Genomic DNA, 114865 nt, shown 5'->3' on the forward strand with positions numbered 1-114865 from the left:
CACGGCAGACTGAACACCACCGCGACACCCTGAACACCACCGACCCCGCCGGACCCCGCCCGGCGGGGTCATTTCATACCCCCACATCCTCACCGCCAACGCCGCCATAATGCTCATCCTGAGTGCCGGGCAACACCGCTCACCCCAGAGAACATCGGGCGAGTTCGAGGAGCGCCGACGCGCCTGCGGACGACGACGAGGCGCGCGAACGGTTGCTGAGCGCAGCCGATGCTTGCTACGCCGAGAAGGGGCCAGTACGTACTCGCATGGGCGACATTGCCCGGCGCGCGGGTGTGCACCGGTCGACGGTGTATTACTACTTCCCGAACAAGGACGCACTGTTAGCCCGGATTTTTCGCGGAATGCCGACGTAGCTGTGTGTTGATGCGCGAAAGTGCCTGTCCTGCAACGCATAATGGGAATTCTCTAGGTTTCCATATGGCGAGCGGAAGGCACTTCGCACGTGAAGAGTATCGCGGTGACGCGGCGGGTGAAAGTATCGGCGGACGGTCGCGGGGTGGTGTCGCACGCCGGGATGGGGCTGTTGCGGGAACTGGCCGATCTGACCGGGTTATCCGCGCAGGTCACGGCGGTGTTGGCCGATACTTACAAGGGGCCGTGGACCTATGCCCCGGGTGCGGTGTTCGCCGATCTTGCCGCGGCGGTGGCTGACGGGGCGGACTGCATCGACGGGGTCGGCCAGTTGTGTGGGGATCGCGAGCATGTGTTCGGGGCCAAGGCCTCGACAACGACGATGTGGCGGCTGATCGATTATCGCATCGATGCCGCGCACCTGCCGAAGGTTCGCACCGCGCGGGCATCGGCGCGGGCGGCGGCCTGGGCGGCCGGGGCCGCGCCCCCGGCGGGTGTGCCGCTGTACATCGACATCGACGCCACGCTGGTCATCGACCATTCCGACAACAAGGCGCAGGCGGCGCCGACGTGGAAGAAGTCGTTCGGCCATCACCCGCTGCTGGCGTTTCTGGACCGCCCGGAGATCGCCGGCGGTGAGGCCCTGGCCGGGCTGCTGCGCAAAGGCAACGCCGGATCCAACACCGCCGCCGATCACATCACGGTCCTTCAGCAGGCTTTGGATTCGCTGCCGGCAGATTGGCGTCCCGGCCCGCAGAACCCGGCCGCGCCGGCGGTGGTGGTGCGCTCAGATTCCGCCGGAGCCACCCACAAGTTTGCCCAGGCCTGCCGCGATCACGGGGTCGGGTTCTCCTTCGGGTTTCCCGTCGATGCCCGGGTCCAGGACGCCGTGGACACCCTCAACCTCGGCGATGGCTGGTATCCGGGGATCGACTCCGATGGGCAGATCCGTGACGGGGCGCAGGTGGCCGAGGCCACCGGCCTGGTCACGCTGTCGAGCTGGCCTGCCGGGACCCGGCTGGTGCTGCGCAAAGAACGCCCACACCCCGGGGCGCAGCTGCGCTTCACCGACATCGACGGCATGCGGGTGACCGCCTTCATCACCGACACCCCACCGGGGATGGTTCCCGGGCAGCTGGCCGGTCTGGAACTGCGCCACCGCCAACACGCCCGCGTCGAGGACCGCATCCGCGAAGCCAAAGCCGCCGGCCTGGCCAACCTGCCCTGTCATGATTTCCAGTCCAACGCCGCCTGGCTCGAAATCGTCCTGGCCGCCGCCGATCTGGTCGCCTGGGCCCAACTGATCGGATTCACCGACGCCCCGCAGCTGGCCCGCTGCGAGATCACCGCCTTCCGCTACCGGGTCCTACACGTCGCGGCCCGCATCACCCGCAGCGCCCGCCAACTACGGCTGCGCATCGACGCGACCTGGCGCTGGGCCGGCGCCATCGCAACCGCCTGGCAACGCATCCGCGCCGCCTTCCCCTGACCACCGCAAACCCGCCCCGACGACCCGAAAGACCCACCGGCCATAGGAAAGCCCGCCCACCCCGGCGACACGGGACGGCCAAACACACCCCAAGTCCAAAATGCGCTATCGCTCAGCGATCTTCATGGCTCAGCACCCCCGAACCCCACCAGTGCGAAAAATCGAGGTTAGCAGCCTCCTTTGTGCGAGTGCTCGCCACCACGCTGCAAGCCATTGAACAATGCTGGCAGACTGACGAACCCTTTCTGACTCAGCTCGTCGCAGCATGCCTACAGGGGATCGACATCGCCCGCAGCTCACCGATAATGCGATCACTAGTTGACGACCACCAAGCCCTTGGTGCTGCCTATCACGCCGCCGAAGGCTCCGAGTTGTGGAGAGCCAAACTCGCTGACGCGCTCGTTCGGCGCCTCGAGGCTGCTGCCGCTGCCGGCGAGATTCGGAGCGATCTTCGCGCCGACACCCTCGCGCGCTGGATTGTCCGCATCAACTTTAGCCTTATTGCCCAACCCGCCGTATTTGAAGACGGTGGTAACCAGGGCGTGCTGCGCAACCTGCTCGTCGCCTCGCTAAATCCTCCGCGGTAGCCGAGTCGATCACGTCAACCCACGGTTATGGCGGCTGGGCCGTCAGCGCCGGCGGCGAGCAATCTCGCTGGCCGTGCCCGCCAGGAAGGCGAGACTATCCGCATTGCAGCATCGAGCCGAAAGTCCCTCTTTTTCCAGCAGGATCCATGTTCGTCCAGCGCTGATCCGTGCGGGCCAGGACACGACTCGATTGCGGCCTGACAGCATCGATCGCCAATCATGACGTTCGGCTGATCGCAGCGATGCTGACGTCTTGTTCGAGCACGTCCGCATCGACACAGAGGTGCAAGTAAGTGTTCTTCAACTGGTCCCCCATACGACCTGCGCCGCCGCCGGCTCAGCGTTGCCGGCAACGTTGACGAGGTCATCGTCAGCGACCAGACCGCCGCCGCGTTACCCGAGCTGGTGTTGCTTGACCCCGACTGTGAGCGGCTGGCGTTCGGCATGCGCGCCCACCCAGACGGCGCTGCCTTGCTGGCCGGAGCAGATGACCTCGAGGAGCTGATCGAGTTCGTGGCCGCCGAAGCCAACCACGAACCCAACCGGGCGCCGTCAACACCGCCTCGACGCCGCGTTTAATTTAATGCACTGACCGACTCCGCCCAAACCCTCTACGGCTGAACATCTCTCGGCCCTGCAGTGTCGCTCCCGGGGGGCTGCCAAAGCATCTGGAGCGGGGTGAACGAAAACCCGCCCCCGCGGCAGCAGCGGGCGGGCCTGTCGCCTGAGTTCCTCAGCCCGTATGCTGATGGCGAAGCCGCGAACCGGCCTGTGCTTTTACACCAACTTTCGGACGCAACCGCTTCAACTAATGCATCGTGATGTCCCGTTACTACGGCACCAAAGTCGGATACCGTTGTTTCGACTATGCTCACAGCTCACTTCGCTGAGCGGTCTGCCGCCGACGGGTCCGGGGTGGTGGCTACATTGCTCTCCGCGTGGGCTCGGTATAGGTGGCGAAATGAAGCGAGGTGCGCTTGTGCAGAAGCGGTTCAGCGCTGCGTCGGCAGCCGTTTTGATAGCGGCGATTCTTGGCGCGTGCTCGCTGGGTTCAAAAGCAGCACCACAACCGGGAACATTACCCGCCGGAACTGCGCAGGTGACGATCAACGATCAGGTTCTCCCGGAGACCCATGCGGTGATATGCATACCGGCAGGATCGTTAACCACCATTACCATCGGTGACACCTCGACAGGCACTCAGGCGTTTGTCTCCAACGAGAAGGCGCTCACGGCCAAAGCCGTCAACATCAACGATCTGGGCGGCTTCACCGGCAGTTTTAACCAAGACCTCCAAGGCAAAGCCGAGGTAACCATAAGTGGTTACACCTACACAATCCGTGGCAGCGCAAAGGGATTCGACACGAACAACCCCAGCCTGAACGCAGTCGGCACATTCACGATCAAGGTTGCGTGTTAGGGCTACCCAGCTATCGCCGGCCAGAACTGGATCATGGCTTGCGCGCACTTACGTCGAGCGATCCGTAGCGCAAACTCCAGCAGAGCCGTCGCCGCTTAAGGCTCAGTGCGGGCGCCAACGACGGTTGATTCCTGCCCTATTCCGGAGGATAGCCTGGCGGTGGATACACGCCCCTTAGGATCCAGGGCAGCCATCTGAGGCCGAACTCGAGTTCGTCGCTCGCGTCATAGTCGGGGGTGGGGTCAAGCGGAATATTCTGCCCTTGGGTGCTCGCCGGCGTTGTGCCCCCGCTCCCTTGTGGCTGTCCGTAGACCGCCACCACAACGGTGCGGTCCGGGCTGTTTTCCGACCACACCCCAACTTGGCTGTGGTCGCAATTGGACATGATGTTGAAATAGGCTGGGTTGTGGTACCACCGGTTGAGTAAATCGTTGCCGCTGATTGCGATTGACTGATTGATCGCCACCGTTTCCGCCACTGGACCATGGAAGCCGGCCGCATTGGCACGGTCTTGCGGCGTGGACCCGTCTGAGCCGATGTCACCGTCGAGCGCACGGTTGTTCAGCACATCCTCGGTGTGCCGCTGCGCAGCGAGTTGCAGTTGCGGGTTGATCCGAACGTCGTTGGTGCAGCCCGCCTGATGCTGAATAGTGTAGACATTGGCGACGACACCGTCGTTGAGTCGCTTATTGTTCGGTATGAGCGTGTTGTTGTCGCCATCCGCATGTGCGACGGGAACTCCCAGGAGGGCGCCGGCGGCAGCCACCAAGACAGACAGGGATAGCGGCCGATACTGCATGTCCAACTGTCCAACTCCTCCTTGTTAGCCACGAGGTGGCGGTAGGCGCCACTGGGCGGCGACGGACCTTATCCGACGAGGTACTACCTTGACCGCGATCGCATACTCGGATTTTGAAGCATCGACACGGCACCCGGGCACCAGAGCTACAGCCGATGTGATTGCGGCGCAGAATCGCTCGGATCCGCTCGCCCTCACTGCAAGCGGATGTGGGACCGACTTGAATCTAGTCAATGTGCGACCAAACTGAGCCGGGCATGGGTGTAGGCTACCCACGGCGCTGCGGCGGCGTCTAGTGGTTCTATTGAATTAAACAGTTAAATATTATCAGGTGCACTCGTTGTCCTCCGGTCCGAGATCCCGAATGCTGCCACCATCGATCCAACCGTCCTGATAGCGCCCCAACGAGGGCATACGATCCAGGTTGCCACGCTTCAGCAATTGATTGGGAACTGGCCGACCCCGTCATCGGCAAAAAGCCGACCGTGGCCGGCGCAGCTGAGAAAAGCCGCGTCTCGGCGCTCGTTAGCGGAACCGGGACTGGCAGCGCGGGGTGGTCACGACACGATCGATCCGGCGGTCACGTTGACCATTCGCCACCTGCCACGCTGACATCGACCCGATACTGCTCTGATAGTCGGGAGATCAGCCGTGCCTAACCCGCAGGTGGTTGGTAACCCACAGCCGACTTCCGCAGCTGCCAGATTTCGGCGGGGCACAATAAATTAACCGCATACGAAACAAGGTAGTTGGCCGCGAACTCGTCGTCAGGAGTCACGTCACTTTTCACGTCACCCATTATTTGGGCGTAGGGTTCGCCTCGGGTGACTTTGTCGCAGATTCCGTGACCGTAGCTGAGCGCGTCATTATTTGGGAAGTTGTAGTGCCGCCGCACCATAACGTCATATACGTACTCCACCTCAGGTGCCGGAGCGGCACGTGCCCGCGATGCTAACGTTCCCGCGACTCCGCCAACCGCAGCCGCCGCGACGAGCAAGGCGACCGACAGGCTACCTGGTTTCAATGACTGCCACCCCCATCCACGCCTGGCATCGAATGAGCCCCGGACACAGCACCGCTAATTGGTTCCCGCTTTCCGACTCCACGGCTTAGTAGCTGAATATATAACTATTCGTAGGTTTCCGTCTATGTGTTTTCGTCTATGTTGAGTCGTCGGGCATTACACAAGGCGCACGACACCGGCCCAGCGTCGCGCACCGAACTCGACGCCAAGATCGCCGGTTTCCATGTGGCCGCCCGACGGCATCTACGACGCCCCACACCGGACGTGGTCGATCGCGTCTCCGAAGATTACGTTTCGGTCTGACGTCGGCGTCGACGCGGGGCGCGGCGTTACCGCGAGGGCGTAGAAGAGAACGGTTCGCCACCGTCCACTGTCCGCCAGCCCGTAGCGACCACTGAAGTAATGGATTGACATTAATCTCTGGCGCTGCCAAGCTGGCGTGGCATCGGTCACATGAGTGTGTCACACACCCGGCCGTCACAAGGGGAGCGATCATGGCGGCAGCCGAAGCGGAGTCCACAGCCCCACTCGCAGGCGTGGTCGTCGTTGATCTGTCGACGACGCTGCCTGGTGCGCAGGCCACCCAGTTCCTGGCCGACTGCGGAGCCGACGTCATCATGGTCGAGCCGCCCGACGGCAGCCCGCTGCGGCAGTTGCCGGGATGGCCAGCACTTCTGCGGGGCAAGCGCAGCGTCACGCTGGATCTGCACGACGACGCCGACCTGGATCAGTTGCGGGAACTGTTGAAACGCGCCGACGTGTTGGTGAGCACCCTGCGCCCGGCCGCCGCCGAGCGCCTGGGCATGACCCCCGCCGTGCTGGCCGAACGCTACCCGCGCCTGGTGGTCGCCATGATCACCGGGTGGGGTTCGACCGGCCCGTGGCGCGAGTACAAGGGCTGGGAAGCGCTGATCATGGCCAAGACCGGTGTCATGCACGAGAAGCGGGACCTCACCCGCAGGCCGGGACCGGCCTACATCTCGTTTCCCTATGCATCGTGGGGCGCCGCACAGGCCGCCGTCCAGGCGATCCTGGCCGCACTCATCGAGCGCAGCTCCAGTGGCCGCGGTCAGGTGGTGGAATCCAACCTGGTCACCGGGGTGGGGTCGATGGACCCGTACAACTGGTTCTACGAGATGGTGCTGGAGCGGTACCCGGGTGCCTTCGAGCCGATGGACGCCGCCTACGACGAACAGGGACGCCCGCAGGCGTGTTCGGGGGCATTCAGGTTGAGCACCACGGGGTAGCGATCCGGCGTTGACGATGAGTAGCTCGTCAGCTGGTCGTAGCTGGTTTGGTGCTTGCGGTGCCGGGGCGGCACGGTGATCACGTCGTTGTAGGCGACGGCCCCCCCGGTAGGTGTCTCTGGCTGGAGTCTTGCGGGAGGGCCGTCTGTGCGCTTGGGAGGCGCAGTGGTCACGGTAGAGGCGGATGTCGATCTAGTCGAGCGCAGGTTGGCAGCGGGTGAGCTGCGGTGCCCGGCATGCAGTGGGGTGTTGGCGGGTTGGGGGCGGGCCAGGCCGCGACTGCTGCGCGGTGCGGATGGGCCGGTGTGGTTGTGTCCTCGCCGGTCGCGCTGCACCGACTGCCGCGTCACCCACGTGTTGTTGCCGGTGACGGCGTTGCTGCGGCGCGCCGACGTGGGTGCGGTGGTCGTGTCCGCGTTGGTGGCCAAGGCCGTGCGCCGGGTGGGGTTTCGCCGGATCGCGGCCGAGTTGGCCTGTCCGGCGGAGACGGTGCGGGGCTGGCTGCGTCGCTTCGGTGAGCGGGCCGAGGCGGTGCGGTCGGTGTTCACGGTGTGGCTGCGCGCGGTGGATGCCGATCCGGTGATGCCTGAGGCGACCGGCAGCGGGTTGGCCGACGCGATGACAGCGATCGTCGCGCTGGCGGCGGCCATCGGGCGCCGGTTCGTGCTGTCCGAGGTGTCGCTGGCCGAGACCGCGGTGGCGGTGTCGGGTGGGCGATTGTTGACACCGGGCTGGCCCGGCCCGGCAGCGCAACACGAACCGACCCTGCCGCCGACGCCGATCACCCCGTAAACCTGTGCGCTGTCATGTGTTTGAAAGACAGCAAAGGAGGCGGCCAGTGGTCGGCGATGATGAGGTGAAGGTGCGGTCCGAGCGGGCCCGGGCGATCGGGCTTTTCCGGTACCAGCTAATCCGGGAGGCCGCCGATGCGGCGCACTCCACCAAGGAACGCGGCAAGATGGTGCGCGAGCTGGCATCGCGCGAGCACACCGACCCGTTCGGGCGCCGCGTGCGGGTCAGCCGCCAGACCATTGATCGCTGGATCAGGGACTGGCGTGCCGGCGGGTTCGACGCGTTGGTACCCAACCAGCGCCAGTGCACCCCGCGCACCCCGGAGGAGGTGCTGGAGCTGGCGGTTGCGCTGCGGCGGGAGAACCCGCAGCGCACCGCCGCGGCGATCCGCCGAATCCTGCGGACCCAGCTGGGCTGGGCACCCGACGAACGTACCCTGCAACGTAACTTCCACCGGCTCGGCCTCATCGGTGGCGCGGCCACGGGGTCGGCACCAGTGTTCGGGCGGTTCGAGGCCGCCCACCCCAACGACTTGTGGACCGGGGATGCGTTGCACGGCATACGTATTCAACTCAGAAAGACCTACCTGTTCGCGTTCTTAGACGATCATTCCCGGCTGCTGCCGGGCTATCGGTGGGGCTATGCCGAGGACACGGTGCGGCTGGCCGCCGCGTTGCGGCCGGCACTGGCCTCACGCGGTGTTCCCAAGGCGATCTACGTTGACCGCGGCTCGGCATTCGTCGATGAATGGCTGCTGCGCGCGTGCGCGAAACTCGGTGTGCGCCTGGTGCATTCGGCACCATACCGGCCGGAAGGTCGGGGCAAGATAGAGCGGTTTTTTAGGACCGTGCGCGACCAGTTTTTGGTCGAGATCACCGGCGAGCCCGACACCATCGGCCGCCACTATGTGACTGACCTGGACGAGTTGAATCGGCATTTCGCGGCCTGGACCGAAACGGTCTACCACCGCACGATCCATTCCGAGACCAGCCAAACCCCGCTGGAGCGCTGGTCAGCCGCTGGGCCGGTCGCGCTGCCCGCACCCGAGGCTCTCACCGAGGCGTTCCTGTGGGAGGCGCACCGGCGCGTGACCAAGACCGCCACCGTGTCACTACATGGCAATTCCTATGAGGTTGACCCGGCATTGGTCGGGCGCAAGGTCGAGTTGGTGTTCGATCCGTTCGACCTGACCCGCATCGAGGTTCGCCTGGCCGGCGTGCCGATGGGGCTGGCGATCCCGCACCACATCAGCCGCCACTCCCATCCCAAGGCCAAACCAGAAACCCCGAGCACACCACCGCAACCGTCCGGTATCGACTACGCGCAGCTGCTCGAGACCGCGCATGCGGCCGAACTGGCCCGCGGCGTCAACTACGCCGCCCTCACCGGGGCCGGCACGGAGATTCCCGGCCAGCTTGACCTGCTCACCGACCAGGAGGTCGCACCCCGATGATGGAATTGATCTCCTACTTCGGCTTTTCTCGGATGCCGTTCGGCCGCGACCTGGCCCCGGGCATGCTGCACCGCCATGCCGCCCACAACGAAGCGGTCGCCCGCATCGGCTGGTGCATCGCCGAACGGCGCATCGGCGTGATCACCGGCGAAGTTGGCGCCGGCAAGACCGTCGCCGTGCGTGCCGCGCTGGCCGCCCTTGACCGCAGCCGCCACAGCATCATCTACCTGCCCGACCCCACCGTCGGGGTACGCGGCATCCACCACCGCATCGTCGCCTCCCTCGGCGGCCAACCCCTGACCCACCACGCCACCCTGGCTCCACAGGCCGCCGACGCGCTGGCCGCCGAACACGCCGAGCGCGGGCGTACAGCCACCGTCGTCGTCGAGGAGGCGCACCTTTTAAGTCACGACCAATTGGAGGCCATCCGCTTGCTCACCAACCATGATCTCGATTCGTCGAGCCCGTTCGCCTGCTTGCTCGTCGGCCAGCCCACCCTGCGGCGGCGGATGAAACTCGGCGTGCTGGCCGCGCTCGACCAACGCATCGGGCTGCGCTACACGATGGCGCCCATGACCGACAAAGAAACCGCCAGCTACCTGCACCACCACCTCAAGCTGGCCGGGCGCGACGACGCACTGTTCTCCGACGACGCCATCGGGTTGATCCACCAAACCAGCCGCGGCTACCCCCGCGCGGTCAACAACCTCGCGCTACAAGCCCTCGTCGCCGCGTTTGGCGCCAACAAGGCCATCGTCGACGAATCCTCCACCCGCACAGCCATCGCCGAAGTCACGGCAGACTGAACACCACCGCGACACCCTGAACACCACCGACCCCGCCGGACCCCGCCCGGCGGGGTCATTTCATACCCCCACATCCTCACCGCCAACGCCGCCATAATGCTCATCCTGAGTGCCGGGCAACACCACCCTGCAGGCACTGATCCCCAACAACACCAGTTATGTCGGCCGGCCCGAGATCCAGGCGGCCGACGAGAACTTCTACGGGCTCAATGCCCTGTACCGGATGTATCGCGCCGCCGACGGTTGGGTTTTCCTGGCGGCGCCGCTGGCCCACGAGTGGCCGGCGCTCGCCAAGGCGATGGCCCCCTACGTCGACCTGTACGCCGATGAACGGTTCGCAACGGCGACGTCGCGGGCGGAGAACGACAAAGCGCTGATAGACGTCCTCGCCCCCATGTTCGCCACCAAGACCAAGCTGGAGTGGGAACAGGAGCTGTCCTCCCAGGACGTCGGCTGTGTGGAAGTCGTGGAACGCAATTCGGAACTGGTGCTGCAGACCGACCCGTACTTCGACGCGGGGTACTCGGTGGAGGCCCACAGCCCCATCTTCGAACACCACCGGCGGCTGGCACCGTTGTACCGGTTCTCACGATCACCCACCAAGGCCGATGCTGGCTGCACGATCGGACAGCACACTGATGCGGTGCTGCGCGAAATCGGGCTCGATCACGCCCGGATCGCCGATCTACGTGCGCGCAAGATCGTCGGCGGCGGCTAGCGCTCCTCTGACTCGGCGAAGAGGCCGCGGGTTTCGTAGGACACCGGCGCGGTCAGCATGCCGACCCAGCCGTCGACGTAGTTGTGCAGCTGAGCCTCACTGATCCCGTGGCCCGACCGGGCCGACTCGGCCAGCACGTTAAGCAGGCTGGTGTAGAGCTGGAACGTGCGACCGCGCCGAACCCGTTCGGGGAGGTCCTGCAATGCGGCTTCGACGAGCTCTTCGAGTCGCTCCTGGGTCCAGTCGTCGTCGACGTGGTCGGGCCAGTAGTCCGTGCGGGCCCGCGGGTCCTCGCTAAGCCGCGCCAGGAACGGCACGAACATCTCGCCCGCTTTGATGCTGTTGGCCAACGGACGCACCAGCAGCCACACCACGGCGCGGGGATCGGCCTCCTTACCCTCGTTATGCATCCGCGCCAGCATTTCCTGCCGCTGAGTGCCCAGTGTGCTGAGGCGGAATGCGATGAGCGCCCGGATGAGGCCATCTCGCGAGCCGAAGTGGTAGCGGATCACCGAGGTGTTCGACTGGCCGGCGGCTTCCTGAATCTCGCGCAGGGTGACCGCTTCGATGCCCCGCGTGGCGAACAGGCGTTCTGCTACCTCAATCAGCATCACGCGGGTCGACTCCCCCGAGACGTTACGACGGCGCGCGGTCGTGGACATCTCGGTTCCCGGTCCCGCCATCAGGCCTCCTTTGACGTCACGACAGTCTCATAGCACCCGGCGCCTCGGCCATATAATAATGCTAATTCATTAAAAATTCTGGACTTCCTCACACGAAGCTGCCACCATCGATGCAGGCAGCCCCGCAGCCCTGGAGGACACATGAGCTTTATCTGGACCAACTCCGGCGATTCCCACTTCATGGAACCCGACGACCTGTGGCAGTCCCGACTGCCCAAGAAACTCGCCGAACTGACACCGCACGCCGAGAAGGATCCCGACGGCGAGTGGGAAACCGTCCACGTCGACGGTCAGATCTTCCGGCGCAAGCTGCCCTCGTCGGCGATGATGATGTTCGTCGAGGAAAGCATGAAACCCCAGGGCATCCGCGACGCGAAAGTGCGGCTCGACGACCTGGACAAGGAGGGCGTCTGGGGCGAGGTGATCTTCCCGTCTCTGGGCATGTGGGCATCGAGCTTCCGCACCCCCGAACTGCTCAAGGCCTGCATGCGCGCCAGCAACGAGTACGCGCTGGAGGAAATCGCTTCGGTGTCGCCGCGCTATGTCGTGACCGCCCAGGTGTCCATCCTCGACGTCAATGACGCCGTCGAAGAGCTGCAGTGGGCCGCCGGCAAGGGCTTCAAGGCGGTCTTCTTGCCGACCACCCCACACCCCAGTGCCCCCGACTGGCACCGCAACGACTGGGAACCGCTGTGGGCAGCGGCCGAGGAGACCGGCATGGTGCTGGCCTTCCACATCGGCACCGATCCGGTGGACATGACGGTCGGCGGCCCGAGCGGCGGTGCTGGCCTGGTCTACCGTGGCCCGGGGGGCGCGGTGATGAACTACGCCGAAACCACGTTCTCCGGCCAGCGGGCGGCGATGAAGATGGTGGCCTCCGGAGCCCTGGACCGCCACCCGGGTCTGAAGATGCTGATCTCCGAGGGTGGCGCCACGTGGGTTCCGTTCCTCGGCGACCGAATGATCGAGGGTTATCGCCAGCATCACATGGCGGTGCGGCCCAAGCTGGATCGTTCGCCCAAGGAAATCCTGTATAGCCAGGTCTACGCGTCCTTCCAGCACGACGAGACGGCGGTCGCGGCCTACGAACACATGGGCTACAAGAACGTGATGTTCGGTAGCGACTACCCGCACATGGAAGGCACCTTCGGGCATACGCAGGATACGCTCAAACAGCTCTTCGATGGGGTCAGCGACGAGACCCGGCTGCGGATCACCCAGGGCACGTTCTACGAACTGTTTCCGGATGTCCCGCCGGTCCCGGCCGAAGCCCTCTGAGCCCGTGCCGAACAACTCCGGTCAACCCGACGTCGCGATAGTTGGAATCGGCGCGACGCCGTATTACAAGCGTGGTCAGTCCCTGCCGAAAACGACGACCGAGCTTGCCTGCGAGGCCATGCTGGCGGCCTGCGAGGACGCCGGTCTGGCTGTCACCGATATCGATGGCTTCGCCTACTACTCGGGCGCCAGCGCCGGCTACACCGAGAAGATGGACACCGCGGACTTCATGGAAACCCTCGGGATTCCGGAAGTCCGATTCACCGCGGCGCTGACATCGGGCGGTGGTGGCTCGGCCGGCGCAATCGGTCTGGCCAGGGCGGCGATCGTCTCCGGCGACGCCCACGTCGTGGTGACCTTGATGGCCCTGCAGCAGTCCAAACAACGTCTCGGATCGGTGTTCTCGGCGTTGGAGCCCGACCCGACCAACTCGTTCCTACAGCCGTCAGGCCTCTTCGGGCCCGGGCAGCTGATGTCGGTGCTGGCCCGCCGGCACATGTATCTGTACGGCACCCGGCGGGAGGCGTTCGCCGAGATCGCCATCTCGACACGGGCCAACGCGGCCAACCGGCCCAAGGCGATGCATCGCGAACCGCTGACGCTGCAGGACTACTTCAACGCGCGCATGATCGCAGAACCGTTGTGTCTGTACGACTTTTGTCAGGAGACCGACGGCGCAGCGGCGGTGATCACCACAAGCCTCGACCGCGCCAAGGACCTGCGGCAGCCGCCGGTACCGGTGGTCGCCGCCGCCCACGGCGGCGTTAAGGACTGGGGCCGGGCGTTCGCGTGGATGGGGATGCCCGACGAGTACTTCGCCTCCTCAGGTAACAAGCCCATCGCCAAACGACTCTACGAGCAAGCGGGCATCACCGCCGCAGACATTGACGTCGCCCTGTTGTATGACCATTTCAGTCCCATGGTGCTCATGCAGCTCGAGGATTATGGCTTCTGCGAAAAAGGTCAAGGCGGACCATTCGTCGAAAGCGGCGCGATCCGATACCGCGGCGGCTCCATCCCGGTGAACACCCACGGCGGCCAGCTGTCCGAGGCCTACATTGTCGGGATGACCCACATCATGGAAGGAGTCGAGTAGATGCGCGGCACCGCCATCAACCAGGTCCGCGACGCCGAACTCGCACTCGTCACCGGCGGTCCGGCCAGCCTGCCGGTCAGCGGGCTGATCCTGGGGCGTGCGGCATGAACGCGCCGACAACGACCCTGGCGACGACGATCCCCGGCGAACACATCCGCATCGCCGTCAACGAGACAACCGAACCCTTCTGGGAGGCCGCCAAACAGCGCCGGCTTGTAGTGCCCCAGTGCGCCGATTGCGGCACGTTCCGGTTGCCGCCGACCCCGTTCTGCCCGAACTGCCAGTCCAACCACATCAGTTGGCCCGAATTGAGCGGGGAGGCAACGGTGTACAGCTTCGCGGTGGTCCACGGCTTCCCGGGTATGCCTGATCTGTTGCTGGTGCCCGCCGTGCTCGACCTGCCCGACGCGCCGGGGGCCCGGCTGGTCTCCAATATCGTCGACGTCTCCCCCGCCGACGTGACCATCGGGATGCGGGTGCACGTGGACTTCACACCGATCGCCGATGGGTGGATGCTGCCGGTTTTCCGCACCATTTCCGCCGACCGAGGCGGCGAGTAACGACCATGTCCAACGACAGCGCCCTGCACGAGAAACCTCTGGAGTTCCTCAACAGCATCGCCAACACCGGGGGCTTCTGCGATGGGCAAGCCATCCTGCCAGAGAACGGGCATTACCGCGCCTCTTGCTCCTGCGGCATGTGGACGGTTGAGGTCGACGACGCGCAGGAAGGGCTGCGCCAGGCGCGCATCCACACCGGCAGCATCAGTGCGTAGGCGTCTCGGCGAGGCGGCACGTGCTGCCCGTCCAGGTTCTGCAGGCAGAAAATATCGCCGGTGCGCCTGCGGGGTCCACCGACAGATGGGAGTCTCAATGACCGACTCGACACTTGACCTCGAACGGCCCGCGGTCGAGTTACGCATCGGCGCGCACCGGTTGTCGGCCGGCTCGGGTGGTGTGTACCAACACGTCAATCCCTGTACCGGACAACCGGATGCGACGGTCCCGCTGGCCGGAGAAGCCGAGGTGGACCGTGCGGTGCACGTCGCCCACGAGGCATACCTGCAGTGGCGGTCCACCAAGGGCTCCGACCGGCGCCGCATGCTCATGCGCCTCGGCGACCTCATCGAGGAACACGCGGTCGAGTTCGGCCGGCTCGGTGCCATGGACAACGGCACCGCTACCGGAGCACTGACCTTGATGACGCCCCTGGCGGCGGAATGGACCCGCTACTACGCGGGGTGGGCAGACAAGATCAGCGGCGACGTCACGACGTCGCTGCGGAGCGACGGTGAATTTACCTACACCCTCGCGCAACCGTACGGTGTGATCGGCGCGATCATCACCTGGAACGGCCCGCTGATTTCCCTGGCGATGAAGGTGCCGGCTGCTTTGGCCGCGGGCAACACCGTCGTTGTCAAACCCTCTGAGCTGACACCGTTTACGTGTGGCCTCTTCGCCGATCTGGCTCACCAGGCGGGGATACCCGACGGTGTCATCAACATCGTTCCGGGCGGTCCCGCCGCCGGTGAGGCACTGGTGCGCCATCGGCTGGTGAAGAAAGTCAGTTTCACCGGTGGGCCCGACACCGCTCGCAGGATCATGCACACCTGCGCAGACCTGATCAAACCGGTCGTGATGGAACTTGGCGGCAAGTCCGGCAACATCATCTTCGGCGACGCCGACCTCGACAAGGCGTGCGGCGTCGGCACGATGTTCTCGGTGGGCCTACTCAGTGGGCAGGGCTGCGCCTTTCCCACCCGGATGATCGTGGCCAGGAGTGTCTATGAGGAGGTCATCGCGCGGGTACAGACCATCGTGGGTCACATCAAGGTGGGCGACCCGTTCCAGGCCGACACGATCAGTGGCCCCGTCGTCAATGAGCAGGCGCTACAACGGATCACCGGGATGATCGAGGCCGCGCGGCGCGACGGAGCGCGGCTCATCACCGGTGGCCAGCGCCTCGGCGGTGAGCTCGCGAACGGCTACTTCCTGACGCCGACGGTGTTCGCCGATGTCGACCCGCACTCCGAGCTGGCGCAAAAGGAAGTCTTCGGCCCCGTCTTGTCGATCATCCCGTTCGACGACGACGACGAAGCGATCGCCATCGCCAACGCCACGCCCTACGGGCTGTCGGGTTATGTGTTCACCACCGATCTGCGACGCGCCCATCGGGTCGCCGAGGAACTCGAGACCGGTGAGGTGTTGATCAACGGTGCGGCGAATCTCAATCCGACACGGCCGTTCGGCGGGATCGGGATCAGCGGACTGGGCAAAGAAGGCGGCCGGCGCGGTCTCGACGAGTTCCTGCGGATCAAGGGCGTCAGCATCGCGTGACGGCACGATGGGCGACGAAGGAGTTCAGGTGGGATAAGACATGGCACTGACCGACCTGGGATCACCCGGCTTCCCGCTGCATCCACTGCACGGCCCTCACCAACCCACCACCCACACACCACCACGGCGGCTGAATTCGGTCCGGCGCACAACGTCGATAGACATGACGCGTGAGGAGAATTCGCTGGATCCGGTTTATTTGATCGGCACCGGTCGCGATCTGTTCACCGCTCGCGATGGGTCGATGCGGGAACTCGGGCGGGCCGGACTGACTGCGACGATCGACATGGTGCCCCGCGTTGTTCAGCACATCGCGACCAAGCCGGCCATCGAGGGCATGTCACGGTTGGCGGGAGCGCCGGCGATGAGCGGTTTCCGCGCCGCCGTCGAAAAGATCGCACCGCAGTTGCGACAGCGCCGTCAGCTGCTCTACACCCTGCTCGACGACGTTCCGGTGGCCACCCTGATCTCCGGTCATGCGTTGTCGGCATCCGGAGTGTTGGGCGAGGTGGTCAAGTCCGGGTACCTGCCGGTGGCCGACCAGTGCGCAGGTTTCGTCACCGGCGGGCCGCTGATGTCGTCGTTCGAAGCCGGAGACCCCGCGATCGTGACCGGTCCACCTGCCCCCGAACTCGATGATCCCGCCGACCCGGCGGGCTGGCACGACATGGCACCCTTGCCGATTCACGGGATGCGCCGACGTCGGCGCCTCGACGTCGCCGAGAACGACCACGCCGCCACGGTCAGCATCGATGCCATGTTCCGTGACACCTACGTCCGCGCCGACGGCCAGGAAACCATCATCCACGAATACACCCTCACCGCGGCCGTCGATCCGGACAGTGGGCTGATCCTGCAATTCGAAGCGGTTCCGCGCGTTCTGCCCTGGCAGGAATGTCCCGGCGCTGTCGCCAGCGCTCGCGGGATCACCGGGATGACGTTGAGCGACCTGCATTTCCGGGTACGCCAGGAACTCACGGGCACGAGCACCTGCACGCACCTCAACGACCTGTTGCGCTTCGTGGCCGACGCCCGGGCCCTGATCGAACACCTGTAGGCCCGTCAATGGCGTCCGATCGACGAGCAGTCTCCGCGAGACATTGCGCGAACGGCGAGGAGCGGACATGCCGATAACCCTCACCCTCGACGTGACCGAGGCGATCAACTCGGGCGAGCAACTCACCCAGGTCGCGTGGGTATTCCTGCCCGATGAACCCGCCGAGTCCCTCGCCGCGCTGGTGTGCCTGCCCGGCGGCACCTACGACAAGCGGTACTGGCACCTCGAGATCGAGGGGCATCCCAGCTACAGCTTCGGGGAACACCTTGACAGAGCCGGCTACATCGTCATCGCGGTCGACCATCTCGCAGTCGGCGACAGCACCGATCCGATCGCGTCGGGCCCCCTCGGCCTTGAACTGCTGGCTGCAGGCGACGCTGACGTTGCCCGCCAGGTCCGAAAGCATTTGCAACAAGGCGATTTCGTTGACGGGCTGGCGCCGATAGATCTCCCGGTGGTCGGTGTCGGGCACTCCATGGGCGCGTGCCTCACCACCATGGTGCAGGCCAGCACGGGCGCCTACGACGCGGTGGTGCTGCTCGGCTACGGCGTGCAGATCACCAACGTGCACGAAACCATGGCCGATGCCGAAACCCTCGAGGCGCGCATCCAACAGAGCATCGAAATGTTCTATCAGGTCTCGGGGGCCAAACCCGGTGACAGCCACGGTATCGCGCCGCGCGACTACCTCACACCGATGTTCTACGCCGCAGAAGTGCCACAAGTGGTGATCGACGCCGACACGGCCGCCCAGAGCAGGGTGCCGGTGCGGGCCGGCAGCGAGGTCACCACGCCGGGGTTCGTCGAACGCTACACATCCCAGATCGATGTTCCGGTGTTCCTTGGCTTCGGCGGTGCCATCGACGTATCGCCCGACCCGTATGTCGAGCCCGCCAATTACTTCAAGTCACCGGATGTCACGCTCCATTTGGTCCCGAAGTCGGGGCACTGACACAACTTCGCCAGCCACAGAACTCAGCTTTGGAACCGGATCGCCGCCTGGGTGCCCACAGTCGCGAGCCGAACTAGGCAGGTTCGTACCCAAAAGAGCCCATCCGTCGGCTAGGGCATGTCTCCTATATGGCGGGTCCAAGTGATGCAGGCGCTGAGGACGACGGTGGCGCGGTAGACGATGGCGAGTTTGTCGTAGCGGGTGGCCAGGGCGCGCCATTGCTTGAGCAGAGCGAATGATCGTTCGACGAGATTACGCTGCTTGTAGAGGGTTTCATCGAAGGCCGGGGGTCGGCCACCTGCCGATCCGCGGCGCGCCCGGGCGGCGATCTCGTCGCGCTTCTGTGGGATGACTGCGGTGATCTTGCGGCGACGTAGCATCCGCCGGGCAACCCCACTGGTGTAGGCGCGGTCGGCGATCACGGCATCAGGGCGGGTACGGGCCCGCCCCGCGCCGATACGGGGCACCACAATCTCGTCCAGCACCGTGGACAACATTGCACCGTCGTTGCGTTGGCCGCCGGTAACCACAACAGCCAGCGGACGTCCCTTGCCGTCGACGGCAGTGTGGATTTTGGTGGTTAGGCCTCCCCGGGACCGTCCAAGGCCGTGACCTGCGGGTTCAGTGTCGTCCAGCGGCAGATTCTTGCAATTCGACACTGCCCCCTGTGTCCTGTTCGGGGCGCGTCGTGTTCGTCGCATGCTGATGGGCACGGTTGATCGTGGCGTCCACCGAGACCGTCCAGTCCAGCTTCGCCTCGGCATCCGCGGTGGCCAACAAGTCCATCAGCACCCGATCCCAGGTGCCATCCCCGGCATAGCGGCGATGCCGTTTCCACACCGTCTGCCACGGTCCGAACTCCGAGCGCGGCAAATCCCGCCACGGCACACCCGTGCGGTACCGGTAGATGATGCCCTCGACGACCCGGCGATCATCCCCGAACGGATGACCCCGGCGCCCCTCGTTCGAGGGCAATAACCCCGAAATCAATCCCCACTGAGCATCATTCAACAACCGAAACCGCGATACCGTCGCCATTCGAACAGCATCCCGTCAAAAACAGTCACCATATGGGAGACACGCCCTGATATGGAATCGGTTTTGTCAAGACCGCAGGGGGAAGCGGCGTCCTCGACCGTCGCCGGGGACGCCGCTTCCGTTGACCGAACGGGGACTCTGTGGTGGCGAGCGTGTCGTTTGTCGACGCGTCGTCAAGTCTGATATTCGCGGGTTGGTTACCGCAGGACGGACTGTTCTGCTGGAGTGGATCGCGGGTCTAGAGATCGAGCGTAATCAGACTGCACTGCAACATGATTGCTCATAGGGCGTTCGCGGGTCACTCCCAGGCGCTGCCGCCACCACCGGGTTGTTCGGACAGTTATGGGCCGGTGCTCAGGTGTCGAGCACAGCCAGCGACCAGCACCAGCCGGCCAGTTCCCGGGCGATGGCGGTGTTGGCGACCACGGGGCGCTTCTTGCGGGCATCGAAGGACACCCAGCGGTGGTGCAGACGCCGGTTGGCTTGCTGGCCCCGCGCCCGTGCTGCCGGGCTGGCGGCATCCCAGCGCCGCCGCAGATCTACCCCGGGCCGATACGGTTGACGGTGGTGCCAGGCCGCTTCGATCAGCAACCGGCGGGCATGCCCGTTGCCGGTCTTGGTGATCGATCCCTGCGAGCGTGAATTCCCCGACGTGTACTCGCATGGCACCAGCCCGAGGTAGGCCCCGATTGAGCGCCCGGTCAACCGGCCCCAGTCACCGATCTCGACCGCCAGCCCGAACGCGGTCAACGTCGAGACCCCACGCAAGCAGCCCAACCGCGTGACCACCGGCGTGTAGGCACTGTCGGCGGCCAGTTCGGCGATCGCGGCATCGAGTCGGTCGCGGCGATCAACGGTGGCCAGCATCGTATCCAGGGCGGTGTCGTAAGCCAGCTGCAATGGGGTGGCTTCGAAGCGTTGCGCCCGTAGCCATGCCTCGTGCTTACCGGTCCAAGTCCGCCCGCCGGAGTAGATGATCCCTTGGCGCAGCAGCAGTTTCGATACCCGGTGCCGGGAACTCATCAGATCGCCGCGGCAGTCCTCACGGGCGCGCACCAGATCGCGGGCTGCTTCCTGATCCGCGCTGGGAATCGTGACCGCCACGATTTGTCCCAGATGCAGCAACCGGGCCAGATGCGCGGCATCACGGGCGTCGGTCTTGACCCGATCCCCTGATGGGCGCTGCAGCTTCGACGGCGCAGCCACCAGACACATGACCCCCGCGGCCAGCAGAAACCGGGCCAACCCGAACCCGGTTGGCCCCGCCTCATACGTCACCGCCACCCTGCCCGGCAGCGACCGCAACCATTCCAGGACATCCCGATAGTCCGGGGTCAATCGCCGTTCGAACACCTCCCCGGTGTCCCCGTCCAAGGCGCACGCGACCACTGATCGTGCGTGCACATCCAACCCAACACTCGTACGATGGCGTTTCACTGGGGCCTCCTACATCTGTGGCTCTACCGGCCAGGACCTGATTCCTGTCGGCAACCCACGATCACATGCAGCGAGGCCCCAGCCTGCCCATACCGTCTAGTAAACGGGCTGACGGTACCGCATCGCCAAATCCGATCGACGGCGATGAACACATTCGCCAAAGCCCTGCGCAGCCATTGCAATTCGTGATTGTGTGTCGATATCAGCGAAGCGTTGAGAGATTGACGCCTGCGGGCGGAGGGAGGAGACGGGTGCGTATCATCATCACCGGCGGAAATAGCGGCGTGGGCCTGGCGGCAGCGACCGCGCTGGCAACCGAAGGCCATCAGGTGCTCCTCGCGTGCCGCACCGTGAGCAAGGGCCAAGAGGCCGCCGTAAAGATGTGCGGGCACGTCGAGGTCCATCAGCTCGACCTCGCTGATCTCGCCAGCGTGCGACGGTTCGCAGAGTCCATCGATGTCGCTGATGTATTGGTCAACAACGCTGGTGTCCTCGGGCTGCCGCTCACGCGGACCGCTGACGGGTTCGAGGCGCACATGGGGACCAACCACCTCGGCCACTTCGCCCTGACGTGTCTGCTCGGTGAGCGCATCCGTGACCGTGTCGTCGTGGTGGCCAGCAGCAACTATGCGATGGCAACGCTGCATCTCGACGACCTGAATTGGCACCGCCGGCGATACAACATGTGGGCGGCATATGGCGAGTCGAAATTGGCCAACCTGCTCTTCGTCCGCGAACTGGTTCGACGAGGCCGCACCGCGTATGCGGCCGACCCGGGCATGGTTGACTCCGGTATCACCAGGAACGGCTCGGGCCTGCTACAGTGGGCAGGCAGAGTACTGTCGCCGCACATCGCTCAACGCCCCAGCGACGGAGCGCGTTCCACCATCCAGGCCGTCTACACCGATCTGCCGAACGGGACCTACATTGCGCCTCGCGGGCTCGCGCATCAGTGGGGCAAGCCCAAGCCGACCAAGCTGCTCACCAAAGCTCGCGATCCAGATAGCGCTCGACGGCTCTGGGAGATCTCGGCCGAGTTGACCTGTTGTGACTGGCCCACGGGTTGAACCGGCAACTGCTCGACGCCGGCAGAGTCGCGTTTCGGATCCAAGCGCGTCAACCCCGTATGGGGTCCGAGGCTCTCAACGCGCCCGGCGGCCCTTCAAGCCGTAGCACATTTGGTAGCAGCCGCTTTCGCGCAATCGGAAACCACGCGCCGTTCCTGCTGCGGATTTGACAACCAGCTATTACATTTTACTGCGGTGGTCAGAAGGAACGTATGACCAGGCAGGCTGTGCCCGTAGACCTGCGGTCCGTAGATGACGTGGTGACGCCCCAGCCGGCGCGAGAGGCGATGGCGTCACTCAATGTTCATTGCCTGGCCGACGAAGAAACACGTCGCGATCCAATGGTTTGGGGCGCCGGGACCTCCCACGTCCCCCAGCGACAGGCACAGGGGTGACAGGTTGTCTGGCCTCGCCTCGCCTACGTTGATCACTGTCCACAGCCGATCGGGACCGCTGCTGTCGCGCAGGGGATCGATCGACGGAGCAGTGCTGTCGGTCATGTACATCCCGAAACCGTTATCGACAGCAAACTGCCTCTCGTCAGCGATTGTTTCAACTATGGCGCCGCAATACCGTCGATCGCACTCAGGGAATCACTACTCGTTGAGACTACTTCGACGCCGCAACCGCCCAGGCGTTCATCGTCGGCGCCACGTCGACGATCACCATTGGTTCGATGGTGACCATCCTCCCCCTGCACAATCCCATCATCGCCGCCAAGTCGATCGCGACGCTGGACTGGTTCAGCGGCGGCCGAGCACAGGTCACCGTGGGTGTGCGGCGGCTCGAGGAGGAATACGACGCGGTTGGCGTCCCAGTCGCCAAGCGAGGCCGGATCGCCGATGAGAACCTGGCCGCGAAGTTCGAACTTTGGCACAGCTCCATCCCCAGCTTCGAGGGCGAATTCGTCAGCTTCGACGAAGTTACCTTCGGACCCAAGCCGGTCAGCCGATCCCATCCTGTCGTGTGGATGGGCGGCGACGCCGATGCGGTGCTGCGCCGCGCTGCACGATATAGGGACAGCCGGGCACCCTGGCTGACCAAGCCAGATGCACTGCTCGCGAATACGGACCATCTGCGCACTCAAGCCGGCTTCGACAGCCGGCCATTCTCACTGTTCTACAGCCTCGCGGTGCGGTCCATCGGCCAGGAGCACGCCGTCATGGACGATCCGAACACGCAGTTCGGTCAGAGCGCGCAGCAGGTGATCGACAACTGCTGCAAGCTCGCCGAATTCGGCGTCACCGACACCTGGGTCAATCCGCCAACGAGTTCAACGCCTACCTCGACCACATGCAGTCGGTCGCCGAAGACGTGCTACCCCATGTGGATTGACCTCTCCACCACCGGGACGGTCGCCGAGCCGTTGGGGGTACCCGTTGACGGTCATGGTATCTTGACCGCAGGTCCGTGCATCGCCGATTGCTCTGATTTCACCAGTCAATCAGAGCCGACATCTCAACCGCGCCAAGGGAATAGGAGACGACATGACAACTGCCCGCCTTAGCTGCAGCAGTTCCTCAAAAGGTTTACGCCGCCTCGGAAGAACGACGGCGCATGTCATTCCGACTGGCATCGACGGGTCAACATGGGTGATCGCATTACCCTCCCCGGATAGCGTTTATCATCTACCGAGGGTGAGGTAGGGCAGCAATGGATGACTACGAAGAGATAAGACGCATTATTGCATTATACGATCAGCTTCTCGACGAACGTCGATGGGCTGAACTTGCGGCGTTATTCTGCAGCGACGGCGTGCTGCCTTGGGCGGGACAGACGTTTCGCGGTCGAAAGGCGATTATCGAAGGGTTGCCTGCAACGCAGCCCCCGATCCCGCACAGGATAAAACATTTTGTCTTTGCGCCGGTAATCGAAATATATGGAAACGAGGCTAGAGCCTGGAGCGACGTGATCGTGTCACTGGTACCAGAAGACGGGCCAGCCGAGATGTCGTTTGTCGGGCGCTATCACGACCATCTTCGTCGAGAGAATGGGCGCTGGCTTCTGTTCAAGCACATCACGGTGAAGACCGGAGACCCCCTGCCTGACGATGAACAATTGCCGTCGGCGCAGCTGGAACCACTGGGCACGGACACCTCGAGCGCAGCATCAGATAAAACCGCCTAACCAAACCAGCGGCCCGCTAACAAGTCCGCTGTCTCAATCCCCTTGATTAGCGATGACCAACGGCACCGCGTTGAGGCTGAGCGTGCCGTTGGGCCACAGCACCTGCGGTTTGGCACCCTCGGCGAGCCGGTAGTCGGGGATCCGGTTGTGCCATTCCTCCAAGATCAGCCGCAACTCCAGCCGGGCTAGGTGCGAGCCGAGGCACCGATGCGGGCCGCGGCCGAACGCGAAATGCGGTGGACACTTTTCGAGATGGACCTGGTCGACCTCCGCGTACTGCTGCGGATCATGATTGGCGCAACCGTAACTGATCAGCACATTGGTGTCCTTGGCCACGAAGCTGCCGGCCACCTCGATATCTTGGGTAGCAACGCGGGGGGCGAACGGCACCGGCGGATCGACGCGCAACTGCTCTTCGATGAAATACGGGATCAGCGAGTAATCGCCCGCAATTTTGGCCCGCATCTGGGTATCGGCCCCGAGGCGGGCGAACGAGAACCCCAGTGCGGCGGTGACGGTGTCCAACCCCGCCAGCACGAAAAGAAAACACAGACCGAGTATTTCAGCGTCAGTCATGCCGCCTTCGTCGTGCAGGTGGATCAACTGGGACAACAGATCGTCGCCGTCGGTGTTAGAACGTCGCTCGGCGATGTGCTCGCTGAGATAGGTGTAAAGCTCCAAGCCATGTGCGAGTACCTCCGGCGTCGGCTCTGCACTGCCCGGATCGGTGAACTGCAGGATCGATTCCTTCCACTGCACCAGGCGATCGCGATCCTCCAGTGGTAGACCGAACAAGGTCAAGAAGACCTGGGAGGGGAACGGAACAGCCAGGTCTGCGACGAACTCGCACGTTCCCTTCATCTTGATCGCGTCGATCAGCTCGCCCGCCTGCTTACGTAACTCGGGCTCGCGCTCGGCCATCTTGCGCGGACTGAAGAAAGGATCCAGGAGCCGCCGGAAGCGGGTGTGGTCGGGTGGGTCGATCGCGATCGGAACCATCGGCACTGGACTGCCAATTCGGTCGAAAGCCCTTGCTGACGAGAAGATCTCGGGATGCTTGGCCGCGAAATCGGCGGCCGCTGCACTGGCCACGACGGCCTGTTCCCCGCTTCGAACCACCTCCCCGCGTTCCCGCAGCGCTCGCCAGGCGCGGGCACGGTCCTCGCTGAACGGAAGCTCGTCAACGCTGAAGTCGGCTTCCCCGGTCACGTCAACCATGGAGGTTTCATCCTCTCGTCAACGGGCCCGACCCTGCCAGCGCGAACATGACAGTAGACTGTCAGTCTCGGATCAGTATCGTTGGGGCGTCGAACAGTGTCAACGCCCTCCGACAGATCAGCCGCAGCGGTATTGTCCTGAGCAGCTAATCACCGGGAAGGAATGACCGATGCCGCGGGGTGATCGCTCGCCGCGAAGCGAACATGCGGACCGGACCAGGTCGGCACTGCTCGATGCCGCGCTGGACCTCTTCAGCGCACATGGCTATGACGAGACAACCACTGAGGAGATCGCCGAGGCGGCCGGCGTGTCGCCGCGGACTTTCTTTCGCTACTTCCCGACCAAGGAGTCGGTGCTGTTCTCCGGGGAATACGACTTCATCCACGCCTTCAGCGCGGTCTACCTCGGCCGGGACGAGTCGCTGTCCGACTATGAGGCGATGGCCGAGTCGTTCGCCCTGCTGGCGCCTGGGCTCAAACGCATCCGAAAGCGGATCGGCCAGTACCACGAGGCGGTGGCGTCATCGCTGGTGCTGCTCGGGCGCGAGCGCCGTAATCACGACTCCAATGCCGACACCGTGGCGAGGGTGATTGCCGAGAGGCGCGGGCTGCCGTCCCCCGACGGCGAGTGTCGACTGCTCGCGGCGATCGGCATGGTGCTTGTTGACCGCGCCATCAAACAATGGTTGTCGGCCCCCAACGCCGGCCTCGACGCTCTCATCCGTCAGGAGTTCGCCGCGCTGCCCGCGGCGGTGAAGTGAGGCCGGCAGCTAAGGGTCGTCAAACCGAGTGCCGTTCGGGCAGAGCCGGGGTATGTGCGGGCCCAACAGATCTGTCACCGAGGCGCCTCGCCTTTTCCGGCGCGTTTGCAATCACCCTAAGATGACAGCCTACTGCCATAACGTTGGTGGATCGCCGCTCCGCAGCGGGCGGCGACTAGCGATGAACCGACCTGAATGACATCCGCAGCTAACCGGCGGGAACGCCATGTCGGGGCCCCTTCGGCGCTTCGCCGCATAACCGCTCTCGCCCTGCGGCTGGACCGGCAGCCGAAGCCGTTCTAACATGTGTGTCACTTATGTGATGGGATGGCGACTGTGAATTCCGATCGGCGGTTGGTGGTCTGCGCGAGCCACAGTCCGGGCAAAGAGCGCGACGTCGAGCAGGCGTTCGGGCGCAAATTCCGCACCGCGCTGGCGTCGGCCGCCGATAACGTCCGCCGTTTCGATCCCGACTTGGTGATCGTGTTCGGCGGTGACCACCGCCGAGCGTTCCGGCAGGTGGTTCCGACCTTCGGCGTGGCGCTGTCCGCGTCGGTCATCGCCGAAGGGCGCCATGGCGCTGGTGATCTCCAGGTTGCGTCCGGACTGGCTCGCGAGCTCTGCGAGTACTTGCTCACTGCGGGCTTTGACATCGCGGTGTGCCGTGACATCGGACTGGATCATGCATTCGCCCAGCCGATTCGAGATCTGGTTGGTGCATTGGATGCCAAGCCGATCATCCCCGTGCCGGTGAACTGCGCGACTGCCCCGCTCCCGACGGGTCGTCGGGTGGCTGACTTCGGGACGGCGGTCGGGCGATTCCTCGACGGCGTCGACCAACGAGTGCTTCTGATCGGGACCGGTGGGTTATCACATTCACCGCCGAGCCTAGAGGTCGATACCTACGACCTCAGCGACGAGGAACGGGCACGGTTGATCGCCGACGGGATGGCCGAAGCGCGCACGAGAATCCGCCCCGACTGGGATGCCGAAGTGCTGCAAGCGATGTCGACATGGGACGTCTCGGCGTTGGTTCGGCTGGTGGATACCGCCCACGCGCGGGCCGGCGCCGGTGCCAACGAGGTCCGGACGTGGGTCGCCGCCGGCGCGGCGGGCGGGGGACGACCGGTTCCACCGCTGGTCTACGAGCCGGTTCCGGAGTGGATCACCGGCATGGCCGTCGCCGCGTCCCAGAGTTGAGTTGCCGCCGCCCAGGCTCGATCATTATCGAGGTCGGATCGGCTCAGCTGGCGTTACAGGGTCGTGACATCGGCCGAGATGCCATGCAACCGCGCGAATTGCACGCGGAGTCATGGATCACATACCCGATGGCCGCGCCGAGCGCCGACGGCGGGCCGGGTTCTAACGGATGATGATTCGACTGATTTCCTTCCCGTGCTCGAGCACCGCCCCGTGTACGGAATCGGTCACGACCATCGTGACGCTCTGAAATAGCTGGGCAGAGGTGACCGGCATCGACGCCGATCGGGCTGTCGCCGCAGCGAGCTGTCACGCTGTAGATTGGCGCGGTGGCGGCTAATCTCGATATTGACGCGTCGGGATTGCTCGACGGCCTTGAGGGCCAAACGCGTGAGGAACGGATGGAGCTGATCGGTTGGCTTCTTGATACCGGCTTCGATCTTGCCCAGATTCGCGCAACGTCCGTCCCGATGGGGTTGCCGGCGTATCGCGCGCTCGGCGATGACGGAACCTACGTATCGGCGCGAGTGATCAGCGACTCCACTGGTATCGACCTGGAACTATTGCAGCGCCTGCAACGCGCAATCGGTTTGCCCAGAGTGGAGGATCCCGACGAAGCGGTTCAGTTGCGGATGGACGGCGAGTCCATCGTGCACGCCAAAGCCTTTGTGGACCTTGGCTTCGACCCCGATCAGGTGGTCGCTATCGTGCGGGTACTGGCAGAGGGCCTGCACCGCACTGCCGAGATGATCCGTCACGCAGCTCTAGAGGCTGTACTGACGCCCGGAGCCACTGAACTGCAGCTTGCCAAGGCTTTCGAGGTGTTGGCACGGCAGGTCGCACCGCTACTCGGGCCGCTCACTGAAGACCTGCTACGCCTGCAACTGCGGCATTCGTTGGAGGCGGTGGCGGTCAATGTCGCTGAGAGGGCCGCGGGCACACTTCCGGGCGCGCGACATATCTCGGTGGCATTTGCTGACATCGTGGGGTTCACCGAGTTGGGGGAAGCGGTGCCGCCCGAAACGCTGGCACAGCTCGCGAGTCGGCTCGCCGAGCTGGCCCGTTCCGTCGTCGTCGCTCCGGTGCAGTTCGTCAAGACGATCGGCGACGCGGTGATGTTGGTCTGTCCTGATCCTGCCGCGCTGTTGGATGCCGCCCTTGATGTAATTGACGCTGCAGCCACGGAAGGCTTGCCGCATCTTCGGGTCGGCGTCGCCTCGGGGTGGGCGATCAACCGCGCCGGCGACTGGTACGGCAGCGCGGTAAACGTAGCAAGCCGCGTTACCGGCGCGGCGCCTCCCGGGGTAGTGCTCGCCGCCGCCTCCACGCGCGCCGCCGTCGGCAACGCGAAGAGATTCGCGTGGTCAGCTGAGGGCTCACGCCAGCTCAAAGGCGTACGTGGCGAGACACAGCTTTTCCGTGTCCACCATCCGACCGATTCTGGGTCGTAATCCCTTGTGTCGCAACTCATGTGCCGTCGGCACTATTCGATTGAGGTGCCCTCCGGTGAGATGTTCGAGGCTTGCGCGGCTCTATTCCGACGGCAACCGCGTGTGCCCCTAACGACGCTGACAGGCCGGCGTTGCCGGCCAATTTCGTTCCACCGGTGAATGCGCTGACCAATAGTTGCTCGCGTTTCAGGACGCTTCTGAAGCCGCGTTATCGCCCTAGCTGCATAGCCCTGCCGCGTACGGGAACATCTGCGCATACGGACCGCTGACCAGCGGATTCTCGCGGGTGGTGTCTGCCGCACACCCGGCTGCGACACTCAACGTGGTGGCGCCGACGCTCGCGGTGAGGGCCCACCTGTCATTCCCGGTTCCGGTCATTGCCGTTTTCTCCATGCGCCCAGCCGACTCAGCGAGCCGTCGAACAGTTAGCCAACCTAACTTTATCTGGCCGTTGAGAAATAAAACTCCTGGGTCGCGGTGCACACCAACACCCCGCAACGGTTGTAGAAGGTGCCGGTCGCAAGCGCGCGACCTCCGATTCCACTGGGCGAGCTCTGTTCAAAGTACAGCCAGTCCGAAAAGTCCGCCGGGCGATGGAACCACACGGTGTGATCAAGTGAAGCCGAAACGTCCAGCGGCGTCTTGTGCATCGGCCCCCGGACAGCCTCCACCATGGTCAGCGCACTGAGCTGGGTCAAGACACAGCTGTTGAGAAGGGGATCAAGGGGAATCTCACCGCGCGAACGAAGCCAGATCCGGCTCACCGGCCGCGCCGGTTCATCGGCGTCCATCGCCGCCCGCGGCGGCGGATCGATGTAACGGGTGTCAAACGGCCGATCACCGACCCACCAGCCGCCGAACTCTGCAGCGTAGGGCGCGAGTTGTTCTTCGACAGGAACCAACGACTCGGGCGTGGGCACATCGGGCATCGCATCGTGGTAGTCGGCGCCGGGAACATTTGCGGTGAAGGACGCAAGCCCCTGCATGAGCACCTCTCCGTCCTGGGTTGCGGTGACCTCCCGGACCGAGAAGGTGCCGCCGTCGCGAAGTCGGGCGATGTCAAAGTCGACCGGGACACGCGCATCGCCCCGCCGCAGGAAGTAGACGTGCAGGCTGTGCGGCGGCCGCCGCGGTACCGTCAAACCGGCGGCCATCAACCCTTGCGCGGCGATGTTACCCCCCACGATATGGTGGTTCGGTCCATCGAGCTGGGTGCCCCGAAAGCTGTCCGGATCGAGTGGATCGAGCGCGAACAGGTTCAGCACATCACCTACCGTAACGCGCACCAAGATCTCCAATTCGGCCGAGCAATAAATAGATTACTGTTTAAGCCTCAATCCACCGATGGGCTATCGGTCTGAAGTCGATTTCGATTGTGCGCCTTGAACTGGGTGTGCTGCGGTGTTGGACGTGTGTGATCGCCCGACCTCGGTGTCGGGTTGTTCCACTTGGTCTTTCGCGTTGAGGGTCGGTGGGAGCGCGTGGGTTAGGCGATGATCGGTGTGTTTCGGCGAAACAGGCTGTCGAACAGGGTGTTCCATGCCGATTTCCATGGCCAGCCCTGCGGTAGGTGCAGGGTCAGGCGGCGGGCCGAGGACGCGATCCGCGCCGGCACCGTGATCAGCGTGCGGCGGATGGTGGCGGTGCGGGCCCTGACCAATCGGGGCCCGGCGATGGTGGCTGCGGCGCGGGTGAGGTTGAACGCCATCACCGCCAGCACCAGCCAGGCGGCGTTGGCGGCGAATCGCCCCGAGGGTAGATGCGCCAGGGCGGAGTCTTTGAGGTCGGCGTGGACCTGTTCGATGATCGCGTGACCGCGGTGGGTCTTGTCGGCGGTGACAGTGGCCAGGGCGCTGGTGGTGAAGAACGCGTGGAAGCGCCAGGTGTCAAACAGCGTGGCTTGCCCGTCGCCGCTGCGGTGGTTGAGGTCGGGGATGCGGCGCACCACCAACCGGCCCGGGACCTGCTTACTGGCCTTCTTGGAACTGAACGCGGTGAACGCGATCTCGGCGACCTCGGCGCGCGAGTTCCATCTGCCGGTGGTTTCGTCGTAGATGGCGTCGGTGTACTCGATGGGCATCCACGCGTCGTCGGGGATCGTGGCGATGGCGGTCTTGACCTTCGAGTCCAGTCGCACGGTGATCGACACCTGGGCTCCGCCGCGGATCGCCGCCGACACGGTGGGGTGTCCGTAGAACGCGGAGTCTGCCCGCAGCAATACCTTTCCGGTCGACCCGGTCGACCGCAGCCGGCGCGCGGTGGCCAGGGCGTCGGAGACCATCCGGGCAGCTCCGCGTGGGGACCCGCAGGCGCCCTTGCGCAGCCGCTGGCCAACGATCACCGGCGCGGCGTGTTCGGTGGTGACCGTAGCGATCAGCGCGTTGAAACCCCGGACCCCGGAGTATCCGTAACCGGATCCCTGCTTGCCGGGTCCGTGCACTTCGATGATGGTGTCGTCGATGTCGACGAGCACCGGGCCGTCGATCCCGGCGACCAGCGGGGTGCGGTCGTGCAGTCCAGTCAACAGCCGGGCGGCAACGGCGTCGAGTTGGCGGACGTGCCCGAAGGTGAATTCACGCAGGAACGACCCCAGCGTCGACGGCGCGTAGGGCCGGTCGAACAGGCTGCCCATCGCCCCGTGCCGCAGCAATGCCATGTCATCGATGCTGTCGGCGCCGGCCACCATGCCCGCGACCAGCGAGGTGACCTTCGCTCCGGCGTTGGCGCCCTTGTCGGTGGGCACGCTGAGGTGCTCATCCGCCAAGGTCGCCAGGTCGCACTGCTGGGCCAACGCCATCATCGGGACCAGGCCCGCGCAGGACACCAGATTGGGGTCGTCGAAGATCGCGGACGCTACTGGTCGAGTGTGAGATAGTTGCATCTACGAGATGCCCTTCGTTCTGGCCGAATGTGATCCTTGAGAAATCCCATTCTCCCACCACGACAGGGCATTTCGGCGTTACAACTCACATAAATCCCCTACCGAATCGGTGTATCCAGGCTAAGGGACATCGGTGCCGCCCAGGACTATTGAAGTTTTGTCAGTAGTTTCCGCTCGGGAAAGTTGATAACGCAATCATAGCCACGACGACTGCGCCAATCCTGTTTGAGCACAGGCGGATTCCGGGGAAGAAACGCCAATGCTGTCTAAGTCCGGCATTGGTGCGTTCACCGATGGCACGCGCCGCGGTGAGCCGTACATCATAGCGCTGGTTCTCCACGTCCAGACCGCCGCACACCACCGTTGATAGCCGGCCTCGTTGCGCTCGTTTCCCCCGTTGATGACGATCACCTTGCCTTCTAACCGAGGTCGCCGACCCCAAATCAAATCTGACAGTATGTACACATGGCGCGACACTCTGACGATCCGGCCGGCGCACCGTTGGCGGGCATCACGGTGGTGAGTCTTGAGCAGGCCGTGGCGGCTCCATATGCCACGCGACAACTCGCCGACCTCGGCGCTCGGGTGATCAAGGTGGAACGTCCCGACGGTGGTGATTTCGCTCGCGGCTACGACCGCACGGTGCACGGCCAGTCCAGCTATTTCGTGTGGCTCAACCGGGGCAAGCAGTCGCTGACACTGGACCTCAAACAACCCGCGGGCAGGCAGGTCGTGCATCGCCTGCTGGACAGCGCCGACGTCCTCGTACAGAACCTGGCGCCGGGCTCCTCGGCTCGGCTGGGCTTGGACACCACCGCCGTCGGGAAGCGTCATCCGAACGTGATCGCCTGCACAATCACCGGTTACGGCGAGAGCGGCCCGTGGTCCGACCGCAAAGCCTACGACCTGCTGGTCCAAGCCGAGGCTGGCCTGTTGTCGGTTACCGGCTCGCCGGCGGAGCCGGCGCGGACGGGTATCTCGGTCGCTGACATCGCTGCGGGAATGTTTGCATATTCGGGGCTTCTCAGCGCGCTGTATGTGCGTGCTACCACCGGTGAGGTGCGACCGGTATCGGTGTCGTTGTTCGACGCGCTGGCCGAATGGATGGGACAACCGCTGTTCTACGGTCACTACGGCGCTCGTCGGTCCCCGCGCACGGGTGCCCACCATGCCACCATTGCTCCGTACGGCCCCTTCACTGCCGGTGACGGCGATACGGTGCTGCTCGCCGTCCAAAACCAGCCGGAATGGCAACGGCTGTGTGAGCTCGTCTTGGACAGGCCTGATCTGGTGCACGATGCCCGCTTTGCGGCCAATCCCGACCGAGTGGCACACCGCGCGGAGCTGGAGTCCATCATCACCGCCGCGATTGCTTCGCTGACCGCTCACGAACTTCAGCATCGGCTCGACGCGGCCGGTGTGGCCACGGCGCGGATGAATGACGTCGAACAGGTGTGGAACCATCCAGCACTGGCTGGGCGGGATCGCTGGCGGCAGTTCAACACACCGGGCGGCCCTGCGGAGGCGCTCATTCCGCCGGCCACGTTGGCCGGCGTACAGGCAAGAATCGGCGACGTGCCAGCGCTGGGGGCGCACAGCGGAACGATCTTGGAGGGGTTGGGGTTTTCGCGTGCGGAAATCGCTGAGCTGGCGCGAACGCGCGTCACCACATTGGCCTGACCTAGACTGGCGTAAATTTAGTCGGCCACCCCAAAAAATCCCCGCCGCAGACAACTCAGCAACAGCTCGACGACCTTGTCGCCGCTGATCGGCTCGGGCAGATCCACCGCGGCCTGCGGGACCCTGGTCACCAGGGCGCGAACGATGACCGCCGAGACGATCGGATCGAACGGGTAGGGGCTTGGGTGCTGGATCAGCATCGTTGCCACGCCGATATCCATCAGCACCTGGCCGTTGGCGCCGAGGGCGATCACCGTCGGGTCATCGGTGGTGTTCTCCACCCACACATCGAGGCAGCCCGAGTACCGATCGTAGAAATCGATGAAACCGGCCAGCCACTGCCGCAGCGTCGGCAGATCCGCCAGCGGGTCGATGTGGGCGATCTGGTCAGCGAACGCCCTAGCGGCGTCATAGATGTCGGCGGCCGTGGCCACCAGCAGATCCTGCTTGTCTCGGAAGTACTTGTAAAAGGTACCCCGCGCGACCGCCGCCGCCTCGACGATGTCGTCCACGCTGGTGCGCCGGTACCCTCGTTCGCGGAATTGCGCCGCGCCCGCGTCGGCCAGCGCGACGACGGTGGCGACCGCGCGCCGGCTCAGTGCCGCGCTGCGCTCGGTGATCGACAAGCCAGTAGTGTCCGGCGCCGGCGGCACCGCGACGGCGGCCACGGCGCGAGCCGGATCGGTGACCGTGTGCAACCGCAGGCTCGTCAGGATCGCGGGTGGCGTGTCGGGGAACAGCACCAGTTGCAGGAATACCGACAAAGTGTCCATCACTTGCTTCGCGGTGTAACCGTAAGCACGCCCCGTATGAACGTAGAGGTTGATCCGGTGCACCAACGCGGTCATTGTCATTGCCGCAACTTCCGGATCGATGCCGCGCACGCCGGAGGCGGCCAGCCGCTCCGCAATGCGGCGGTTATAGCTGCGCACGAACCCCGAGATCGTCGGACCCACCTTGGTGTCCGACGATGCGATCGCGGTCCACTGGATGAACATCGTGGAGTACTTCTCGAAAACCCAGCTCCACTCGCCCACCCACCAGTTCAGGTTGTCGAAGCCCACCTCATCGGGCCCTAGTGGGCCGATGCGGCGGGCGACCCGGAACAGCGCGCTGCCGCACTCGCCGAGCAGTTCCAGGAATATCTCGTCTTTGCCCTGAAAGTACTGATAGAGCGTGGCACGGGAGACACCTGCGGCCTTGGCGATCGCATCGACGGAGGTGTCGAAGAACCCGAGGCGGCCGAACAGTTCGAGTGACACCTCGGCGATTCGGTTGCGTGTGGTGGCACCCCGGATGCCGATCTCCGGGCTGGACGGGCCGTAGCTGGCTCGGCGCACGATCGACGCGTCGGACATGGTCTGACCAGCTTATGGCGGATTCGGTTGACCTGCGTCACCGGGCGACGCGTTTCGCGCGATGAAGAAGTCGCCGGTTCCGGTGATCGCCACCCCACCGGTCTGCCGAGTGCCGGCCAGCTCCACCGTCACCCATTCGCCGCCCTCCTCGGCGGCGATGTCAATGATTCGTCCAGAGCACGTCAGCACATCGTCGGGCCAGACCTGCTCACGAAAGCGCACGCCGAAGCGCCGTAAGGTCTCGGCGCCCAACCAATCCGTGGCGAAAGTGGCCAGCAGCGCCGCAGTTAGCATCCCCTGGGCAAAGACGGACGGGTAACCGGCCGAACGCGCCAACTCGTCGTCATAGTGCATCGGATTGAAGTCGCCGGACGCGCCAGCGTATCGAACGAACATCTGGCGGGTCATCGGCCCGAACTCACACGGTTGGGCTTCGAGGCCGACGTTCAGCGCCGCTGTACCTGCGGTCATTGGCCAGCCGTCTCAATAAACGTGGCCTTCGCCTCGGCCACCAACGCACCATCGGGCGAGCGGAATTCGGTCACCACGACCGCGAACCGCATTATGCCGCCGCGCTTGCCCGGCTTCTCGAACCGGTCGACGATTCGCTCGTGTGCGATCAGGGTATCCCCGACCCTCGGCAGCGGACCGTGGAAGGTGTACTCCTGTTCCCCGTGTAACAACCGCTTCCTGTCGAAACCGACATCGACCCGCACTCCGCGCGGCGCCCATCGGCCGGCGGTGGTCAAGAACGTCGGCGGGATGATGGCATCGGGCCCGCGGTAGGCGGGATTGCTCGATGCCATGGCGTCAGCGAACTCGGCGACTTTCCCGCGTTCGACAATCACCTCCCATGGCTGACCGACAATCGGGGCGGTCGCGGGTTCTGGCGATGGATTCATGTGATCAATACTGTCAGAAAATTCACCGGTTCGAAACTTATAACCGACATGAACCGGCTACGACGCACTTGTACAAAGATGACATCACTGCCAGAATAAATCGATATGATCACGTTGGCGGCGAGTTATGTCGCGGGTCGATGGGGCGGCGGCTCCGGCGAGCAGTTTGCGGTGACATCGCCGGCGACGGGTGAGCAGATCGGCACCGTGGATGCCGCCGGCGCCAATGACGTCGACGCCGCGGTCACTGCGGCCGACACCGCCCTGGTGTCCTCGCCCTGGCGCGACTACTCCCCCGTCAAACGGGCCGAGGCGCTAAGCCGGCTAGCCGATGCGCTGATCGCCCGCAAGGGCGAACTCGCCGATCTCATGACAGCCGAGATCGGCTCGCCGCGCAAATGGAGCACTTTCGGCCAGGTGCTCACCGCCATCGGTGCGCTTCGTGCCTATGCTGCGATCACCCCGGATTACCCGTTCGTGTCCACCCGCCCGTCCACAGCCGGTGGCACCGTCACCGTCAATCAGCTGCCCGTGGGCGTGGTCGGGGCGATCATCCCCTGGAACACGCCGTTATTCATCACCGCATTGAAGCTCGGCCCGGCCCTGTCCGCGGGCTGTACCGTCGTACTGAAGCCGTCGCCGGACGCGCCGTTGAGTATCGGTGTGCTCACTGAGGCCGTCGAAGAGGCCGGTCTGCCCGACGGTGTGGTCAACGTCGTCAACGGCGGCGCCGCTGTCGGTCGGGCGCTGTCCACCCACCCCGGGGTGGACAAGATCAGCTTCACTGGCTCGACAGCAGTGGGCGCCCAGATCGCAGCGTCGTGTGGATCCCAGATCCGCCGCTGCAGCACGGAGCTGGGAGGAAAGTCGGCTGCCATCGTCCTCCCCGACGCGCCCCTGGAATCGACGGTCAGCGGGTTGATCGGTGGAGTGATGGGCAACAACGGTCAGCTGTGCGCCGCATTAACCCGAATCATATTGCCGCACAGCCGCTATGACGAATTCATCACCGCGCTGACCAGCGCAGCGGCAGGGCTCAGCGTCGGGGACCCGGCCGACCGATCCACCGATATCGGTCCGCTGATCAACGAGTCCGCCCGCGACCGGGTCGAGGGCTTCCTGCAGCGGGCGCCGAGCGAGGGCGCCACCATCCTGACCGGCGGCGAGTGTCTTACCGGGCCCGGGTGGTTCATCACCCCCGCGGTGGTGGCTGCAACCAACGACATGGAAATCGCCCGCGAAGAAGTCTTCGGACCCGTCGCAGTAGTGATCGCCTACGACGACTCGGAGGGTGACGACGCCGCGGTGAATATCGCCAACGACTCGAAATACGGTCTGGTGGGCGCGGTCTGGTCGGCCGACAGTGACCGGGCGGCGACGGTGGCGTCGCGGTTGCGGGTGGGATCTGTGGCGGTCAACTCGACCGCGGTCCTGGATTTCGGAAGTCCGTTCGGCGGCTTCAAACAGTCCGGCATCGGCCGCGAGGGAGGCCCGGAGGGTATCGCCGGTTTCGTCGAGTATCAAACTGTCATTCGCTAGACCGGAAGGGCACATCAATGCAGACGCAGGCGGCGGTGCTATGGGAACGAAACACCCCGTGGTCGATCGAGACGATCGAGCTCGATCCGCCCAAGGCACCCGAGGTACTTGTCGAACTGCACGCGTCGGGGATGTGTCACTCCGACGACCATTTGGTGACCGGCGACATGCCGATCCGGCTGCCGTGCATCGGCGGCCACGAAGGCGCGGGTGTGGTGAAGGCCGTCGGCGATCATGTGTCGTGGCTAAAGCCCGGTGACCACGTGGTGTTCAGTTTCATCCCATCCTGTGGGCGCTGCCCCTCATGTTCGACAGGCCATCAGAGCCTGTGCGACCTAGGGGCAAAGATCTACTCCGGGATGCAGATTCACGACGCGACCGCTCGCCACCACGCGGGCGGAAAGGATCTGGCGCTTGCCTGCGGTGTCGGTTCGTTTTCGCACCACACCGTCGTGCACGAGGCGAGCTGCGTCAAGATTCCCGAGCATTATCGACTCGACCTCGCCTGCCTGCTTGGCTGCGGGTTCATCACCGGTTGGGGTTCGTCGGTCTACGCGGCCGATGTGCGTCCCGGGGACACCGTCGTGGTGGCCGGTATCGGCGGTATCGGCGCGGCGGCCGTACAGGGCGCGCGGCTGGCCGGGGCGCGCACGATCACGGTGATCGACCCATCGGAGTACAAGCGTGAAGAGGCCATGAGGATGGGCGCGACGCATACCGCGGCGAACTGGGAAGAAGCAAAAGGCGTTGTCGCCGAGGCCACGTGGGACCGCGGCGCGGACAAGTTCATCTGCGCTATGGGTGTCGGTGACGGGCAGCTGGTCGGCCAGGCGCTGGCCATGACGGCCAAACGCGGCAAGCTGGTCGTCACCAATATCCACCCGATGCTGGAACGCGAAATCCGGGCAAACCTGATGGACCTCACCCTGACGGAGAAGCAGATCATTGGCACGCTGTACGGCTCTGGCAACCCGCGGGCCGACATCCCGAAAATCCTGGAACTGTACAGCGCAGGACAGGTGGATCTGGAGTCGATGGTCACTCGGACGTATCCGCTGGAGAAGGTCAACGACGGCTATGCCGACATGCACGCCGGCGCCAACATTCGTGGAGTGCTGGTCTATCCTGCGGCCGAGAGGTCCATCACCTAAGAGCCCGGTGTGGCATGAACACAAATGGCACGCTCACGCGCTAGCGTCGACGGTCTCCCATCCGCCTCCCTCGGCCGATCGGTGGGCGGCATCGATCACCGCAAGGCTGAGCAGCCCGTCCTCGAAGGTGGCCACGGTGACCGGTTCCCCGTCAAAGCTCGGGCGCCAGTCCTCGAGCATGAGAGCCATAGCCCGGCTGGCGTGTCCGGCCAGTCCCTTGGGCAGCCGCTCAGGGTGAGCCGGCTCGCGATCGTTGACCGCCAGCGGGCTCAATCCGTCGTCAACGGCCGCTCCCGCAACGTATTCCGTCGATCGCAGATCGCCGTCGCCGATAATGGTGCCGTTGGCGCCGAACAACTCCAGGCGGAAATGGTCGGCGTGCGCACCGATCACCGACACACTGAGGATCGCGGTCAACCCGGACTCCATGCGCAGTAACAAAGCGGCGGTGTCATCGGCAGTGATGTGCAACGTCTCGCCGTCGGGAAGTTCGCGGACCGGGTCACTGTTGCGGACTTCGGCGCACACCGACTCCGGGCGGCCGAACAAGCTGCACAAGAAGTCGAGATCATGGACCAGCATCCCGGCGAGGTATCCCCCGCCCTGGGAGCGGTCGTACATCCAGCGCGCCTGCGGCCGATGGCTCGGGTGCCAGTATGACGCGCTGCGGCTGACCCTGGCGAGGTACTGCTTGCCGAGGAAACCCGAGCGGACCAGATCGGCCACGGCCAGCCAGTCGGGGTTCCATCGGTTCTCGAAGCAGCAGGCAGTGGGCCGACCCGACTTCGCGGCGGCGCGCACCATGTCACGGGCGGCCTCCAGATTCCCCGCCAACGGCTTCTCGCATAACACAGCCTTTCCGGCGGCCAGAGCGGCCAACGCCATGTCGTGGTGCAACACGGTCGGTGTGGCAACGGAAATGACATCAAGATCGTCGCGGGTGACGAACGACTGCCAGTCGGTGGATGTGTCCTCGATGCCGAGTTTGGCCGCGACGCGGCTCAACCGCTCGGGCGTGCGCGCGCACAACGCGACTGGCTCGAAGCCGTCGGCCGCCCGGAATCCAGGAACCTGCACGTGCGCGCCCCAACCCACTCCAACCACACCGACCCGCAGCGTCATCTGCCCTCCTTGGCGCGCAACCGATCCGCCTCCCGCCTATGGTGACACTAATGTTAGATTCTGCATCAGTTCAAGGGGCTGGCAAACACTGTACGGAGTTTTCTCAGTTGTTTCCCGCTACCCATGCGTTGCCTCAGAGTGACACAAGTGCCAGAATCAGGGCTGTGAACGCGCTCGACACTGACGAACTGGAATTCACCTCGCTCATCGACCTGGGGTGGTGGCAGAACCACCCCGACGAACGCACCGCGCTGTATCGCCGACTTCGGGACGCTGGCCGACCGATGTTCGTGCCGATCGGGCGGAAAGGCAAGGGATTCTGGGCGGTCGGCACCCACGCCGACATCGTTGACATCAGCCGTCGCCCGGCGGAGTTCTGTTCGGGTCAGGGCACTCAGATCTTCGACCAGACGCCGGAGATGCGGGAGTATCGCGGGTCGATCATCGACATGGATGACCCCGAACACATGCGGCTTCGCAAGATCGTGTCCCGCGGTTTCACCCCCCGCATGCTCGCGGAGCTACGCGGCTTGGTCGAACAAACCACCGCTGAGATTCTCGACGCGATGCCAACGTCGGGAGAGTGCGATTTCGTCAGCGACGTCGCGGTCCTGCTGCCGTTGCGAATCATCGACACCATGCTCGGTGTGCCGCGCGATCATGAGCAGTTCATTCTCGAGTCCACCAATGTGATCCTGGGGGCCTCGGACCCGGAGTATGTGCCCGACCAGAGCGTCGCCGGTATCGAGGCCGCGGTCACCGAGACCAGTGTCAAGATGATCGAGCTGCTTAAGGGGATAGCCGAGGACCGCATCGCCAACCCCACCAACGATGTGATCAGCAAGTTGGTCACCTCGGAGGAGGAAAACCTCACCCCGCAGGAGCTGGCGAAGTTCTTCATTCTGCTGGTGGGGGCGGGTAACGAGACCACCCGCAATGCGTTGACCCACGGTGTTCACATCCTGACCCACCACCCCGATCAGCGTGACAAGCTACTCAGCGACTACGACACGCTGGGCCCCAGAGCGGTCGAGGAGATCCTGCGTTACGCCAGCCCGGTGATCCACATGCGGCGAACCGTGACCGCCGACGGGGTGACGCTGGCGTCCGGTTCCCACACCTTCACCAAGGGCGACCGGGTGGTGATGTGGTACCCCGCGGCCAACCGCGACCCCGCAGCCTTCGACGATCCGGAACTCTTCGACATTACCCGCAACCCGAACAATCACCTGGCCTTCGGTGGTCCCGGACCACATTTCTGCCTGGGCGCACACCTGGCCCGGCTGGAGCTCAACGTGGCGCTGAAAATGATCTACGACCGCTACCCCGACATCAGGACCGTAGGCGAACCTGTGATGCTGCGGTCCAACTTCGTCAACGGCATCAAGCACCTGAACGCGGTGTACACGCCATGACCACCGCTATTCTCTCCAACACCGCCAATGGCGTCATGACCATCACGCTCAACCGGCCGGACGCAGCCAATGCGTTGCGACCCGTTGACCGCGACGCACTCATCGCGCTGTTGGCGGCCGCCGACACCGATGAGCGGGCACGTGTTGTGGTGTTGCGCGCCAACGGCAAACACTTCTGCTCCGGTGCCGATGTGAACACGCTGCAGGACCGCCGTCAAACAGTCCAGAAACGGGTACTGGACCCGATGCGGCGCATCATGAACGGCGCACAAAAACTGATAGCCAGCATCCTGGACTGCACCAAACCGGTCATTGCCGTGGTGCAAGGAGCCGCCGCGGGACTCGGCGCCCACGTCGCCTACGCCAGCGATCTGGTCATCGCGGCCGAGAACGCATACTTCACCGAATCTTTCGTCAAGCGGGGCCTCAGCGTCGACGGCGGTGGCTGTTACCTGCTGCCCCGGCGCATCGGCATGCAGAAGGCCAAGGAGATGGCGTTCTTCGGGGAAAAGCTAAGTGCTGCCGAGGCGTTGGCATTAGGCCTGGTGAACCGGGTAGTGACCGCCGAGGAACTCGACGCCGCGGTAGCCGACTTCGCCGGCCGGCTGGCCACGGCGCCCACCAGCGCGATCGCGCTCACCAAGCGCCTGCTCAACGAGTCCCCCGACTGCGACCGCAGCGCCGCGTTCACCGCCGAGGCGATGTCCCAGGAGATCCAGTCGTATTCGCATGACTCCCAAGAGGGAGTCCAGGCCTTCGTCGAGAAGCGTCCGACCCGCTACACCGGATGGTGACCATGCCCCGCGCCGACATCCCGGTCATCGACCCAGCCAGCGCACCGTATTGGCAGGCGGCGCGGCAGGGCCGGCTGCTGCTCGCGCACTGCCGCACCTGCGCGACGGTGCACCACTACCCGCGCCCGTTCTGCCCACACTGCTGGAGCGAGGACGTCGTTCCGGTCCAGGCCAGCGGTAGCGGCACTGTGTATACGTATTCGACGGTGTACGTCAACGATCTCCCACCGTTCCGCGACCGGGTGCCCTATATCGCGGCCATTGTCGAACTGGCCGAGGGGCCCCGGGTGATGACGACGATCGAGGGTGTTCCCCACGAACAGCTGCGCATCGGAATGGCAGTCACCGCTGAATTCCGGCCCGCCGACGACCAAGATCCGGACAGTCCCTATCTGACGGTCTTCACCGCAAGCAAGGAGGACGAGTGAGAGGACTACTCGACGGCAAGGTTGCCTTGGTCACCGGTGCCGGACACGGCATCGGTCGCGGGCATGCGCTGGAGTTGGCCAAACACGGTGCGACCGTGATCGTCAACGACCTGGGTACCTCGTTGGCCGGTGAGGGCACTGGAAAAGTCGCCGACGAAGTGGTGCAGATCATCGAAAGCCGAGGCGGCATAGCGGTTCCGGACTTCAGCGATGTCGGCGACGAAGAACAGGTCGAGCTGGCGGTCGAACGCGCCTACGCTCAACTGGGTCGGCTCGACATCGTCGTGAACAATGCGGGCATCGTCCGAGACAAGGCGATCTGGAACATGACCGCCGAGGACTTCGACCTCGTGATGCGGGTGCATGTTCGGGGCAGCTGGCTGACTAGTCGCGCGGTCACCCGACAATGGCGTGCGGAGTCGAAGGCCAACGGCGGCAACAAGGTGTATGGCCGAATCATCAACACCACCTCAGGAGCCGGCCTGCACGGACACTTCGGGCAGACCAACTACAGCGCGGCCAAAGCCGCGATCGTCGGCCTGACGCAGACCCTGAGTCTGGAATTGGCGCCGATCGGCGCCACCGCCAATATCATCAGCCCCGGCGGCCGCACGCGGATGTCGGCGTCGATGCCCGGCGCTGCGGCTGCGATCGAACCCGACGAACGCGCCGAGGGCGAGTTCGACCCCAAGGATCCGTCGCTGAGCTCCCCGGTGGTGGCATGGCTGGCAAGTCCGGAAGCCGGCCACGTAAGCGGACAGGTCATCCGCGCCCTCGGGGAGAACATCCAGTTGCTTAAGGGCTGGCATCCGGTCGCGACGGTCTCCAGCGGCCAGAAGCGCTGGGACGCAAACACGCTCGGTACGATCATGGCGACTGATGTGTTTGGCACCCGCAATCCGGGACTGCGGCTCGGCGGCTGACTGCCCGCCTCCCCCAGCAGCGCAGCTCGCTGATGGGTGCGCTGCAGGCCAGCGCCGGATTGCCCCTGGCGACGCCCACCTTCTGCGCGCCTTCTGGTTGGTGTCGTCGGGCGTTTCGCACCGGCAATGGCAACACCGAGGAGGCGGGCAGCCGGCCCACCAACGATGCGTGGCTGCCGGCATCGGAGATCGCCAGCGTTCCGCGATCAGCCAGGGCCGTCACCACTCCCAGATTCGTGCACGCCCGGAGGCGAATGCCAGGCCTTAACTTAAACAGCGTTCAATGATTGAGGTGGGCTGCGGATGAGTGCCGAACTCCAAAGAAGATAGGGAAGGCAGAGATCCTCAGCCCCAGCCGAGGGATTTCGGCTTGCTTTGGGACGCTTAACGGCCCGCAGAGGCGCAACCGATCGTTATTCGTCGTCGAAAACTTTGAGTACCCCTTCTGGGCAGGCGCTCGCACCTAGGATCGCGCTTTCGCGCAGCGATTCGTCGATCACGCTGGGCGGTGGCAAGAGATACCCGTTGTCGTCGAGCTCGTAGACGTCAGGGGCTGCGGCGTTGCACTGCGCATGTCCGACGCATCGTGATTGGTCGAATTCGATTATTGCCATCAGGATTTCACTCCTTTACGGTTGCCCGGGGTGAACTTGATCGGCAAGCTGCGCGGGGCGTACACCTCACCGGCGTCCTCGAACATCACCGCCGGACCGTTGGATTCGAAATCGGGTAGACGTTCGAGGATTTCGGCGATCATCTCCTGAAACATCACCTTGGCCAGGTGAGAGCCCAGGCAGCGATGCTGTCCGACTCCAAAAGCCATGTGCTTGGGGCTGTTTTTGCGCCAGAGGTCAATCTTGTCCGGCTCATCGAACACCGCCGGGTCGCGGTTAGCAGCCGCCCACATGAGGATCGCGCGGTCACCAGCCTTGAGCTGCTGGCCGTGGAACTCCGCGTCGCGCGATACCGTGCGGGCCAGGCCCAGGGTGGGCGTGGCGTGCCGGAGGAACTCGTCGGTGGCCGGTTTGAGCAATTCGGGCTGTTCGATGAGGATTTGCCGGAGCTCGGGCTGGTCGATCATGCGCAGCAGAACATTTCCGGTCAACCCGCTGGTGGTGTCCATGCCACCAAGCATCATCATCACCGTGTACATCAGGATCTGGCTGTCATCGAGCGGGACGCCATCGATCTGACCGTCCAGGATCTCGCCGAACAGGTCGTCGCCGTTCTCACCGGCCTCGCGGCGCTCGGCCATGTGCTGGTGGATTTCGCCGAACAGCTCCATCGCCGCCGTGGTGGCCTTCTCCTCGTCGTGGGTGCGGTCGTGGACAAAGGTGTGCACCCAACCCACCCACTGCCGATACTTCGATTCGTCGAACCCCAGCATGTGCAACACCAGTTTGGCCGGCAGTGGGGTGGTCAGCTCGCCAACGATGTCGCATTCACCTCGCTCGATGAACTCGTTGACCATCTCAGTGGCCATCCGCCGCACCGCGGGTCGCAACCGTTCGGCCGCACCTGGCGAGAACGTCTTCACCGTCACCTGGCGCAGCTTCTTCGTCAGCGGCGGATCGGTCTCGATCGGCAGGATCGGGAAGGGAGCCGTGCTGGCCGGCACACCGACCGACGGGTAGGAGTTGAACAGCTCGTCGTCGCGGGCGGCCTCGAACACCGACTCGTAGTCCAGCAGCGACCAGAAGCCACCGTGCTGTCCGGAATGGGTGACCGGGCACTGGGCGCGCATCTGCGCGAACGCCGCGTGGGGCGGCGCCTCCCGGAACTCTGGTGAATGGTGATCGAAGTTCGCGTGGAGGGGGCAGACCTCCTGCTCGACTGTCATTTGCCATGGTCCTTTCCTGGACTGCAAGAACACATCAGAAACTACAATCTCGGTCACCTTGTAGCGTGCGCTACACGCTAGGCAATTGTGTAGTCTCGGTCAAGCATCCCAGGTAAGGTGCCGGTCATGACGGTCACCGGGCAGGCGACTACGGGCCGCGCCACGGCCTGGGGCGCCGATACACCTGTCGATGAACAGCAGGCCCGGGATCGGCTGCTCGACGCCGCCGAGGCCTGCTACGCAGACCGCGGGCCTAGCCGCACGCGGATGAGCGACATCGCGCACCGCGCCGGCGTGCACCGCACCACGGTGTACTCGTATTTCCCCAACAAAGACGCGCTGCTGGCAGCATGTTTCGTGCGCGCAGTGGCCGAGGTCCTCGATGCGGGTGAGCCATGCTGGCACACCGACGAGCCGTTCCTCGAACAGCTGGTGCAGGCGATGCTTATCGGTATGGAGGCCGGGCGCCGATCACCGACCATGCGGCTGCTGATCGCTGATCAGCAAGCCGGACGCACGTTCCGGGCCGCCGAAGCCTCCGAGCTGTGGCGCCGGGACCTCGCCGAAAACCTCGGCCAACGCATCGCGGCCGCAGCCGCCACGGGTCAGGTCCGCGACGACGTGTCCCCGGAAACAATGGCCCACTGGGTCACCCGCATTGCGTTCAGCCTTGTCGCCGAACCTGCCCGGCCCGAAGACGGCGGCGACGAGGGAATCTTGCGGACCTTCCTCATCGCGTCCCTTGCGCCGACCGAAAGAGCCTAAGCGCTATCACGATATCTCGTTACGGAGTAACGACACTGAGGCAGCCAACCTGCGCAAGGCGACCCGGTCCGGTTTGAGCATTGGGGTCAGCGGGATATCGTCGACCAGGACGAGGTGGTCGGGCGCCTTGTAGTCGGCCAGCTGGGTGCGCACGTGGGCGCGTAAATCCGCCAAAGACGGTGCGGCGAAAGGGTTTTCAGGCACGACGAACGCGACGCCGACTTCGCCGATGACCTGTGCCGGCCAGCCGACGACGGCGGTGCGGGCAACCCCCGGGTGGGTCGCGATCACCTGCTCGACTTCGACGGGATGCACATTGAACCCGCCGCGGATGTACATGTCGCCGGAGCGTCCAACGATCGTCAGCGTGCCATCGTCGTTCAGCATCCCCATGTCACCGGTGTGCAGCCAGCCGTCGCGCAGCACCGACGCGGTCAGGTCAGGGTCGCGCCAATAGCCGCGCATCACGCACGGTCCCCGGACCTCGACGACGCCATCGTCGACAACGCGCACCGTCATGTTCGGTGCCGGCCTGCCCACGGTGCGGAACTGGATCTCGGGTGGGTCGTCTGGTTCGGTGCCACAGATCGTCGGGCATTCGGTCATCGCGTAGCGCACCACCAGAGGAACGCCGATCCGATCGGCGACCGAACGCACCAACTCCGGCGACGCGGGTGCGGTCGCGGCCACGCCCACCCGCAGATGTGGGAACACGCCCGGAGACACCTCGAGCAGTTTGGCCCACTGGGTGGGCACCGCACCCGCGACGGTGATCCGCTCCTCGCGCAGCGTAGTGGCCATCCCGGCGGCGGACCATGGACTCGGCGGAATCACAAGCGTCGTGCCCCAAAGCAGTTGGTCCCAGAGCTTGAACATGTAGCCGGCATGGGCGAACGGCGTCGAGGTCAGGCGGCGGTCATAGGGTGCGCTCATCACCCCTGCCGAGGCCGCGCCGGCCAGCAGATTGTTCCCGTCGAACACCGCTCCCTTGGGCAAGCCGGTGGTTCCGCTGGAGAAGATCAACGCGACGGGGTCGCGGCGATCGATCTCGACATCGGGGACGGCCGCGAACCGTTCGCTGCCGTCATCTGAAATGCCGCTGAGCTCGGCGGATTCGGAAATCACCAGCGCCGGGTCGGCCTGCTCGAGGATGGCCCCGACCTCCCTGGGGCCCAGCCGGGGGTTGATCCCGGTGGTGATGGCACCGATGGTTGCCGCGGCCGCATAACACGTCGCGTAGTCGATCCCCGACGGCAATCGCAGCGCTACCACGTCGCCCTTGCCAACTCCACGGGCGACCAACCCGGCCGCAACCCTGCGGGAGCGCGACGCCCATTCCGCAAACGAGATTCGTGAGCCGGGTTCCACGTACGCCACGCGGTCGCCATAGGCCACGGCTGCGGCCTCCAACAACTCGCGGGTATTCGCGAAGTCACCGCTCAGCACTGTCATGGTTCCTCGTTGCCGAGAATCATTGTGCCGCTAGAGCAGAACCAACCCCCGGTGCCGCTGACACAAGCAATATTCGCATCCGCCACCTGCCGCAGTCCGCACTCCCCCCGCAACTGGCGGACCGCCTCGACAAGCAGGAACAGGCCACGCTGACCAGGATGACATGCCGATAATCCACCGCCGTCGGTGTTGGTGGGCAGTTGCCCACCGATGCGCAACGCCCCGCTCTCCACAAACGCGCCGCCCTCTCCCTTCGGACAGAAGCCGAGGTCTTCGAGGGAGAGCAGGAGCATATAGGTGAATGCATCATAGATTTCGGCCACGTCGACCTCGGACGGCGACACCCCGGCCCGGGCGAATGCGAGCGGCCCACTGACTGCCGCAGGTCCGACGGTCATGTCGTCCCACTGCGAGGTCAGCATATGCGAAGTCGTCTCACCAGCGCCGAGCACCCACACCGGTTGCGATCGCAGATCCTTGACGCGGTCGGCGGCGACCATCACCACCGCGGCGCCACCATCACTGCGGATGCAACAGTGCAGCTTGGTGAACGGGTCGGCGATCATCGGCCCCGACAACACATCGTCGATCGTTATCGGGTCGCGGTAGTACGCCTCAGGGTTGTCCGCGGCGTTGCACCGTGCCGACACCGCCACCTCGGCGAGTTGCTCGATGGTAGTGCCGTATTGAGACATGTGGCGTCGGGCCGCCATCGCGTACTTGGAGATCAACGTGTGTCCGTATGGCGCTTCCCACTGCAGCGGCCCGCGCGCACCCCAGTTGATGCTCGCCCCGCGCAATCCCTTCCTAAGGTCAGCACGAGCGGTGGATCCATACGTCAGCAGTACGACATCGGCGTGGCCCGCAGTGATGGCGTCGGCCGCATGCGCGGCCATCACTTCCCAGGCCGCGCCGCCGACCGCCGTCGAGTCCACCCACCGCGGACGCAGCCCCAAGTATTCACCGACGTCGACTGGGGGCAGCGTGCCCTGGCCGGTAGACGCCAGGCCGTCGACATCGGCGGGCGAAAGGCCGGCATCGGCCAGCGCTCGACGGCTCGCCTGTGCGATCAGCTGGTAGGGGTCCTTGTCATCGATGCGACCCACGTCGGACAGCGCGACGCCGGCGATAGCAACCGTCACTGCAGCCTGTCCTGCATGATCAGTTCCGCGAGAACCTCGTTGGGTTCGACGATCAGGTGCCGGAACAGGTGCGAACGTTTGAGGTAGAGGTGCATATTGCTTTCGAAAGTGTAGCCCATACCACCAAAGACCTGAATGCCCGCCGCGGCATTCTCGACTGCCGCCGTGCCGGCCACTGTGAGTGCGGACAGAACCTGCCACAATGCGTCGTCACGCCTGCTATCCAAAGCGATTGCCGCGAAAAAGGTTTGGGCCTGCGCGGCCTCGGCGGCGACGACCATGTCGACACAACTGTGCTTGATCGCCTGGTTGGCACCAATCGGCTTTCCGAACTGCTCGCGGGTCTTGGCGTGTTGCGTCGACTCGGCGGCGGCGGCCAGCGCCAGGCCGGTCAGGAAAGCCGACGCGAGCACAACCGCGCGTCCCCAGATCCACTCCTTTTCGGCGGGCAGCCAATACAGCGGTTCCACCCCGGTCGCCGATGCTGACGCCAACCGGACACCGGGGTCGGCAGACTCGATGATGGTCGGCTCGCCGAACACCGCGATGTCGACGAGTGCAGCGCCCTCTCGCGATAACACCAGTGCATAACGTGCCCCGAACCAGTCGAGCAGGTCGAAGGTGCCCTTGACGCTGCGCGCCTCGCCGCCACCTCGTAATATCGCAAGCGCGACGGTCGCTGCGCCCGAGCCGATCTCACCGGCCAGCTCCGCGTCACCGCACGCGGCACCGACCCGTGCAGCCAACGTCCCCGCCAGGAATGGGCCTGGTGCCAGCCGCCTGCCCAGTTCGATGTGCAGCAGCACCTCGTCATCGAACGGCTGACCGGACCCGCCGAAGCGCTCCGGCAAACCGAGCGTGAGCAGTCCCATCTCGGCACCCTCGCGCCACACCTCAGGCCGCACGGCCAGGGGATCGGCGCGGTCGGCACGCAGCTGCTCGACCGCCATCCGTTCGGCGATGAATTTCGATGCGGTCGAGACGATCTCGAGCTGTGCAGCACTGGGCAGCAGATCCATGATTGCCTCCCCTACCTCGGCAGACCGAGCACACGCTCACCCAGGATGTTGCGCTGGATCTCTGAGGTGCCACCACCGATCGACTGCGAGAACGAGTAGTAGTAATACCCTACCCAGCCGTCGGAATCCCAACGTGACGAAAACCGAATAGCGGCCGGACCAAGGATGTCCATGGCCAGCTTGCCGATCTGTTTGGCAAGCTCGGCATAGAGCAGCTTGACCATCGAACCTTTCGGGCCCGGAGTCTCTGACTGCATGGCCAGGCAGATGTTCTGATAGGTCAGCGCCCGCAATGACGCCACCGATGCCCGGGCACGGGCCAGGCGCCGCGCGATCTCGTCGTCGGCGATAGCCGGCCGTCGACCGTCCGGGCCGACATGGTCGTGCGCGTAGTCGATGAGGTCTTCGATGATCTTGGCTAGCCGCACCTGGTTCGCGGTGAAAGCGGTGCCCCGCTCGAAGGACAGCGTCGACATCGCAACAGACCAGCCATTATCGATCTCACCGACGACGTTGGACAGCGGAATTCGCACGTCATCGTAGAAGACTTCACAGAATTCCGCGCCGCCTTCGATGGTCTCGATCGGCCTGACCTCGATTCCCGGGGTCGACATGTCGCAGATGACCCAGGTGATTCCGTGATGCTTGCCGCCGGTGTTGTCGGTGCGCACCAACAGTTCCTGGTAATCGGCGACGGTGGCGAAGCTGGTCCACACTTTTTGGCCGGTGACAACCAGGTCATCGCCGTCGATCACCGCCTTGGTGCGCAAGGCGGCGAGATCAGATCCAGCATCGGGTTCGGAGAAGCCCTGGCACCAAATCACTTCTCCTTTCAAGATTTTCGGGAGGTGGAACAACTTCTGCTTGTCGGTGGCACGCGTGATCAATGTTGGTCCGGCATGGGACAGGCCGACGAAACACGCGTCGATGCCTGGGAAACCGCGGGTGGCGTACTCCTCGTACCAGATCAGTTGTTGCAACAGGGTCAGTCCCTTGCCGCCGTATTCTTCTGGCCATGCGATGCCGGCCCAGCCGCCCTCCCACTGAGTGCGCTGCCAGGCCAGGTCGTATTGGCGGATGCCGGCATGGTCGCGCGGCCTGGGTTCGGTCGGCTTGTTCTCGTCGAGCCACGTGCGGACCTGATCACGGAACTCCAGTTGGTCGGCCGTGAAACTCAGGTCCATAACTATCGAGTATAGGTGACGCAATAGTCAGAAATAAAGCTCATTGCGGCGGCTGGCGGTACCTGGCGACCAACTGTTCGGCGCCGCGGGCCAGCAGGGTCACATCGGCCCCGACCAGAACGAAGCTCGCTCCGGCCGCCAGATAGCGCCGGGCGAGGGCCTCGTTGAACGCGTTTACGCCAGCGCTCTTGCCGCGCTCAACGACCGTCGCCAAAGCATTCTCGATGGCACTCACAACCTGAGGATGCTCTGGCTGGCCGAGTTTGCCCATCGAGGCGGCCAGATCGGCGGGCCCGATGAAGACCGCATCGACTCCGTCGACGTCCACGATGTCGCGCACTACCGCCAGCGCAGCCGTCGACTCCACCTGCACCGTCACCGACACACGGTCATTTGCGGTGACAAGATAGTCAGAAATGCGGTTCCAGCGGGAGGCTCTTGCCAACGCGCTGCCGACCCCTCGGATACCGGCCGGCGGGTACCGAGTTGCGGCGACGACGGCGGACGCTTCCGCGGGGCTGTCGATCATTGGAACGATGAGATTTTGCGCGCCTACGTCAAGGAGTTGCTTGATGAGGACCGGATCGGCCACCGGTGGGCGCACCACCACGTCGATACCGGGATAGCCGGAAAGCACCTGCATCTGCGCCAACGTGCTGTGAATATCGTTGGGTGCATGCTCCTGATCGACAAGCACCCAGTCGATACCGGACCCGGCGCAGATCTCGGCGATGTACCCGCTGCCCGAGGCGAGCCACATACCGAAGCGGGGACCATCACCGGCGATACGCCGTGCCCACCGAGTGGTCATGGCGCCGGCTCGCGATCGAATACCACCGAGACCGTTCCGAGCGGTCCGTAGTCGGCGACGAAGCTGTCCCCTGGCTCGGCGAACACTGGCTTGGTGAACGAACCGGACAGAATCACGTCACCGTTGTGCAACGAAACATCATGCGGAGCGAGTCGATTGGCCAGCCACGCCACGCCATTGCCCGGATGGTTGAGAACGGCTGCGGCGACCCCGGACTCCTCGATAGTGCCGTTGCGCAGCAGCAGCGCAGCCACCCAGCGCAGGTCGACGTCCAGGGGTCGGAACACTCGGCCACCGAGCACCAACCCGGCATTGGCGGCGTTGTCGGCGATCGTGTCCACGATCGTGCGCAAGTGGCCGGTGTCGGGGTCCGACATCTGCACGCGCGCGTCGAGAATCTCCAAGGCCGGGGTGACGAATTCGGTGGCGCGCAGCACGTCGAACAGCGTCACACCGGGCCCGCACAGCGTTTCGCCGAGTATGAAGGCCAACTCCACCTCGATCCGGGGGCGAATGAAACGACCGAGCGGCACGTGGCCGCCGTCCTCGATGAACATGTCATCGAATATCGCGCCGTAGTCCGGCTCGTCGATTGACACAGCGCGCTGCATGACCTTAGAGGTCAGGCCGATTTTACGGCCCTTGACCACGCGACCGTCGGCGACCTTGAGTCCAACCAGTGCCCGTTGTGCGGCATAGGCGTCCTCGACGGTCATGCCGGGGAACTCCAGCGACAACTGCCGGATCGGCTTGCGGTTCTGCTCGGCCGCGTACAGCCTTCGCGCGATGTCATTGATGTCGCCGGGACCCGGCCGTCTCATGGGCACACTCTCACCGGCTAAGGAACGAAACGGCCGCCGAATTGAACGATTCCGGATCTTCGAAATGCGGCCAGTGCCGAACGTCGGGCATCTCAAAGACTTCGGCATGCGGGATCAGGCCGGCAAGCGAGGTGGCCGTCTCCTGGTACACCCCGTGGTCGCGACCGGAGGCGACCACCATGACCGGCGCGCTGATTGACCTCCACTGATCCTCGGGTATGAGGTTGCGATCGCGAGCCGCGGCGTCCTGCAGGATCAGCAGGTGGTCGATGGTCTCCCGGGTGTCGTCACGCTGGTAGATCGCCCGGCGCAGTCCGATCAGGTCCGGCAGGCGATTGGCTTCGTCGGCGATGAGGTGGGCGAACACGGCGTGCAGGGATTCCCAGGTGGGTTCGTTGACGGCCTTGGTGCGTTCGGCGCGGATTCGCGCCATGTTCGATGCGGCCGCCTCCTTGCCCGCCGGCGACATCAGGATCACCTTCGAGACCCGGTCGGGATGGTGCACCGCGATCGTCGAGGCCACCCAGGCCCCCAGCGACATCGCGACGAAGTTGGCCCGCTCCATCCCGAAGTGGTCCATCACGCCGAGCACGTGCTCGACGTAGACCGCGATCTCGTAGTCGTAATCGGGTTTGTCGGAAAAACCGTTGCCGACCATGTCGATCGCCACACAGTGGAAGTGCTCGCTCAACACGCCCAGGTTCGGCGCGAAGGTCTCCCAGTGCCCGCCGGTACCGTGGAGCAGAATCGCATGAGGCTTGTCCGGCCTGCCCGCTTCGGCGTAGCGGGTCCGCACCGGTGCCCCCTTCACGGCAACGTCGATAAACCCCTGCCGAAAGTCCAACTCCTTGAGGTACAACCAGATGCTCCGGTAGTCCTCGGTGTCGATCACGGCACCGGAGGTCACAGTCTCGCTCATGCGGTCCCTTCGCAACATTTCTGACATCTATGTCGCCACTACGCCAGCGACGACTTTACGCAGCCAGTGTGCATGTTCAGGCGTGATGAAAGCAATGCCGTCCGGCAATTACTCGATTGATTCTGACAGTCGTATGCGGTAATACTTGGTGAGTCTCTCCACCTGAACTCGACCACCAGAGAAGAGCCACGATCGCCATGGAATGGAATGGGTGCACGCCGAAGCGTCGCGAGTTGGCTGTCCTGATCAACGAATTCGCCGCGGTCCGGCTGTGGCTGGACAGGTCCGGTAACGGCCCGCGCCTGCTGGTCGAGGATCTGGAAAGCGGCGACGAGGCGTTTCTGGATCCGCTGGAACTGTCCAGCTTCACTCTCGCCATGCCCGAGGATCGCGAGGAATGGCTGCGTGTCGGCCACTACCGGGTGAAACGAAAGCCCCGGACACCATGATCAACGTAGACATCGTCGGGTTAGGAATGACCCAGATGTCGCTACGACCCAGCCTCTCGGGGGATGCCACGCCGGTACAGCTCGCCGCCCAGGCCACGCGGGCCGCGCTCGCCGACGCCGGTATCGGACATTGTGATGTCGACGGTCTGTTGGTCGGCTCGTCACAGGGGGTACGGCCGGACCGACTCGGCGTCGGGTTCGCCCTGCAGGGCGGATTCGGCGATCTAAGGCTCCTCGAGCACGTCGAGATCAAGGGCGCGACGACCGTCGCGATGATCCAGCGGGCGCAGCATGCCATCACTATCGGCGAAGCGTCGACGGTGATCTGCGTGTTCGCCGACGCACCGCTGGTGGCCGGCAAGGGATCGGGATCGACGTACGCCCAAAGCGGCGGAAACGCTGGTGCCCGTGGCTTGGAGCGGGCATCGGGCCTGCTCGGTTCCGTCCCAACCTACGCCCTGCTGGCTCAGCGCTGGTTACATACAACCGGCAACAGTGCTGACGAACTATGCGTCGTCGCGATGACGGCGCGGCGGTGGGCCGAAGGTAACCCCGACGCAGTGAACCGCGAGCCGCTGGATGAGGACGGATACCGAAACAGCCCAATGATTTCCGAGCCGCTGCGGCGGCTGGACTGCGCCCGGCCGGTGAACGGGGCGGTGGCGATCGTGCTGACCGGCGAACCGTCGATCGGCACGTCGCGGCTGAGGGTGCGCGGTACCGGACGCGAGCACCCGGTGCGACGTCGTCGCGCCGGCACGGAGTCGTGGTTCGGAGGGGGTCGCCGCGCCGTCGACGACGCGCTGGGCCAGGCCGGGATGAACCGCGACGACCTCGATGTCGTGCAGCTATACGACCCGTTCACCATCGTGACACTGATCCTGCTCGATGAGTACCGGTTGACCGGCGAGGTCCCCGTGGGCGAGTTTGTCCGGGCCGGCCAGCTCGGCCCCGGCGGTACCCTGCCGACCAACACAGGCGGCGGTCAGTTGTCCGGCTTTTACCTGCAGGGCATGACGCCGCTGGCTGAAGCCGTGGTTCAGCTGCGAGGAGATGGTGGCACCCGGCAGGTTCCCGGCGCCGTCACTGCGCTGATCGGTGGGCTCGGCGGGCGGATGGAACACCATGCTGCGTTGGTGCTGGAACGGGCCGCGTGAGCACCATGAACGTCATGTCTGACTGGCTGGTCAGCGCCGAGCTGGCGCCCAACGTCGAGAACGATCCACTGCGTCCGCTCTACGACGCGGCCGCGCGCGGCGAACTGGCGCTGCCGTTCTGCGGGTCGTGCAAGCTCACGCTCGAGCTCGAACAGTACGTGTGCGATGGGTGCGGCCGCCAGCAACCCGACTGGCAAGTGGTGGTCCCCGAGGGCGTCGTGCACTGCTCGACCGTCGTGCACCGACGCGAGCCGGGTCTGGTCCTGACCAACGCTCCCTACCCGGTAGTCGACGTCGAACTCGCCAGCGGCCACCGGTTGATCATGACTACGCTGCACCCGGCTGCGGGCGCCCCCGCGATCGGTACCCCGGTGCAGCTTACTTTCCGACGGCTCGGCATGGTCCACATACCCGCCGTGGCAAACTCCGCCGAAACCACCGAACTAGGGGAACCTGCATGACCACTCTCGAACGATCCACCACCACAGATAATTTCGACGTCTCAACAATCGTGCGGCCCGACCGTGTGCACGGCTCGGTCTACACGTCACCGGAGATCTTCGCCCGCGAGATGGACACGATCTTCAAGAAAGGATGGGTATACGTTGCCCACGAGAGCGAAGTCAGCGAACGCGGCGACTACCTGACCCGGAAAATGGGCCGTGAGCCCGTCGTGGTGACGCGTGGGAACGACGATGTGATACGGGTGCTGTTGAACCGATGCACGCATCGCGCTAACAAGCTGTGCAATGCCGAGAAGGGCAATGCCAACTCGTTCCGCTGTCCTTATCACGGCTGGACCTTCGCCAATACCGGTGCGCTGACCGGTGTCCCGATGCGCGAGGCCTACGGTGAGGCGTTTAACCAGGTGCGCTCCGAACTGGGCCTGGCCGAAGCGCCGCGGGTGGATAGCTACGGCGGGTTCATCTTTGCGTCACTGTCGCCCGAGGGCGTCACTCTGGGCGAACATCTGGGCAAGGCGACCCATGCGATTGACCGACTGCTCAACCTGTCTCCCACCCACTCTATCGACCTGCGCGCCAACTGGATGAAGCATCTGCATCACGCCAACTGGAAAATGGTGGTGGAGAACAATGTCGACGGCTATCACGCGCTGTTTACCCATGCCTCGGTGTACGACGCGATTCGTCCCGCAAAGGTTTCGCACATACCTACCAAGGTCGATGTACTCGTCCGCGATATCGGCGAGGGGCACTCTGAGATCGATTACAGCAACGAATACCGCAAGCTCGATGAGGAATTCGTCTGGTACGGCCGAATTCCACGGGCCAAGCTCACTGAGTATGTCGGCGCACTCGAGAACGCCTATGGGCCCGAGCAGGCGCACGATGCGTTGGTGGTCGGCCCGCCGCACACGCTGATCTGGCCCAACCTGTTTCTGGCAGAGATGAACGTGATGTTCGTCGAACCGCAGGCCACCGACCGCACGGTCGCCTACACCACCGCGGTCCTCATCCCGGGCCAGGACACACTTAACGAGCGCACCCTTCGTCGTGCCGAGGGCGCGATGGGACCAGCGGGCTTCCTGATCGCCGATGACGGTGAGATCGGCATGCGAAACCAGGCCGGTCTGGCCGCCGAAGAGCCCGAGTGGCTGGTTCTGTCCCGCGGTGTCGACAGCGACGTCACCGATGACACGGGCATCGTAAACACCGACAAGAGCGCCGAGACACCCCAGCGAGGTTTCTATGCCCAGTGGGCGGCTGTCGTCGGCGGGAAGGCCTGACCGCCATGACTATCGAAACAGACATTGCTGACCGGTCCGCGATCATCTCGGCGGCGATGCGCCCACTGCCGGATCCCGAGATCCTGTCCTTTCTGCACCTGGAGGCGCGGTTGGCCGATGAGGGCCGCTACTCGGAGTGGGAGGCTCTGTGGGCCGATGACGAGGACGTGCTCTACCGGGTGCCGATGGACCCCGATGACGACCCCCGCACCACACTGGCCTATATTAACGACAACCGCAGGCGCATCAAAAGCCGTGTGGCCCAGCTCAATACCGGTAACCGCCATTCGCAGATCCCGCCCTCAGTGATGCGCCGGGTACTGTCCAACAGCGAGGTGACCAACACCACCCCGGACACCGTGACCGTCGAGTCTAATTTCGCGTTGTTCGAATACCGTTACCGGCAACGGTTCTGGGCCGGGCGGGTCAGCCACACTGTGCGTCGAACCGGCACATCGGGCGAGCTGTGGCTGCTGCGTAAGATCGTCAATCTGATCGACGCCAGCGCCCCACTCGATACATTGGCTTTCCTGATATGAGAACCGCGTGCTGGTAGGGGATATCTCTGCCAACAATGCGCGCCGCTACCCGGACAAGCAGGCGCTGGTGGACGGCGACCGGGTGTATACCTGGTCGCAGGTCGATGATCGGGCACGGCGGTTGGCCAGCTTGCTCCTGCGCCGTGGGCTGTCGCCAGGCGACCGAGTGCCGGTGATTGCGCGCAATTGTATCGAATGGCCAGAGATTTCGTTCGGGCTGGCCAAGGCGGGACTTATCGCGGTGCCGGTGAACATCCGGTTGGCGCCCGACGAAGTAGCCCACATTCTCGATGATTCGGGTGCGCGGGCCGCGATCGTGCACGACGACCAGTATGAGAAGTTTGCTCTCGAACTCAACGACCTGATCGTCTTGACCATCGGACCGGATTACGAGACCGCCCTGGCGGCAGCTGATCCGAATCTGCCGCGGCTGGACATCTCCCCCGATGACATCGCGGTCATCTTGTATACCAGCGGCACCACCGGCCGCGCCAAGGGCGTGATGAACACCCACCGGGGATTGCTCTATCAGGCCGCCGATACGAATCTGGTGACGGAGGCCAACCGGTCCGACGTGATGCTGGCGACCACACCGTTCTTCACGGCCGGCGGCATGGTGCGCACCGTGTCGTGGCTTTATCTCGGCCAGACGATGGTGATTCACCAGCGGTTCGATCCGCAGGCCGTGATCGACGAGATCGAACGCAGCAGAATCACGTTCACGACGTTCATCCCGACGATGCTGCAACGGACGTTGGCAATCCTCGAGAACGGCCCGGCCCGCGACATGTCGAGCCTGCGCCGGATATCCTATGGCTCGGCCCCGGTACCGCCGGGACTCGCGCAAAAGGCGATGGATCTGCTGGGTTGTGACCTGCAGCAGCGCTACGGACTGACCGAGTGCGGAGGCCAGGCCACCATCCTGACCCCTCAAGACCACCGCGACATCGTTGCAGGCAAGACTTCGATCGCCACCTCCTGCGGTCAGGAGACCCCGATGTGTTCGATTCGGATCATCGACGGCGGCGGCACCCTGCCAGCCGGGGAGATCGGCGAGATCGTCATCGAGAGCCCGGCGAATGCAATCGGATACTGGAACCGCCCCGAACAGACGGCCGAGACATTCCAGCCCGATGGATTGCGGACCGGCGACCTCGGCTACCTCGACACCGAGAACTATCTGCATATCACCGGCCGGAAAACGGACATGATCATCTCCGGGGGGTTCAATGTCTACCCTGCCGAGATCGAGCGGGTGATCGCTCGCCACGACCGCGTTGAACTGGTCGCAGTGGTCGGTGTGCCGGATCCCGAATGGGGTGAGTCGCCCGTCGCGGTGGTGATCCCCAGAAAAACGATGGGCACCGTCGTCGACTTGGAGGGCCTCGCCGCGGAACTGACGGCGCTATGCCGGGCCGAACTCGCCGGCTACAAGCAGCCGCGGCGCTTCGAATTTCGCGACGAGTTTCCGCTCGGACCGGCGGGCAAGATCCTGAAGCGAGAGATAGCCAGCCAGGTTAGCGAAGCCAACGGCGGGGATGGGAGAACGTCTATGACATCGGGACCGAGTAAGGAGCGGCCGTGACCGATCGGGATAACCCGACCACCATCGAGTTCGAAGTCATCGATCACGTGGCGACGGTGACGCTGAACCGTCCCGACCAGTTGAACAGCTTCAATGAGCAGATGGCCACTGAGCTCACCGCGACTTGGCGGCGGGTCCGCGAAGACGATGACATTTTTGTCGCGGTGGTGCGCGCCAATGGTGAGCGGGCGTTCTGTACCGGGATCGACGTGTCCAAGGGCGCGTGGTGGTATCACCTGCCAATCTTCAATCAGGAAGATCCCGGTACCCATCTTGGGCCTAAGGCGAACCTGGTCTGGAAGCCGGTAATCGCCGCGCTGAACGGCATGGTGGCCGGGGGCGCGATGTACTTCGTCAATGAATGCGACTTCGCGATCTGCTCCGAGAGCGCGACGTTCTTCGATCCGCACGTCAACTCGGGCGCGGTGTCGGCACTGGAGCCGATGGGAATGCTGTCCCTCGGTGTGCCCTACGGCGAGGTAATGCGCTGGGCGCTGCTGGGCAGCGAGGAACGGCTCACCGCCCAGACTGCGCAGCGGATCGGTTTGGTCACCGAAATCGTGCCCGATGACCAGTTGCGTGCTCGCGCCGCCGAATTGGCCCGCGAGATCGCGGCCCGGCGACCCCTGGCCATCCAGGGCACCGTGCGCGCCATGTGGGAAGCGCGGGACCTGTCGCCGAGCCTGCGCCAGCGGCACGGGCTGTCCTACACCCAGATTGGCAACCCCAGGGGCGACGAGCGGACCGACTCACGAACCAACAAGCGCACACCGCGCTTTCGGTGACCTGATTTCGCTGACCTGGAGGAACCATGGCTGACGCGGCGATCGATCAGTTGACCGAGTTCGAGCTGTTCATCGGCGGCAAGCAGGTGGCGGCTGCCTCAGGTGCGACCTACGACAGCGTGGACCCGTTCACCGGCAAACCTTGGGCCCGGGTACCCGACGGTGCGGCCGTCGACGTCGATCTCGCGGTGACAGCGGCCCGGGCCGCTCTCGAGGGGACGTGGGGGCAGCTGACCCCCACTGCTCGCGGCAAACTCATCTACCGGCTCGGCGAAGTCATCGCACGCGAAGCCGAGGCCCTGGCGGAGCTGGAAGTGCGCGACGGCGGAAAGCTGCTGCGAGAGATGGTCGGTCAGATGCGCTCGCTGCCCGACTATTACTTCTACTACGCCGGACTGGCGGACAAGCTGCAGGGTGAGGTGGTACCCACCGACAAGCCGAACTACTTGGTCTACACCCGCCACGAGCCGGTCGGGGTGGTCGGGGCGATCACACCCTGGAATTCGCCGCTGCTGCTGCTGACCTGGAAGCTGGCCGCCGGACTCGCCGCAGGTTGCACGTTCGTGGTCAAACCCAGCGACCACACTCCGACGTCGACGCTGGCATTCGCAAAGCTGTTCACCGAGGCGGGTTTCCCGCCCGGCGTGATCAATGTCGTCACCGGATGGGGGCCGCGCACCGGCGCCGCACTGGCATCGCACCCGGGTGTCGACAAGATCGCATTCACCGGCTCGACTTCCACCGGAATCCAGGTGGGCAAGGCCGCGATCGCGAACATGACCCGGTTCAGCCTGGAGCTCGGGGGGAAGTCAGCTCAGGTGGTGTTTCCCGATGCCGACCTTGACGCGGCGGCCAACGGTGTGATCGCCGGAGTCTTCGCGGCCACCGGTCAGACGTGTCTGGCCGGATCACGGCTGTTGGTGCACAAGGACGTCGCCGACGTGCTGGTGGACAAGATCGTCGCTCGAGCGGCCACCATCAAGCTTGGTGACCCGAAGGATCCGACGACCGAAATGGGGCCCGTGTCCAATGAACCGCAATACCAAAAGGTGTTGTCGCACTTTGCCGCCGCCCGCGAACAGGGCGCGACGATCAGGTACGGCGGTGAACCGGCAGACGACCTCGGCGGGTTGTTCGTCAAGCCGACCGTGCTCACCGGTGTCAACCCCTCGATGCGGGCGGTAACCGAAGAGATCTTCGGGCCCGTGCTGACGGTGATGACCTTCCGCGACGAGGATGAGGCAGTCGCCGCCGCGAACGCCACCGAGTTCGGGCTGGCCGGTTCGGTGTGGACCAAAGACATCCACCGGGCACATCGGGTAGCCGCCCGACTGCGGGCGGGGACTGTATGGATCAACGCGTATCGCGTTGCAAGTCCTCATGTTCCGTTCGGCGGTATGGGACACAGCGGCATCGGCAGAGAGAACGGCATCGATGCCGTGAAGGACTTCACCGAGACCAAGGCGGTGTGGGTGGAGTTGTCCGGCGCGACCCGCGACCCATTCACCCTCGGCTGATGCGGATCTGACATGTCGGCAGTGCGGAGCGCGACCGGCGCGTGGGAGTTGCCCGACGAACTGATCATGCTGCGTGACACGGTCCGGCGGTTCATGCACAGTCATGTGCATCCGCTCGAGGACAGGCTCGACCACGACGCCACCGGACTACCGCGCGAACAGCTCATCGAATTACAGGCCAAAGCGCGCGGGATCGGGTTGTGGGCGCTGCAGACACCCGAGGAATTCGGCGGCGCCGGCCTCAGCGTACTGGGCCAGGTGGTGGTGGCCGAGGAAGCAGCGAAATGCCGAATGGGGGCATTCTTTCCGGCGCTCGGCGCGTTCGGCGGCAACCCACCAAACATCATGTTCAAGGCGTCATCCGAGCAGTTCGAGAAATATGCCCGTCCGATCATCGAGGGCACCATGAGCAAGGCCTACACCGCGATCACCGAGGCGTCGGGCGGATCGGACCCCGCACGAGCCATTCGGCTCAAAGCCGTTCACGCCGGGTCGCGATACGTTCTTAACGGGTCGAAAATGTGGATATCGCACGCCCCGGACGCCGACTGGGGCATAGTCTATGCCCGAACCGGGGCGGGACGCACCGGCATTTCAGCGTTCATCGTCGAGAAAAACACCCCCGGCCTCACGTTCAGCCGCATTCCGGTGATGGCATCCTTTGCCCCCTACGAGCTGCGCTTCGATAACGTCCGAATCCCGGCCGCCCAGCTGATCGGTCGAGAGGGCCAAGGACTTTCACTGGCCACCGATTTCCTGGTACACGGCCGCATCATCTACGCCGCCGGCCCGATCGGCATCGCCCAGACTGCGCTGGACATGGCGTGCCGATGGGCCAAAGACCGCGATGTCTTCGGCGGCAAGCTCGCCGACAAGCAGGGCATCCGGTGGATGCTGGCCGACAGCGAGGTGCAACTGCGCGCCGCCCGCCTGCTGACCTACCGGGCGGCGTGGAACGCCGACCTGGCTCGAAATGTCGCAGTGGATGCCTCGGTGGCAAAGCTGTACGCCACCGAAGTGGCATACCAAGTGCTGGATCGCTGCATGCAGATTCACGGCGCGTTGGGACTATCCAACGAACTGCCGCTGGAGCGCTGGTTTCGCGATCTGCGTGTCAAGCGGCTCGGCGAAGGCGCCACCGAGGTTCAGCGCGAGGTCGTCGCTCGCGCATTGCTGAGATAAGGTGCCGGAACCCTGGCGATCCCCGCTATGGGGCACCACCGTCTGCATAAATGGTCTGGCCGGTCACGAAACCACAGACGTCGGAGAGCAGAAATGCGATCAGCGCGCCGATCTCCCCGGGCTGTCCCGGCCGCTGCAGCGCGGCGTCGAAACCGAAGTCCTCGACGAGTGCCCGCTCGAGTGCCTCCTCGTAGGGATAGCCTTTGCTCTCGGCGATCAGTCCGCGCAGCGCGTGCAATGCGTCGGTTTCCACCGCGCCGGGGGCGACGCAATTGGCGCGCACACCGGACTTCCCATGGGTGCGGGCGATGCCACGGGTGAAGGCCGCGACCGCGGCCTTGAGGCTGGCATAGGGCAGCCGCGGCTCATGCGGAGCCCGCGCCGAATAAGCCGCGGTGGTCACGATCGCCCCCCTGCTGGCCGTCAGGTGAGGCAGCGCCGCCTGCACACACCGGGTGGTCGCCAACAGCACGTCGCGAAAAGCGTTCTCCCAGGCATCGTCATCGGAGTCGATCGGCATCATCCCGGCGGTGCCCATCGTGATAGCAATACCGTCCAGGCGACCCAGAAGCCCCACCGCCTCCTCGACCATCGACAGCGCCACTCCGGGCTGGCCGACATCGCCGACCAACCCGTACGCCGCGGCGGCGCCATCGTTGGCCAGTGTTGCAGCGGCAGCTTTGGCCTTGTCCGCGTCGCGTCCCACCACGACGACCGCGGCGCCGTCCGCAGCGAGCGCCCGCGCTCCGGCAAAACCCATCCCCGCAGTGCCGCCAACGACGACATAGCCCTTACCGCCGACCCGCAGATCCATCGCGAACTCCTACAGTAGACGTGACTGTCAGAACCCTAAACCGCAGTCAGCCCACTCCGTCCAGGACTAGCGGATCACCGGAGCCCATCTCAGAAAGTTCAGCTGTCGACGGTATTGCCACCGAAGTGACACCAATGCCAGAATAGCGAGCCGATGGCCGCGACCAACCAAGGACCGCACGCATGGCACTGCCCGATCTTGTCCTCGTCCACGGTGGCGAACATGCCGGAGACTGTTGGGATCTGACGATCGCCGAACTGCGCCGGCTCGAACCACGGCTACGAATCCTGGCGGTGGACCTTCCCGGCCACGGACGGAAGCCGGGTGATCTCGCGACAGCCACCATCGGCGAATGGGCGGACTCAGTCGTCGGCGACATCGAAGACGCCGGCTTCGGCGACATTGTCATCGTCGGCCACTCGATGGCCGGTGTGACAGTACCCGTCGTCGTCACCAAGCTGGGGCCGGCACGGGTTCGGGAGATGATCCTGGCGACCGCGTTCGTCCCGCCGCAGGGTACGGCGATCGTGGATACCCTCAGCGGCCCGCTGGCCTTCTTCGCACGTCGGGCCGCCAAAACCGGCAAGCCAACCAAGGTTCCCAAGCTCGCCGCGCGATACGCGTTCTGCAACGGCATGACACGCGAACAACGGATGTTCACCCTGTCACGGCTATACCCGGAATCAGCGCGGATTGGGGCCGAGCCGGTCGACCGCAGAACCCTGCCCGAGGACGTGCCGCGCACTTGGATCCTGACGACGCGCGACCGAGCCCTGTCGGTGCAGGCACAGCGCGACAGCATCAACGCGCTCGGTGGCGTACACCAAGAGATCCCCGTCGCGGCGTGCCACGAACTGATGATCAGCCATCCAGAAGTATTGGCACAGATCCTGATCGAACGATGCCGGTCGTGGCAACGCGACTAAACCGAGGCCGACCGTTCCCGGCCGACCCGGTATACCGATATCTATTTAGCGGTATAGACTAGCCCGGCCGGCCGGCTCACCGTCCGGGTTCGCAGACGACCCAGGGAGAGACATGGGCACAGCACCGTCCCGCGCAGTGATCGTCGCCGCCGCCCGCACGGCGATCGGTACTGCGCGCAGGGGCGCATTGGTCAATGTGGACGCCAAAGATCTCGCGAAGCCGGTCGTCGCCGCGGCCATCAACCGATCCGGGCTGGCCGCCTCGGACTTCGAGGACCTGGTGATCGCCGAGAGCTTGCAGGGCGGCGGGGATAGCGCCCGGTATGTCGCGGTCGATCTCGGCCTCACAGAAATCCCCGGCATGGCCGTCAACCGGCAGTGCGCGTCCAGCCTGACTGCCATCGCCGTGGGCGCGGGTCAGATCGCCTCGGGGATGAGTCGTGCGGTGTTGGCCGGCGGGATGGAATCCTGTTCCACCACTCCGCTTCTGCGTAAGCGCAAGCCCTTCACCACGGGCAAGTCCGCCGAGGACTACCAGGATCCGTGGATGCCGCTCTCGCACCCGCCCACCGACGATGCGCCCGCACTCGACATGTCGATCACCGTGGCGCACAACTGCGCGGTGCAGTACGGCATCACCCGGCAAGACCAGGACGAGTGGGCGCTGCGTTCACACCAGCGCGCGATCAAAGCGATCGACGCAGGCTCGTTCGTCGACGAAATCGTGCCCATCGAAGTGCCCCAGGCCGACGGCTCGACGGTCACGTTCGCAGAGGACGAGCACCCCCGGCGGGGCACCACACTCGAGGTGCTGGCAGAGCTGAAGGTGCTGCACCCGGAGATCGACGGCTTCACCGTCACCGCGGGCAACTCCTCAGGCATCAACGACGCCGCCGCCGTAGTCGCTCTGACAGCCCCCGGCTCGCACACCGCTCCGCTGGCCAACGTGCTCTCATGGGCCTCGGTCGGTGTGGCACCCACCCGCACGGGCAGCGGGCCGATCACGGCAATTCCCAAGGCACTTGGGCTGGCCGGGCGTACGATCGATGACGTCGCACTGTTCGAGATCAACGAGGCCTTCGCCGCGCAGGCCGTTGCCTGCGCGCGGGAACTGAAACTCGACGAGGAGATCGTCAACGTCTACGGCTCGGGCATCAGCCTCGGCCACCCGATCGCGGCCACCGGTGCACGGATGGTGACCTCGGCGATCTACGAACTTCGCCGCCGCGGCGGCGGCATCGGCGTCCTGTCGATGTGCGCCGGAGGCGGGATGGGTGCTGCAATGGTTATCGAGGTGGTGTGAGATGAGCACATTGATCACAGAGGGACTGTTCCGGGTCGATGGCGACCGTTCGGTGCTGTTCGGTTCGCGCCGACGCACCACGGGTGTCGTGAGGTTCCCCGCCGAGCGTTCGGAATTGTTCGATGGCACAGACGATATCGAGCCGATCGAATTGTCCACCGAAGGAACGCTGTATACCTTCACCACCCAGGAGTTCGCGCCACCACTGCCATACAAGGGCCACCGCACACCCGAGACGTTTCGGCCCTATGTGGTCGGTTTCGTCCAATTGCCTGAGGGTCTGCTAGTAGAGACACTGATCGTGGGTGCCTCCTCCGACGCGTTACGTATCGGCCAGCCGATGGTGTCGACTACGACGACGCTGGAAACCGCTGACGGGCAATCGCTTTTGACCTACGCGTTCCGCCCGTCCTGACATCGCCGGACCCGGCGCGACCCGAGCAAAGCGGGCCAGCAGTCAGAGGCGGCTCATCGCATAGATCATCTCGGCAACCACAGCGATCATTTCGTCACGGTCCACGGCGACAGTCTGGGTCTGCACCGCATACCAGGACCGGTCCAGCAGACCCATCACGGCGACACCAATCACCTCCGGCGAGTGCGTGCCGGCGCCACCGATGGCATGTCCCAGCTTCCACGCGGCACGGGTGAGCATACGGTTGCGGGAGCGACGAAACGCCTCATCGTCTGGGGCAGAGTGAGCCGACGCCATTACGAACGCGCCGTGGCGATCGAGGTAGGCAAAGTATTCGCCGACCCAGGTACGAAGATCCTCAAGCGCCAGGGGGCCGCCGAAACCCTCCAGTGCGGAAAGTACGGCGAGCACATCGTGATAGGCAGTCTCGCCGAGAACGTTAAAGACCTCCCGCTTGTCCTTGAAGTAGGTGTAGAACCCGGCCCGCGAAATGCCACAGGATTCGGTGATCGCGTTGATCGGTGTGCCGGCGTAGCCGCGCTCGAGGAACAGTTGGCGGCTGGCTTGGAGAATCGCGGTCCTCGTGCGCACGCCGCGGCCGGCGTCGAGCGCCTCAGCGGGCCCCGAACCCGAAGTCACGGTCATAACCGCAAACCGTATACGACGGGAACGTCAACTGGCAATCGCCGCACCGCAAAGCGCCTCATATGGTATTTACACCGGCTCTACTTGACACTATTGTCAAGTACATTCAAGCCCGGCACCATGCCGAGTAGGAGGAAGAAACAAGCGATGACGCAGTTCACCGAGGCACCGATCTTTGATGCCGATCAGCATATGTACGAAACCCCTGACGCGCTCACCAAGTATCTGCCTGAGCAGTACCGGTCGAAGGTGCAGTTCGTCCAGATCGGCAGGCACACCCGGATCGCGATCCTGAACAAGATCACCGACTACATGCCCAATCCGACGTTCGAGCGGGTCGCCGCGCCGGGCGCGCACGAGAAGTTTTACTCCGGGCAAAATCCCGAGGGACTTTCGATGCGGGAGATGTCTGGTCGCGGGATCGAGGCGCCGGCCGGTTCCCGCAACCCCGAGGACCGCATCACCGAGATGGACCGTCAGGGGGTGGAAGCATGTCTGAACTTCCCGACCCTGGCCAACCTGGTCGAGCATTCGGCCGCCGAGGATCCTGATCTGACTGCGGCAATCATCCACGCGCTCAACCAGTGGATGCTGGAGCACTGGAGCTATGTCTACGCCGACCGGATCTACTCGACGCCGGTGCTCACCTTGGGGATTGTCGACAACGCACGCCGCGAACTGGAGTACATCCTGGAAAACGGGGCCAAGGTCGCGCTGATCAAACCGGCACCGGTCAAGGGTTACAAGGGCTGGCGATCGCCTGCGCTGCCCGAGTTCGACCCGTTCTGGAGCGACGTCCAGGCGGCCGGACTGCCCATCGTGCTGCATGCCAGCCAACCTCCACTGCAGGAGTACATCGACAAGTGGGAGCCACCGCAAACCAGCAGTGCATTCGAGATGTCGGCGTTCAAGTGGACGGCTCTTGGACACCGGGAGATCGCCGACATGCTGACCAGCCTGATCTGCCACGGCACCCTGACCCGGTTCCCGAAGCTACGTATCGCCAGCGTCGAGAACGGCAGCTCCTGGATTCACCCGCTGTTCGACGATCTGCAATCGACATACAACAAGATGCCGCAGAACTTCCCTGAGCATCCACACGAGGTCTTCCGCCGCAACATCTGGGTCAGCCCGTTCTGGGAGGGCCGGGTATCCGATGTCGTGAATACGGTCGGCTGGGACAGGGTGCTGTTCGGCTCGGACTGGCCGCATCCCGAAGGGCTGGAGACCCCCAGGGGTTACTTCAAGTATGCCGAGGGCATGGACAAGCGTCGCACATATGACTTCATGGGTGACAATGCCCGCCGGTTCATGGGCCTGCCGATCCGCAACCCCGATCCCGATGCCGTGAACCCGCCGGTACTGGAAACCGCTGGCGCATAACAGTCGAGCGGAGAATGGCCCGGGCACCGGCTCGGGCCATTCTGTTGCTGACCATCGGTCGCCGCTGCCGGCCACCATGATCTCTAATCCGATATACAGTTATAGACTTAGCGACGCAATATGGAACGACGGCCGCCTGTCGACAGTGCCGAGTTCGTCCCGACATGCCCCGAAGGAGCCCCATGAGCAGTCCTGACATCGCCATCATCGGCGTCGGAATCCACCCCTTCGGCCGGTATGCAGATCGGTCCGCGCTGGAGCTGGGCGCGGTGGCGATCAACCGGGCGGTCAAGGACGCTGGGATCAACTGGACCGACGTCGACAGCCTCTACGCCGGCAGCCTGGAAGTGGCCAACCCCGAGGCTGTCACCGGCCTTGTCGGCATGACCGGATTACCCGCGCGTGCCACCTTGAGCGGATGCGCCACAGGGAACTCCTTGTTGACCCTGGCCGCCCGCGATGTGTTGGTCGGCGAGGCCGAGATCGCCGTCGGTGTGGGACTGGACAAACACCCCCGCGGCGCATTCGGCGCCGACCCCTCAGTGTCCGGCCTGCCGCAGTGGTACGGCGACCAAGGCATGTTCTTGACCACGCATTACTTCGGCACGAAGATCATGCGCTACATGCACGACCACAAGATCAGCGAGCAGACGCTGGCCTTGGTCGCGGCCAAAAACTTCGCCAACGGCGCGCTCGCGCCGCACGCGTGGCGCCGCAAGGCGATGAGCGTCGGGGCCATCCTGGACTCCCCGGTTGTGAACGCCCCGCTGCGCCAGTACATGTACTGCAACCCGAACGAGGGCGCGGCTGCCGTGGTGGTGTGCCGCGCAGACAAGGCCAAGCAGTACACCGACACCCCGATCTATCTCCGGGCCTCGGCACTGCGCAGCCGCCGCGAGGGCGCCTACGAGCTCCTGCGCACCTCCATCGCGCTGCCGATTGTGCCCGGCACCACCGCCGAGGCGGCCAAGGCCGCCTACGAGCAGGCCGGCATCGGCCCCGAGGACATCGACGTCGCGCAACTGCAGGACACCGATTCCGGCTCGGAGATCATCCACATGGCCGAGACCATGCTCTGCAAGGACGGCGAACAAGAGGCGCTGCTGGCCGATGGCGCCACCCAGATCGGCGGCCGCATCCCGATCAACACTGACGGCGGACTGCTCGCCAACGGTGAGCCGGTCGGAGCGTCGGGCCTGCGGCAGGTGTACGAACTCGTACACCAATTACGCGGGACCGCCGGCGAACGCCAAGTGCCCAACAACCCGCAGGTCGCGCTGGCCCAGCTGTACGGGGCACCAGGCACCGCGGCGGTCGCCATCCTCAGCAAGTAGACGCGGGCCCGGATGTCGAACGGGGGTTCGGTCACCGTCGGCGACGTCGAGATCCGCTACACCGAAAGCGGCTCGGGCCCAGCGCTGGTCTTCGTCCACGGCGCGTACGTGACCGGCTCGCTGTGGGACGACGTCATCGCTCGGCTATCCGCCGGCTTCCGGTGCATCGCACCGACCTGGCCGTTCGGCGCGCAGTCGACGCCCGCCGGCGCCGCGGACCTGGGTGTGGCGGCCGCGGGACGGCGGATCGTCGGCCTGCTGGAGGTGCTCGACCTGCGCGACGTCACACTGGTCGCCAATGACACCGGCGGAGGTATCGTGCTGGCAGCGCTGGGCGACCGGACACTGGACTTCGGCCGGGTGTCTCGGCTGGTGTTCACCAATTGCGACAGCTACGAACACTTTCCCCCGAAGTCGTTCGCGCCGATCGTAAAGTTATGCGGGTCGAGTGCCCGCGCCGGCGCGGTGGTGATGCGGGCACTGGCCACCGGCCCGGGCCGATCGTTTTTCGCCTCGGCTGTCACTCGGCACGGCATCCCCACCGACCGCCAGCCTGCCATCTTCGGCGGATTCATGATCTCATCGGCAGTCCGCCGCGAAGCGGTCCGGTTCAGCGCCGACCTCAACCCGCGCTACACACTCGCCGCGGCCGGCGCCATCACCGAATGCAGCAAGCCGGCGCTGATGGCGTGGGGCACCGAGGACAAGATGTTTCCGGTCACACATGCACAGCGGCTGGCCGAGGCCTTCCCGAAGGGCGAACTGCGCACCATCGACGATAGCTCGACCTATGTCATGCTGGACCAACCCGACGAATTAGCCTGCGCAGTAACCGATTTCGTGAGGAAATCCTAGTGCAACCGGTGAACCCAAGGAGGTGTGGGTGAGCCCCCGCACGATCGCCTGCCTGCTCGATGAGATGGCGGCGGACCGACCCGGCCGGCCCCTGCTGCGCGATGTCGACGGCGGCGTTCTCACCGCTGGCGAGGTCGCACGGCTGTCGCTGGCCGCGACTGGGTGGCTGCACGATCAGGGCGTGCGACCGGGTATGACGGTGGCCTGGCAGCTGCCCTCGACGGTCCCGGCCGCGTTGCTGATGCTGGCGCTGGCTCGCTCCGCGGTCACCCAGGCGCCCATCATTCACATCTACCGCGAGCGCGAGGTGGCGCAGGCGGTCGAGGTCGGCGGCGCCGACTTGCTCATCGTCGACGGCTCCACCGCCGCCAATGCCCCAGCCGGCGTCCACGTCATCACCGTCCCCGACGAGTTCGTCGCCGTACTCCGCGGTCTACGACACACAGCGCACCCAGAGCTCGCCCCAACCAACCGCGACGCGACCGAGGCAGAGTGGATCTACTTCACCTCCGGCTCCACCGGTAGCCCCAAGGGTGTACTACACAGCGATGCGACATTGCTCTCGGCCGCAAAAGGATTTACCGAGTACCTCGGCCTGGGTAGCCACCCGGCGGAGACCGGCATAATCTGCTTTCCGATCGCCCACATCGGTGGCATGGTGTACCTGTCGTGTGCCCTACTGGCGGGATACCCATTGCTGATGGTCCCCAAGTTCACACCTGAGCAACTGCCCGGGCTGCTCGCCGAACACAACGTCACCGTGGCCGGCGGGGGCAGTGTCGTTTACCAGATGCTGGTATCGGCGCAGATCGGCAGCGGCGCCACGGAACCTCTCATGCCCAAGCTGCGCATGCTGATAGGCGGCGGCGCCCCGTGCCCACCTGAGTTACACCGACGGGTCCGCGATCACCTCGGTGTTCCCGTGGTCCATGCCTACGGCATGACCGAGGCGGCGATGATCTGCGCCAGCCGCGCCGACGACACCACCGAGCAGCAGATCCAGACCAGCGGCGCCGCGATCCCAGGCTCCCAGATCCGCGTTGTGCGCTACGAACCCGACGGCAGCCGGACCGTGCTGCCGCCGGACACCGAGGGTGAGATCGAGCTGCGCGGGGCCAATATGACCCTGGGCTACCGCAACGAGCAACAGTGGGCCGAGGCACTCACCGACGACGGGTGGTTCCGCTCCGGTGACCGTGGGTCGCTACGGCCCGATGACCACATCGTCGTTACCGGCCGCACCAAGGAACTCATCATTCGCAAAGGCGAGAACATCGCGCCCGCCGAGATCGAGAGCGAACTGCTGCACCACCCGATGGTCGACGAAGTCGCCGTGGTCGGGGTGCCCGACGAGCTACGCGGTGAGCTGGTCTGCGCCGTGGTGCGCCGATCACCGCGGCACCGCGATCCCACGCTCGACGAATTGTGCGCCTTCCTCGACGAGCGCGGCCTGATGAAGCAGAAGTGGCCCGAGCGCCTGGTCATCGTCGACGAATTCCCGCTGACCGGCCTGGGCAAGGTGGCCAAAGCCGAACTGGCGCGACAAATCGCACACTACGGCCCATGACCGCACCGGCTCCCCCGCCGCAATGGCCCAAGTTGCTTGCTGCGCCGACACGGTGGTGACTACTATCACAGGTAAATAACTAAATGTTTTGACGTTTCACGGCCGTATGGCGTTCGCCGACGTGAGGAGACATTGATGCCGTTGCAGCCTTGGATGGAGTTGATCTCCGTCGATGACCATCTGATCGAGCACCCGAAGGTGTGGAGCGACCGGCTGCCGACGAAGTACCTCGGGGCCGGGCCGAAGATCATCGAGTGGGAACGCCCCGACAACGGACAGATGTGTCAGGTCTGGCAGTACGAGGGCCGCATCTATCCCTACATCGGCCTGAATGCCGTTGCGGGCAAAACGCCCGAGCAGTACGGCGTCGAGCCGGTGCGCTACGACGACATGATCCCCGGCTGCTATGACCCCAAGGCGCGGGTGGCCGATATGGACATCGACGGTGTGCAGGCGATGACGTGTTTCCCGTCCTTTCCCCGCTTCGCCGGCGCGGTCTTCGCCGAGGGTGACGACAAAGAACTGGCGGTGTTGTGCTCCAAGGCCTGGAACGATTTCCACCTCGATGAGTGGGCCGCCACCGCACCCGACCGATTCATCCCCGTCGCGATGCTGCCGTTCTGGGACATCGAGGCGAGCGTGAAGGAGGTCCACCGCGTTGCCGAAAAGGGCGCCAAGTGCATCACCTTCCCCGACCTGCCCGACAAGCTGGGTCTGCCCTCGGTGCATTCCGATCACTGGGATCCGCTGCTCTCGGCGATGGAGGAGACCAGCATGGTCCTGGCCCAGCACTTCGGTTCCGGCGGCTTCCCGCCCCCGATCGCGCCGGACGCCCCGTTCGCGGTGTTCATCACGTTGATGGGCACCATGTCGATGACCGCACTGACCGACTGGTTGTTCAGCCACACCCTCTACCGGCACCCCAAGCTCAAGATCGGCTTGAGTGAGGGCGGCGTCGGCTGGATTCCCTACATCTTGGAGCGCGCCGACAGCGTGTGGCGCAAGCACCGCTTCTACAATAACATCAACCAGGACCATCCGCCGAGCTACTTGTGGAAGAAGCACTTCCATGGCTGCTTCATCGAGGATGACTTCGGGATGGAGGTCCGCGACAAGATCGGCGTCGAACAGATCACCTGGGAGTGCGACTATCCGCACTCGGACTCGTTCTGGCCGCAGAGCCGCGAACGTGCCGCCCAGGCGCTGGAGAACGTGCCCGACGACGAAGCGCACAAGATCGTGGAACTCAATGCCCGGGGGTTCTACAACTTCCCCAGGGCGGCCTGACCGGGTGGCAGATTTCGAGCGCATCGAGCAGCTGCCGGTCGACGATTGGGCCGACCAGGACTTGCTCACCAAGGATGAGGCCAGAGGGCGACTGGTGTCGGAGATCGAGCGCACCCGGCGCCGGCTTGACGAGCTGCAGGCCGCCGATCCCGCCAACGACGCCGAGATCCCGTTGCTGGCCCGGCGTCTCAACGCGATGGAATCGGTCTGCGGTGAGTATGACGCGTACCTGGACGGGAAATGACAGGCAGTCCGAAAGCGCAACGGTGAACGCAGAACTCCCTCGCGACTGCGAATCGCGGTTGCGGGCGGTGCTACGCGCCGGAAGCACCGTCGTCCTGGGTGATGGGGTCGGACAGGTCCGCACGCTGGAGTCCGGTGACGCGGTCGGCACCGTGCTGTCGAAGGTGGCCCGCGAGGTCGGCGATGTCCGGCTGGTACTGGCATGGCTGCCGACTCCGCTGGACGGTCTGGTACCCGAAGCATTCGGTGAGATCGTTGCGCTGATGCCGGGTTGGGGGGTGCGCCGGGTGCTGAGCGCCCCCAACGCGCGGTTCGTGCCAACCCGGCTGGCGGCTGTTCCCGCGCTGCTGGCCGGTGTGTTGCGACCCGACGTACTGGTCACCAGGCTGGTCGAGCGCGACGGCGCTTTGTATTTCGGCACCGAAGTGTCCTGGCAGCGTGAACTGGTGGACTCGGGGGTTACGGTGCTCGCGGTCCTGGACAGCAACGCGCCGAAGGCCGATGCCGGTCCGCCGCTGAGCCGGGGGGCGGTGACGGTCGTCGCCCGCAGCGATGACGGCCCAATCCGGTTCCCGCACAAGGAACCCGACCCGGTGCACGACGAGCTCGCCGACGCTGTGCTGCGCCTCGTTCCCGAGGGCGCCCGGCTGCAATACGGTCCGGGCCAGCTGGGCACCGCCGTGCTTCGGCGGGCGTCGTCGCCGTTGCAGATCGACACCGGCCTGCTCACCGACGCGGTCGTCGACCTCGACGACCGCGGTCTGCTGGCCGGGACACCGTCGGCCACCTACCTGCTCGGCGGTGACCGGCTATTCGACTGGGCCGACGGCCGACCGATCCTGCACGGCATCTCCTACACGCACGACTTCACGCGCCTGCGCGACGGCGCACCGCTGATCGCGGTCAACACCGCCATCGAGATCGATCCGGTCGGTCAGGTGAACGTCGAAGGCGTCGACGACAAAGTGGTGGGCGGAATCGGTGGACATCCGGACTACTGTGCAGCGGCCGCGATGAGCCGCCGTGGACTGTCGATTATCGCGGTATCATCCGCCTTCGGCGGGCGCTCACCGTTGGTGGAACGGCTCAGCCGCCCGGTATCCACGCCGGCCTATGACGTCGACATGATCGTCACCGAGTCGGGCCACGCCGATCTGCGCGGCGCCGATTGGGCGCGGCGGCGCAAGCTGATCGGCGAGTTGTTCGGAGCCTGAGGCGACGAACTACCGCTGGAAGTACTTCAGCGGGCGCTCGACGAACTCGAACACCACCCCGTCGGGTGAACGCAGAAACGCGATGTAGAGGCCCTCGATCTTGGTGCCGGGTAGCGGACACCACACCGGGTCACCCTGCGGCTCAACGGAATCAGGCAGCGCGGCCAGCGCTTTTTCGACGTTCTCCACCCGCAGCGCGCACCGGTAGAGGCCTTGGTGATTGCCGCCCCAGGGCACTGGGGGCGCATCGGCGCTGCCGGGGTGCTCGACCACCGTGAGGCTGAATTGATGGTCGTCCTCGGGCAGGGCGAACCGGGCGACGACGCACTCGACGGGTTGCGATGGCCCGCCCGGTGACAGCTGGTCTCCGGTGACGGTCCTGACCGTCGGCGCTTCCACCACAGCGAAGCCTATGGTGGTCAGGAACTGCGAGGTCGCCTCCGCGTCGATGGCCGCGATACGGATACCGCCGAACAGCGCTCCCTTCGATGCGTCGAGATCGGCAGGCCCCTCGGCCAGTTCGATCACCGCACCGTCGGGATCGAGCGCCAGCACCGATTTGGTTCCCGACATCAGCCCGTCGACCGGGTCGCCGATGGTGACGCCGGCCTCCCGCAGCGTCGTCACGGTGCCGGCCAGGTCGGCCACCGTCATCAGTGTCGACCGGATGCCCGGGCGCACCGGGTTAGTGCTGGGATCGCGTTTTAGCACCGGCGTGTGGTACTCGATGGCCTCGAGCGCGCAGCCGCCGCGACCGCCGCGGGCATCGTAGAGAAACGATGTGGCGCAGTAGGTTTCGCCGTCAAGGCCGAGGATGCTGCCGTTGGTCGGCGCGTCGGGGTCGGTCCGCATTCGCGCGGACAGACCCAGCTGTTGGGCGTAAAGCTTCTCGGTGGCGTCCAGCGATTCGCAGTTGAGGTTGATGTGCAGGAACCGCCGCGCCAGCTCGTCGGAGACTGCCATCGACTACAGCACCACCGCGTTGATCTTCAAATCGATGATCTCGTCCTCGCTGAACCCCAGTTCGGCCAGTAACGCGTCGGTGTGTTCACCGTGCCCCGGCGCGCAGATCAGGTCCAGCGGCGCCCCGTCGAACTGAACCGGGCTGGCGGCCAGCGCGAACTCGTTGCCGTTGGCGTCGGTGACCTGCGGCAGATACCCGTTGACGATCGCCTGGGGATCACTGTGTACCTCGTGGGCGGTGCGCATGATGTCCCACACCCCGTCGAACCCGGCGAACGCCTTCTCCCAGTGGGCGAGGTCCTGGGACTCGAACGCCGAACGCAGTTCCGCGATGCACTCGACGCGGTGGCCGAAGCGCACCATTGCATTCGCGAAGCGCTCATCGTCGATCAGGTCCGGGCGGCCCAGACGGGTGCAGAAATCGGCCCAGAACCGATCCGCCTGCAATAGCACGAAGGCGATGAACCGGGCGTCACGGGTCTTGTAGATGCTGGCCACCGGATTGGGCATCTCGTCGAGCTTGAACTTCGGAATGTCCTGTCCGGTTACCCCGGCCCCGACGATGTCGGGGCCCAGTTGCCAGATCGCGGCATTGAGCAAGGAGACGTCGACGACCGAGGGCTCGCCGGTGCGTTCGCGTTTGACCAGGGCGGCCGCGATACCACCTGCGATGGCCAGCCCCCCGTAGGAGTCGCCGAACGCCGGCCGCTGAATCGGCGGGTAGGAGCCATCGCCGGCCGCGTAGGCCTCGCCTATTCCCCCTCGTGCCCAGTAGGCGGCCAGATCGAAGCCGCCCTGGGAGGCCAGGTCCCCTTTGGTGCCGTAGCCGTGACCGCGGGCGTAGATGATCTTGGGGTTGCGGGCCCGGACCTGCTCGACGTCGATGCCCATCCGCTGCCGGGAGTCCGGCAGCAGGTTGGTGACGAAGACGTCGGCGGTCTCGAGCAGCTTCATCAACACCTCCAGCCCCTCGGGACTGGAGGTGTCCAACCCGATGCTGCGCTTGCCCCGGTTTGGCTGCTCGACGAAGTGGTTCACTCCCCCGGCGCCGGTCACGATGCCGGAACTGATCAGGCCACGCTGCGGGTCGCCGGTCTCGGGATGCTCGATCTTGATGACATCGGCGCCCCAGTCGGCGAGCACGGCTCCGGCCGCCGGCACGAATGTCCACGCGGCAAGTTCGACGACACGGATGCCGCTCAGGATGTCGGTCATGTATTCCTTCGTTTGCTGATGGACTCAGTACGCGATGACTTTGGTCTGCAGGTGCTGCTCGAAGCCCTCGACACCGTTCTGCCGGCCGATGCCGCTCATCTTGTAGCCGCCGAACGGTGCGTCCGGGCCGTAGAAGATGGCGCTGTTGACGTTCACCGATCCGGTGCGGATGCGCCGCGCGACAGCCATCGCCCGCTCGGCGGACCCGAGCACGGAGCCCGCCAGCCCGTAGATGGAGTTGTTCGCCATCTCCACGGCGCCGTCGTCACCCCCGTCGTAGGGGGTGATCGTGATGACGGGACCGAAGATCTCCTCCTGGAAAACCCGGTGCTCGGGGGTGACGTCGGCCAGAACCGTCGGCGCAACGAAGTAGCCGCGGTCCAGCCCCTCGGGCTTGCCGCCGCCCACGGTCACCCGGGCGCCCTGCTCCTTCGCGACCCGGATGTAGTCCATCACCCGGTCGCGCTGTTTGGCCGACACCAGCGGCCCGGCGAAGTTGGCCGGGTCGCTGGGGTCGCCGACGGTGACCGAGGCGAACGCCGCGGTGGCCAGTTCGACGGCCTGAACGTAGTGCGCCTTGGGCACCAGCATCCGGGTGGCCAAGGCGCAGCCCTGGCCCGAGTGCATCAGTGCACCGATACACCCTGGGACGGTCTCGGCCAGATTGGCGTCGTCGAGCAGCAGGTAGGCCGACTTTCCACCGAGTTCCATCAGGTTGCGCTTCATGGTCGCCGCGGTCAGCCGACCGATCAGCTCACCGACCGCGGTCGAGCCGGTGAAGGAGATCATGTCGACCCGCGGATCGGTCAGCAGGCGCTGGGCGATGTCGTTGTCCGACGCGGGCACGATGTTGACCACACCGGCCGGGATATCAGTCTTCTCGGCGATGATGCGGCCCCAGCGCAGCGCGCTCCACGGTGTTTCCATCGCCGGTTTGAGCACCATCGTGTTGCCGGTGGCCAGGATCTGGCCGACCTTGTTGCTGATGATCTCGACGGGGAAGTTCCACGGCGTGATCGCGCCGACGACACCCATCGCCTCCTTGACCACGACGCGGTTGTAGGGCACGCCCATCAGGGCGGCCTCGCCGAGCTGGCGCTCCCAGGGAAACTCGGAGATGTACTGCGCGGGCCAGCGGATCGCGTCGGCCAGGGGCCAGTCCAACTGCGCGATGTAGGTCATGCCCAGCGGAGAGCCTGCCTCGGCCACCAGCTCGGCGCGCATATCCTCCTTCTCCTGCTGCAACGCTTCATGGAGCTGCATCAAGCAGTGCTGCCGGAAGGCACGGTCGGTGGACCATGTCGTGGTGTCGAAGGCCCGACGGGCCGCCGCGATCGCCTCCTCCATATCCTGGGCGCCGGCGTCTGTTGCCACGCCAAGCAGCTCCTCGGTGGCGGGATTGAGGTTTTCGATGGTCTTACCCGTCGAGGATTCACGCAGGCGACCATCGATGTAGAGGCGCGATTCGGGGTTGAACTGGACGGTGGTTGTGGCGACCGGTGAAGCCGTCATAAGAGCTTCCTCTCGCTGGACTGTCGGCGTGATCTATTGTACTCATTTATAGATAATTGTTTAGCGGATTATCTGATGGGGTTGTCCGCAACGTCGCGAAGGGGGTGCCGGTTGATCTCCCCCATCGATGCCACCGAATCGGCCGGCCGTCACCGCGACTCCAGGTCGGACATCCTGTTGGGCACGTCGCGGCACTTCGGTAGATGGTCGTCAGAGCAGGCCGCTACGACCGCGGCCGGGCGGGCGCACCGCGCCGCCAGCGACGCTGCGCTGCAGGCGTGCGGCGCGATCGGCCTGACCGCTGAGCACGATCTGAACCGTTATGTCGCGCGAGGGTTCCGGGCTGACACTCTGCGCCGATCCCACCTTCAGCTGGAACCCCTGCTCGGCGAGCGACTATTCGCGATGCGTCCAGCGACGCGCCCTACACCTGCGATCGTCGCTCGCAGCTGAGAAGAAGGAATAACACATGCGCCGCAACATTTTCGACGACATCCACAACGACTTCCGCGCCACCGCACGCGCGTTCTTCGAACGTGAATGCGCGCCCTACAGCGAGAAGTGGGAACGCGAAGGCAAGGTCAGCCGGGAGGCGTGGCGCGCCGCCGGTGAGCATGGCTTGATCGGCTGGGCGCTGCCGGAGCGCTTCGGAGGCATGGGACTCACCGATTACCGTTTCAACCAGATTCTCTCTGAGGAGATGATGGCCACTGGTTCGGTGGGCATCGGCCTGGGCGTGCAAAACGACATTTTGGTGCCATATCTCGACGACCTCACCACAGAGGAGCAGAAAGAGCGCTGGCTGCCGAAATTCATCTCTGGTGAGTACATCGGCTCGATAGCAATGTCGGAGCCGGCCGCCGGCTCCGACCTGGCGGGCATCAAGACCACCGCGGCAGACGCCGGCGACCATTGGGTGGTCAACGGCCAGAAGACGTTCATCAGCAATGGGCTGCTGTCCAAGCTCGTACTCACCGCCGTCAAGACCGATCCAGCGGCAGGCCGCAAGGGCATCAGTCTGCTGATGATCGAGGACGGCATGGAGGGCTTCACCCGCGGCCGCAAGCTCGACAAGATCGGCCAATGGTCCGCCGATACCGCGGAGTTGTTCTTCGACAACGTCCGGGTCCCCAAGGAAAACCTCGTGGGCGAGCTCAATCGCGGCTTCTACCATCTCCTTTCGCACCTCCCGAGCGAGCGGCTGGGCATCGCCTGCTACGGGCTGCCGATGGCCCGGCGCGCATTGGAACTGACGAAAACCTACGCGCTCGAGCGCACCGCCTTCGGTCAGCCCGTCGGCAAGTTCCAGGTGAACCGCCACTTCTTGGCCGAGATGCAGACCAAGCTGGACGCTGCGCAGACCTATCTGGACCAGTGTGTCCTGGCGCTGAACGAGGGCGAATTGACGGCCGAGGACGCCGCAGGCCTGAAGTGGTGGACCACTGAGGTGCAGTGGGAGATCATCGACCGTTGCCTGCAATTGCACGGGGGCTACGGCTACATCAACGAATACGAGGTGGCCCGACTGTGGCGCGATTCGCGGGTGCAGCGCCTGTATGGCGGAACCACCGAAATCATGAAGGATCTGATGGGCCGGTCAATGGGCTACTAGCGCTGATTAGGTGACGTTCCGGCTCGCGCGCCGGCGAAAATCGTGAGTTCAGTCAGCGAGGTGGAGGGCGATTATGGAGGTCACTAATCTTCGGGAGCCGAAGATGGCCGATCGCGTGGCCACCGTGCTGCGCAGGATGTTCATCCGCGGCGAGATCAGCGAGGGCTCGATGCTGCCGCCGGAGTCGGAACTGATGGAGCGGTTCGGGGTGTCGCGCCCGACGCTGCGCGAGGCGTTTCGGGTACTGGAGTCGGAGTCGCTGATCGAGGTGCAGCGTGGCGTGCGTGGCGGCGCCCGGGTTACGCGTCCACGTCGCGAGACACTGGCCCGATATGCCGGGCTGATCTTGGAGTATGAGGGCGTGACGTTGAAAGACGTCTACGATGCCCGGGCCAATCTGGAAACACCCATGGTGGTGGCATTGGCCAATGAGGCCGACCCCGCCGCCATCGCCGAGCTCGAGCGGATCGTCGAACTCGAATCCCGCCTGCAGCCCGGTGCAGAGTCGGTCGACAAGATGACGGATTTCCACGCCGCCATCGCGCGCTTGTCGGGTAACAAGACGCAGCAGATCGTCAGCGCCATGCTGCATCACATCATCGAAAAGGCCAACCGCGCGTTGCAGCCGACCGAGGGCGCAGCCGCAGAGCAGGCGCTGCGCCGTTCGGCCACGACCCACCGCATGGTCCTGGAACTGATCAAGTCCGGCGACGCCGACAAGGCCGGACGGCTCTGGCAACGCCATCTGATGAAGGCAGAGGAGTTTCTGTTCGCCGGATCCAAGTTGTCCACCGTCGTCGACCTTCTCGAATGAACCACGTCGACGAGCAGGAAGTCCGGCGCGACATCGAGACACCCGACAGTATCCGGGTGCGGTTTGGAATCGAATTCCTCGAGGCCAATCTCGCCGATGCGACTATCGCGATGTCGATGCCGATGGCGGGTCTGTGCAACCCTTTTACCGGCGCGCCAGCGGTGGGTCTGCTGGCCATCCTCGTCGACGCCGCCGGAGGCATGTCCAACCATTACCGTCGTCGTAGCGATCAGTGGACGGTGACGACGGAATTGACTTTGGAGCTCAGCCCGGCCGAGTGGGCCGACGTCGACAAGCCAGTGTTCGCCCGTGCGCGCCCGCTGGGCCCTGTCGGTGGGACGACCCTCGCGCTGTGCACGCTGATTTCGAGTGAAACCGTCATCGGCGTAGGCGCGGTTCGTTCGTACTTCATCCCGGCAGAAAGTCGGAGGGTCGAACGCCCGGCAGACCCGTACCGAGGGTCAACACGGCAGTTGTCGGATCTGATGGCGGTCGAAGTTGACAGCTGCGGCGACGGCACCTCGGTACTGCGGCAGCGTGTCGACCCGTGCCTGAATAATGAGATCGGCATCGTGCACGGTGGTGTCGCCGCGGCGGGCTTGGAGCTGGCCGCATCGGCGGCACTCAACACCGCTCAACCGGGTGATCTGCGAACCGCCTCGTTGCGCGTGAACTTCTTGCGCCCGTTCCTCGCCGGCCGCAATTCCCGATACGTTGGAACGCCGCTGCGCATCGGCCGCAACTCCGCAGTCGGCGATGTGCGGGCGCTCGGCGACGATGACAAGGTGGCGATCACTGCGCGGCTGACCGCCTACCGATGAGAAGAGATGTCGGTGCGCCTTCGCGCCTCCGTTCGCTACGCCACGGCCTGCACACCGAAATCACTTGTTGGCGCGCGCGGAAGGCGGCGACCCGCTCCTTTAAAACTCCTGCGTCGAGCAGGAATTCACGCCCGCCGCAAGCCCGTACTACAGGACACCCTGGGGCAGCGCGGCTCAGGTGCATGTTGAGCGCTACCTTCCACGATCGCAGCGCCTGAGGCGGCAGCCCGGCACATCGCTCCCCCAGAGCCAGCGCCTAGTCCAGCACCGCATGTCGCGGACCGCTTTGGCGACAGCATCACTGTGCCACCGTCGCCGACGGTCAAGCCGATCGCGACATGCGGTCGGCAGGTACCTGCCACCTCACCAGCAGATCAGACAGCAGGATGATCGAGCAGGCGAACCCGACGGCGGGCCAATTGCGGACACCAGCTGCTCGAGGAGGTTGATCACCTCGAAAACAGCCATCCGGGCTTCGTGGATCTAAAAACATGCGTGCCGCGTCGTGCTCGATCGCGGCCGAACATCACCATCTCAGCGTCGGCTGGGAATGCCTTCCCCACAAAGCTGGTCACGACCGCACGCACGTCGGTAACCTGCCGAGCCGGAGACCTCATAACTTCGCATATCCGGTACATAAGCGGCTTGTCCGGTACCAAGAAGGCAACCAAATTGTTCGGGGGCATTCAGGTTGAGCACCACGGGGTAGCGATCCGGCGTTGACGATGAGTAGCTCGTCAGCTGGTCGTAGCTGGTTTGGTGCTTGCGGTGCCGGGGCGGCACGGTGATCACGTCGTTGTAGGCGACGGCCCCCCCGGTAGGTGTCTCTGGCTGGAGTCTTGCGGGAGGGCCGTCTGTGCGCTTGGGAGGCGCAGTGGTCACGGTAGAGGCGGATGTCGATCTAGTCGAGCGCAGGTTGGCAGCGGGTGAGCTGCGGTGCCCGGCATGCAGTGGGGTGTTGGCGGGTTGGGGGCGGGCCAGGCCGCGACTGCTGCGCGGTGCGGATGGGCCGGTGTGGTTGTGTCCTCGCCGGTCGCGCTGCACCGACTGCCGCGTCACCCACGTGTTGTTGCCGGTGACGGCGTTGCTGCGGCGCGCCGACGTGGGTGCGGTGGTCGTGTCCGCGTTGGTGGCCAAGGCCGTGCGCCGGGTGGGGTTTCGCCGGATCGCGGCCGAGTTGGCCTGTCCGGCGGAGACGGTGCGGGGCTGGCTGCGTCGCTTCGGTGAGCGGGCCGAGGCGGTGCGGTCGGTGTTCACGGTGTGGCTGCGCGCGGTGGATGCCGATCCGGTGATGCCTGAGGCGACCGGCAGCGGGTTGGCCGACGCGATGACAGCGATCGTCGCGCTGGCGGCGGCCATCGGGCGCCGGTTCGTGCTGTCCGAGGTGTCGCTGGCCGAGACCGCGGTGGCGGTGTCGGGTGGGCGATTGTTGACACCGGGCTGGCCCGGCCCGGCAGCGCAACACGAACCGACCCTGCCGCCGACGCCGATCACCCCGTAAACCTGTGCGCTGTCATGTGTTTGAAAGACAGCAAAGGAGGCGGCCAGTGGTCGGCGATGATGAGGTGAAGGTGCGGTCCGAGCGGGCCCGGGCGATCGGGCTTTTCCGGTACCAGCTAATCCGGGAGGCCGCCGATGCGGCGCACTCCACCAAGGAACGCGGCAAGATGGTGCGCGAGCTGGCATCGCGCGAGCACACCGACCCGTTCGGGCGCCGCGTGCGGGTCAGCCGCCAGACCATTGATCGCTGGATCAGGGACTGGCGTGCCGGCGGGTTCGACGCGTTGGTACCCAACCAGCGCCAGTGCACCCCGCGCACCCCGGAGGAGGTGCTGGAGCTGGCGGTTGCGCTGCGGCGGGAGAACCCGCAGCGCACCGCCGCGGCGATCCGCCGAATCCTGCGGACCCAGCTGGGCTGGGCACCCGACGAACGTACCCTGCAACGTAACTTCCACCGGCTCGGCCTCATCGGTGGCGCGGCCACGGGGTCGGCACCAGTGTTCGGGCGGTTCGAGGCCGCCCACCCCAACGACTTGTGGACCGGGGATGCGTTGCACGGCATACGTATTCAACTCAGAAAGACCTACCTGTTCGCGTTCTTAGACGATCATTCCCGGCTGCTGCCGGGCTATCGGTGGGGCTATGCCGAGGACACGGTGCGGCTGGCCGCCGCGTTGCGGCCGGCACTGGCCTCACGCGGTGTTCCCAAGGCGATCTACGTTGACCGCGGCTCGGCATTCGTCGATGAATGGCTGCTGCGCGCGTGCGCGAAACTCGGTGTGCGCCTGGTGCATTCGGCACCATACCGGCCGGAAGGTCGGGGCAAGATAGAGCGGTTTTTTAGGACCGTGCGCGACCAGTTTTTGGTCGAGATCACCGGCGAGCCCGACACCATCGGCCGCCACTATGTGACTGACCTGGACGAGTTGAATCGGCATTTCGCGGCCTGGACCGAAACGGTCTACCACCGCACGATCCATTCCGAGACCAGCCAAACCCCGCTGGAGCGCTGGTCAGCCGCTGGGCCGGTCGCGCTGCCCGCACCCGAGGCTCTCACCGAGGCGTTCCTGTGGGAGGCGCACCGGCGCGTGACCAAGACCGCCACCGTGTCACTACATGGCAATTCCTATGAGGTTGACCCGGCATTGGTCGGGCGCAAGGTCGAGTTGGTGTTCGATCCGTTCGACCTGACCCGCATCGAGGTTCGCCTGGCCGGCGTGCCGATGGGGCTGGCGATCCCGCACCACATCAGCCGCCACTCCCATCCCAAGGCCAAACCAGAAACCCCGAGCACACCACCGCAACCGTCCGGTATCGACTACGCGCAGCTGCTCGAGACCGCGCATGCGGCCGAACTGGCCCGCGGCGTCAACTACGCCGCCCTCACCGGGGCCGGCACGGAGATTCCCGGCCAGCTTGACCTGCTCACCGACCAGGAGGTCGCACCCCGATGATGGAATTGATCTCCTACTTCGGCTTTTCTCGGATGCCGTTCGGCCGCGACCTGGCCCCGGGCATGCTGCACCGCCATGCCGCCCACAACGAAGCGGTCGCCCGCATCGGCTGGTGCATCGCCGAACGGCGCATCGGCGTGATCACCGGCGAAGTTGGCGCCGGCAAGACCGTCGCCGTGCGTGCCGCGCTGGCCGCCCTTGACCGCAGCCGCCACAGCATCATCTACCTGCCCGACCCCACCGTCGGGGTACGCGGCATCCACCACCGCATCGTCGCCTCCCTCGGCGGCCAACCCCTGACCCACCACGCCACCCTGGCTCCACAGGCCGCCGACGCGCTGGCCGCCGAACACGCCGAGCGCGGGCGTACAGCCACCGTCGTCGTCGAGGAGGCGCACCTTTTAAGTCACGACCAATTGGAGGCCATCCGCTTGCTCACCAACCATGATCTCGATTCGTCGAGCCCGTTCGCCTGCTTGCTCGTCGGCCAGCCCACCCTGCGGCGGCGGATGAAACTCGGCGTGCTGGCCGCGCTCGACCAACGCATCGGGCTGCGCTACACGATGGCGCCCATGACCGACAAAGAAACCGCCAGCTACCTGCACCACCACCTCAAGCTGGCCGGGCGCGACGACGCACTGTTCTCCGACGACGCCATCGGGTTGATCCACCAAACCAGCCGCGGCTACCCCCGCGCGGTCAACAACCTCGCGCTACAAGCCCTCGTCGCCGCGTTTGGCGCCAACAAGGCCATCGTCGACGAATCCTCCACCCGCACAGCCATCGCCGAAGTCACGGCAGACTGAACACCACCGCGACACCCTGAACACCACCGACCCCGCCGGACCCCGCCCGGCGGGGTCATTTCATACCCCCACATCCTCACCGCCAACGCCGCCATAATGCTCATCCTGAGTGCCGGGCAACACCAAATGCGCGTAAACAAATTTCGGTGAGGTCAGCCCGCGAGATATGACGCGATTGAATCCATTTCCCGCAGGCTGCGCGAACGAACGCCCACCAGCCTTCTAAGGTCAACTCGGTGGCATCGCGCGGATGTCCCTGCGCGACGAGTTGATTAATCAGGCGTTGACCCACAACGTGTAGCTCTTCGACGAAGATCGCCTGAATTGCCGGATCATCCGACACGACAACGCGGTTGATCGTCACTGCTTCATGCGGATGATCGACAAAAGACTGAATGTAAGCCTCGAGTGCGGCGGCAAGCTGTTCTGCGAGCGGTAGCTGCGGATCATCGCTGACGCGCGCCAGGAACCGGTTACTAGCCCGGATTTTTCGCGGAATGCCGAAGTAGCTGGGTGTTGATGCGCGAAAGTGCCTGTCCTGCAACGCATAATGGGAATTCTCTAGGTTTCCATATGGCGAGCGGAAGGCACTTCGCAAGTGAAGAGTATCGCGGTGACGCGGCGGGTGAAAGTATCGGCGGACGGTCGCGGGGTGGTGTCGCACGCCGGGATGGGGCTGTTGCGGGAACTGGCCGATCTGACCGGGTTATCAGCGCAGGTCACGGCGGTGTTGGCCGATACTTACAAGGGGCCGTGGACTTATGCCCCGGGTGCGGTGTTCGCCGATCTTGCCGCGGCGGTGGCTGACGGGGCGGACTGCATCGACGGGGTCGGCCAGTTGTGTGGAGATCGCGAGCATGTGTTCGGGGCCAAGGCCTCGACAACGACGATGTGGCGGCTGATCGATTATCGCATCGATGCCGCGCACCTGCCGAAGGTTCGCACCGCGCGGGCATCGGCGCGGGCGGCGGCCTGGGCGGCCGGGGCCGCGCCCCCGGCGGGGAGCCTGTCACGATTTCTGTGTAAGTCAGAGGTGATTTGACTACGAGTTGTATTCTAGCACAATGGGATTCGCCCAGGGAATAGTCTGGCGAGTGTGTTGAGCGCCACAGTCCAGTTGTGCGTTCCAGTACCCGAATAGCCTCCTCTCTCGCTGGAGATGTTGCGCAGCCCGAGGTACAGCAACTTCATCGCGGCGTCCTTGTCCGTGAAATGACCACGGTTCTTGGTGATCTTGCGCAACTGGAAGTTGATCGACTCGATCGCATTGGTGGTGTAGACGATCTTGCGCAACTCCACCGGATAGTCCAGGAACGGAACGAATTCCCCCCAGGCGTTGTGCCACACGTCAATTGCACCCGGATATTGGGCGCCGAATTGCTGGTCGAACTCCTTGAGTGCGAGTTCGGCTCCATCGACGGTCGGCGCACTGTAGATCGCCCGCATCGCGGTGGCGACCTTCTTGCGGTCCTTATAAGACACGAAGCGCATCGCATTCCTAATGACGTGCACGACGCAGGTCTGCACCACGGTATCGGGATAGATCGAGCGGATCGCATCAGGCAGACCGGTCAGCCCGTCGCAGCAGGCGATGAGGATGTCGCGCACCCCGCGGTTGCGCAGGTCGATGACGACCTTCTGCCAGAACTTCGCCCCCTCGGAGTCCTGGATCCAGCAGCCCAAGGCGTGTTTGCGGCCCTCCAGATCCACGCCAATGGCCAAATAGGCGACCTTGGTGGTGATGACCCCGTTGTCGCCGATCCGCAGCCGCAGCCCATCGATGTAGAGGATCGGGTAGACCTCATCGAGCGGGCGGGCCTGCCAGGCCTTGATCTCATCGACCACCACCTCGGTGATATTGGAGATCAACTCCCGCGACACCGACGCCCCATAGACCTCCTGCAGGTGGGCTTCGATATCGCGGGTGGTCATTCCCCGTGAATACAGCGACAACACCACCGAATTGATGTTGTTGAGCCGGCGGGTCTTCTTCGGCACAATCGCCGGCTCAAACGAGCCGTTGCGATCACGCGGCGCATCGATCTGCACCGGGCCGTTGACGGTGGTCACCGTTTTCGGCGTGGTGCCGTTGCGCGAATTTCCCGATCCGCGTCCGGCCGGATCGCCGGCCTCATAGCCCAGATGGTGGGTTAGCTCCGCATTCAGCGCCCGCTCCAGCACGGCCTTAGTCAGCTGGTTCAGCAAACCGTCCGCGCCGTCGATCGGGGTCCCGGTCTTCACCGCATCCTTAATCAACGAGTCCAGCGTCTCTTCGGTGAACATCTCGGCCAGCCGCCGCGCCGCGGTCGTCTCCTCAGCCGGCATCTGCATGGTCTTGGTCACAAAACACTCCTTCTGTCCGCCCAACGGCGGTCCGATGATGGACCACCCCGGACTTACACAGATGGAATGACACGCCCCCGGCGGGTGTGCCGCTGTACATCGACATCGACGCCACGCTGGTCATCGACCATTCCGACAACAAGGCGCAGGCGGCCCCGACGTGGAAGAAGTCGTTCGGCCATCACCCGCTGCTGGCGTTTCTGGACCGCCCGCAGATCGCCGGCGGTGAGGCCCTGGCCGGGCTGCTGCGCAAAGGCAACGCCGGATCCAATACCGCCGCCGATCACGTCACGGTCCTTCAGCAGGCTTTGGATTCGCTGCCGGCAGATTGGCGTCCCGGCCCGCAGAACCCGGCCGCGCCGGCGGTGGTGGTGCGTTCAGATTCCGCCGGAGCCACCCACAAGTTTGCCCAGGCCTGCCGCGATCACGGGGTCGGGTTCTCCTTCGGGTTTCCCGTCGATGCCCGGGTCCAGGACGCCGTGGACACCCTCAACCTCGGCGATGGCTGGTATCCGGGGATCGACTCCGATGGGCAGATCCGGGACGGGGCGTGGGTGGCCGAGGCCACCGGCCTGGTCACGCTGTCGGCCTGGCCTGCCGGGACCCGGCTGGTGCTGCGCAAAGAACGCCCACACCCCGGGGCGCAGCTGCGCTTCACCGACATCGACGGCATGCGGGTGACCGCCTTCATCACCGACACCCCACCGGGGATGGTTCCCGGGCAGCTGGCCGGTCTGGAACTGCGCCACCGCCAGCACGCCCGCGTCGAGGACCGCATCCGCGAAGCCAAAGCCGCCGGCCTGGCCAACCTGCCCTGTCATGATTTCCAGTCCAACGCCGCCTGGCTCGAAATCGTCCTGGCCGCCGCCGATCTGGTCGCCTGGGCCCAACTGATCGGATTCACCGACGCCCCGCAGCTGGCCCGCTGCGAGATCACCGCCTTCCGCTACCGGGTCCTACACGTCGCGGCCCGCATCACCCGCGGCGCCCGCCAACTACGGCTGCGCATCGACGCCACCTGGCGCTGGGCCGGTGCCATCGCAACCGCCTGGCAGCGCATCCGCGCCGCCTTCCCCTGACCACCGCAAACCCGCCCCGACGACCCGAAAGACCCACCGGCCATAGGAAAGCCCGCCCACCCCGGCGACACGGGACGGCCAAACACACCCCAAGCCCAAAATCGCTATCGCTCAGCGATCTTCATGGCTCAGCACCCCCGAACCCCACCCGCACGAAAAATCGAGGCTAGCGCGCCTGAATATCGCTACGTACATGTCTCGCTTTTTTGGATAATAGTGATACACAGTCGCTCTCGACACACCCGCGCGCTCAGCAATGTCCTCCATGAAGACATCTTCATACGGCTTTTCCGCGAACAAGGCGGCTCCGATATCGAGCAGCTGTTCGCGTCGCTGCTGTGGCTCCAGTCGGCGTCGAGTCACGGTCCGCCACCGCCGACATTCAGCACCGGGCTACCAACTCCTATCCCGTAAGCTTCCGCCTGCACTCACAGGTAAACGACTCTTGTTCGCCGGGGACCAGTTGATGAGGCCCGGTCATGGACGTTGCCACGGTTCTCGACGAGCACCGCGGCGCGAACTACTCGTAGCCGAGCAGAGTGGCATCTCGGAGGTCGTCATCCAATGTTCCCCGTCAATTCTTCTCGTTGGACAGGATCGTCACAGCAGACACGGCTGTCGGACCGCCGATATTGTGCGCCAGACCCATTCGCGCACCGTCGACCTGATTCTCAGCCTCCCCACGCAACTGGTTGAACAGCTCGTAGCACTGGGCAACCCCGGTAGCGCCCGGTGGGTGGCCCTTGGCCTTCAATCCCCCGCTGGGGTTGATCGGGATCGATCCGCCCACGTAGTTCTCGCGTCCTTCGACGATCTTGTAGGCCTCGAAGCGCTCGGCGAAGCCGAGGTCTTCATAGCTGATCAGTTCGACTCCAGTGAAGCAGTCGTGCACCTCGGCGACATCGATGTCACGGGGCGTGAGCCCGGCCATCTTCAGTGCCGCCTTCGCGGCCCGCACCGTCGGAGGAAAAGTGGTCATGTCGTTCTTGTGCTGGTGCATGACACGGTCCATCCCGAGGCCGACGCCGCGCACCCACACCGGCCTTTCGGTGTACCGGTCGACGACATCCTCGGCGGCCAGGATCACCGCGGCGGCGCCATCGGACTGCGGGGTGCAGTCATAGAGTCCGAACGGCTCGGCCACGATGGGCGCGGCAAGTGCCTGCTCGACGGTGATCTCATAGCGCAGCTGCGCTTTGGGATTGTTCAGGGCATGGAAGTGGTTCTTGACCGCCACCATGGCCATGTGCTCCCTGGTCGCCGGCGACTCATGTAAATAACGGGTGACGTGCAAGGCGAAGTTGGCCGGTGCGACCAGACCCAGCGGATAGTCCCAGGCGTTGTCGCGCGTCATGGCGGCCCACTCCCAGAACGTCGCGTTGGTCGCCGTCTCGCGCACCTTGTCGGCGCCGAGCACCAGCACAACGTCGTAGAGGCCGGAGGCGATGGCAAGAGTCCCGTTTCGGATAGCGTCATTACCTGTGGCACAGGCGTTTTCGATACGTGTGACAGGGATTTCGGTGAGATCGAGGGTATCGGCGAGGATTCCGGACGGGAATCCATCGGTGGTGGACAGCTCCCCAAACCAGGCGGCCTCGATTTCGGACTTTGTGATGCCCTTGTCGACGTGGGCCACCGCTTCGGAATAGGCCATTGGCACAAGGTCTTTGATCCCCAGGCCGAAGTGTTCGGCGAACGGGGTCATCCCGGCACCGACGATAGCGACGTTCCTCATACCTGGGCTCCTTGTGCCGTGTGCTGCTCCGTGCGTCCCGGCCAGAAGGCGTACCCGTAGTCGGGGATGCCTGCTCGGGTTGCGATTCTGCGCAGTACCACGGAACCAGCTTGCCCGATGGCGGCCTCTCCCGCCGGCACGCCGGTGACCTTGAGCAGGACGCGCACCGGGCTTTCGTCCAGCTGGACCACCGCCAGTGAGTACGGGCTCGGCAGGTCGGGGACCGGAATCCGAATCGTGGTGTGGGTGTAGACGATGCCGGTACGCGGCAGCGGCTCGAGCCGGTACTCGTCGGACAGGACGCCAGCGTCATCGACACGGACCCGCGGCGGGAACTGAGGGGCTGCATCGATGCCGGGACGTTCCTCGAAAACCGCTGCTTCCCAGCGAATTTTCGGCTCGAACGCACGCGCATAGGCCGGTAGCGAGATCGGGATGCCCACACCGTCTGCCACGCGTGTCTTGGGCAGGTCACGGGCGGGCACCTCGTCGCGGACGATCCGCGGTGGCGTGTCGGCGAGCGTCAATTCGCCGACACTGACCGCGGATTGTTCGATGGCGAACAGCAGGCCGGGGGTGCGGTTATCGATCACGTCGGCCAACAACCGGATGACCGCGGCAGCAGACACCGTTGCATCGTCGAGCGCGGCGGACGTGTCGAAGTCTCCGCCGAGCTGTCCGGCTTTTCCGCCGGCGACCGCGGCCACGACAGGAGACCCGGTCAGACCCAGGCGTGCGACCGTGGCCCGCACGCCGACCTCGCGCTGCAGCCGGGGATCAAGATATACGTGGCGGGAACCGTCATCGGCGCGCGCCAGCATGGGCAGGCTGCGGGTCTGACGCGCCGCGGCGGCCAGCGTGGTGCCGGCCGGGCCGGTCAGCACCGCCGACGCCCCCGCCGCGGCCTCGTTGTCGTCGGCGGCGATCACCAGTGTGTGGTCCGGGGCGCTGACGAGCTGGTCCAGCAGCGCCGGCGCCCCGCCGAGGACTTCGGCCACCGGGGTGCCGGCCGGCAATGAGAGGCCGGCCAGCAGCACCGCACCATTGCCGCCCTCCAACAGCGGGAAGTTGCGCGACACCATGATCACCCGGTGCGCCGATGCGTCGGGATCAGCGGCCCGGCCCGCCGCCACGGCCATGGTCAGCGCATCCTCGTCGGGCCCTTTGACGCGGCGGTCACCGATCCGCCATGGCGGCAGATAGGTGCCGATCGAAACGACATGGGTCATAGTGCCTCGTTCCAATCCGGCGGGGCGGCCGCATCTGGCGCGCCATTAATACGCTATATAGTTATAGCATTCCAGACAACGTTCAACTGTGGCCAGGAGGAGACGGCATCATGGCCGATGGCGATTTGCGCACCTTGAAGGATCGCGTTGTCGTGGTCACCGGGGCCAGCCGGGGTATCGGCCGCGACATCGCGGTCCGTGCGGCTGCCGATGGGGCCAGCGTGGTCTTGGTGGCCAAGACGGATACCCCGAATCCCAAGATCGCGGGCACCCTGGCCGAAACCGCCGAGGCGGTGCAGGAGGCGGGCGGTCGGGCGCTGCCCCTGGTGTGCGACGTGCGCGACGCCGAGGCCGTTGCCGGTGCAGTCGCGCAGGCCGCCGAGACCTTCGGCGCCATCGACGTCGTGGTGAACAATGCGGGTGCGCTCGATCTGCGTCGCACCCCCAAGCTTCCGCCGAAGATGTTCGACCGCCTGCTCGCAGTCAACGTGGAGGGCCCGTTCGCGCTGGTGCAGGCGGCCTTTCCGCACCTGCGAGCCTCGGACAACGCGCACATCGTCAACGTGTCGCCGCCTTTGGACCTGGCGCCGTCATGGGTCGGCGCGCACGTCGGCCACACCGTCGCCAAGTACGCCGAGAGCCTGCTGACCCTGGGCTGGGCCGCGGAGTTCGCATCGATTCCCATCGCCGTCAATTCGTTGTGGCCGGCCACCACCGTGGCCAGCACCGGGATGATGGCGGCGATGGGCGAGGACGTCGTGCGGGCACAGGCGCGCAGTCCGCGCATCATGGCTGACGCGGTGCACGCACTGGTCACCCGGCCCGCCGCGGACTGCAGCGGTCACTTCTACACCGACGAAGAGGTGTTGCGCGAGGAGGGCGTCGACGATCTGTCGCAGTATCGTCTGGCCGCACGCGAGGAAGACCTGACCCCCAACTTCTACCTGCCGTCCTCACCGCGACCGGCTCTCTAGAGGCACTGCGCCGGCTGTGGCCATGTCGAGTCGGCACCGCAACCAACTCAATGAAATGTACTGCTACCAAGGAGGACTGTTGACCCTACAGCGATTCGACGGCGCGTCAGCCATAGTCAGTGGCGGCGCGGGAGGTCTGGGTGAGGCGACCGTGCGCCGTCTGCACAACGACGGCCTCGGCGTGGTGATCGCCGATCTCGCCGACGACAAGGGCAAGGCGCTGGCTGATGAGCTGGGAAGCCGGGCCGTGTTCGTCCGCACCGACGTGACGAGCGAGGAAAGCATCCTGGCCGCTATCGAGCAGGCCAATCAACTCGGTCAGCTGCGTTACGGGGTCGTGGCACACGGCGGTTTTGGAGTCGCGCAGCGAATCGTCCAGAGGGACGGCAGCCCAGCCGATTTCGGCGGCTTCACCAAGACGATCGACCTCTACCTCAACGGCACCTACAACCTCACTCGACTGGTCGCTGCCTCGGTCGCCACGGCCGAACCGCGGGAGGATTCAGAGCGCGGCGCGCTGGTGCTGACGGCGTCGATCGCCGGCTACGAGGGCCAGATCGGGCAGACCGCCTACGCCGCGGCCAAGGCCGGTGTCATCGGGCTGACACTGGCCGCGGCCCGTGATCTGGGATCGGTGGGTATCCGGGTCAACACCATCGCCCCGGGAACGATGAAGACGCCGATCATGGAGTCGGTCGGTGAGGAGGCGATCGCCAAGTTCGCATCCAATGTGCCCTTCCCCAGGCGACTCGGAGCCCCCAGCGAGTACGCCGACGCGGCGGTATTCTTGCTCACCAACGGCTATGTCAACGGCGAGGTGCTGCGCCTCGACGGCGCCCAGCGTTTCACGCCGAAGTAAACCACCGGCACGCGCAGCGCTGAAACGGCATTCGGGGCCGCCGGCCCCTACAGTCGGCCGGTCACCCGCAGGTCGGGATGCACCCAGTCCGGCGACCGCTTCTCCTTGAACGCACGGAACCCTTCCACAGCTTCCGCCCCGTTCAGGCTGGTCTGCATGCCGATGCGGTCGAAGAGTCCCATGTAGGCGTCCAGGCTCGCCTTGATCACACTGCGGGCACCCGGCGCGGTCCGAGCGCACTGGGCGAGCAGGTCCCGGGCGGCGTCGAGGACCGCGTCATGGGCGACCACGCGACTGACGATTCCCCAGTCGAGTGCCTCCTGCGCGGTCAGCGTCCGTCCGGTGAGCATCAGGTCCCGGGTCCGGATCGGGCCGATGATGCGTGCCAGCATCTGGCTGTAGTAGGTGTCGGCGATGCCGCGGAACAGTTCGGGTACCCGGAACGTCGCGCGCTCGCTGACCACGGCCACGTCGCTGCACATCGCGATCTGCAGACCCCCACCCTGACAGAGGCCGTTGACCGCTGCCACCACTGGTTTCGACGACGTGCGAAGACTGTCGAACGGGGTCACGTCCATCCCCAGGTTCGCCGCGAAGTCCATCCAATCGTCCACACCACCCTGGCCCAGGTCGCCCCCGGGCGCGAACACGTCGCCGGTCCCGGTGATGATCAGACCAGCCAGGTCGGGATCAGCGTTGACTCTGCTGACGGCATACCGGATGCCGAAGTACATGGCCGGGGTCATGGCGTTGCGGGCTTCCGGCCGATCGAGGGTGCATAGAGCAAACGGACCCTCCCGCTTGAACGAGAGATACGGGGTCCCGAGCCAATCCCCCTGCGGCGGACGCGGAGCGGCGGTATCGCGGTTGTCCGGCATGTCGATCTCCTATCACTGCAGCGGCAAGGTCAACCTACAAGGAAATAATCAAATAGTTGTATGATTCAAGCCACCCAAGGTAGCATCCCCAGGTAGATTTGAGCCGGCTGACCACACAACCCCACCCCAGCCGCGCACCTCGATCACCGTGAGATGAGGATCAGGTCATGGCCCTACTCGATGGCCGCGTCGTATTCGTTACCGGTGCCGCACGGGGCCAGGGCCGCTCGCACGCGGTCATGTGCGCCGAACAGGGCGCCAACATCGTCGGGGTGGACATCTGCACTGACCTCGACGCGGTGCCCTACAAGTTTGGCACCGCCGACGAGCTCGACGAGACGGCCCGCCTGGTCGAGCAGACCGGCCAGGAGATGCTCGTCGCGAAGGCGGACGTCCGCGACAAGGACGCGCTACAGCAGGCCTTCGACGCCGGGCTGATCCGCTTCGGCCACATCGACACGGTAATCGCCAACGCCGGTGTCATCCTGATCAACCCGGACGAGCGTGACACTTCCGAAGCGTTCCGTCTCGGAATCGACATCATGTTGATCGGTGTCTGGAACACTTTCCAGGTGGCGATCCCCCATCTGAGAGAACGCGGCCTCGGCGGCAATCTCGTGGCAACCAGCTCGACAGCGGCTCTGCTAGACTCCACCGACGGCTGTGGCGGCTCGGACGCCTACTTGATGTCCAAGCTGGCGATCATGGGCCTGGTGCGCGCGTACGCCAAACTCCTTGCACCCGAAGGTATCCGCGTCAACGCGGTGGCTCCAAACGACTGTGCAACACCGATGATCACGGAAAATCCGATGCTGTTCACGGTGATCGAAAACCACCTTCACCAGGTCAATGCGATCCAGACTGCCCTGCCGGACCTGCCGATGAGCGAACCGCGCGACGTCAGCAACGCGATCTTGTCCTTGATCGCCGACTCGGGGCGCTGGCTCACCGGCAGCGTGCTGAAAGTCCACGCCAGCATGGACATCCGTCGCTAGCACAACGCGCCCCGGTGTTGGGGTGCCATACACCCGAGGATCTCAATGTCACCATCACCGCTCACGCCCGAGGACCCTGCGACCATGGCAGTCCTGTGCATCGAATGCCAGCAAGGCGTTCTCGGACCACAATCGGTGTTGCCGGCCTTGGCGACCGATGTCGGCGGACTGGTTCCGGTTCTGGGCCGACTTCTTGACGCCGCCCGCGGCGCAGGCGTGCATGTCGTTCACGCCACGTACGCCGGCCCTTTGGCGGGCAGCTCCCCCACCGGGACCGCGCGCATATGGCGGGCGTTGGGACCGGCCACCGCCGGGTGGACGCCGGAATGCCCGGAGGCACAGGTCATTCCCGGATTGCTGGGGGCAACTGATTTCGTGCTGCCCCGCCGCCACGGTCTGTTTCCCACCCTGGGCACCGAACTGCTACCCCTGCTGCGCGATCTCGGCGTGCGCACGGTCGTCCTGACCGGCGTATCGCTGAATTTGGCGTTACCCATCACCGCCGGGCACGTCAGCCAGGCCGGATTCAACCTCGTCGTTCCCCGCGATGCCGTCGGCGGCACCCCGATGGGCTATGCCGAACAGGTGCTGGACAACACCATCGGCTTCCTGGCACGCCTCACGACGGTCGACGACCTCGTCGCCGAGTGGGCCCGCCACAGCTGATTGGGATCGATCGGCAACATCCCCGCAGCGGCCGGGGGTGTCTTGACGCCTTAGTCCGATCAGTCCCGACCGGGCTCGTCAGTCAGCAGATCACGCATCTGCGAATAGATGATCTTTGCTGCTCGCGCAGGCATGAGTCGGGAGAGTTTATCCAGCAGGACCGAATCGGAACCGATGAGTACATGGTAGGAACCTTTCTCGATGCCGCGAACGAGCTTGGCCGCCGCGACGGGCGATGGGGTCATCCTCATCGTTGCTGCCGTCGCCGCGTTCTCCGCGGCCGTCATCGCACAGGAATTGACCGCGATGTTGGTGGCGATGGCTCCCGGGAACACCACGCTGACGCCAACAGTGGTCTCGCGCAGTTCGGAGTTGAGTCCCTCCATCAGCAGCTTCACGGCGGCTTTCGAGGCGCCGTAGATCGTTTGCCCCGGCACGGGCACGAACGAACCCATGCTCGACACCGCTGTGATGTGAGCCTGCGGACGCTTCAACAGCACCGGCAAGAATGCCTTCGTCATGTTCAGGACCCCGTAGAAGTTGATGTCCATGATCCGTTCGATCTCGGTGAACTCCAGGTCGTTGACGCGCGCAAAGCGATGGATGACACCGGCGACATTGACGAGACCGTCGACGACACCGTGCTCCCGGGCCGCGGAATCGGGCAGCGACGACACCGCCACCCGGTCGGTGACATCCACGACGTGTGCAGAGATCCGGTCAGAGTGGTTGCGAGCGAGCGCGACCGTCTCCTGCAGTGCGGCGCCGTTGTTGTCGACGGCGGCGACTCGTGCGCCCTTGTCGAGCAACGCCAACACCACATCGCGGCCGATGCCGCCGCCCGCGCCGGTCACCACGAAAACCTTGCCCTTGATGATCAAAATTCATCCACCTCAAGCCGTTTGGCATTAGCACATCTCGTCTGGCGATGCACGCCCGATCACTGCATCATAGGGAATTCCGCTCGTGCACACGTGCCGATTTCGCGTGGCCCGAGACGCGGTGAACTCGGGAAGCCGGACGGTGGGCAGCGGGTCGGTCTGCACCCGTCGCCGCGGGACGCGGGTGATAAATGCCCGTTGTGGCCTTGGCGCCAGGGGTAGGATAAGGTTAGGTAGCTAACTAGGTTAGCCACCTCTGATGGATTGAGAATCGACATGAAGTGGGGATTGCCTTGGCCGGGCCCGCAGCGTGCCGCCGAGGCGGAGGCTGCCGGAGCCGGCGCGTTCTGCGCGGGCGAATTTAGCGACCTCAACGCCTACGTCACGTCCGCCGAAATGGCCCTGGAGACAACTGCAGCGATGGTAGGTCCCGGTATCGCCTACGCGTTTGCCCGCTCACCGTTCGTGCACGCCTCCGCCGTCCGCCACCTGTCCAAGATCGCCCCCGGGCGGGCGTTTTTGGGCCTCGGCTCGGGAACATCACGGATGAACCGGGATTGGTTCGGCGTACAGGCCGACCACCCGGCGCCGCGGATGGCCGAACTCGTCGAGGTGATCCGAGCATTCCTGGAAGCCGAAAACGGCGAAACGATCCGCTACAGCGGCCAGTACTACAACATCGAGGCCGATATCCGCGCGCCCGTCCTCGGCCGGCTCGACGTGCCAATCCTGATCGGGGCCTTCAACAAGATCATGTTGCGCACCGCGGGCCGCACCGCCGATGGCGTGCTCGGTCACGGCGTCTTCACCGATCGCTGGTGGGGCGAAGTCGTCGATCCTGAGCTTGCCCGCGGCGCGGCGTCCTCGGGGCGGGACGCCGCTGCCCTGCATCGGTGGGGTTGGCTGATAACCGCGATCGACGACACCGACCCGCAGCGGGCCACCCGCGAAGCGCGACTGCAGATCGCGTTTTATCTCACGGTCCGCACCTATGACTCGCTGGTCGAATTGCACGGGTGGCAGGACCAGGTCGCCGCGATCCGCGCCGCGTTCCGCGGCGGCCGTCCGGACACGATCTCCGAGCACGTCACCGACGACATGCTCTGGGCGATCGCGGTCTGCGGCGACACCGCCCAGGCCCGAGAGATGCTGAAGTCCCGCGCCGCGCTGCCCGGCACCGCCTTCCTGTCGCCACCGAGTTTTCTGGTCGGCCGCCGGCGGCGATCGGAGTACGACGCTGCCGCGGTTCGGTTCGCCGCCGCGAACATCGGGTAGCGACGGTCGCCGCGCACCCCGTCGGTCACCGCTGGCTACCTTGGCAGTCAACTGCCACCATATATGAAACAACCAAGTGATACTCGGGCTTCGACTCGCTTCGGCGCTATTGACGTTTGACATCGCACTGCCATAGTTTGAGCGCGGTGGTGGCGGTGGGTCGATCCGGACCGACAGCACACCGGTGTTGATGAATCCAGTGTTGGCGTGCGGAGAAAGTGGGAGTAAACAGATGGGTCGTTTGGACGATCGGGTCGTGTTCATCACCGGGGCCGCGCGGGGTCAGGGTCGCGCGCATGCCGTACGGCTGGCCGGCGACGGTTGCGACATCATCGCGCTGGACATCTGTGCCGACATCGACACGATCGACTACCCGAACGCTCGGCCGTCGGATCTGGAGGAGACGGTCAAACTCGTCGAGAACACCGGCCGCCGGATCGTCGCTCGTCAGGCCGACGTGCGCGATCATGACGCCGTCGATGCCGTCGTCGCCGCCGGACTCGCGGAATTCGGTCGCCTCGACATCGTGATCGCCAACGCCGGCGTCATCCGCCTGACGTCTGGCGGCGACGACCACCAGGTGTTCCGCGACGTCATCGACGTCGATCTGATCGGCGCCTGGAACACGGTGCGCGCGGCGATTCCGGCGCTAATCGACGGCGGCCGCGGGGGTTCCATCGTCCTCACGAGCTCCAGCGCCGGCCTGAAGGGCACCGGAACGGACGTGACCGGCGCGCTTGCCTACACCGCCGCAAAGCGTGGCCTCGTCGGCATGATGCAGGTGTGGGCCAACGACCTGGGCAAGCACTCCATCCGCGTCAACACCATTCACCCGACCGGCGTGGCCACCGGGATGGTGATGAACGAGACGATGCAGAAGATGTTCGAGTCCGGCGATCCCGGTCTGGCCGCCATGCAGAACGTGCTGCCCATTCCGGTGCTCGCGCCCGAGGACATCGCCAACGCGGTGGCATTCCTGGTCTCCGATCAGGCCAAGTTCATCACCGGCACAGCCTGGCCACTCGATGCCGGTTTCGCCGTGCGCTGAGGCCCACCCGCCATCCGGCCCGCTCGGCCCGAGCGTGCCCGCCGATCGGCTAACGGTCGGTGACCTCGACGCGGATGCGCTTTTTGTCGATCTTGCCGCTGGGCAGCACGGGCAGTTCGTCGACGATGACGAGCCGGCGCGGCACCTTGTAGGACGCTAGGTTCTCGCGGAGGAATTCCTGGGCCCGGGCGAGGCTGAGTTCGGCACCGGGCCGCAGCACGACGACGGCGGTAACCGCTTCTCCCCAGCGCGGATCCGGCGTTCCGACCACCGCACAGTCGACCACCTCGTCGAGGCCGCGCAGCGCGTCTTCGACCTCGGGCGAGTAGACGTTCTCACCGCCGGTGATGATGACGTCCTTTTTCCGGTCGACCAGGTACAGCAGTCCGTGCTCGTCGAACCGTCCGATATCACCGGTGTGGCACCACCCGTCCCGCAGCGTGGCGAGGGTGGCCGGTTGATCGTTCCAGTACCCACGAAACACCGAATCGGCCCGCACGACGATTTCCCCGGGCTCGCCACGCGCCACGTCGGATCCGTCCTCACCGACGATGCGCACCGAGATGCCGGGGAAGGGAAACCCGACCGAACCCAACCGATGCACGCCCGCCGGGGTGTCCAGCGAATGCAGTTCGCGCGGCAGACTGGACACGATGCATTCGGTTTGGCCGTAAAGGTTGAGGAATCCGGCGTGTGGCATGATCCGCATCGCGTGACGCAGCGTCGGCGCCGGCATCGGCGCAGCCGAATAGAGCACCGTGCGCACGTTTTCGAGACCGGCTGCGGCGCCGGGTTGGTCCAACAGCGTCTGAAGCATGACCGGAGCCAGGTGCAGCAGGGTGATGCGTTCGGTCTTGGCCAACTCGATGGCTTCACGCGGATCGAACTGCCGCTGTAGTACCACCGATCCGCCGCGGGCGTGCAGCGCGGCGATGATCGCGATCGCGCCAAAGTGGAACATCGGCATGTTGATCAGCGCGCGGTCTTCGCAGCCGGTGCGCATCTCAGCGTTGGCCGCGAGGGCGATTCGGCTCAGCTCTTTGTGCCCGAGCATGCAACACTTCGACGCTCCGGTGGTCCCACTGGTGAACAGCAGGCAGGCGATGTCGTCGGGCCGCGCCACGAAGGGCGGATCCGAGGCGACCCCTTGGGCGATGAAATCCTCATACTCCACCATTCCGGGCGGGGGCTGCCCGCCGATGGACACGATGTGGCGGAGTCCGTTCAGCTGGGCAGCGCAGTCGTTGACGACCGGGGCGAATTCCTCATCACAGAACACGATCGATGGCGTCACCCGGTGCAGGGCATCGAGTACTTCTGACTTGGAGAGCCGAAAGTTGATCGTTGCCAGCGTGATACCACTGAGCGCAGTCGCCGCCAGCAATTCGCCGAATTCGATGCTGTTGCGTCCAAACACGGCAGCTCGGTCGGCGCGGCGGACACCGATCTGTACCATCGCCGATACCAGTTGCAGACTTCGTTGTCGTAACGCGCGGTGGCTGAGCGCACGCGAGCCGAGCCGGTAGGCGGTTACATCGGGGAACCGCTCGGCGTTGTCGGTGACGATGTCGCCCATCGTCATTCCCGCCTCGATGTGTCGTTGGTCCACAGTTCCTACTGCCGTGAGATGTCGAGTGCGAGCACATTTAATGCAGGTTGGCACAAAAGGCGGGATGCACCTGGCGTTTGCGTCAAGCGGCTAGTAGCGTGCTGGCTGTTCGACGGGTCGCTGGGCCTCCTCGCGACAGTCCCCGACCCGCGCGTCGCACGAGCCACGGTATGGATTCGGGGACCCTGGAGGGAGTTCGAAATGGTTGACGTCAAAGGCGATTTGCAACACACCGACAGGGTGAAGCGGCTGTTAAGCCACTTCTCGACGGGTGACTTCGACCAAGCTATCGCCCTGTTTGCCGACGACATCGAAATACGGCTGCCATTCCAGGATGAACGCACCGGCTTTTGGTCACATGCCGATGGTAAAGACAAGGTTCGGCAGCTTTTCGCCGGGGTGGCCAGTCTGTTTGACCCCCATCCGCTGTACATCGACGAACTCCTTTCGGCAACAGACGGCAAGACCGTGATCGCCAGATACCACGGCGATTTCGCGGCCCGGAAAACCGGGAAGCCGTACCGAAACTCTTACATCGCCGTGTTCGAATTCGATGACGGCATGATCCGGTCGTGGACCGAGTTCCACAACCCTATTGTGCTGGCCGAGGCGTTGCTCCCCTAGCGGGAGTTTCCGGCCTTCGTTGAGCGACGGCCTGATTTGCCCTGGTGGGGTTGTGTTTTTGGGCAGGGCTGGTGTATTACCCAACTCGCGGTGTTGGGCGCTGTTGGTCAGCGGGTGGGTGCGTATTGGTGGATTGCGAACAGGTCGGCGAGTCGCTGTTGGGTGGGGTTCATGTCGGTGAGCATGCGCTGCACGCGGGGCCGTCCCTTGCTGCCGTCGTGGTAAATCAACACGGTCTCTTGGATGCCGACGAGTTCGTCGAGCAATTCGCGTACCGACAGGTGCAGCCCGGCGTGCTCGGTCTGGCGGCGCATCAGGTGGGCGACGGCCAGGGCGAGCACGCAGTAGAACACGTGCACCCGGATCTTGGAGTCAGTCCAGTGGTGCATCGGGCTGAACGAGACCACGTGGGGGTCCTTGAGCTGGCGGAACCCGAATTCGGCGTCGGATTGCGATCGGTAGGCGGCCACCACGTCGGGCACCGGCCAGTCGCGGTTGGTGAACAGGATGCGCTTGCCGAACAGCCGCTCTTCCATGCGCTTTCGGGCCTTGGTGTCGGTGCGCCAGGACAGCCTCAACTGGGCGGGCGCCTCGCCGGTCAGGGTGACGGTGATGATGTCGGCGACCCAGCGGGGCTTGCAGATCGCGGTGATCTCGGCCTGGACCTGGTCGCGGTCGCGGCGGGTGCGGCCGCGCGCGAGGCGAGCGGCCAACTCGGCCAGGCGGCGCCGGGCCTTGGCCAGGGTCTGGTCCAGGCCGCGGGATTGCTTGGCCGCCAGGTTCGCCGAGTGGGTGAGCACCGCTCGGCGGGTGACGCCGAGCGCGGTGACGGTGGTGTCGACATAGCGCAGCCCGGGGTAGCGGTCGTCGTCCACGGGCCGGTAGTCCCGGGTCGGGATCTGCAGCAGTTCGGGGTGATCGCTGGGCGGCAGCGAACCGACGAACCCGATCCCGTGCGCCTCCACCACCGCATGGTTGTCGCCGCTGTTCTGCCCGGCGTCATAGACCACGGTCAGCGACTCCACGTGCTCGACCAGGTCCCGGTAGCGGGTGACCAGTTCGTCGACGACGGTGCTGAACTGGGTGACATCGGGCCGGTCCCCGGGATAGGCGTGCGCGATCACCGGCACCCCGCCGTCGCGGGTGACGACCAGGGCCAGCCCGACCAACCGCAGATCGGTGCGTTTCTGCTTGGCCTTGCCCCGCTGCGCGATCGGCGCGCGGTCGTTGCCGGTGTCGATGAAGGTGGCGAAGTTGGTCATGTCCAACGCCAGCCCGGTCAAATCCAGCCCGAACTCGGTCACCATCCGCCGTCCCAGCCGGGTCTCGATCTCACGCAGTTCGGTCTGGCCGAGGCGGTCCATCGCGTCCCAGAACCGGCGATGATCCACCGCGGCCCGGTCCAGCTTCACCCACCGCGGCCCGGCCGTGGTCGCCCACCAGTCGGCGAAGCCGCGCTTGGAACACGGGTCGACAATCCGGTTCGCGCACGCCAGCGCCAGATAGGTGCCCACCGATGCGGCCGCGTTCGCGTACCGGGGCGCCACCTCGTCGACGATGCCGGCCACATCCAGCCGGGCCAGCATCGACCACACCGCAGCCAGATCCCCGAACTGCTTGTGCTGGCTACGGATCGGCTGCCCGGCCGGCGTCTCGGACAGCTTCGCCATCACCTCCTCCGCGCTGCCCAAATACTGCTGAGACACGATGCGCGGCTTGCCCTGCACGCGGGCCGATTCCACCAGGTAGTAATAGGTCTGCTTGCCGCGTCGCTTACCCACGATCGACGCCATATATGGGTAATACACCCCAATCACACAAACCTCAAGCACCACAACACAAGACACGCCGCTCAACTACGAAGGCCGGAAACTCCCGCTAGGAGGGTGGTGCTACATCGCACGTGTCTCGCGCGGCAGCCCGAGAATGCGCTCCGCGATGATGTTGCGCTGGATCTCTGAAGTACCGGCATAGATGGTGCCCGCCATCGCATTGCACAGGTGAACAGACAGCCACGAGCCCGAATCGTTGGGCGCACCAGCGTCGTCGGCTCGGTAAAAGCGCATGGGAATGTCGCCCTCCCAATACAGCGCGTCACGGCCGAGTATGTCGACCGCCAAGCGCGTGGTGCCCGGGTGGTATTCGCTCCAATACAGTTTCGCCACCGAGGCCTCGGGGCCCAGGGTTCCATCGCGCATGTAGGAGGCAAGGATCTTGTCCCCCATCGCCTTCATCACCGCAACGCCGAGATAGGCGCGCCCGAGGCGCTCCCGGGTACCGGGCTGTTGGTCGGCGCCGCGCTGCTTGGCCATGTCGAACACCCGCCGCAGCTCGTGGGCGAACAGGATCGGGTTGACCGCCGCTTCCTCGCCCCTCTCGTGGCTCAGGAGGGAATTGGCCACCCGCCAACCGTCGTTGACCTCGCCCACAACCAGATCCGCCGCGGTGCGCGCGTCGGTGAAGAAGACCTCGCAGAACTCCTTGGCGCCGTTGAGCATGGTGATCGGTCGAACATCGACACCCGGCTGATCCATCGGCATGAGCAACATGGAGATGCCTTTGGTCTTCGGCACACCCGGCTGGGTCCGGGCCAGCAGGAACATCCAGTTGGCATTGTGCGCGTTCGACGTCCAGATCTTCTGCCCATCGATGTGCCATTCGTTGCCGTCCAGTGCGGCGCGGGTTCGCAGACTGGCGAGATCAGAACCCGCCTCCGGCTCGGAGTAGCCTTGGCACCACACATCCTCGCCGCTGATGATTCGTGGCAGGAATCGTGACTTCTGATCGTGGGTTCCCCATGCTGCCAGTGTGTTTCCGATGAGCTTGACCGACACGGTATCCCCCGGCGTTCCAACGGGGACCCCGGCCCGAGAGAACTCCTCGACAACCACAAGGTGATCGATCTTGGTCAGACCGCGCCCGCCGTATTCGACCGGCCAGGTGACACCGATCAGTCTGGCTTGCCCGATGAGCCACCGCCACCGACTTACGAACTCGCGCCGCTGCGGTCCCGGTAGGGCGCCGACCCCGGCCCAATCCGCGGGTAGGTTGTCGCACAGAAAAGCGCGGACCTCGTCACGGAAGCCGGCGGTTTCGCCCGGCCGTTCCTGAGTCATCGATACCCCACAGCATTACGTCCCACAATCATCTATACATTACACTATATTAGCCCTATCGCTGGGCCGACATCGCACGAGGAGGAGCCGGTGGCCGCGCTTACCGACGACGACCGGATCGAGTTCCGGCTCTGGGTTCGCGATGGCCTGCAGCGACTGGCTCCGCTGACCCGTACCCGCAGGCTTGCCGAGTCGGGGCAACGTGCCGACCCTGACCTGGTCGGAAGCCTGGCGGAGCTGGGCATCTTCGGATTCGCAGTTCCAGAACAGTACGGCGGCGCTGATGTCGGGGCGTCGGGGTTGGCCGCGTTCCTGATCGAAGCGGGGCGCTGCCTGTTGCCCGTGCCGTATCTGAGCAGTGCCGTGCTCGCGCCCGCCGCGATCCGATGGGCCCGGACCGAGGCACAGTTCGCCGAGTTGCTGGCCGGCATCGCCGAGGGCGCGGCACGGGTGGCACTGACAGTAGGCCCGCTCGATGACACCTCGCCGCGGGTCACTCGTGAGGGCGACGTGTGGCGGCTGACCGGGGATGACCCAGCAGTTCTCGAGGCTGATACCGCCGACTGGTTCATCGTTGCCGCCCACACCGACGCCGGTGTCGGACTCTTCATCGTTGACCGCACCGACGCCGGGGTTGAGGTCACCAATCTTGACTCCCTGGATGTGACCCGGCCGGTGGCCGCCGTGAGCTGGCGACAGGCTTTCGCCGTTCCGATGGGGCCGATGGGCAATCCCGTCCCGGCGGGACCGGTGCTGACCCAGCTGCAAGACCTCACGCGTCTGGCCGTGGCGGCCGACGCCGTCGGTGGCGCCCAGCACCTGCTCGACATATCGGTCGACCATGCCAAGACTCGGATCCAGTTCGGTCGTCCGATCGGTGCGTTCCAGGCCATCAAGCACCGCTGCGCCGATCTGTTCGTGGCGGTGCAGGCCGCCACCGCGGCCGTGGAAGCGGCCTTCGAGGGGCTCGATCAGCCACGATCGCCGGTGCCGGCAGCCGTCGCCGCGATCACCGCGCTCGAGACGTACTGGCAGGCGGCGCGCACCGCCATGCAGATACACGGCGGCCTCGCCCTGACCGCGGAACACGAGATACAGCTCTACCTGAAACGGGCCACCGCGTCCCAACACCTGTTGGGCAACCCCGACCAGGAGCTCGCCCACCTGACCGATCTGGTACTCGCCGCAGACTACGACGTGGTGCGAAGACTCATCGGATGAGTGCCCCGCGGGCGCTGGACCGACCTGCACGGCCGACAGCCATGACCGATCAACGCAATTCGACGAAAGGCGTTCCGTGCGCACAATAGAAGGTCCCGACGAACTGCGGTCCCTGGTGGGCCAGGAGCTCGGCGTGAGCGAGTGGTTGGCCGTCGATCAAGACCGGATCAACCTGTTCGCCGACGCCACCGACGACCACCAGTGGATCCACGTCGATCCGGCGAGGGCAGCCGAAGGGCCGTTCGGCACAACGATCGCTCACGGCTACCTCACTTTGGCGTTGCTTCCCCCGTTGATGAACAACATTTTCGAGGTGACCAACAAACGGATGGGCGTGAACTACGGCCTCAACAAAGTGCGATTCCCAGCCCCGCTGCCCGTTGATTCCCTGGTGCGCGTTCGGCTCGGCATCGCCGCTGTCGAGGACGTGCCCGACGGTGTTCAGGTCGTGTGGCTGGCCACCGTGGAACGTCGGGGTGGTGACAAACCGGTCTGTGTAGCAGAGTCGATCACCCGCTTGTACTTCTGAGTGCTTCCGCACTACCGACATCGAAGCCATCAAGGAGGAAATTCATGTCAAACTCGGTGCGACTCGCTGACCGAGTCGCGGTAGTCACCGGCGCCGGTCAAGGGTTGGGCCGCGCGATCGCGATCCGTTACGCGGCCGAGGGTGCCCGGGCGGCCGTGGTCGACATCAACGAGTCGAGTGCACAAAGCGTGGCCGACGAGATCACCGCCAGCGGCGGGACGGCGATCGCCGTCGCCTGCGATGTGTCGCAGCGCTCCGCCGTCAACGACGCGGCGGCGCGCATCGCCGGCGAGCTGGGAACGATCACGGTGCTGGTCAGCAACGCGGGGGTGACACGGCCGGCGATGTTGTGGAAGATGACCGACGAGCAGTGGTCCACGGTGCTCGACATCCACCTCAACGGTTCGTTCTACTGGCTGCAGGCCGTCGTGCCGGGAATGCAGGAAGCCAAGAAGGGCCACATCATCTTCACGACCTCCTCGGCGGGCATCAACGGGACAATCGGGCAGATCAACTATGCCGCGGCCAAAGCCGCACTGCTGGGCATGACGCGGTCGGCCGCCCGCGAGCTCGCCGCCTACAACATCGTCGTCAACGCGGTGGCTCCCGCGGCAGCGACCCCGATGACCGAGAATCTGCGAAGCAACGAGAAACTGAATGACAATTACCTGCAACGGATTCCGTTGAAGCGGTGGGCCGATCCCGAAGAGATCGCCAGCACCTACGTTTTCCTCGCCTCCGACGAGACCGATTACATGACCGGTCAGGTGCTGGCGATCGATGGCGGCCTGGTGATGGTCCGGTGAGCGGGCGATGAGGCTGGAAGCGACCGACCTCAGCGCCGAGGAACTACGGCTTCGCGACGAAGTCCGCGCCTTTCTGGCGCAGCGACTCCCCCCGGGCAGCTACGACATCGGCCTCGGCTTCGCCGCCGCCAGCGACCCGGCATTCTCGCGTGACCTGGGTTCGCGGGGATGGCTGGGCATGGCCCTGCCCCGCGGGTACGGCGGCGGTGGGCGCACCGCCGTCGAACGGCTCATCGTGGTCGAGGAGTTACTCGCGGTGGGAGCACCCGTCGGCTGGCACTGGGTCGCCGACCGCCAGTCGGGACCCAACATCGCCGCCAACGGCACCGAGGAGCAGAAGCGCCACTTCCTGCCGCGCATCGCCAGCGGTGAATTCTCCTTCGCGATCGGGATGAGCGAACCCGACGCGGGATCGGATCTGGCTTCGGTGCGCACAAAAGCCGTCCAGGTCGACGGTGGGTGGATGCTCAACGGAACGAAGATCTGGACCTCGGGCGCTGCGGAGGCCACCCATCTGTTGGGATTGTTCCGCACATCCGAGGACCGCTACCGCGGGCTGACCCAGCTCATCGTCGATCGCAACGCCGAGGGCCTGACCGCCTCGCCGATCCCGTTCATCGATGGGACCCGCCACTTCTGTGAGGTGTCCTTCGAGGACGTGTTCGTCGCCGATTCGATGCGACTGGGCGAAGTGGGCGCTGGCTGGGGCCAGAACACCGCCGAGCTGGTGCTGGAACGCGGCGGGGTCGACCGGTGGATGTCGGTGATGCCGGTGCTGCAGCACTGGTCGGCGAATCTGTCCGGGGCGGTGCCCGGGTGGGCGCAGGCCGAATTGGGTTCGGTTACCGCACGCTGCTGGGGATTTCACGGATTGTCGCTGTCGATCGCACGGGCAGTGGACCGTGGCGAATCCCCGACGGTGGAGGCTGCCCTGGCCAAGGAGATGGCCACCCGATTCGAGCAGGAATGCATCGAGATCGTGCTGCGGCATTTCGGGCGCACACCCGAACTGACGTCCTCCGACCCGTACGAGTCGCTGCTCGCCAGGGCCGTCCTCACCGGGCCGGCGTTCACCATCCGGGGCGGCACCACCGAGATCCTGCGCAACATCATTGCGAAAGCGTTGGTCAAACCATGAGCCAAACCGTCCACCGTGATTCCGACCTCGTTGGGATGGTCCGGGATTATTTCTCCAAGAGCTTCACCCCCGAGGTCATCGCCGACGTCGAACGTGACGGTCCCTCACCGCAGCTTTGGCGCTCCGTCGACGAACTCGGTTTGCCCCTCGTCGGCATCGACGAGGACAGCGGCGGCTCCGGGGGCTCACTGCTGGACCTGCTCGCGGTGATGGAGGGCGCCGGCCGCTATGCGGTGCCGCTGCCGTTGGCCGAAACCAGTCTTGCTGCCTGGCTATTGGCGCGGGCGGGGGCCGAGGTGCCTGCCGGACCGCTTGCCGTCGTGCCCGATCCGGGTGAACTCGCCCTTGCCGGCGGGCGACTGACAGGAACAGCAGCCCACGTTCCCTGGGTGCGTGGCGCCACCCGCATCGTGGCGGTGGTGCCCGATGAATCGGCCCGGGTACAGGTAGTCTTGATCAACCCCGAGCACCTCGATGTCACCGCGGGAGCCGACCTGGCCGGGATGCCGCGCGACACGATCCGGGCCCTCGACGTCGCGGTCGACTGCTACCCCGCCGAGATGGGTGTCGACGATGTCCTGCTGCGCGGGGCACTGCTGCGCGCAGCACAGACGGCCGGTGCGATCACTGCGGTGTTCGAACTGACCAAAACCTACGTTGGGCAGCGGGTCCAGTTCGGCAAACCGATCGGTATGTTCCAAGCCGTCCAGGCACACATCGTGGAACTCGCCCAGGCGTCGGCGCTGACAGCACTGTCTGTCGACCGGGCCGGGGCCGCCGCCCTGCGGGGGCCGGCATCGTTTGAGATCGTCGCGACGAAGTCGCTGGCCAACCGCCATGCCGGTCTGGTGACAAGGGCCGCCCACCAGGCGCACGGCGCGATCGGGATGACGCAGGAGTACTCCCTACAACTGTTCTCGCGGCGCCTGCACACCTGGCGTGGTGACTTCGGCGACGAGACGACGCTGAACCTGCGCCTTGGCGAGGCCATAACTGAACGGGGCGGATTGACCTCTGCCGTGACATCCGCCGGTTCCACGATCGGAGTTTGACATGACCCGCAACATCACTGTAAGTACCGACGACTATGTCGCGGTGATCGAGATCAACCGGCCTCCGGCCAACTATTTCGACCGTCAGCTCATCTGCGAGATCGTCGATGCGACAGACGAACTGCACGCCCATGGCACGCGCGCGATCGTCCTGTGCTCAGAGGGCAAGCATTTCTGCGCCGGGGCCAACTTCGCCGACGGCGAGATGGAGGGCGATCGGTCCCGTTCTTCGGGGCTGCTCTACCGCGAGGCGATTCGGTTGTTCGACGCGAAGGTGCCGATCATCGCGGCGGTGCAGGGCTCCGCCGTCGGCGGAGGCTTGGGGTTGGCCTGCGCAGCCGACTTCAGGGTGGCCACCCCATCGAGCCGGTTCCACGCCAACTTCTCGATGTTGGGCTTCCACCAGGGTTTCGGGCTCTCCGAGACGTTGCCCGCCATCGTGGGCGCCCAACACGCGATGGACCTGCTCTACACCAGTCGACGCATCGATGGTCAGCATGCCTTCGAGATCGGACTGGTCGATCGGCTGGTGCCCGACGCGGAGCTGCGGACCGAAGCGCTGAACTGGGCAGCCGAGATCGCGGCGGCTGCTCCCCTTGCCGTGCAGTCGATCCGGGAAACGCTGCGGACCCCACTGGCGAACCGTGTTCGCGTGGTGCTGGAGCGTGAGCTCGATCAACAGCAGAAGCTGTGGGCCACCAATGACAGCAAGATCGGCATCGCCGCCAACCTGGCCCGCGAAAAAGCGGTATTCACCGGTCAGTAGCCGGCGGCGCGTACCGGCGCCGGTCACAGCATCTCGAACGCCGCATCCACCTCATCGCCATCCAAAAATGCGCTGCCGACGACTTCGGTGAGCGCTTGGTGACCACCGAGAAGTGCGTCCAACGCGGCGGCGCGCTCGACGTATCGGTGAATGTCGCTTTCCCTGGTCAGGCCTATCGCACCGAATACCTGCACCGCGTGGCGCATCAGCACCGCTTGCGCGTGCCCGGCGCGGATCTTGGCGATCAGCGCCGCCCACACCTCTGCGTTGCTTCCCGCGACCGTGTAGGCGTTGTCGAGCACCGCTCGGGCACCGACCATGGCTACGTAGGCCTCCGAAAGCCGGTGGCGGACAGCCTGAAAGGAGCCGATCGGACGTCCGAACTGGACCCGGGCCGCGGCGTGCGAGGCAACCAGGTTAAGTGCGGTGTCACAAACCCCGAGGATCTCGGCCGCCAGGGCGCGCCGTCCGGCCGCCACCGCGCGATCCCACTGCGCTGCCGCGCAGACGGCCTCGACGTCCTTCGCCACGACAGCGGTCACGATCCGCCAGCCGCTGTCGAAGTCGAAGCCCCCCAGGGGCTCGGCCGACACGCGCAAGTCGGCGGCCGTCAGCGCAATGAGTCCCACTGCTCCACCGGGCAGCGTCGCGGCGAGCACGGCCTCATCGACGTCGGTGAGCGACCCGAGGCTCAGCCCGACGATCGGCTCGTCGCAGCGCAGCGCCACCGATCCCTCCGGTGGATGCGGATAAATTACCGCCCGGCGCCGGCCGGTCGGCAATACCTCGGACAGCTCTGCCAGCATGACGTCGTCCAACGCGCGCGAGGATGCCAGTGCCCGACCGTGTTCGGTGAAAAGCAGCGTGACAGCGGTGGCGGGATCCTCGGCCAGAACCTCGGCCCAGCCCAGCTCGGCGAGCAGCGGCGCGATGTCCTGGGCCCCGGTCCGCTTTTCGAAGAGCTCACGCAGCGAAGCGGCGATCTCCTCGCGGGTCGCGGTGTCGAATCCCGATGTCTGTACGGCGCTCACGTGGTTCGTTCCTTGGGCAGGTTCAACACTCGGTCGGCGATGATGCCGCGTTGCACTTCGGCGGACCCGCCCATGATCGTCGAGGCCCGGCTGTACCACCAGTCGTCCCGCCATCGCGCCGCCAGTGGACCCTCGCCGAAGAGGAATTCGCCGGGCAACAGGTCGCGGGCGGCGTCGTGCAGGCCGGTCTCGACCGTGGCCAGCAGGATCTTGTCCACGCTGGCCTCCGGACCTACGGTGTCCCCGGCGGCCAGCCGGCGCACCGTGTTGGCGCTGCGCGCTTTGAGCGTGGCGATGTCGGTGTAGCACTCGCCGAGCTGGCGCACGCCGCCATCGGGCAGTTCGTCGACAGCGTCACGCAACTCTCGTAGCTTGCGACCAGCGACAGTGGCACTCAACCAGGCATACATCACCCGTTCGAACTGCAACAGAAACATCGCGACCTGCCAGCCTTGTCCCTCATCGCCCAGCAATCGAGATGCGGGCACTTCGACGTCGTCGAAGAACACCTCGGACAGTTCGTTTTGTCCACTGGCCATCGCGATCGGACGGATCTCGACACCGGGAGTGTCGGTATCGACCATCACCATCGTCAGCCCGCGGTGCCGGCTCTCCAACGACCCGGTCCGCACCAGGCAGACCAGACGCCGGGCGGTGGCCCCATGGCTGGTCCAGATCTTCTGGCCGGACAGCACATAATGATCACCCTGCCGGCGGGCCCGGCACCGCAGACCGGCCAGATCGCTACCGGCGTCGGGCTCAGAGAACGACTGGGCCCACCATTCCTGCCCGGCGAGATAGGCGGGCATAAACTGCGTGCCCAGCGCCGGCGCGAACCGCAGGACCGCCGGCCCTAGCGTCTCCAGCAGCATCTGCTGCTCGGGTACATCCACACCCGCCGCGCTCAGTTCGTCATACAGCACGGCGCGATGCCGCTCGTCGCCGCCGAAGCCACCCGCATCGACGGGCCAGCCGTACCGATTCCATCCACCCTCGAAGAGCTGCGCCATCAGCGCCGCATGCTCGGCCATGTGCGTCTCGGTCGAGGAGTAGCAAGAGTTGCGCCACCGTTGCAGAAGCGGATCCTGCCCAACGTACTCACGCACGGCGCGCCGGTAAGCCGGTACGTCAGCGGTCAGATCCGGCCGTCTTGCGACGCTGCTCGAGGTCACTATCACGACTTCGCTTCCGGCGCCCTGGCCGCGGACCGTTCCAGGAAGCGTTTGACCAACGCCTGGTGCTCGACGGTCTCGAACGAGTCGTACTCCTCGGACAGTGCGTACTCCAGCACCCCGGCAACCGCGCGCTTGATGTGCATGTTCAGTGCCCTCTTGGTGCTCTGCACCGCTTGCGGAGGCAGTTTGGCGATCCGTTGCGCCACGGCCAGCGCCTGATCGAGCAGGTCCGCGTCGGGCACCACCCGGTTGGCCAGCCCCAGCGCCACGGCTTGTTCGGCCGGGATGCGCTCACTGGTGAGCAGGTACTCTTTGGCCCGCAGCATGCTCATCAGCAGCGGCCAGGTCGGGGCGCCGCCGTCGGCGGCGGTGAGACCGACGCTCACGTGCGGGTCGGCCATGTAGGCGCTCTCGGCGATCAGCACCACATCGCTGAGCACGGCGAGGTTGCAACCCAGGCCTACAGCGGGACCGTTGACCGCGGCCACGACGGGCAGCGGGAAGTCGACCATCTCGGTCAACAGCCGCCGGGCACCCTCGATCTCACGACGGCGCCGGGGCCGATCGTCCCAGAGTTCGACGAAGTGCGCGAAGTCGCCGCCTGCGCTGAACGCCCGACCGGCTCCGGTCAACACCACCGCACGCGCTTCCTCGTCGGCGGCGAGGTGGCGCCATACCGACTGCAGCGCGATGTGCAGGGGTTCGTTGGTCGCGTTCAACGCTTCCGGGCGGTTGAGGGTGACCACGCGAATTGCGTCGCGCTCCTCGATCAGCAACTCGGGCTCGAATGGATTGTGCATGTACTCCCCACTTATGGCGCGGTCTGCGACCGGCACGAGCGCCTGCCGGCACGGCCTAAGGGCATCCTAGACCGCTACCTGACGACATTGTCAAGTATGCGCTTCATACCGTGGCAGACCCACACATATCACTGCAATCTATGCAGTTCAGAGCTTCATAATCGATAGTCGACATTATTGTCAACTCTTCGCACCGCCGTACCTTCTCCGACCCGCCTTCCGGGGCGGAGACCGGCGCTGCGGCGGCCGGAACAGCGCGGGTCCGAGGCTGCCGGGCCCGCCGAACACGACGACACTCATGGAATATTCCTCGATTCGTCGGACGCTTGAGAGCTGTCCGTGCATACCCCCGTGCCGCGACCGCGCACTCGCCGCAAGGGGCCCCGTGGATCATCCCGAGATACGGACTAGTTGGCTGCCCTGATGAACGATCGTGATCAACTCGCCCTCGGCGGTCGTGTCCCTCCGGCGGTGTAAAAGAGTTCGGACGTAGGTTCCCTCGAAGACCGGCAAGTCTGACGAAAGGAACCTACGTCCGTGTCGAAGAGGTTATCGCCTGCGCAGCGGTTGCAGGAAGAAATTGATGGGGTGTTCGCCGGCGGCGAGGATCTGGCGGGTGCAATTGAGGAGGTGGCCCGGCTGGGCGCGCAGTTGCTGCTGCAGACCGCGATCGAGGCCGAGGTGAGCGCGTTTTTGGGCCGGGACCGCTACCAGCGGGCCGCGGCAGCCGAGGATGCACGTGCGGGGATGCGCAACGGCTATTGCCCGACCACGGTGAAGACCACGGCGGGGCCGGTGACGCTGGAGCGGCCTAAGGTGCGTGGCACCACTGAGCGGTTCGCTTCCCAGCTGTTCGGCACGGGGGTGACCAAGACCAACGCGCTGGAGTCGCTGGTGATCGCCGGGTTCGTGCGCGGACTGTCGACCCGCGATGTGGAGGCCACCTTGGTCGAGGCGCTGGGTGAGGCTGCGGCGGTATCGAAGTCGACGGTGTCGCGGATCTGCGAGGACATCCGCGACCAGTTCGAGGCCTGGAGCAGGCGGCGGCTCGACGACATCGAGCTCGATTACCTGTTCCTCGACGGCAGCCACTTCAAGTACCACGCCAATGCCTCGGCCGAGCCGGTGTTGGCCGCCTGGGGCATCGACACCGACGGCAAACCGGTGTTCGTCGGGCTCGATGCGGCCGCCAGCGAGTCCGGCGATGCCTGGGAGGGTTTCTTGACCGGGCTCGGCGAGCGTGGCCTGGCGTGTCCGCTGCTGGTGATCAGCGACGGCGCACCCGGGCTGATCGGCGCGGTCGAGCGCACCATGGGCGCAGCGCTGCGGCAACGCTGCCTGATCCATCGCGCCCGCAATATCTTGGCCAAGGTGCCCAAGAACGCCCAGGCCGACGTCAAGGCCGATTACTGGGCGATCTTCGACCTGCCCGACAACATCGAACCCGGCCTGGATGCGGTCAAACTCGCCCAGAGCCGCATCGACACGTTCGCCAAGCGCTGGCGCGACTCCTACCCGGCGGCGGTGCGCTGTCTGCTCGATGACCGCGAATCGCTGACGGTCTACCTGCGATTTCCGCGCGAGCACTGGACACGGGTGCGGCACTCCAATTTCATCGAGCGCACCTTCGGCGAGACCCGCCGCCGCGTCAAGGTGATCGGCCGGCTGCCCGGCGAACACTCCTGCCTGAAACTGCTGTGGGCCGTACTCGACCGCGCCTCGGCCGGATGGCGCGGGTTCACTATGACCCCGGCCGGGTTACGGCTCCTGCAAGATCTGCGTCGCATGCTGCACGACCCGCTAACCCAACTGCCACAAAAGAATTCGGGAAATCACACCGAAACCGGCGCGGCGCCGACCGAGCTTGTCAGCGCCACCGCATAGAATCATGAACGCAAGCGAGCGGAGCCTACGTCAGGCCACTTTTACACCGCTCCTGGGACGCCACCCCCTCGGCAATCCGATCCAAGTACCGCGCTGCATGGGATCGAAAATGACTCAGATTCACTATGGCCGGGTGCGGTGGCGATACGACCGGCTGTTCGGCGCCCTTGGCGGGCGCTGCTTTTGGCACCGCCTCGATTCTGGCCACGATCCGACCGCGGCGCTTCACATGTAAGGTGTCGCCGGCGGCCGCTTGCCGAAGGTAGGCACACGTAGCACCGCGCAGCTGGCCGATCCCTATCGTGTACTCCATAACCATCTCCCACGGTGACCCGACGGTGTTGAGTCGACTAATAACTAAATATATTGCTATATAGCACGGCGGCGAGGCAACCCGCCGTTTACCCCACGGTGATCTGCGCAGCCGCCGAAAGTAGCGGGCTATCGAGGAAGTCCTGGGCGCTGGCGGACACGAAGTTGCGCGTTGGTGATCGGTCTGAAGTCCTTCTCACACTTCGTCGTGGTCGAGGCCGACCAATATGGTCAACCGGCGCTAACCTAATGACAAGGCACGCAGGTTCTGCCGCAGAATCTTTCGCTGGTCGGTGTCGGAGAATCCGGTCAGCTCCGCGGCATACTCCTGTGGATCGGCGAAGCCTTCCGGATGCGGGTAATCCGAGCCGTAGATGATCCGATCCACGCCGATGCAGTCCACGACGGGCTGCAGCTGGTCCTCGTAGAATGGCATCACCCAGACACGGTCACGCAGGGTGTCCGTTGGATCCCGGAATCCGAAGGCCTGCGGCATCTTTCCGTAGGCGATGCGCATCTTGCGGAACAGTTCGGGGACCCAACCGGCGCCGAGTTCGACCGCGGCGACCTTGAGTTTGGGGTGCCGATCGAAAACACCGTGGCTGATCAACGCCGCCAAGGTGTCATAGATCGGGCGGTCGGT

General features: G+C 65.0%; 111 protein-coding genes and 4 pseudogenes (2 of these 115 only partly in view). 74 read left to right on the forward strand and 41 right to left on the reverse strand.

Features of this window, described 5'->3' with window-relative positions; all coding sequences use genetic code 11:
• The 6 genes from ACJ512_RS18145 to ACJ512_RS18170 all read left to right on the forward strand — a co-directional run.
• Positions 1–13 carry the 3' portion of an ExeA family protein gene (locus ACJ512_RS18145; protein WP_407689736.1) on the forward strand. It extends 797 nt beyond the left edge of the window, so 13 of the gene's 810 nt are visible here — the last part of the coding sequence; the start codon falls outside the window, past its left edge; its stop codon occupies positions 11–13.
• 253 nt (positions 14–266) lie between these two features.
• Positions 267–374: a helix-turn-helix domain-containing protein gene (locus ACJ512_RS18150; RefSeq protein ID WP_461480138.1), complete on the forward strand. Its 108-nt coding sequence runs from the start codon at positions 267–269 to the stop codon at positions 372–374.
• Positions 375–463: 89 nt separating this feature from the next.
• Positions 464–1861, forward strand: a complete 1398-nt coding sequence (locus tag ACJ512_RS18155) for an IS1380 family transposase (protein ID WP_461479789.1) — start codon at positions 464–466, stop codon at positions 1859–1861.
• A 188-nt stretch (positions 1862–2049) separates the two neighbouring features.
• Complete coding sequence (locus ACJ512_RS18160; protein ID WP_461479790.1) at positions 2050–2448, forward strand: TetR/AcrR family transcriptional regulator; 399 nt, start codon at positions 2050–2052, stop codon at positions 2446–2448.
• Positions 2449–2853: 405 nt separating this feature from the next.
• Positions 2854–3027 carry a hypothetical protein gene (locus tag ACJ512_RS18165; RefSeq protein WP_249025940.1) on the forward strand — a complete coding sequence of 58 codons (174 nt, stop codon included), beginning with the start codon at positions 2854–2856 and terminating at the stop codon, positions 3025–3027.
• Positions 3028–3427: 400 nt separating this feature from the next.
• Entirely contained in the window at positions 3428–3868 is a 441-nt protein-coding gene (locus ACJ512_RS18170) for a lipoprotein LpqH (protein WP_249025941.1), read from the forward strand.
• A 136-nt stretch (positions 3869–4004) separates the two neighbouring features.
• Here ACJ512_RS18170 and ACJ512_RS18175 read toward each other — a convergent pair whose 3' ends face one another.
• Positions 4005–4667: a CAP domain-containing protein gene (locus ACJ512_RS18175; protein ID WP_085242827.1), complete on the reverse strand. Its 663-nt coding sequence runs from the start codon at positions 4665–4667 to the stop codon at positions 4005–4007.
• Between the two features lie 655 nt (positions 4668–5322).
• Entirely contained in the window at positions 5323–5676 is a 354-nt protein-coding gene (locus ACJ512_RS18180; protein ID WP_211279275.1) for a DUF732 domain-containing protein, read from the reverse strand.
• A gap of 509 nt (positions 5677–6185) precedes the next feature.
• Between ACJ512_RS18180 and ACJ512_RS18185 the strand changes: the two are divergent.
• The 5 genes and pseudogenes from ACJ512_RS18185 to ACJ512_RS18205 form a co-directional block, all read left to right on the forward strand.
• Positions 6186–6902: pseudogene (locus tag ACJ512_RS18185) on the forward strand (CoA transferase); the annotation flags it as partial.
• A 201-nt stretch (positions 6903–7103) separates the two neighbouring features.
• Positions 7104–7730, forward strand: a complete 627-nt coding sequence (locus ACJ512_RS18190; protein WP_407689734.1) for a hypothetical protein — start codon at positions 7104–7106, stop codon at positions 7728–7730.
• A gap of 46 nt (positions 7731–7776) precedes the next feature.
• On the forward strand, positions 7777–9183 hold the full coding sequence (locus ACJ512_RS18195) for a DDE-type integrase/transposase/recombinase (RefSeq protein ID WP_407689735.1): 1407 nt from the start codon (positions 7777–7779) through the stop codon (positions 9181–9183).
• Positions 9180–9989, forward strand: a complete 810-nt coding sequence (locus ACJ512_RS18200; RefSeq protein ID WP_407689736.1) for an ExeA family protein — start codon at positions 9180–9182, stop codon at positions 9987–9989. The genes ACJ512_RS18195 and ACJ512_RS18200 overlap by 4 nt, the downstream gene beginning before the upstream one ends.
• Before the next feature lie 109 nt (positions 9990–10098).
• Entirely contained in the window at positions 10099–10707 is a 609-nt protein-coding gene (locus ACJ512_RS18205; RefSeq protein ID WP_461479791.1) for a CoA transferase, read from the forward strand.
• On the opposite strand, the gene ACJ512_RS18210 is transcribed toward ACJ512_RS18205, so the two are convergent.
• Complete coding sequence (locus ACJ512_RS18210) at positions 10704–11390, reverse strand: TetR/AcrR family transcriptional regulator (protein ID WP_407689348.1); 687 nt, start codon at positions 11388–11390, stop codon at positions 10704–10706. The genes ACJ512_RS18205 and ACJ512_RS18210 overlap by 4 nt on opposite strands.
• Positions 11391–11531: 141 nt before the next feature.
• On the opposite strand from ACJ512_RS18210, the gene ACJ512_RS18215 reads away from it, so the two are divergent.
• The 7 genes and pseudogenes from ACJ512_RS18215 (at position 11532) to ACJ512_RS18245 (ending at position 18109) form a co-directional block, all read left to right on the forward strand.
• Positions 11532–12668, forward strand: a complete 1137-nt coding sequence (locus tag ACJ512_RS18215; protein WP_407689349.1) for an amidohydrolase family protein — start codon at positions 11532–11534, stop codon at positions 12666–12668.
• A pseudogene (locus ACJ512_RS18220) lies at positions 12637–13872 on the forward strand (thiolase C-terminal domain-containing protein). Before ACJ512_RS18215 ends, ACJ512_RS18220 begins: the two are co-directional and overlap by 32 nt.
• Entirely contained in the window at positions 13869–14324 is a 456-nt protein-coding gene (locus ACJ512_RS18225; protein WP_407689350.1) for a Zn-ribbon domain-containing OB-fold protein, read from the forward strand. Before ACJ512_RS18220 ends, ACJ512_RS18225 begins: the two are co-directional and overlap by 4 nt.
• Positions 14325–14329: 5 nt before the next feature.
• The gene (locus ACJ512_RS18230; protein ID WP_407689351.1) at positions 14330–14539 is read left to right on the forward strand and encodes a hypothetical protein; all 210 of its coding nucleotides are present in this window, start codon (positions 14330–14332) and stop codon (positions 14537–14539) included.
• Between the two features lie 97 nt (positions 14540–14636).
• Positions 14637–16100: an aldehyde dehydrogenase family protein gene (locus ACJ512_RS18235; protein WP_407689352.1), complete on the forward strand. Its 1464-nt coding sequence runs from the start codon at positions 14637–14639 to the stop codon at positions 16098–16100.
• Positions 16101–16146: 46 nt separating this feature from the next.
• Entirely contained in the window at positions 16147–17157 is a 1011-nt protein-coding gene (locus tag ACJ512_RS18240) for a DUF2889 domain-containing protein (protein ID WP_407689355.1), read from the forward strand.
• A 91-nt stretch (positions 17158–17248) separates the two neighbouring features.
• Entirely contained in the window at positions 17249–18109 is an 861-nt protein-coding gene (locus ACJ512_RS18245; RefSeq protein ID WP_407689353.1) for an alpha/beta hydrolase, read from the forward strand.
• Between the two features lie 110 nt (positions 18110–18219).
• Here the strand turns inward: ACJ512_RS18245 and ACJ512_RS18250 are convergent.
• Positions 18220–19147 (reverse strand): IS5 family transposase gene (locus tag ACJ512_RS18250; RefSeq protein WP_407689354.1). Its coding sequence is split into 2 segments (ribosomal slippage): positions 18220–18732 and positions 18734–19147, totalling 927 coding nucleotides; the frame shifts between segments, so codons are not numbered across the junction.
• A gap of 354 nt (positions 19148–19501) precedes the next feature.
• On the reverse strand, positions 19502–20584 hold the full coding sequence (locus tag ACJ512_RS18255) for an IS110 family RNA-guided transposase (protein ID WP_461479761.1): 1083 nt from the start codon (positions 20582–20584) through the stop codon (positions 19502–19504).
• Positions 20585–20835: 251 nt separating this feature from the next.
• Here ACJ512_RS18255 and ACJ512_RS18260 point away from each other — a divergent pair, with 251 nt between their 5' ends.
• Complete coding sequence (locus ACJ512_RS18260; protein ID WP_407685969.1) at positions 20836–21651, forward strand: SDR family NAD(P)-dependent oxidoreductase; 816 nt, start codon at positions 20836–20838, stop codon at positions 21649–21651.
• Positions 21652–21944: 293 nt separating this feature from the next.
• Here the strand turns inward: ACJ512_RS18260 and ACJ512_RS18265 are convergent, their stop codons facing one another.
• Positions 21945–22157: a hypothetical protein gene (locus tag ACJ512_RS18265; RefSeq protein ID WP_407685966.1), complete on the reverse strand. Its 213-nt coding sequence runs from the start codon at positions 22155–22157 to the stop codon at positions 21945–21947.
• Between the two features lie 161 nt (positions 22158–22318).
• On the opposite strand from ACJ512_RS18265, the gene ACJ512_RS18270 reads away from it, so the two are divergent.
• Positions 22319–23158 carry an LLM class flavin-dependent oxidoreductase gene (locus ACJ512_RS18270; RefSeq protein WP_461480139.1) on the forward strand — a complete coding sequence of 280 codons (840 nt, stop codon included), beginning with the start codon at positions 22319–22321 and terminating at the stop codon, positions 23156–23158.
• Positions 23159–23304: 146 nt separating this feature from the next.
• Complete coding sequence (locus tag ACJ512_RS18275) at positions 23305–23778, forward strand: nuclear transport factor 2 family protein (RefSeq protein ID WP_407685965.1); 474 nt, start codon at positions 23305–23307, stop codon at positions 23776–23778.
• A gap of 33 nt (positions 23779–23811) precedes the next feature.
• Here ACJ512_RS18275 and ACJ512_RS18280 read toward each other — a convergent pair whose 3' ends face one another.
• Positions 23812–24996, reverse strand: coding sequence for a cytochrome P450 (locus ACJ512_RS18280; protein ID WP_407685964.1), 1185 nt, complete (start codon positions 24994–24996; stop codon positions 23812–23814).
• A gap of 169 nt (positions 24997–25165) precedes the next feature.
• Between ACJ512_RS18280 and ACJ512_RS18285 the strand changes: the two genes are divergently transcribed.
• The 3 genes from ACJ512_RS18285 to ACJ512_RS18295 all read left to right on the forward strand — a co-directional run bounded on the left by ACJ512_RS18285 (position 25166) and on the right by ACJ512_RS18295 (position 28407).
• Positions 25166–25756: a TetR family transcriptional regulator gene (locus tag ACJ512_RS18285; RefSeq protein ID WP_407685963.1), complete on the forward strand. Its 591-nt coding sequence runs from the start codon at positions 25166–25168 to the stop codon at positions 25754–25756.
• Positions 25757–26083: 327 nt separating this feature from the next.
• A complete protein-coding gene (locus tag ACJ512_RS18290; protein ID WP_407685962.1) occupies positions 26084–26956 on the forward strand; it encodes a 3-carboxyethylcatechol 2,3-dioxygenase in 873 nt (290 codons plus the stop codon).
• Positions 26957–27285: 329 nt separating this feature from the next.
• Entirely contained in the window at positions 27286–28407 is a 1122-nt protein-coding gene (locus tag ACJ512_RS18295) for an adenylate/guanylate cyclase domain-containing protein (RefSeq protein ID WP_407685961.1), read from the forward strand.
• Between the two features lie 440 nt (positions 28408–28847).
• Here the strand turns inward: ACJ512_RS18295 and ACJ512_RS18300 are convergent, their stop codons facing one another.
• Both ACJ512_RS18300 and ACJ512_RS18305 read right to left on the reverse strand, forming a co-directional pair.
• A complete protein-coding gene (locus ACJ512_RS18300) occupies positions 28848–29672 on the reverse strand; it encodes an acyl-CoA thioesterase (protein WP_407685960.1) in 825 nt (274 codons plus the stop codon).
• Between the two features lie 221 nt (positions 29673–29893).
• On the reverse strand, positions 29894–31288 hold the full coding sequence (locus ACJ512_RS18305; protein ID WP_407685959.1) for an IS1380 family transposase: 1395 nt from the start codon (positions 31286–31288) through the stop codon (positions 29894–29896).
• A gap of 465 nt (positions 31289–31753) precedes the next feature.
• Between ACJ512_RS18305 and ACJ512_RS18310 the strand changes: the two genes are divergently transcribed.
• Entirely contained in the window at positions 31754–32968 is a 1215-nt protein-coding gene (locus ACJ512_RS18310; RefSeq protein ID WP_407685958.1) for a CaiB/BaiF CoA transferase family protein, read from the forward strand.
• 17 nt (positions 32969–32985) lie between these two features.
• On the opposite strand, the gene ACJ512_RS18315 is transcribed toward ACJ512_RS18310, so the two are convergent.
• From ACJ512_RS18315 to ACJ512_RS18325, 3 genes are read right to left on the reverse strand one after another with little or no spacing between them, the layout of a single operon-like run.
• Positions 32986–34326 carry a TetR/AcrR family transcriptional regulator gene (locus ACJ512_RS18315; protein ID WP_407685957.1) on the reverse strand — a complete coding sequence of 447 codons (1341 nt, stop codon included), beginning with the start codon at positions 34324–34326 and terminating at the stop codon, positions 32986–32988.
• Between the two features lie 12 nt (positions 34327–34338).
• Positions 34339–34797, reverse strand: a complete 459-nt coding sequence (locus ACJ512_RS18320; RefSeq protein ID WP_407685956.1) for a MaoC/PaaZ C-terminal domain-containing protein — start codon at positions 34795–34797, stop codon at positions 34339–34341.
• Complete coding sequence (locus ACJ512_RS18325) at positions 34794–35228, reverse strand: FAS1-like dehydratase domain-containing protein (RefSeq protein ID WP_407685955.1); 435 nt, start codon at positions 35226–35228, stop codon at positions 34794–34796. The genes ACJ512_RS18320 and ACJ512_RS18325 overlap by 4 nt, the downstream gene beginning before the upstream one ends.
• A 105-nt stretch (positions 35229–35333) precedes the next feature.
• Between ACJ512_RS18325 and ACJ512_RS18330 the strand changes: the two genes are divergently transcribed.
• Together ACJ512_RS18330 and ACJ512_RS18335 are read left to right on the forward strand one after the other, a co-directional pair.
• Complete coding sequence (locus ACJ512_RS18330; RefSeq protein WP_407685954.1) at positions 35334–36767, forward strand: aldehyde dehydrogenase; 1434 nt, start codon at positions 35334–35336, stop codon at positions 36765–36767.
• Between the two features lie 17 nt (positions 36768–36784).
• Positions 36785–37918, forward strand: coding sequence for an NDMA-dependent alcohol dehydrogenase (locus ACJ512_RS18335; protein ID WP_407685953.1), 1134 nt, complete (start codon positions 36785–36787; stop codon positions 37916–37918).
• A 33-nt stretch (positions 37919–37951) separates the two neighbouring features.
• Here ACJ512_RS18335 and ACJ512_RS18340 read toward each other — a convergent pair whose 3' ends face one another.
• Positions 37952–39040 carry a Gfo/Idh/MocA family protein gene (locus ACJ512_RS18340; RefSeq protein ID WP_407685952.1) on the reverse strand — a complete coding sequence of 363 codons (1089 nt, stop codon included), beginning with the start codon at positions 39038–39040 and terminating at the stop codon, positions 37952–37954.
• Positions 39041–39204: 164 nt separating this feature from the next.
• Here ACJ512_RS18340 and ACJ512_RS18345 point away from each other — a divergent pair, with 164 nt between their 5' ends.
• Genes ACJ512_RS18345 through ACJ512_RS18360 form a run of 4 tightly spaced genes read left to right on the forward strand, consistent with a single transcriptional unit; the run spans position 39205 to position 42600 of the window.
• Positions 39205–40455: a cytochrome P450 gene (locus ACJ512_RS18345; RefSeq protein WP_407685951.1), complete on the forward strand. Its 1251-nt coding sequence runs from the start codon at positions 39205–39207 to the stop codon at positions 40453–40455.
• A complete protein-coding gene (locus tag ACJ512_RS18350) occupies positions 40452–41249 on the forward strand; it encodes an enoyl-CoA hydratase/isomerase family protein (protein ID WP_407685950.1) in 798 nt (265 codons plus the stop codon). The genes ACJ512_RS18345 and ACJ512_RS18350 overlap by 4 nt, the downstream gene beginning before the upstream one ends.
• Entirely contained in the window at positions 41243–41677 is a 435-nt protein-coding gene (locus ACJ512_RS18355; protein WP_407685949.1) for a Zn-ribbon domain-containing OB-fold protein, read from the forward strand. The genes ACJ512_RS18350 and ACJ512_RS18355 overlap by 7 nt, the downstream gene beginning before the upstream one ends.
• On the forward strand, positions 41674–42600 hold the full coding sequence (locus ACJ512_RS18360) for an SDR family NAD(P)-dependent oxidoreductase (RefSeq protein WP_407685948.1): 927 nt from the start codon (positions 41674–41676) through the stop codon (positions 42598–42600). Before ACJ512_RS18355 ends, ACJ512_RS18360 begins: the two co-directional genes overlap by 4 nt.
• 413 nt (positions 42601–43013) lie before the next feature.
• Here the strand turns inward: ACJ512_RS18360 and ACJ512_RS18365 are convergent, their stop codons facing one another.
• Together ACJ512_RS18365 and ACJ512_RS18370 are read right to left on the reverse strand one after the other, a co-directional pair.
• Positions 43014–43214, reverse strand: coding sequence for a ferredoxin (locus tag ACJ512_RS18365; RefSeq protein ID WP_407685947.1), 201 nt, complete (start codon positions 43212–43214; stop codon positions 43014–43016).
• On the reverse strand, positions 43214–44440 hold the full coding sequence (locus tag ACJ512_RS18370; protein ID WP_407685946.1) for a cytochrome P450: 1227 nt from the start codon (positions 44438–44440) through the stop codon (positions 43214–43216). Before ACJ512_RS18370 ends, ACJ512_RS18365 begins: the two co-directional genes overlap by 1 nt.
• Before the next feature lie 126 nt (positions 44441–44566).
• On the opposite strand from ACJ512_RS18370, the gene ACJ512_RS18375 reads away from it, so the two are divergent.
• Positions 44567–45205, forward strand: coding sequence for a TetR/AcrR family transcriptional regulator (locus tag ACJ512_RS18375; RefSeq protein WP_407685945.1), 639 nt, complete (start codon positions 44567–44569; stop codon positions 45203–45205).
• Between the two features lie 6 nt (positions 45206–45211).
• Here the strand turns inward: ACJ512_RS18375 and ACJ512_RS18380 are convergent, their stop codons facing one another.
• Genes ACJ512_RS18380 through ACJ512_RS18410 form a run of 7 tightly spaced genes read right to left on the reverse strand, consistent with a single transcriptional unit; the run spans position 45212 to position 52553 of the window.
• On the reverse strand, positions 45212–46657 hold the full coding sequence (locus ACJ512_RS18380; protein ID WP_407685944.1) for a class I adenylate-forming enzyme family protein: 1446 nt from the start codon (positions 46655–46657) through the stop codon (positions 45212–45214).
• A complete protein-coding gene (locus ACJ512_RS18385; protein ID WP_407685943.1) occupies positions 46654–47799 on the reverse strand; it encodes an acetyl-CoA acetyltransferase in 1146 nt (381 codons plus the stop codon). Before ACJ512_RS18385 ends, ACJ512_RS18380 begins: the two co-directional genes overlap by 4 nt.
• Positions 47796–48818, reverse strand: coding sequence for an acyl-CoA dehydrogenase family protein (locus ACJ512_RS18390; RefSeq protein ID WP_407685942.1), 1023 nt, complete (start codon positions 48816–48818; stop codon positions 47796–47798). Before ACJ512_RS18390 ends, ACJ512_RS18385 begins: the two co-directional genes overlap by 4 nt.
• Positions 48819–48829: 11 nt before the next feature.
• The gene (locus tag ACJ512_RS18395; protein ID WP_407685941.1) at positions 48830–50002 is read right to left on the reverse strand and encodes an acyl-CoA dehydrogenase family protein; all 1173 of its coding nucleotides are present in this window, start codon (positions 50000–50002) and stop codon (positions 48830–48832) included.
• 40 nt (positions 50003–50042) lie between these two features.
• Positions 50043–50813: an aldolase/citrate lyase family protein gene (locus tag ACJ512_RS18400; protein WP_407685940.1), complete on the reverse strand. Its 771-nt coding sequence runs from the start codon at positions 50811–50813 to the stop codon at positions 50043–50045.
• Positions 50810–51634 carry a 2-oxo-hept-4-ene-1,7-dioate hydratase gene (gene hpaH, locus ACJ512_RS18405; RefSeq protein WP_407685939.1) on the reverse strand — a complete coding sequence of 275 codons (825 nt, stop codon included), beginning with the start codon at positions 51632–51634 and terminating at the stop codon, positions 50810–50812. The genes ACJ512_RS18400 and hpaH overlap by 4 nt, the downstream gene beginning before the upstream one ends.
• A gap of 10 nt (positions 51635–51644) precedes the next feature.
• A complete protein-coding gene (locus tag ACJ512_RS18410) occupies positions 51645–52553 on the reverse strand; it encodes an alpha/beta fold hydrolase (protein WP_407685938.1) in 909 nt (302 codons plus the stop codon).
• A 197-nt stretch (positions 52554–52750) separates the two neighbouring features.
• Here ACJ512_RS18410 and ACJ512_RS18415 point away from each other — a divergent pair, with 197 nt between their 5' ends.
• The 9 genes from ACJ512_RS18415 to ACJ512_RS18455 are packed head-to-tail and all read left to right on the forward strand — an operon-like array spanning position 52751 to position 61514.
• Entirely contained in the window at positions 52751–53002 is a 252-nt protein-coding gene (locus tag ACJ512_RS18415) for a hypothetical protein (protein ID WP_407685937.1), read from the forward strand.
• Positions 52999–54159: a thiolase family protein gene (locus tag ACJ512_RS18420; protein ID WP_407685936.1), complete on the forward strand. Its 1161-nt coding sequence runs from the start codon at positions 52999–53001 to the stop codon at positions 54157–54159. Before ACJ512_RS18415 ends, ACJ512_RS18420 begins: the two co-directional genes overlap by 4 nt.
• 5 nt (positions 54160–54164) lie before the next feature.
• Positions 54165–54620, forward strand: coding sequence for a Zn-ribbon domain-containing OB-fold protein (locus ACJ512_RS18425; RefSeq protein ID WP_407685935.1), 456 nt, complete (start codon positions 54165–54167; stop codon positions 54618–54620).
• The gene (locus ACJ512_RS18430; RefSeq protein WP_407685934.1) at positions 54617–55906 is read left to right on the forward strand and encodes an aromatic ring-hydroxylating oxygenase subunit alpha; all 1290 of its coding nucleotides are present in this window, start codon (positions 54617–54619) and stop codon (positions 55904–55906) included. Before ACJ512_RS18425 ends, ACJ512_RS18430 begins: the two co-directional genes overlap by 4 nt.
• A 5-nt stretch (positions 55907–55911) precedes the next feature.
• On the forward strand, positions 55912–56445 hold the full coding sequence (locus ACJ512_RS18435; RefSeq protein ID WP_407685933.1) for an aromatic-ring-hydroxylating dioxygenase subunit beta: 534 nt from the start codon (positions 55912–55914) through the stop codon (positions 56443–56445).
• A gap of 7 nt (positions 56446–56452) precedes the next feature.
• A complete protein-coding gene (locus ACJ512_RS18440; RefSeq protein WP_407685932.1) occupies positions 56453–58030 on the forward strand; it encodes a class I adenylate-forming enzyme family protein in 1578 nt (525 codons plus the stop codon).
• Positions 58027–58815, forward strand: a complete 789-nt coding sequence (locus ACJ512_RS18445) for an enoyl-CoA hydratase/isomerase family protein (RefSeq protein WP_407685931.1) — start codon at positions 58027–58029, stop codon at positions 58813–58815. The genes ACJ512_RS18440 and ACJ512_RS18445 overlap by 4 nt, the downstream gene beginning before the upstream one ends.
• A 26-nt stretch (positions 58816–58841) precedes the next feature.
• Positions 58842–60332 (forward strand): aldehyde dehydrogenase, encoded by a 1491-nt coding sequence (locus ACJ512_RS18450; RefSeq protein ID WP_407685930.1) that lies wholly within the window; start codon positions 58842–58844, stop codon positions 60330–60332.
• A gap of 12 nt (positions 60333–60344) precedes the next feature.
• Positions 60345–61514 carry an acyl-CoA dehydrogenase family protein gene (locus tag ACJ512_RS18455; RefSeq protein ID WP_407685929.1) on the forward strand — a complete coding sequence of 390 codons (1170 nt, stop codon included), beginning with the start codon at positions 60345–60347 and terminating at the stop codon, positions 61512–61514.
• A gap of 25 nt (positions 61515–61539) precedes the next feature.
• On the opposite strand, the gene ACJ512_RS18460 is transcribed toward ACJ512_RS18455, so the two are convergent.
• Complete coding sequence (locus tag ACJ512_RS18460; RefSeq protein ID WP_407685928.1) at positions 61540–62328, reverse strand: SDR family NAD(P)-dependent oxidoreductase; 789 nt, start codon at positions 62326–62328, stop codon at positions 61540–61542.
• A gap of 182 nt (positions 62329–62510) precedes the next feature.
• Here ACJ512_RS18460 and ACJ512_RS18465 point away from each other — a divergent pair, with 182 nt between their 5' ends.
• The 3 genes from ACJ512_RS18465 to ACJ512_RS18475 all read left to right on the forward strand — a co-directional run bounded on the left by ACJ512_RS18465 (position 62511) and on the right by ACJ512_RS18475 (position 64972).
• Complete coding sequence (locus ACJ512_RS18465; protein ID WP_407685927.1) at positions 62511–63254, forward strand: alpha/beta fold hydrolase; 744 nt, start codon at positions 62511–62513, stop codon at positions 63252–63254.
• Between the two features lie 112 nt (positions 63255–63366).
• A complete protein-coding gene (locus ACJ512_RS18470; protein ID WP_407685926.1) occupies positions 63367–64557 on the forward strand; it encodes a thiolase family protein in 1191 nt (396 codons plus the stop codon).
• Between the two features lies 1 nt (position 64558).
• Positions 64559–64972 carry a Zn-ribbon domain-containing OB-fold protein gene (locus tag ACJ512_RS18475; protein WP_407685925.1) on the forward strand — a complete coding sequence of 138 codons (414 nt, stop codon included), beginning with the start codon at positions 64559–64561 and terminating at the stop codon, positions 64970–64972.
• Between the two features lie 42 nt (positions 64973–65014).
• Here ACJ512_RS18475 and ACJ512_RS18480 read toward each other — a convergent pair whose 3' ends face one another.
• Positions 65015–65617 carry a TetR/AcrR family transcriptional regulator gene (locus tag ACJ512_RS18480; RefSeq protein ID WP_407685924.1) on the reverse strand — a complete coding sequence of 201 codons (603 nt, stop codon included), beginning with the start codon at positions 65615–65617 and terminating at the stop codon, positions 65015–65017.
• A gap of 147 nt (positions 65618–65764) precedes the next feature.
• Between ACJ512_RS18480 and ACJ512_RS18485 the strand changes: the two genes are divergently transcribed.
• The 7 genes from ACJ512_RS18485 (at position 65765) to ACJ512_RS18515 (ending at position 73500) form a co-directional block, all read left to right on the forward strand.
• Entirely contained in the window at positions 65765–67000 is a 1236-nt protein-coding gene (locus ACJ512_RS18485; protein WP_407685923.1) for an amidohydrolase family protein, read from the forward strand.
• A gap of 182 nt (positions 67001–67182) precedes the next feature.
• The gene (locus ACJ512_RS18490; protein ID WP_407685922.1) at positions 67183–68334 is read left to right on the forward strand and encodes a thiolase family protein; all 1152 of its coding nucleotides are present in this window, start codon (positions 67183–67185) and stop codon (positions 68332–68334) included.
• A 12-nt stretch (positions 68335–68346) separates the two neighbouring features.
• Positions 68347–69189, forward strand: a complete 843-nt coding sequence (locus ACJ512_RS18495) for an alpha/beta fold hydrolase (RefSeq protein WP_407685921.1) — start codon at positions 68347–68349, stop codon at positions 69187–69189.
• A 28-nt stretch (positions 69190–69217) separates the two neighbouring features.
• Positions 69218–70756, forward strand: a complete 1539-nt coding sequence (locus ACJ512_RS18500) for a class I adenylate-forming enzyme family protein (RefSeq protein ID WP_407685920.1) — start codon at positions 69218–69220, stop codon at positions 70754–70756.
• Positions 70757–70891: 135 nt separating this feature from the next.
• A complete protein-coding gene (locus tag ACJ512_RS18505) occupies positions 70892–72043 on the forward strand; it encodes an amidohydrolase family protein (protein ID WP_407685919.1) in 1152 nt (383 codons plus the stop codon).
• A gap of 4 nt (positions 72044–72047) precedes the next feature.
• Positions 72048–72287 carry a hypothetical protein gene (locus tag ACJ512_RS18510; RefSeq protein ID WP_407685918.1) on the forward strand — a complete coding sequence of 80 codons (240 nt, stop codon included), beginning with the start codon at positions 72048–72050 and terminating at the stop codon, positions 72285–72287.
• Between the two features lie 58 nt (positions 72288–72345).
• Positions 72346–73500, forward strand: coding sequence for an acetyl-CoA hydrolase/transferase C-terminal domain-containing protein (locus ACJ512_RS18515; RefSeq protein ID WP_407685967.1), 1155 nt, complete (start codon positions 72346–72348; stop codon positions 73498–73500).
• 9 nt (positions 73501–73509) lie between these two features.
• Here ACJ512_RS18515 and ACJ512_RS18520 read toward each other — a convergent pair whose 3' ends face one another.
• The 3 genes from ACJ512_RS18520 to ACJ512_RS18530 are packed head-to-tail and all read right to left on the reverse strand — an operon-like array spanning position 73510 to position 77190.
• Positions 73510–74463 carry a VOC family protein gene (locus tag ACJ512_RS18520; protein ID WP_407685917.1) on the reverse strand — a complete coding sequence of 318 codons (954 nt, stop codon included), beginning with the start codon at positions 74461–74463 and terminating at the stop codon, positions 73510–73512.
• 3 nt (positions 74464–74466) lie between these two features.
• Positions 74467–75678 (reverse strand): CaiB/BaiF CoA transferase family protein, encoded by a 1212-nt coding sequence (locus tag ACJ512_RS18525; RefSeq protein WP_407685916.1) that lies wholly within the window; start codon positions 75676–75678, stop codon positions 74467–74469.
• A gap of 24 nt (positions 75679–75702) precedes the next feature.
• Entirely contained in the window at positions 75703–77190 is a 1488-nt protein-coding gene (locus ACJ512_RS18530) for an aldehyde dehydrogenase family protein (RefSeq protein ID WP_407685915.1), read from the reverse strand.
• A 111-nt stretch (positions 77191–77301) separates the two neighbouring features.
• Between ACJ512_RS18530 and ACJ512_RS18535 the strand changes: the two genes are divergently transcribed.
• The 7 genes from ACJ512_RS18535 (at position 77302) to ACJ512_RS18565 (ending at position 84197) form a co-directional block, all read left to right on the forward strand.
• Complete coding sequence (locus ACJ512_RS18535; protein ID WP_407685914.1) at positions 77302–77643, forward strand: hypothetical protein; 342 nt, start codon at positions 77302–77304, stop codon at positions 77641–77643.
• 16 nt (positions 77644–77659) lie between these two features.
• Positions 77660–78802 carry an acyl-CoA dehydrogenase family protein gene (locus tag ACJ512_RS18540; protein ID WP_407685913.1) on the forward strand — a complete coding sequence of 381 codons (1143 nt, stop codon included), beginning with the start codon at positions 77660–77662 and terminating at the stop codon, positions 78800–78802.
• Between the two features lie 73 nt (positions 78803–78875).
• Complete coding sequence (locus ACJ512_RS18545) at positions 78876–79616, forward strand: FadR/GntR family transcriptional regulator (protein WP_407685912.1); 741 nt, start codon at positions 78876–78878, stop codon at positions 79614–79616.
• Entirely contained in the window at positions 79613–80437 is an 825-nt protein-coding gene (locus ACJ512_RS18550; protein ID WP_407685911.1) for a PaaI family thioesterase, read from the forward strand. Before ACJ512_RS18545 ends, ACJ512_RS18550 begins: the two co-directional genes overlap by 4 nt.
• 874 nt (positions 80438–81311) lie before the next feature.
• Positions 81312–81938, forward strand: a complete 627-nt coding sequence (locus ACJ512_RS18555) for a hypothetical protein (protein ID WP_407689734.1) — start codon at positions 81312–81314, stop codon at positions 81936–81938.
• A 46-nt stretch (positions 81939–81984) separates the two neighbouring features.
• On the forward strand, positions 81985–83391 hold the full coding sequence (locus ACJ512_RS18560) for a DDE-type integrase/transposase/recombinase (protein ID WP_407689735.1): 1407 nt from the start codon (positions 81985–81987) through the stop codon (positions 83389–83391).
• On the forward strand, positions 83388–84197 hold the full coding sequence (locus ACJ512_RS18565) for an ExeA family protein (RefSeq protein WP_407689736.1): 810 nt from the start codon (positions 83388–83390) through the stop codon (positions 84195–84197). Before ACJ512_RS18560 ends, ACJ512_RS18565 begins: the two co-directional genes overlap by 4 nt.
• Before the next feature lie 100 nt (positions 84198–84297).
• On the opposite strand, the gene ACJ512_RS18570 is transcribed toward ACJ512_RS18565, so the two are convergent.
• Positions 84298–84741: a hypothetical protein gene (locus tag ACJ512_RS18570; RefSeq protein ID WP_461479792.1), complete on the reverse strand. Its 444-nt coding sequence runs from the start codon at positions 84739–84741 to the stop codon at positions 84298–84300.
• A gap of 54 nt (positions 84742–84795) precedes the next feature.
• Here ACJ512_RS18570 and ACJ512_RS18575 point away from each other — a divergent pair.
• A pseudogene (locus tag ACJ512_RS18575) lies at positions 84796–85200 on the forward strand (transposase); the annotation flags it as partial.
• A gap of 53 nt (positions 85201–85253) precedes the next feature.
• Here the strand turns inward: ACJ512_RS18575 and ACJ512_RS18580 are convergent.
• A complete protein-coding gene (locus ACJ512_RS18580; RefSeq protein ID WP_369741377.1) occupies positions 85254–86489 on the reverse strand; it encodes an IS256 family transposase in 1236 nt (411 codons plus the stop codon).
• 140 nt (positions 86490–86629) lie between these two features.
• Between ACJ512_RS18580 and ACJ512_RS18585 the strand changes: the two are divergent.
• Positions 86630–87619 (forward strand): annotated as a pseudogene (locus tag ACJ512_RS18585) (IS1380 family transposase); the annotation flags it as partial.
• Between the two features lie 111 nt (positions 87620–87730).
• Here ACJ512_RS18585 and ACJ512_RS18590 read toward each other — a convergent pair.
• The 3 genes from ACJ512_RS18590 to ACJ512_RS18600 all read right to left on the reverse strand — a co-directional run bounded on the left by ACJ512_RS18590 (position 87731) and on the right by ACJ512_RS18600 (position 90583).
• A complete protein-coding gene (locus ACJ512_RS18590) occupies positions 87731–87886 on the reverse strand; it encodes a TetR/AcrR family transcriptional regulator (protein WP_461480140.1) in 156 nt (51 codons plus the stop codon).
• Positions 87887–88193: 307 nt separating this feature from the next.
• Positions 88194–89354 (reverse strand): thiolase C-terminal domain-containing protein, encoded by a 1161-nt coding sequence (locus tag ACJ512_RS18595; protein ID WP_407689088.1) that lies wholly within the window; start codon positions 89352–89354, stop codon positions 88194–88196.
• Positions 89351–90583 carry a Zn-ribbon domain-containing OB-fold protein gene (locus tag ACJ512_RS18600; RefSeq protein ID WP_407689087.1) on the reverse strand — a complete coding sequence of 411 codons (1233 nt, stop codon included), beginning with the start codon at positions 90581–90583 and terminating at the stop codon, positions 89351–89353. Before ACJ512_RS18600 ends, ACJ512_RS18595 begins: the two co-directional genes overlap by 4 nt.
• A 110-nt stretch (positions 90584–90693) precedes the next feature.
• Between ACJ512_RS18600 and ACJ512_RS18605 the strand changes: the two genes are divergently transcribed.
• Positions 90694–91557, forward strand: a complete 864-nt coding sequence (locus tag ACJ512_RS18605) for an SDR family oxidoreductase (protein WP_407689086.1) — start codon at positions 90694–90696, stop codon at positions 91555–91557.
• A 79-nt stretch (positions 91558–91636) separates the two neighbouring features.
• Positions 91637–92416, forward strand: coding sequence for an SDR family oxidoreductase (locus tag ACJ512_RS18610; RefSeq protein ID WP_407689085.1), 780 nt, complete (start codon positions 91637–91639; stop codon positions 92414–92416).
• Between the two features lie 47 nt (positions 92417–92463).
• On the opposite strand, the gene ACJ512_RS18615 is transcribed toward ACJ512_RS18610, so the two are convergent.
• On the reverse strand, positions 92464–93294 hold the full coding sequence (locus ACJ512_RS18615; RefSeq protein ID WP_407689084.1) for an enoyl-CoA hydratase/isomerase family protein: 831 nt from the start codon (positions 93292–93294) through the stop codon (positions 92464–92466).
• Positions 93295–93461: 167 nt separating this feature from the next.
• On the opposite strand from ACJ512_RS18615, the gene ACJ512_RS18620 reads away from it, so the two are divergent.
• Positions 93462–94289: a mycofactocin-coupled SDR family oxidoreductase gene (locus ACJ512_RS18620; protein WP_407689083.1), complete on the forward strand. Its 828-nt coding sequence runs from the start codon at positions 93462–93464 to the stop codon at positions 94287–94289.
• A 45-nt stretch (positions 94290–94334) separates the two neighbouring features.
• The gene (locus tag ACJ512_RS18625; RefSeq protein ID WP_407689082.1) at positions 94335–94955 is read left to right on the forward strand and encodes an isochorismatase family protein; all 621 of its coding nucleotides are present in this window, start codon (positions 94335–94337) and stop codon (positions 94953–94955) included.
• A gap of 59 nt (positions 94956–95014) precedes the next feature.
• Here the strand turns inward: ACJ512_RS18625 and ACJ512_RS18630 are convergent, their stop codons facing one another.
• On the reverse strand, positions 95015–95836 hold the full coding sequence (locus ACJ512_RS18630; protein ID WP_407689081.1) for an SDR family NAD(P)-dependent oxidoreductase: 822 nt from the start codon (positions 95834–95836) through the stop codon (positions 95015–95017).
• A 276-nt stretch (positions 95837–96112) separates the two neighbouring features.
• Here ACJ512_RS18630 and ACJ512_RS18635 point away from each other — a divergent pair, with 276 nt between their 5' ends.
• Positions 96113–97111, forward strand: coding sequence for an LLM class flavin-dependent oxidoreductase (locus ACJ512_RS18635; RefSeq protein WP_407689080.1), 999 nt, complete (start codon positions 96113–96115; stop codon positions 97109–97111).
• Between the two features lie 232 nt (positions 97112–97343).
• On the forward strand, positions 97344–98159 hold the full coding sequence (locus ACJ512_RS18640; RefSeq protein WP_407689079.1) for a mycofactocin-coupled SDR family oxidoreductase: 816 nt from the start codon (positions 97344–97346) through the stop codon (positions 98157–98159).
• Between the two features lie 49 nt (positions 98160–98208).
• Here ACJ512_RS18640 and ACJ512_RS18645 read toward each other — a convergent pair whose 3' ends face one another.
• On the reverse strand, positions 98209–99741 hold the full coding sequence (locus ACJ512_RS18645) for a class I adenylate-forming enzyme family protein (RefSeq protein ID WP_407689090.1): 1533 nt from the start codon (positions 99739–99741) through the stop codon (positions 98209–98211).
• Between the two features lie 228 nt (positions 99742–99969).
• Between ACJ512_RS18645 and ACJ512_RS18650 the strand changes: the two genes are divergently transcribed.
• Positions 99970–100392 carry a nuclear transport factor 2 family protein gene (locus ACJ512_RS18650; RefSeq protein ID WP_407689078.1) on the forward strand — a complete coding sequence of 141 codons (423 nt, stop codon included), beginning with the start codon at positions 99970–99972 and terminating at the stop codon, positions 100390–100392.
• A gap of 107 nt (positions 100393–100499) precedes the next feature.
• Here ACJ512_RS18650 and ACJ512_RS18655 read toward each other — a convergent pair whose 3' ends face one another.
• On the reverse strand, positions 100500–102185 hold the full coding sequence (locus ACJ512_RS18655; RefSeq protein WP_461479793.1) for an IS1634 family transposase: 1686 nt from the start codon (positions 102183–102185) through the stop codon (positions 100500–100502).
• A gap of 99 nt (positions 102186–102284) precedes the next feature.
• The gene (locus ACJ512_RS18660; RefSeq protein WP_407689258.1) at positions 102285–103508 is read right to left on the reverse strand and encodes an acyl-CoA dehydrogenase family protein; all 1224 of its coding nucleotides are present in this window, start codon (positions 103506–103508) and stop codon (positions 102285–102287) included.
• 90 nt (positions 103509–103598) lie between these two features.
• On the opposite strand from ACJ512_RS18660, the gene ACJ512_RS18665 reads away from it, so the two are divergent.
• From ACJ512_RS18665 to ACJ512_RS18690, 6 genes are all read left to right on the forward strand, one after another.
• Positions 103599–104729, forward strand: coding sequence for an acyl-CoA dehydrogenase family protein (locus tag ACJ512_RS18665; RefSeq protein WP_407689259.1), 1131 nt, complete (start codon positions 103599–103601; stop codon positions 104727–104729).
• A gap of 76 nt (positions 104730–104805) precedes the next feature.
• Positions 104806–105258 (forward strand): MaoC family dehydratase, encoded by a 453-nt coding sequence (locus tag ACJ512_RS18670; protein WP_407689260.1) that lies wholly within the window; start codon positions 104806–104808, stop codon positions 105256–105258.
• A 44-nt stretch (positions 105259–105302) separates the two neighbouring features.
• Positions 105303–106064: an SDR family NAD(P)-dependent oxidoreductase gene (locus ACJ512_RS18675; protein WP_407689261.1), complete on the forward strand. Its 762-nt coding sequence runs from the start codon at positions 105303–105305 to the stop codon at positions 106062–106064.
• Between the two features lie 7 nt (positions 106065–106071).
• On the forward strand, positions 106072–107202 hold the full coding sequence (locus tag ACJ512_RS18680; protein ID WP_407689262.1) for an acyl-CoA dehydrogenase family protein: 1131 nt from the start codon (positions 106072–106074) through the stop codon (positions 107200–107202).
• A 35-nt stretch (positions 107203–107237) separates the two neighbouring features.
• Positions 107238–108254 (forward strand): acyl-CoA dehydrogenase family protein, encoded by a 1017-nt coding sequence (locus ACJ512_RS18685; RefSeq protein WP_461480141.1) that lies wholly within the window; start codon positions 107238–107240, stop codon positions 108252–108254.
• A 1-nt stretch (position 108255) separates the two neighbouring features.
• Positions 108256–109020 (forward strand): enoyl-CoA hydratase/isomerase family protein, encoded by a 765-nt coding sequence (locus ACJ512_RS18690; protein ID WP_407689264.1) that lies wholly within the window; start codon positions 108256–108258, stop codon positions 109018–109020.
• Positions 109021–109043: 23 nt separating this feature from the next.
• On the opposite strand, the gene ACJ512_RS18695 is transcribed toward ACJ512_RS18690, so the two are convergent.
• From ACJ512_RS18695 to ACJ512_RS18705, 3 genes are all read right to left on the reverse strand, one after another.
• The gene (locus ACJ512_RS18695) at positions 109044–110051 is read right to left on the reverse strand and encodes an acyl-CoA dehydrogenase family protein (RefSeq protein ID WP_407689265.1); all 1008 of its coding nucleotides are present in this window, start codon (positions 110049–110051) and stop codon (positions 109044–109046) included.
• Positions 110048–111157, reverse strand: coding sequence for an acyl-CoA dehydrogenase family protein (locus tag ACJ512_RS18700; RefSeq protein ID WP_407689266.1), 1110 nt, complete (start codon positions 111155–111157; stop codon positions 110048–110050). Before ACJ512_RS18700 ends, ACJ512_RS18695 begins: the two co-directional genes overlap by 4 nt.
• 68 nt (positions 111158–111225) lie before the next feature.
• A complete protein-coding gene (locus ACJ512_RS18705) occupies positions 111226–112026 on the reverse strand; it encodes an enoyl-CoA hydratase/isomerase family protein (RefSeq protein WP_407689267.1) in 801 nt (266 codons plus the stop codon).
• A gap of 537 nt (positions 112027–112563) precedes the next feature.
• Between ACJ512_RS18705 and ACJ512_RS18710 the strand changes: the two genes are divergently transcribed.
• Positions 112564–113910 (forward strand): IS256 family transposase, encoded by a 1347-nt coding sequence (locus ACJ512_RS18710; protein WP_461479786.1) that lies wholly within the window; start codon positions 112564–112566, stop codon positions 113908–113910.
• A gap of 553 nt (positions 113911–114463) precedes the next feature.
• Here the strand turns inward: ACJ512_RS18710 and ACJ512_RS18715 are convergent.
• Positions 114464–114865, reverse strand: the end of a protein-coding gene (locus ACJ512_RS18715; protein ID WP_407687047.1) for an amidohydrolase family protein. Its footprint extends 807 nt past the window's final position; only the last 402 of its 1209 coding nucleotides appear in the window; its start codon lies off the right edge, out of view — the gene reads right to left on this strand; its stop codon occupies positions 114464–114466.

The organism is Mycobacterium cajalii (assembly GCF_045809005.2).
Taxonomy (GTDB): domain Bacteria; phylum Actinomycetota; class Actinomycetes; order Mycobacteriales; family Mycobacteriaceae; genus Mycobacterium.

Excerpts from the sequence above, each read along its gene's own strand:
- ACJ512_RS18150 (WP_461480138.1), top strand. The coding sequence starts at position 267 with ATGGGCGACATTGCCCGGCGCGCGGGTGTGCACCGGTCGACGGTGTAT.
- ACJ512_RS18175 (WP_085242827.1), bottom strand. The coding sequence starts at position 4,667 with ATGCAGTATCGGCCGCTATCCCTGTCTGTCTTGGTGGCTGCCGCCGGC.
- ACJ512_RS18200 (WP_407689736.1), top strand. The coding sequence starts at position 9,180 with ATGATGGAATTGATCTCCTACTTCGGCTTTTCTCGGATGCCGTTCGGC.
- ACJ512_RS18210 (WP_407689348.1), bottom strand. The coding sequence starts at position 11,390 with ATGGCGGGACCGGGAACCGAGATGTCCACGACCGCGCGCCGTCGTAAC.
- ACJ512_RS18215 (WP_407689349.1), top strand. The coding sequence starts at position 11,532 with ATGAGCTTTATCTGGACCAACTCCGGCGATTCCCACTTCATGGAACCC.
- ACJ512_RS18225 (WP_407689350.1), top strand. The coding sequence starts at position 13,869 with ATGAACGCGCCGACAACGACCCTGGCGACGACGATCCCCGGCGAACAC.
- ACJ512_RS18230 (WP_407689351.1), top strand. The coding sequence starts at position 14,330 with ATGTCCAACGACAGCGCCCTGCACGAGAAACCTCTGGAGTTCCTCAAC.
- ACJ512_RS18235 (WP_407689352.1), top strand. The coding sequence starts at position 14,637 with ATGACCGACTCGACACTTGACCTCGAACGGCCCGCGGTCGAGTTACGC.
- ACJ512_RS18265 (WP_407685966.1), bottom strand. The coding sequence starts at position 22,157 with ATGTACATGACCGACAGCACTGCTCCGTCGATCGATCCCCTGCGCGAC.
- ACJ512_RS18275 (WP_407685965.1), top strand. The coding sequence starts at position 23,305 with ATGGATGACTACGAAGAGATAAGACGCATTATTGCATTATACGATCAG.
- ACJ512_RS18280 (WP_407685964.1), bottom strand. The coding sequence starts at position 24,996 with ATGGTTGACGTGACCGGGGAAGCCGACTTCAGCGTTGACGAGCTTCCG.
- ACJ512_RS18285 (WP_407685963.1), top strand. The coding sequence starts at position 25,166 with ATGCCGCGGGGTGATCGCTCGCCGCGAAGCGAACATGCGGACCGGACC.
- ACJ512_RS18290 (WP_407685962.1), top strand. The coding sequence starts at position 26,084 with ATGGCGACTGTGAATTCCGATCGGCGGTTGGTGGTCTGCGCGAGCCAC.
- ACJ512_RS18305 (WP_407685959.1), bottom strand. The coding sequence starts at position 31,288 with ATGCAACTATCTCACACTCGACCAGTAGCGTCCGCGATCTTCGACGAC.
- ACJ512_RS18310 (WP_407685958.1), top strand. The coding sequence starts at position 31,754 with ATGGCGCGACACTCTGACGATCCGGCCGGCGCACCGTTGGCGGGCATC.
- ACJ512_RS18315 (WP_407685957.1), bottom strand. The coding sequence starts at position 34,326 with ATGTCCGACGCGTCGATCGTGCGCCGAGCCAGCTACGGCCCGTCCAGC.
- ACJ512_RS18320 (WP_407685956.1), bottom strand. The coding sequence starts at position 34,797 with ATGACCGCAGGTACAGCGGCGCTGAACGTCGGCCTCGAAGCCCAACCG.
- ACJ512_RS18325 (WP_407685955.1), bottom strand. The coding sequence starts at position 35,228 with ATGAATCCATCGCCAGAACCCGCGACCGCCCCGATTGTCGGTCAGCCA.
- ACJ512_RS18330 (WP_407685954.1), top strand. The coding sequence starts at position 35,334 with ATGATCACGTTGGCGGCGAGTTATGTCGCGGGTCGATGGGGCGGCGGC.
- ACJ512_RS18335 (WP_407685953.1), top strand. The coding sequence starts at position 36,785 with ATGCAGACGCAGGCGGCGGTGCTATGGGAACGAAACACCCCGTGGTCG.
- ACJ512_RS18340 (WP_407685952.1), bottom strand. The coding sequence starts at position 39,040 with ATGACGCTGCGGGTCGGTGTGGTTGGAGTGGGTTGGGGCGCGCACGTG.
- ACJ512_RS18350 (WP_407685950.1), top strand. The coding sequence starts at position 40,452 with ATGACCACCGCTATTCTCTCCAACACCGCCAATGGCGTCATGACCATC.
- ACJ512_RS18355 (WP_407685949.1), top strand. The coding sequence starts at position 41,243 with ATGGTGACCATGCCCCGCGCCGACATCCCGGTCATCGACCCAGCCAGC.
- ACJ512_RS18365 (WP_407685947.1), bottom strand. The coding sequence starts at position 43,214 with ATGGCAATAATCGAATTCGACCAATCACGATGCGTCGGACATGCGCAG.
- ACJ512_RS18370 (WP_407685946.1), bottom strand. The coding sequence starts at position 44,440 with ATGACAGTCGAGCAGGAGGTCTGCCCCCTCCACGCGAACTTCGATCAC.
- ACJ512_RS18375 (WP_407685945.1), top strand. The coding sequence starts at position 44,567 with ATGACGGTCACCGGGCAGGCGACTACGGGCCGCGCCACGGCCTGGGGC.
- ACJ512_RS18380 (WP_407685944.1), bottom strand. The coding sequence starts at position 46,657 with ATGACAGTGCTGAGCGGTGACTTCGCGAATACCCGCGAGTTGTTGGAG.
- ACJ512_RS18390 (WP_407685942.1), bottom strand. The coding sequence starts at position 48,818 with ATGGATCTGCTGCCCAGTGCTGCACAGCTCGAGATCGTCTCGACCGCA.
- ACJ512_RS18395 (WP_407685941.1), bottom strand. The coding sequence starts at position 50,002 with ATGGACCTGAGTTTCACGGCCGACCAACTGGAGTTCCGTGATCAGGTC.
- ACJ512_RS18400 (WP_407685940.1), bottom strand. The coding sequence starts at position 50,813 with ATGACCACTCGGTGGGCACGGCGTATCGCCGGTGATGGTCCCCGCTTC.
- hpaH (WP_407685939.1), bottom strand. The coding sequence starts at position 51,634 with ATGAGACGGCCGGGTCCCGGCGACATCAATGACATCGCGCGAAGGCTG.
- ACJ512_RS18410 (WP_407685938.1), bottom strand. The coding sequence starts at position 52,553 with ATGAGCGAGACTGTGACCTCCGGTGCCGTGATCGACACCGAGGACTAC.
- ACJ512_RS18415 (WP_407685937.1), top strand. The coding sequence starts at position 52,751 with ATGGAATGGAATGGGTGCACGCCGAAGCGTCGCGAGTTGGCTGTCCTG.
- ACJ512_RS18420 (WP_407685936.1), top strand. The coding sequence starts at position 52,999 with ATGATCAACGTAGACATCGTCGGGTTAGGAATGACCCAGATGTCGCTA.
- ACJ512_RS18425 (WP_407685935.1), top strand. The coding sequence starts at position 54,165 with ATGAACGTCATGTCTGACTGGCTGGTCAGCGCCGAGCTGGCGCCCAAC.
- ACJ512_RS18430 (WP_407685934.1), top strand. The coding sequence starts at position 54,617 with ATGACCACTCTCGAACGATCCACCACCACAGATAATTTCGACGTCTCA.
- ACJ512_RS18435 (WP_407685933.1), top strand. The coding sequence starts at position 55,912 with ATGACTATCGAAACAGACATTGCTGACCGGTCCGCGATCATCTCGGCG.
- ACJ512_RS18450 (WP_407685930.1), top strand. The coding sequence starts at position 58,842 with ATGGCTGACGCGGCGATCGATCAGTTGACCGAGTTCGAGCTGTTCATC.
- ACJ512_RS18455 (WP_407685929.1), top strand. The coding sequence starts at position 60,345 with ATGTCGGCAGTGCGGAGCGCGACCGGCGCGTGGGAGTTGCCCGACGAA.
- ACJ512_RS18460 (WP_407685928.1), bottom strand. The coding sequence starts at position 62,328 with ATGGATCTGCGGGTCGGCGGTAAGGGCTATGTCGTCGTTGGCGGCACT.
- ACJ512_RS18465 (WP_407685927.1), top strand. The coding sequence starts at position 62,511 with ATGGCACTGCCCGATCTTGTCCTCGTCCACGGTGGCGAACATGCCGGA.
- ACJ512_RS18470 (WP_407685926.1), top strand. The coding sequence starts at position 63,367 with ATGGGCACAGCACCGTCCCGCGCAGTGATCGTCGCCGCCGCCCGCACG.
- ACJ512_RS18475 (WP_407685925.1), top strand. The coding sequence starts at position 64,559 with ATGAGCACATTGATCACAGAGGGACTGTTCCGGGTCGATGGCGACCGT.
- ACJ512_RS18480 (WP_407685924.1), bottom strand. The coding sequence starts at position 65,617 with ATGACCGTGACTTCGGGTTCGGGGCCCGCTGAGGCGCTCGACGCCGGC.
- ACJ512_RS18485 (WP_407685923.1), top strand. The coding sequence starts at position 65,765 with ATGACGCAGTTCACCGAGGCACCGATCTTTGATGCCGATCAGCATATG.
- ACJ512_RS18490 (WP_407685922.1), top strand. The coding sequence starts at position 67,183 with ATGAGCAGTCCTGACATCGCCATCATCGGCGTCGGAATCCACCCCTTC.
- ACJ512_RS18495 (WP_407685921.1), top strand. The coding sequence starts at position 68,347 with ATGTCGAACGGGGGTTCGGTCACCGTCGGCGACGTCGAGATCCGCTAC.
- ACJ512_RS18505 (WP_407685919.1), top strand. The coding sequence starts at position 70,892 with ATGCCGTTGCAGCCTTGGATGGAGTTGATCTCCGTCGATGACCATCTG.
- ACJ512_RS18520 (WP_407685917.1), bottom strand. The coding sequence starts at position 74,463 with ATGGCAGTCTCCGACGAGCTGGCGCGGCGGTTCCTGCACATCAACCTC.
- ACJ512_RS18525 (WP_407685916.1), bottom strand. The coding sequence starts at position 75,678 with ATGACCGACATCCTGAGCGGCATCCGTGTCGTCGAACTTGCCGCGTGG.
- ACJ512_RS18530 (WP_407685915.1), bottom strand. The coding sequence starts at position 77,190 with ATGACGGCTTCACCGGTCGCCACAACCACCGTCCAGTTCAACCCCGAA.
- ACJ512_RS18540 (WP_407685913.1), top strand. The coding sequence starts at position 77,660 with ATGCGCCGCAACATTTTCGACGACATCCACAACGACTTCCGCGCCACC.
- ACJ512_RS18545 (WP_407685912.1), top strand. The coding sequence starts at position 78,876 with ATGGAGGTCACTAATCTTCGGGAGCCGAAGATGGCCGATCGCGTGGCC.
- ACJ512_RS18550 (WP_407685911.1), top strand. The coding sequence starts at position 79,613 with ATGAACCACGTCGACGAGCAGGAAGTCCGGCGCGACATCGAGACACCC.
- ACJ512_RS18565 (WP_407689736.1), top strand. The coding sequence starts at position 83,388 with ATGATGGAATTGATCTCCTACTTCGGCTTTTCTCGGATGCCGTTCGGC.
- ACJ512_RS18590 (WP_461480140.1), bottom strand. The coding sequence starts at position 87,886 with ATGGAGGACATTGCTGAGCGCGCGGGTGTGTCGAGAGCGACTGTGTAT.
- ACJ512_RS18595 (WP_407689088.1), bottom strand. The coding sequence starts at position 89,354 with ATGAGGAACGTCGCTATCGTCGGTGCCGGGATGACCCCGTTCGCCGAA.
- ACJ512_RS18600 (WP_407689087.1), bottom strand. The coding sequence starts at position 90,583 with ATGACCCATGTCGTTTCGATCGGCACCTATCTGCCGCCATGGCGGATC.
- ACJ512_RS18605 (WP_407689086.1), top strand. The coding sequence starts at position 90,694 with ATGGCCGATGGCGATTTGCGCACCTTGAAGGATCGCGTTGTCGTGGTC.
- ACJ512_RS18615 (WP_407689084.1), bottom strand. The coding sequence starts at position 93,294 with ATGCCGGACAACCGCGATACCGCCGCTCCGCGTCCGCCGCAGGGGGAT.
- ACJ512_RS18620 (WP_407689083.1), top strand. The coding sequence starts at position 93,462 with ATGGCCCTACTCGATGGCCGCGTCGTATTCGTTACCGGTGCCGCACGG.
- ACJ512_RS18625 (WP_407689082.1), top strand. The coding sequence starts at position 94,335 with ATGTCACCATCACCGCTCACGCCCGAGGACCCTGCGACCATGGCAGTC.
- ACJ512_RS18635 (WP_407689080.1), top strand. The coding sequence starts at position 96,113 with ATGAAGTGGGGATTGCCTTGGCCGGGCCCGCAGCGTGCCGCCGAGGCG.
- ACJ512_RS18640 (WP_407689079.1), top strand. The coding sequence starts at position 97,344 with ATGGGTCGTTTGGACGATCGGGTCGTGTTCATCACCGGGGCCGCGCGG.
- ACJ512_RS18645 (WP_407689090.1), bottom strand. The coding sequence starts at position 99,741 with ATGACGATGGGCGACATCGTCACCGACAACGCCGAGCGGTTCCCCGAT.
- ACJ512_RS18650 (WP_407689078.1), top strand. The coding sequence starts at position 99,970 with ATGGTTGACGTCAAAGGCGATTTGCAACACACCGACAGGGTGAAGCGG.
- ACJ512_RS18655 (WP_461479793.1), bottom strand. The coding sequence starts at position 102,185 with ATGGCGTCGATCGTGGGTAAGCGACGCGGCAAGCAGACCTATTACTAC.
- ACJ512_RS18660 (WP_407689258.1), bottom strand. The coding sequence starts at position 103,508 with ATGACTCAGGAACGGCCGGGCGAAACCGCCGGCTTCCGTGACGAGGTC.
- ACJ512_RS18675 (WP_407689261.1), top strand. The coding sequence starts at position 105,303 with ATGTCAAACTCGGTGCGACTCGCTGACCGAGTCGCGGTAGTCACCGGC.
- ACJ512_RS18680 (WP_407689262.1), top strand. The coding sequence starts at position 106,072 with ATGAGGCTGGAAGCGACCGACCTCAGCGCCGAGGAACTACGGCTTCGC.
- ACJ512_RS18685 (WP_461480141.1), top strand. The coding sequence starts at position 107,238 with ATGGTCCGGGATTATTTCTCCAAGAGCTTCACCCCCGAGGTCATCGCC.
- ACJ512_RS18690 (WP_407689264.1), top strand. The coding sequence starts at position 108,256 with ATGACCCGCAACATCACTGTAAGTACCGACGACTATGTCGCGGTGATC.
- ACJ512_RS18705 (WP_407689267.1), bottom strand. The coding sequence starts at position 112,026 with ATGCACAATCCATTCGAGCCCGAGTTGCTGATCGAGGAGCGCGACGCA.